This window comes from Methylobacterium fujisawaense (assembly GCF_039619325.1).
Taxonomy (GTDB): domain Bacteria; phylum Pseudomonadota; class Alphaproteobacteria; order Rhizobiales; family Beijerinckiaceae; genus Methylobacterium; species Methylobacterium fujisawaense.
In genome coordinates this window covers 5,706,840-5,814,808 of sequence record NZ_CP155000.1, presented here as the reverse complement: position 1 = coordinate 5,814,808, position 107,969 = coordinate 5,706,840, and the positions used below count along the sequence as shown (strand labels likewise).

Sequence of the window (107,969 nt, the reverse complement as noted above, 5' to 3'; positions counted from 1 at the left end):
ACGCCACCGTGGCCGTCTCGGGATTGAGGCCCGACAGGGCCGCACCCGCGAATTCCAGCACGAATTGCCGCACGAGATTGGCGCGGCCCGGGCGCCGGTCCCCGTCCGCGAGCCACGCGGCCTTGGTGGCCCGTGTGGCGACGCAGCGGGCGAGATCGGTGGCGACCGGTTCCTCCACGGTCCAGCGCAGCCGGTAGGCGAAGCTGCGGTCGGATCCGGCCTGAGGCGGGTCGTCCGGCACCCAGAGGGCGACGATGTTGTCGTCGGTTTCCTGATGGGTCGGGATCTCCACGAGCTGGACGCTGCCCCGGCCCCAGTCGCCCTGCGGCTCGACCCAGATGTCGGGCCTGTTCTCCTCGAAGCCGTCGTCGATGTAGTTCTCGTACGCGCGGTCGCGCTGGAGCAGGCCGAAGCCCTTCGGAGCGCGGTCCGCGAAGGCGCTGACGCTGAGGCGGTGCGGGTTGTTGAGCGGCCGCCAGATCAGCTCGCCGGCCCCGGTCTGCATCAGCAGACCGTCGGAATCATGCACCTCGGGCCGCCAGTCGCTCGCGAGGAAGCGGCTCATGCCCTCCGAGTACCAGAGCATCGAGGTCAGGGGCGCCATGCCGAACCGCTCCACCGACTTGCGCATGTAGACCGTGCAGGCGACGTCGATGACGACGTGCGGCTCCTTCCGGGCGACGAAGCGGTAGGCGCCCGTCAAGCTCGGACCTTCGAGGAGTGCCAGCACGGTCACGGCGCCGTCCGCGGCCGGGCTCACGTAGAAGCGCGTGAAGACCGGGAATTCCTCGGTTCTGCCCGGTGCCGGCGCGGTGTCGATGGCGATGCCCCGGGCCGAGGCGCCGTACTGCGCGCCGTCTCCGGCGGCGCGGAAGTAGGAGGCCCCCAGAAAGGCCAGCCAATCGCCGTCGTCGCCGGGCTGTCCGGCGGGCGCCTTCTGGAAGCGGAACCCCGCGAAGCCCGCCCCGTCCGGGACGTCCTTGGCCGGGTTGCCGGCCGGATAGGTGAACAGGTCGTGGGCGTAGAGCACCTCGCGCGCCTTTCCGCCCTCCAGGGCATAGACCTTCACGGGGTGGCGGAAGAAGTTGCCGAGGTGGAAGAACATCACCGGGTACGGGCTCTCGGCGAACAGCGCGTGGCCCGGCGGGTAGCGGATCTCCTGGAGCGGTCCGTAGGTCAGGGCGTCGAGGGCGGCCGAGGCCGGGGCTTCGGGCGGCGGCGCATAGGGCCGGTCCCGCAGCGTCCGGGCGAGAGCGTTCAGCCGGTCGAGATCCATGGGTTCCGGCGGCGCGAGGCGCGGCCCCCCGGAGGCGGCCCTGGCGAGGCCGGGGAACGGCGCGAGAGCGAGGAGCCCGATGGCAGTCAGGACGCGGCGCGTGATCAAGCTGGGACCCCCGGATTCGGCCGGGCCTCGCGACCCGCGCCGCCCTCTAGCCACGCGGGCGCCACGGCGCAATTTCCCGGGCTGCAGCTCAGCTCCGCGGGCCGCAGCTGCCGGTGCTGCCGTCGGTGGCCCAGAGATTGGCGCCGCCCCCCGGCGGGCATTGGCCCGGCAGCGCCAGGGTGATCAGCTTGGCGAAGGCGCTGGCCTCGTCCTCGCCGTAGCCGATCTCGCCGACCATGCGGCCGGACTTGTCGAACAGCGCCACGGTGGCGGAATGCTCCATCGTGTAGTCGCCGTCCTTGGTCGGCACGCGCTTGTAGGCGACGTGATAGGCGTCGGCCATGCGGGCGACCTGCTCGGGCGTGCCGACGAAGCCGCGGATGCGCGGATCGAAGGAGGCGAGATAGTCCCGCAGGGTGTCGGGCGTGTCGCGCTGCGGGTCCAGGGTGACGAAGACGACGTTGAGGCGATCCGCATCGCGGCCCATCCGGCCGAGGGCGGTCGACAGGGTGGCGAGCGTCGTCGGGCAGACATCCGGGCAGTGGGTGAAGCCGAAGAACAGGACGGCCGGTTTGCCGCGGAGGTCGGCCTCGGTCACCGGGCGGCCCTTGAGATCCGCCATCGTGAACGGGCCGCCCACCTTTCGGGGATGGCTGAACCGCGAGCCCTGCTGCAGGACGATCGCCCCGGTTCCGGTGGCGACCACAGCGACGAGGGCGGCGGAGGCGATGAGTGCGAGGGGGCTCGGTGCCATGCTGTGACCTGCGACGGCGCGTCGATGCTGCCCATATGGGGTTCGTGTCGACCGGCGTGAGGCCGCGGCGCGCCGTGCCGCGCCAGTCTTACGTCCGGGCCGAGCCGGTTGGCCAGGCTCCGGTCGGCCACCCGGAGCGGCGCGAGGCCGCGCGTCGCAGGGGCCGGAGCGCCGCCCCGAAACCTGTCCGTCCCGCGGACCACCCGCTCGGGCCAGCCGACGGGAGGCCGCGACGCTCGGACGGCCAACTGCCCTTACGAGGCCTGCGCCAGAGGCTGAAGCGGGAGCGCGGATTGCGCGGTGGCGAGGATCTCGTCCATCTCGGATTTCGGCATGGCGTGACCGAACAGGTAGCCCTGGCCGAATTGGCAGCCCTGGTCGGACAGCCAGTCGAAACTCGCGTCCGTCTCGATCCCCTCGGCGGTGGTGGAGAGGCCGAGGCTCGCCCCGAGCTTGATGATGGCATCGACCAGCTTGGCCCGCTCGTCGCTCATCGTGATCGCGTCGACGTAGCTGCGGTCGATCTTCAGCTTGTCGAACTTCAATTCACGCAGGTGGTACAGGCTCGAATAGCCGGTGCCGAAATCGTCCAGCGCGATGCGCACCCCGAGCTCACGCAGCGACAGCAGGGTCATCCGGGTCGCTTCCAGGTCCTGGATCAGGGCGCTCTCGGTGATCTCGACCTCGAGGCGCTGCGGTGGGAAGCCGGTCTCGGTCAGGATCCCCAGGATCCGCTGGGCGAGCCACGCGTCCTGGAACTGCTGCGGAGCGATGTTGACCGCCAGGATCAGGTGCGGCGGCCAAGCCCGGGCATCCAGGCAGGCGCGACGGATTAGGTTGTAGCTGAGATCGCCGATCATCCCGGTCTCCTCCGCCACCGGGATGAACTCGCTGGGGGCGACCAGTCCGCGCGTCGGATGGCGCCAGCGCGCCAGCACCTCGACGCCGACGATCTCCCGCTCGGGCAAGGACACCACCGGCTGGTAGAAGGGTTCGATCGCCCCGGTCTCGATGGCGCTGCGGAGTTCCGTCTCCATGCGGGCCCGGGCGCGCAGCTCCGCGTCCATGGCGCTGCGGAAGAACCGGAATTTGCCGCGCCCGTCCTTCTTGCCCTGGTACATCGCGAGGTCGGCCGCATGCAGCACCGCGTCGGCATCCCCATGGTCGGCCGATACCGCGGCGACCCCGACCGTCGCGCCGACCTTGAGGTCGTTCTGGTTCCACGTCACCGGCTCGGCGATCCGCACGATGACAGTCTGGGCGAGGCGCCTCAGCCCCTCGCTCTCGTAGCGCAGCGGGACCAGCATGGCGAATTCGTCGCCGCCCAGCCGAGCCGCGAGGCCGCCCGGCGGGACGAGCTGCTGGAGACGCTCGGCCACGGCGCACAGGACGGCGTTGCCCGCAGCATGGCCGTAGAGATCGTTGACCGGCTTGAACCGGTCGAGATCGATCAGCAGCACCGCCGAATCCCCGGTAGCCGAGGCATGCGCGCGCTCCACGGCATCGATGAAGCGGCGACGGTTCGCGAGGCCCGTCAGCCCGTCATGTCGAGCGATCGCTTCGGCCTGCGCGGCGGCGGCGGCGCGTTCGAGCATCAGCCGGCGGAGGATGATCGACTTGCGGATGCTGGCGCCGCATTGGGCGACGCCCATGCAGGCGGCCAGCAACAGGAGGTCGGTGAGGTTGTAGGCGGCAACGAGACCGTTGAGGTAGTCGAACGTCCCGAGGGTGACGCCGACGAACCAGATCCCGACGCCGATGACGAGCAGGCACAGGGTCTCGTAAAGCTCGCCGCGACCCCACGTGGTCGGCGTCTCGATCGGCATGTTCTGGACCCGGTTCCCGAAACGATCTTGAAGCATGCTGTCCGCTAAGGCGGCGTAAATGTCATGTCCAATGTGGTCGGCTATTTACATCGTTGCGCGCGAAGGTCTTGGTTTAATTTGAATTAAGGCGCGCATCTCTATCGCGCCTGTCAAATCATGCCGTCGGCAGGGTCGCCGCCATCTCTGGATCCCGCTGGCGGCCCGAACGGCGATCGTCCGTACGTTTCGCCGGTTCGGGGTGTCGGACCGGCGCCCTCACTCCCGGGCCGCGGCTTCCGCGCGCTGCGCACTCGCGCGGCTCTCCTGAAGGGCGGCGGCCGCCTTGACGATCGACAGGATGCCGCTGCGGGTCGTCTCGTCGGGGATGCTGGTGAAGGCCAGGACCAGTTCGAGCACCTTCGGATCATCGAACAGGGCCGCAGGTCCGGCCTTATCCCGTCCGCTCTCCTGCAGATCGGCGAAGAAGGTGTCCACCGGCACCTTCAGCAGGTCGGCGATGGCCTGGAGACGGCCGGCACCGATGCGGTTGCGGCCCTTCTCGTACTTCTGAACCTGCTGGAAGCTGACGCCGATCGCTTGGCCGAGATTCGTCTGGCTCAGCCCCTGCGCCACCCGGAGCGCCGCGATGCGTCCGCCGATCGTGCGGTCGGCGTCGGTGGCGGATTTGGGCTTCGGGGAGGATGACATGGATGAGAGCTTTCGGCGTGGTGGATTGATCGCGAGTTAACTCGCCGTGGCGGCGAAAAACACAACCGAGAAATGCTTAGTGCACCAACAAGTTGCGCGTGCCAAGTCTGCGTGGGACGCATACCTTGGCCATTGGCCGGGCGCGGCTGGGCCATTCGTCGCGCGCACGCCGCGTTGTCGGCTCCGATGAATAGCGGTTCAGATCAGCCTCGAAACGCTATCGACCGAGACTCTGAGTCTATTCGGGCGACGATTTAGCGGAAATCGGAAGCGATGAAGAGTACTGAGGTGTTGAATTGCGTAGGACCGGGCTGATCAGGCGCGGAAACTGCCGGCGACGTAGCCGGGATGGTGCCGACCGTGCCGTCTCAGGACTTTAATGGTGCGGCAGGAGGATCATGAGCCCGCTGAAGCCGCGCTCAAGGACCGTGCCGGTGTCGGTATTTTCCCTATGTGGCGGGGTGAACACTTTAAATTTGAGATAAAGAAATCTATGAAATGATGTATTCATTGACCGACCCCAGCGGTAGGTTCGCCGTCCATTCACAGCGCCCGCGTCGATGACCGACTCTCTGACCACCCTCTCGGAGACTGCCGATTCCGTCCTCCGGGCCGATGCGATGGCCGAGATCTCGGCACTGCGCGCCCATATCCGGCGAATCCTGCGCAAGCTCGCTGCGGCCAAGTCGACGCGGCGGATCGGCTGAGTGCGTCCCGGGTGCCCGCCTGGGCGCCGGCGCGTGCGCCCTGCGACCCTCTGCCTCAACCCTGCAGGCGGGGCGCGGAGGTTGACCGGAGCGGGGATGTCGCGTCGCGACCCTCATGGCTCGCGGCCCGTTGAAACCGGGCCGTCCCACCCGTGACGAGGATTCGGTCGTGCGGCTCGGCGGGCACCGGGGTAAACAATCCTCGGTTGAGCAGATGTTTAAGCGTCCGTTTACCCTGCGGCTCGAGAGTTCCGAACTCAGTCGGAGCTTAATGAGCAGCCATGCTTGATGTCGCCTTCTGGTGGTGCGTAGCCGTGGCGATGACCGGATCGGTCGGCCTGGTCGGCATTGCCCTCGTCGCCGGACGCACGGTCCGATCGCAGCCGCGCGGCGTTCCGCTCTCCCGGAGCGAGCCGCTCGTCCTGCGTCACTTCGGTCGGGCTTGATGGAGGGAGCCTGCGGGCACGGCGGCCGCTACAGAAGGTCCGCGACCGGCTGAGCGTCGCAGAAGAAAAATGGTCGGAGTGGCCGGACTTGAACCGACGACCCCCTGTCCCGCAGTTTGGCCGTGCCCGTTGAAAATCCACACCAATTTTGCCAACGGCCGGAATTGAAGCGTACTGAAAATGCAGCGCTTTCTGGCCCCGCTGCAAACGAATCGCATGGTTGTGAGACCGGACGACGAGCGTTCCCGATGCGGTGAGATTTGCCCGAGGTGAGTGATGCTGCGTTGAAGGGAATGCGGCGCTGAACCTAAGCTGCTACGGTGTAAGACACTCGCCTGAAGGCAGCTTGCGACCCATGCCAGTCGCTCAGAGCGTTGTCGCGAGCGCTCGAGAGCGGACATGGGCTGCGCGAAGCTTCTTGCTCAGCGTGCATCCTTCGATATCGCTCTCAGCTCGCGTACCGCACTTTCGATCTGTGCCTCAGCCAGCGACGAATAGCCGAACACCAGCATGTCGTCCCGTGCCTCGGGATCGAAGTCGTAGGCGGCCCCGCTGGACAGGGCGTAGACGCCGATGCCTCGCTCGCGTGCCGTGACCTGGATCCTCCTGGCCGGCGGGAAGCCTTTCGGTAGTCGCCAGACCAGGTGCAGGCCGCTCTCAGCGCCTAGAATGACTGGGTCCTCGAACGTCTCCCACAGTGCCCGGACGAGGCAGTCGCGCCGCGATTTGTAGACCTGTCTCAGCCGGCGCAGGTGCCGGTCGAAGTGCCCCTCGTCGATGAAGGTGGCCAGCGCGGCTTGCTCGAGCCATGCTTGGCCGTTGGTCATCTGGGCCTTCAGCATCCGCGCCTCGTCCCAGAACATGCGCGGCACCGTGGCGTAACCGATGCGCAGGCCCGCCCCTACCGACTTGGAGAAGGTGCCGACGTAGAAGACGCGCCGTCCCCCATCGAGGCCGGCCAGGGCGGTCAGCGGCGGGCCGTCGTACCGGAAGTCGCTGTCGTAATCGTCCTCGACGATATAGCTGTCGGTCTCCTCGGCCCAGCGCAGCAGCTCCAGCCGCCGGGTCACCGGCATGAGCGCGCCGGTGGGTGTCAGGCGACACGGCAAACTGACCCCCTGACGCCATGAGGATCTGACCCCCTCGATGAGCGAGGAGGTCGAGATGATCAGGAACGAGGCTCAGGCTCTGACGCGGATGGACGATCCGTGGAGGGCCGAGATGAAGACGCCGGACGACGTGTCGGCGATGATGCGGCTGCAGGCGCTCGGCTGGGGCGCGAAGCGGATCGCAGCCGAGCTTGGCTGTTCGAAGAACACGGTGAAGCAGTGGCTGCGACGGGGGGATTGGCGCCCCTGCGCGACGCCCTCGCGCTCGAAGCAGCTCGACGGCTTGGCGGACTGGCTGGTCGAACGCTTCCGGCAGCATGCGGGCAACGCCGACGTCGTGCGCCAGGATCTGGCGACCGAGAAGGGCATCCACGTCAGCCTGCGCACGGTGGAGCGGGCGGTCGCGCCGTTGCGGCGGGATCTGGTGATCGCCGCGCGGGCGAGCGTGCGGTTCGAGACGCGGCCGGGCGAGCAGATGCAAATCGACTTTGGCGAACGGCGCGTCGAGATCGGCGGCGTGCCGACTCGGGTCTCCCTGTTCGTAGCGACGCTCGGCTACTCGCGCCGCCTGCACGTGCGTGCCTTCGGCCACGAACGGCAGGAGGACTGGTTCGCCGGGCTGGAGAGCGCTTTCCGGGCTTTCGGCGGCGTGCCACACGAGGTGTTGCTCGACAACGCTCGCGCCCTGGTCTTGCACCACGACCCTGTGAGCCGCGAGGTCGTCCTGCACCCGCGCCTGCACGCCTTCTCCCGCCACTGGGGCTTCCGGGTGCGGGCCTGCGCCCCGTACCGGGCGCGCACGAAGGGCAAGGACGAGCGCGGCGTCGGCTACGTCAAGAACAATGCCGTGGCCGGCCGCCGCTTCGCGAGCTTCGCAGCCCTGGAGGCGCATCTCGATGCCTGGACGCGGGACGTCGCCGACCGGCGCGTGCACGGCACGACCGGCGAGGCGCCGGGCGAGCGGTTCGCCCGCGACGAGGCTCGGGCGCTACGGCCGCTCGCGGGCGTGCCGCCGTTTTCCGCCGCGCGCGATCTCGTGCGCCGGGTCGGAGCGGACTGCGCGGTTGCGGTCGACGGCAACGCTTACTCGGTACCCTGGCGGCTGATCGGTGAGCGGGTGCGGGTCACCGTGAGCGGAGCGGTGGTGCGCGTCCACCACGGCGGACGGGAGGTCGCCGCGCATGCCGAACTGAAGGGACGTCACGGCCGTGCGGTCGACGACGCTCATCTGGCCGGGCTCGTGGGTAGCCGTGAGCGACCGGCTCATCGGCGCGACCCGCCTCCTCTCGTGGCGACGCCGGAACTGCTGCGTCCGCTCGCCGAGTACGAGGCTGTCGCCGGGGGAGGCTTCTGATGAGCGAGGAACACGATCACCTCACCGTACTGCTCGACCGCCTGAAGCTGACGGCCATGCGTGACCAACTCGACAGCCTGATCGACGAGGCCGGCCGGGGCGAACTGACGATCCGCGAGGCGCTGACGCTGTTCTGCGAGCGGGAGATCGCCCGGCGCGATCAGCGGCGCATCGACATGGCCTTCGGGCTGGCCCGCTTCCCGTTCGTGCGCGACCTGACCGGCTTCGACTTCGGCGCACAGCCCTCGTTGGACAAGGCGCAGATCCGCGAGATCGCCACCGGCCGCTTCATCGCCAACGGTGAGGCGGTGCTGCTCCTCGGACCACCCGGGGTGGGCAAGACGCATCTGGCGGTGGCGATCGGGCGTGCGGCGATCGTGGCCGGCTACGGCGTGTTGTTCACCCCAGCCACGACGCTCGTGGCGCAGTTGGCCAAGGCGCACGCCGAGGGGCGGCTGGAGGAGCGGCTGACGCACTATGCCAAGCCGAAGCTGCTGATCATCGATGAGCTCGGCTACCTGCCGTTCGAGCCGGATGCCGCGCACCTGTTCTTCCAGCTCGTCAGTCGCCGCTACGAGCGCGGCGCGATGCTGGTGACCTCGAACCGGGCGGTGGGCGAGTGGGGCAGCGTGTTCGGGGACGCGGTGGTGGCCACCGCCATCCTCGACCGGCTGCTGCACCATAGCCACGTCGTCACCATCCGCGGTGACAGCTACCGCCTGCGCGAGAAGCGTCGCAGCGGACTTCTACAGAGGGCCGCTATCGTCCCCAACCCCACGCCCGTCTAGGCGAGGAAACCGGCATGGGGGTCAGATCCTCGTGACGCGAAGGGGTCAGTTCCGGTTGTCGCTTGAAAGTGGGGAACTGGTGCGAGGGCGTGACGTACAACAGGCTGCCCCGATCCATGGGCAGAAGGTCCGTGCGCAGCCCGTCGCCGTCGACCGGGACCGGATGGATGGCCATGCCGGCGCTCCTGAAGATCAGGGAAGCCCCGAGGTAGCAGGGATTCTCGATGCAGAGCTGCCGGGTGTGGGACCTGAGCAGGTTGAACACCAGGTTGAGGGCGTCCTGTCCGCCCGTGGTCACGATGATCTGGTCCTCCGTCACCGCGACGGCGCGGGCGCGTCTCAGGTGCGTGGCGATGGCTGCGCGGAGTTCCGGGAGGCCGGCCGGGTCGCAATAGTCGGTCAGGTATGCGGTCTCGTGCGACAGGAGACGGTTCACGATCCGCCGCCAGATGCGGAGGGGAAACCCCGCGGGGTCCGAGCGTCCGACCCAGAAGTCGAGCTCCGGCCGGTCGCCGCCGCCGCCCGGCGAGCCGGCAAAGCAGAGCAAGGGCTCGCCGACCACGTCCGGGACCGGCCCATTGATCAAGGCTTGGCCGCCACGTTGGATCAGCAGGAGGCTGTCCGGCGGGATCGGCTCCACGAACAAGCCGGCCGTGCCGCGCGCCTTGACGTAGCCCTCGGCCGCAAGCCGCTCGTAGGCCGTGATCACGGTGTTGCGAGAGATGCCCAGGCGCTCGGCCAGCAGGCGGCTCGGCGGCAGCGCCATGCCGGCCTTCAGCCTCCCCTCCAGGATGATCTCCCGGACCTGGTCGAAAACCTGGACCTGCAAGGATTTGGCGGAGGCCGCGTCCAGCGTGAGCGTCAGTTCCACCGTCACCCCATCATCGTCGGCGACCCATCTGGAAGCCCAGCCGGTACCAGCGTCCACCGATTAGGAGCTGCCCAGTGAGGCGCGACAAAACGGTTGGTACCATCGGTCGCGTCTGTTTTGGCCCTTTTGCCTGACCAAAATTTGGAATTGTTTGCAGTTTTAGTGCATCCCGAGAACAGGTCGGGCCCGCTATCCGGAACGCCAAGAAGGCCGGACGCCCGACTGCGGAGGAACCATGAACGAGATCGTCAAGCCGGACTCCCTGATCGTCGCTGAGGCCGAGAGCCTGACCGAGACCTTCTTCGGGGGCTGCCCGCACGATTGCCCCGACACCTGCTCGATGCTGTTCGACGTCAAGGACGGCCAGCTACAGGGCGTGCGCGGCAACCCGGACCACCCGATGACCCGGGGCGGCCTCTGCGTGAAGCTGAAGGATTACGAGAAGCGCCACTACCACCCGGACCGGTTACTCTACCCGATGAAGCGCGTCGGCCCGAAGGGGTCGAAGCAGTTCGAGCGGATCACTTGGGACGAGGCGCTGGACACCATCGTGTCGCGCTGGAAGGCGATCATCGACCAGCACGGCCCGCAGGCCATCGCGCCCTACAGCTACCTCGGCAACCAGGGACTCGTGCACGGGCTGAACGGTGGCGACGCCTTCTTCAACCGCATGGGCGCCACCGTGATGGAGCGCACCTTCTGCGGCGAGGGTTCGTGCACCGCGTGGCTGCTCACCGTCGGCCCGACCGCCGGCCTCGACCCGGACAGCTACATCCACTCCAAGTACATCGTGATCTGGGCCTGCAACTCGGTCAGCACGAACCTCCACCACTGGGCGATCGTGAAGGACGCGCAGAAGAAGGGCGCCAAGGTCGTGGTGATCGACGCCTACGCGTCCCGCACCGCCAAGGCCGCCGACTGGCACATCGCGCCGAAGCCCGGCACCGACGGCGCCCTCGCCATGGCGCTGATCAACTCGATCATCGCGCAGGGCCTCGTCGATCAGGACTACGTCGACAACCACACCGTCGGCTTCGACGAACTGAAGGAGCGGGCCAGCACCCGCACGCCGGAATGGGCCGCGGAGATCACCGGCGTGCCGGCCGACGACATCCGCAAGCTCGCCTACGAGATGGCGACCGAGCAGCCGGTCGGCATCCGCATGGGCGTGGCGCTGGAGCGACACTACGGAGGCGGCCAGACCATCCGGGCGGTGACCTGCATCCCGGCGCTCACCGGTGCGTGGCGCCATGTCGGCGGCGGCGTCACGCAGTTCGGCGTCTGGGAGCACCCCTACAAGTTCGACGTGATGTGCCGGCCCGACCTGATCCCGGAGGGCACGCGCGTCGTCTCGAACCTCCAGATCGGCCGCGCGCTCACCGGTGAGATGAAGCTCGACCCGCCGATCATGTCGATGATGTGCTGGAACTCGAACCCCGTCACGCAGGCGCCCGAGACCGACAAGATCGTCGAGGGGCTGATGCGCGAGGACCTGTTCATGGTCTCGGCCGAGCACTTCATCTCGGACACGGCCTCCTACGCCGACATCCTGCTGCCCGCCACCATGGGCGCCGAGATGGAGGACATGATCCTCTCCTGGGGCCACCTCTACCTGACCTACAACACCAAGTGCGCCGAGGCGCCGGGTGAGGCGATCCCCAACAACGAGATCTTCCGGCAGCTCGCCGCCCGGCTCGGCTTCGAGGAGGAGAACTTCAAGTGGAGCGATGCTGAGTGCCTTGAGCACTACGTCGACTGGTCATCCCCGGCCTGCGAGGGCATCGACCTCGCCTACATGCGCGAGCACGGCTTCGCCCGGCTGAAGGTCGGCACGCCGGACGACCGCGCCCCGCACCGGGAGGGCAACTTCCCGACGCCGACCGGCAAGTGCATGCTCAAGGTCGAGGGCGCCACGAACTTCGTCGCCCCGCCGTTCCGGCAGATGTACGAGGGCTTCCAGCCCGGCGAGGCGCTCGACCCGCTGCCGGACTACCTCGGCCCGCGCGAGTCCCACACGAACGACCCGGAACTGGCCAAGCGTTTCCCGCTCAACATCGTCTCGCCGAAGAGCCACTACTTCCTGAACTCCTGCTACGCCAACATGGAGGACAAGCAGAAGGGCCAGGGCGAGCAGTTCGTGATGATCAGCCAAGCCGATGCCGATGCCCGCGGCATCCGGGACGGCGACCGGGTGAGGGTCGGCAACGACCGCGGCGCCTTCAAGGGCGTGGCCCGCATCACCGACGACGTGAAGGCCGGGATCGTGGTGGCGACGCTGGGCTACTGGCGCCAGCTCAACGAGGGGACGGTGAACAGCATCTCGTCGGGCGCCTTCACCGACATGGGCCACGCGCCCTCGTTCTCCGACAACCTCGTCGAGGTGTCGCGGGCGAACTAGCCGAACGGTCATCCGCGTCGGCTCTCCCAGAGGGTACTTGCGCGGATGGCATCCGCTACATGCGGCGCTTCCGGCAATGAAAGGGCGATCCAGGCATGGGCGACATCACGACGGTAGCAAGGGCCTTCTTCGACGCCTGCGAGACGGGCGGGGGCTGGGAGGCATGCGAGCGATACTGTGCTCCCGATGCGACCTTCTCGGCCCAGGCCGATGCCCTGGCCGGCGTAACCTCACTGCGGGACTACACGGAGTGGATGAAGGGGCTCCTGACCTTCATTCCTGATGGTCGGTACGAGGTGCGATCCTTCGCGACCGACGCGGAGCGCCGGAACGTGGCGGCCTACGGAGTCTTCCACGGGACCCACACTGGCGAGGGCGGCCCCTGTCCGCCCACGGGGAAGTCCACGTCGACCGACTACGTGTATGTCATGCAGTTCGAGGGGGACCGCATCGTCGGATTGACAAAGATCTGGAATGACGCCCGGGCCGTGAGAGAACTCGGCTGGGCTTAACCCCCGCAGCGGCGAGCCTCGTCTTCAACGAGCATCGTGACGAGGCTGCTCGATCTACGCACTAACGCTACGTCGAGGAACGGCAGCTTTCCGTGCTGCCGATACCATAGGCGGAACGGCCGGAAACCACCCCAACCGGCCCGCCCACACCCGACCCGATGCGGTCACTCACCTGCCTAGGACGACAGCCCAAAGGTGGACGCGACCGACTGAAAGTCCTGCCTTTGCGCCCGCCGGAAATCACGCGGGCTCAGACCGTAGCGATCCTTGAAGCGGCGGGCGAAATGGGCCTGGCTGGCGAAGCCGCAGCCATAGGCCAGCATGCCGATCGACAGGTGGGCGCAGGCCGGGTCGGACAGCCGCTTGGCGGCCATCGCCAAGCGGCGCTCCCAGATGTAGTCTGAAATGTGCCGGCCGCGCTCGTGGAACAGCTCCTGCAGCCGACGCAGAGAAAGGCCCATCGCGGCGGCGAGCTGTGGCGGGTCCAAACTCGGATCGCCGAGATGGGCCTCGACATGGGCCTTGGCGCGCTGGACCGTGACGTTGCCGTGAATGGAGCGGGGCACCTCCTGCGCCATCCGTTCGGCGAGGCTCGCCACGATCAGGTCGACGCCGATCGACGCCATGCGCGCGGCCGCGTCTGGGGTTAGGCGATCGCTCACCCGGACCAGCTCCCGAATGTATGAGCCTGCCAGGGTCGTCGAGGCCAGGTCTGCTCCGGCCGTGAGCGCGATGAACAGCCGCGACGGACCCATCTGGGCCTCGAGGTGGTGGCGCGGCAATTCGATGACCAGGGAGTCGCCGGTCTCCGCATCGAGTACGGATGCGCTCGAGTCGAGCATGACGAGGTCGCCCGGCCGAGTCCTCGCCTCTCGATCGCTCTGCTGGACGGTATCTCGTCCGGAGAGCTTCAGGAGCGCGAAAAGCCGATCGGGGTTCCCGTGGCGTCGCGCTGCGGCGGCCGTGACCTTGGTCCGCACAGTTGTGTGCGAGAAATGGGAGACCGGCACCTCACCGATACGCGTCACTTCCAGGCGCCCCTGAAATGGGAGACCGTCCGGAGTCTCGATCTCGGCGGGCACGAGCCGCTCGTTGACCAGCTCTCGCCATTGGCGGACCGCGTTTCTGGGATGAAGCCCATCTGTCGAGAAAAACGGTTGCATCACCGGCCCCGGCACACCCCTCGCCCTTCCGTGGCGAAGTTCGCGGATTCGAATGGCGATTATATACAATCTGTCAATTTTCGACTGGGTTCTTGGTGACGGGCTCTGACACAACACCCGCGCTCAAGTCCTGCTGCTCGGAAGCAGACCGTCCGAAATCCACGCTCCGCGGCCGTTCCCGTGGCGACCAATGTTGGCCGTCACGCAGTTCGCCCGGGCCCTCCCAAAAGCGGGCAAATGGCAAACGCCCGTTAACGTCGGCTTGGAGTGGGCAGCGTCTTTCAGCCCTTCAGCCGGAAACGGATCCCAAAAATCTCAAGCAGCGCTTGGCCTGACCCGAGGGCAGTCCGATTACGGGAGGGAGCCCCGCGATTGCGAGCACATCGAGTTGTCCTAATTCAAAAAATTTGCCCGGAAAGCGAAGCTGTTGGCATTTATAGTTATTTAGTTAGACATGGGGCCACGATAGGAGCAGAATTAGGTTCCGAGGCAAATATTTTTCCGCATATGATTTGGCGGAGATGTCTATGAACGGGCCAAGCAAGGCAGAAAACGAAATGCAAAAATTTATACTAAGGAAGAATATTCATAACTACAAGGATATTCTTTCATCAAAAATCGGGAGGTATGCCAGTGTTGGCGAAAAACAACGAGCCTATATTTGCAGTATCTTAAGTGACGCCGAGAAAGAACTTGAAGATTTGTCGAAAAATCTGAAGCCTATCGACGCAAGCTCTGACATAAAATGAATTCATCCATCTCTGCGCAGATGCAGAGAGCAACTTGCGTTTTTCAATTTCGCCAATTGAAATCATTTGAGTTCAGATGGCAATCTGGAATACGGCGCAGTAAACCTTTTGAGGTCCTGCGTGTGGTCAAGAGCGGGCAATCGGCACATCGGCATTCGCGTCGATGCGTTGAACACTTGGAAGCAGATTGTCTCGAAGCCACTCGAGGCGGTCGCCGCGACTTCAGGTAATATTGCAGGCGTAGGCCACGAAGGCGTACGGTCAGGAAGGCCGAGAGCTGGGCTTAGCAGATGCCGGGTGCGGCGGCGCTGAAGATGGTGGCCGACGACGAGACGGGCGAGCTCGAGGGCGTCACGATCCTCGGCCAGTGGGGCGAGATCCCCGACGATTTCGCCGAGAGCCTGCAGGGCGGCCGACAGTCGGCGCAACGACGAGAGCAGGCCGCCCGCCGGCCCGGCGGTCAGCGTCTTGCTGGCCCGGGTCACAAGCTTCGAGAAGGCGAGCGCGGCGGCCGACGCCTGGGGCTCTGACGCAAAGGCGCGATCCAACTTCGGTATTGCTCGACCAGTCATGGCAGCTTGGCCATAAGGCCAATCCGTTGGATGCTACCCCTGTCGGCGGACTGCGCCGATGGCCTGAGCAGGAGCGACATGGCAGAGCGGTATTACTTCCGCCTGAGGGGGCCGAGCGAGGTCGTCGAGGATACTGAGGGTGTCCTGGCAACCTCGATCGACGTTGCCGTAGCCGAGGCAACGCAGATCATCGCCGAGATGCAGATGCGGAGCGAGCTGCCTGATCCTGACGAATGCTGGCGCATTGAGATCCACAACGCTGATGGCGTCGTGCTACGCTCGCTTCAGCTGTACTGAATGCCGGCTTTCGGCCGGGAGATTTTGCGCAAGATCTGGCGGATGTGCGCGCGCAGCATCAGGGCCTCGTCTGTCGAGCCGACATCCGGAGGGACTGCTGACACTGCCGGGATATCCACGGCCTCGTACCGCATCAACTCCTCCGTCTACCGCGAGAGCAGTCCCTAGCAGCTGATTCCCAACAATGCATCTATAATTTGATTGCTTTCGCGCGATCAAATTGGGGAATATTTACGTAGGCTATCTAATCGGGGGGGCTAAAACGACCGTGAAACAGAGTTTTGAGCTCTGCTCCCACCCCCCGGACAATCGGCGACCCAAAAATATTATCGCGCCCACTCGTCTCGGATCAAATTGCAACATAACATATGTTTGTCCGAATCGCTGGAGGCGCAGAATTGCAGCGGGGGGGCGTCTGGTCTCATGGGCAGGATGACGCCGAATTCGACGCCATGTTGAAGTGGATCGCGGATCCTCAGACGGCGGAACGATCCCCTTATTGATCAAATATATAGAAGTTGATCTTCGCGCTCATCACATGGCGACCATTAGAATCATACGCCTTCGCAGTGTACTCGTTTACGCCATTTTCTTCTCCTTCATCGCGCAAGATCTCAATGAGCACAGCGCGCATCAGGCCACGCAGAGCGTTGAGATCGGGCAATTCTGTGCCCTCGTTATCAATTGCCTCAATGCTATTTTTTGTGTTTATAAAATAGCGTGGCATAGAATGTTCCGCGAGCCGCGCGAGAAGGGAGAAGCCGTAGAGTACGTTCGCTAATGAAAACTACTCCCTATGGCCAAAGCTACTTTGATCCGCCTCAAACGAGTCCTTTAGCGAGCGCGAAGGCTCATGCGGCCATATGGGCCAGCGGGGCAATCGCCCAAAAGAGAGCTCCGCCGCGCGGGGCCGGCGAGCTGGAGCGCATCCGAGGGAGACGGCCGGGCCTGCGGATGCCGGGCACGAAAAAGCCGCTGAGGCTGCGTCGCTGAAACGATGAAAGGCGCCCCGGCAGAAGAAGGAATCTCGAGGAACTTGAGCGAGGGAGCGATGTCTTCGGAGTTAGCTCGGCCCCGCCCCGATCTGCTCACGGGGCGGGGGAGCGTCCGATCTCACCAGCGTGTGAGCCGAGCCGATACGCAACGCGGCTCGGGCAGACGATGGACGGAAGCGGTTACCGCGGCGTGCCTGCGCCGAGGGATCGGGCGTCCCGCGGTGGGATCCGATCGGAAACGGCCCAGGCGGGCGAGCCGCGCGCACCGATACTCACCAAGCCTTAACCAACCGGCGGCACGTGACGGGCTCGGTTTCCGAGGAGACGCCGATGCCGAAGCGCCTGACCATCACCATGCCGCACGATCTCGGAGCCGCGGAGGTCCGGCGCCGCATCGATCTGCACATGGACTGGGCCCTCCGACGCCTCGAGGCCGAGAAGATCCAGGTCGAGGCCGAGGACTGGTTCGGCAATCGCCGCGCGTTCGCCGGTCGAGGCTACGGCCAGAAGGCAAGCGTTGCGATCCAGGTGGCTGATGATGCGCTGCAGATCGAAGCGCTGGTGCCCTGGATGGCTGGCATGTTCGCGCCGGTCATCGAAGCGGTGGGCCGGCACTACGCCGAGCGATTGCTGTCGCACGAAGGCGCATCCTGACGCGCAGAAACCCGCACCGGCGAAGCTGGCTGAATCACCCGGACAGGCAAGGGCGCGAGCTTGCTCACCGCCCCGCAAGCCCGACCTTCGCCAGCACGATCCCCCCGAAGGCCAGCAGCGCCGCCGAGACCAGCCCCCAGCCGATCTTGCGCAGGTCCCGCACCTGCCCGGCGATTTCGGCCAACCCCTTGGCGGCCTCCGCCTTCGCGCCGTCTACCGCCTTGTCGATCCGCCGCTCGATCTCGTCGCGCGCCACGAAGTGCTCGATGTCCCGCCGGTAGGCGACACCCTCCAGCTTCTCGTCCATCCGGTCGAGCTTGCCCCCGAGCGCATCCATCTGGCGGCCGGTGGCCTCCACGCGCTCGATCAGGCGCCCGATCCATTCGGGCAGATGGTCGGCCATGGCTCCGGTCCTTCGCTCGCCGCGGCCCGGCCGCGTTGACCGAATCCGGGGCGGTGTCTCGTCCGTCATCGGGGCGCGCCCGCGGCCGCGAGGCTCAGCCCTTCGGCCCGACCACCTGCGGGACGATCTTGTCCACCGAGCGGGCGAGCATGTAGGCGCCGATCCCGACGGTCAGCAGCGACCACAGCTCCGCCGGCACGCCCTTGAGCGCCGCCACAACCTCGACCTGCAGGCCGAGCATCGGCGCCACCACGCCCACCCAGGTGATCATCGCCAGCGCCCACAGCACGGTGATCGGCCGGGCGTTGCGGGCGAGCGGGCTCTCGGACCCCGCATCGGCCTTCATCACCTCGGCCATGGCCCGGCCGAGATCGTCCTGCTGCTCGATCAGGGCCTTCTGCAGCTCCAGCTGCACCTGGAGCCGCTGCCCTTCGTCGGGCAGCACCTTCTGGAGGATCGGACCGAGCGCGCCGAGCAGCGCCGGCAGGAGGGCGAGGAACCCCATGGTCAGGCCCCCTTCTGCATGTTGCGGCGGACGGCCTCGCGCAGGCGCGGCCACCACGCGGTCGATGGCGGGGCCGGGGCGGCCGGCGGCGTTGGGGCGGCGCACGCCGCCTGGAGGCAGGCGAGGAAGACGGCGTGATAGCCCGCGATCCGCGCGCCGTTCCGCGCGCCGTCGCCGTTGACGATGGCCCGCGCGCCCTCCGGATCGTCGGTGCCGCCGTCGAAGTAGCGCGCGAGGGCATGGCCGGGGCGGAACAGGCCGTCGCGCGCGCCGACGATCAGGATCGCCGCGCTCGTCTCCGGCACGAGCGCCAGGTCCGGATCGCCGACGAGGTCGAGGCCGAGCCACCGGCCGAACCGCCGGTAATTGTCGAGCCAGGTGAGCTGGCTGGCGCCGCGGCCGTAATAGACCCGGCCGTCCACCGGCACGCCGTAGGGATGCCCGCGCCCGAGACCGTCCTCGCGGATCGACAGGTTCAGCCGGCATTCGTGCCAGGCGGTGGCCAGGGTGTAGGCGACGTGGCGGAGATCGCCGGGCCAGCCCAGGCGCTCCCAGGCGTCGAGGAGGCCGGTCAGCCCGTCGACCTCGGTCTGCGCGAGGGTGGCGCCGAGCAACCCCGTCGCGCGCAGCCGCGCGAAGAAGGTCGCCCGCACGAGGGGAGCGGTCATGTCGGCCTCACGAGGGTTCGGGTGGAGAGGGTGCGGCTACGCCACGGCGAGGCTGACGCCCGCCTTGTTCGCGGCCTTGAGGGCGGTGGCGTCGGTGCGGCCCTGCGCCCCGGAGAAGCCGACCGCGATGCCGGCGCCGAAGGACAGGCCGAGGGCGCCGAAGGGCACGACGAGCGTGCCGCCGGGGGGCACCATCGCCTCCCAGGCCGCCGCATCCGTGCCCAGGCCCGGCGGCGCGGCGATGTCGAACAGCTTCACCCAGACCGGGGCCGTGTCGCCGTTCCAGGCCGTGAGCGTGAGCACGCGGCCGGGGGCGCCCTTGACGAGCTGGCCGGCCGCCGCCGCGGACGCGGCGTAGGCGGTGCGGGCGATCGCCCCGCCCTCGCCCGGGGCCTGCGCCACCAGCGCCACCGGGATCGGCGTGCCGGCCGCGACGCCCTGGACCGAGACCACGTCGGGGCTCGCGCGTCCGGCGGTGCCGAACGCCGGCTGCCGGGCCGCGATCGCCGCCCCCGTCGGCAGGACGGCGGTGCCGTCGTCGTAGAGGACGAGCAGCGTGTCCGACGCCGCCATCTCGGTGGTGTCGACCGCCAGCGTCAGCACGGCGCCGTCGAGGGCGGTGTAGCCGCAGCCCGGCTTGCCGGCGGCGTAGAGGAGCGCCGACCGGCTGAGGTCGATCACGGCGAGCAACGCCCGCACGTCGAAGCCGGCCACGCCCGAGAAGTCGAGGGTGCGCTGCGCGGGCGCGAAGGCGACGCCGCCGAACAGGGGTCTCTTCATCGGGGCCTCAACCGAACAGGAGCGCGTCGACGAAGGCCTGCGCGTCCGCCGCGCGCAGGGTCTCGCCGGCGCTGGCGTCGAGCGCGTCCGACAGCAGGCGCAGCGTGTTGCGGCTGCCGTCGACCCCGTCGCGGATCGCGGCGAGCGCCTCGGTCACGGTGCCGGTCGAGAACGGCAGCACCACCTCGACCGTGTAGGGGATCACCGACTCGATCACCCGCCCGGCGAAGCGCTGGGCGAGGTCGGCTTCACGGATCGTCTCCACGGTCATCGGCTCAGTCCAGCAGTTCGAGGGTGCCGAGCAGGACGGTGCGGCCGGTGCCGTCGCCCTCCAGGAGCCGCACGACCACCGGCATCACGGCCAGGGGCGGCGCCGCGGCAAGGTCGGCCGGTGCCAGCGGGAACCGAATGACGCCGTCGGCATCCGTCGCGAGGCCGCCGCTGGCCTCCGTGGTCAGCGCGCGCAGATGGCCGGGCAGGCCGACGCTCCAGGCGATCGACTGCTCGCCCGCGGGCAGCGGGACGATCTGCCCGGACGCGACGTCGAGGCCGCGCAGGATCAGGCCGAGCGGCGCTGCGTCGGCCCGCGCCATCCGCCACGCGTAGGTGAGCGGCGCCGGGCTCACGGGGCGCTGCCGGCCGGGACCGCGGTGGCGTAGGCCCTCGGGGGCCGACGGCGTCGCGGCGGCGCGCTCGGCCTCCAGGGCGTCGATCCGCGCCTGCGCCTCGGCGAGCAGCCGGTCGCGCCGCTCCAGGGCGCAGGCGAGGGCGAAGTTCTGCGCGGTCAGGGTGCCGAGATGCAGCGCGACGTGCTGCTCGGCCGTCTCGATCAGCTGGGCCATGGCGAATCTCCGGTTACGGATTGCGGAGCGGTCAGTTCGGGACGCGCAGGGCCCGGTAGCCGGCGCCGGCGCTGTCGGGGGCGCCGTAGGTGACCGGCCGGGCGCCGCTGCCGTCGGCGTTGATCTTGAACAGGCCGGCGGCGGCCTGGAGCGCGACCGACCCGGCCGTGTCGACGACGTTGACGCCGCTGCCCCGATGGGGCGCCAGCACGAGGTCGCCCAGGGGACTGAGCTGGATCAGGCCGGCGCGGCCGGCGCCGCCCGGGCCGATCGCCCGGAGGTTGATCGGCTGGGATCCGGCATTCGGGGTCCTGGCGGTGGCACCGATGTCCAGGGCGACCTGGGCGGCGCCGTCGTTGGTGACGAGCACGGTCTTCCAGGGGATCCCCGGTTGATGCCGATCTGATCGACCTCGATCACGGTGCAGATCGCCAGGCCGTTGGTGTCGCTGTCGCCGATGAAGTACAGGCCGCGCACCGGCACGTTGACGTCCGACCCGTCCTTCTGCCTCCGGATGTTGAAGTCCAGTTCGATCCCGTAGGCGATCACGTTGGTGTAGCCCCACGGATCGACGTGGTGCGCGCAGTTCGACACCAGGGTGTTCGCGCCCCAGATCGACGCGGCGCCCGGAGCCTGACCGTTCGCGCCGGCGAAGGCCCCGCCGAACAGGCCGACGCCGCCCTGCCCGCGCTCCTCGAGGGAATCACCGAGAACATGACGAAGCTCGCCGCCCTCGACGACGAGAAGCCCGCTCGCGCCTGTTGAGGAATCGGCCGAACCCGCAGATGGGGTCGACAACCAAGGTAGTGGCACATCCACGTGTTGTGTATGATGCAGCCTGTGAGGCCCGCGGGCCGGAATCCCGCGAGCCTCGGTTGACCGGGCTAGGTCACAGGACCGTCGCGGCGATGGCCACCTTGATGGACCATCCTGCGGCGGTCTTCTCAACGTGGACGGTAATCACCGGGTAGGGGATCATCGCGTCTCCTCTGGCTTGCCTTCATCGCAATGCGGGGCCGGCACTCCCCGCAAGCCTCGATCTGAGCCGCCGCTGTCTGCCAGCGCCCGTCGATGAGGGAATCTACCCTGCCGTCGGTCTCACGCCAACAAGTGGTGTTCGGCGGGCTTGTTCGCCGCTAGATGTTGTGCCGGCACGCGAAACCCTGTGGATATCGTCCCGGCTTGGGATAAGTGCCCTTCCGATATTCGAAATTTCGTTCGGTAAAATTTTAGATTCACAACCTTCAGCCGGTCGGCCCCGAAACGTCCTCAACTGGGTCCTGAAACCGTGGGCCGGGCGTTGCCCGAGAGCGACATTTCCGTCAGCGCGCTGGTGTTTCGGCAGCGTCCAGACTGCGCGCATCTTCACGTGTTGGATGTTCTCGACGGTGATGACGTGGATGTTCACGTCGCAGATCGACGACTTCGAGTTTGTGGCCCTCGAGGACCGAATCGGGCCCGCTGTCGCAGTCCCGGTAGTTGTCTCGCCTGTCCACCGTTGGCGTCGAGGGTCGACGAAGCCCGTGCTGGTCTCGACGGCCCCGTCAGGTCCGTCCCTGGCCAGGGTTATGGTCCCAGGGGCCTATCGGTCCGCCAGTAAGCCACAACGCTGCCGCCAGTAAGCCACGCAGGCCACCCGCTGAGAGATTCGGTGTTTGGGCTGATTCGCGCCGTCTGCCCGCCATCCGCGGACACGCGATGCCGGTAAGGCAGCCCACGCCCTCGAGCGCCGGTGGCTTACTATTCGATTACCGAAGGGATCTTCCAGTAAGCCAGCCCGTCCGGTCGATGGGCTAAGTCATTGCCAAAGCAGGGAAAAAATGGTCGGAGTGGCCGGACTTGAACCGACGACCCCCTGTCCCCCAGACAGGTGCGCTACCGGGCTGCGCTACACTCCGACGCCGCTTAGGCTCGCGGCTCTTAGCCTCCGCGCAGCGCCCGCGCAACCCCTTCCGGCATCCGGGTTCCGCGCCGCGAGGCCGGCAGATGCTGGCACTTGCGGATCAGGACCGCTACGGGGAGCCCCCGCCCCGACGATTGCTAGAGGATCATGACGGACCGACCGATCGCCTTCGATCTCACGCGCCTCGTCACGCGCCTGCGTCACGCCAGCCCGTCCGGGATCGACCGCGTCGACCTCGCCTACGCCCGCGCCTTCCTCGGCTCGGCCGAAACAGGTGTCGGCGTCGTCTCCACAGCCGTCGGACCGCGCATTCTCGATCGCGCGCAGGCTCTGGAGATCGTCGAGGCGGTGGCGGCCGGCTGGGTCGAGGACCGGGACGCCGCCTCGGACCCGGTCTATCGGCGGCTCGCCGCCCTCTGCGGGGATCCGGCCGCGGGACAGGCATCCCTCTCGGAGACGCCGGCCAACACCGCCGACCGGCGGCGGATCCAGGCGCGGAAGACGCTCGACATCGCCCTGCGCGGCCGGTCGGTCGCCACGCTGCCCCGGGATGCGCTCTACCTCCACACGTCGCATCTGCGCCTCGACGATCCGCGGCGGTTCGACTGGCTCTACACGCGGCGGGACGTGCGGGCCGCCTTCTTCGTCCACGATCTGATCCCGATCACCCATCCCGAATACGGCCGGTCCGGCGAGGCCGACCGCCACCGGGCGCGCCTGCGCACGATCGGCCGGCACGCCGCCGCGATCCTGGTGAATTCGGAGGATACCGGCCGGCGCACACTCGCGCATCTCGCCGCCGAGGGGTTCGGCCGGCCGCCGGTGGCCGTGGGCCATCTCGGGGTCGAGCCCGCCTTCGGGCGCACGGGACCGCGGTTCAGGCCGGACCGGCCGACCTTCCTGGTCTGCGGCACCATCGAATCGCGCAAGAACCACCTGCTGCTGTTCCAGATCTGGCGGCACTTGGCCGAGCGTCACGGGGCTGCCACGCCCCGGCTCATCGTCGTCGGGCGCCGGGGCTGGGAGGCCGAGAGCGCGATCGACATGCTCGAACGCTGCCCTGGCGTGCAGGCCCATGTCATCGAGGCGTCGGGGTTGTCCACGCACGGGCTGGCCGCGCTGATGCGCAGCTGCACGGGATTGCTGATGCCGTCCTTCACGGAGGGCTACGGCATCCCCGTGGTCGAGGCCGCGGCTTCGGGTCTGCCGGTCATCGCCTCCGACATCCCCGTCCATCGGGAGATCGCCGACGGGTTCGCCCTGTTCCGCGACCCTCTGGACGGGCCGGGCTGGATCGAAGCGATCGAGGCGCTTGCGCAGCCCGCCGCGTCCCTGCGCGCCGAACTGGCGGGACGTCTGGACGGATATCGACCGCCGGACTGGCCCGCGCATTTCGCCGCCGTGACCCCCACCCTGGCCATGCTCTGACCGAGCCGTTCCGGTCCGATGTCCGGTCGCGCCGCCTGCGCGCCCGGCCGCACAAGTTGCGCCGCTCGGGTCTGACGAATAAGGAAAAGCGTCAGTCAACCAGCCTGGCCGAGAGCGGGCGGAACGGAGATCCTGCCGATGCGGGTGGTCGACCTCGATCGCGACACGGTCAAGCGCGGGCTCAGCGACGGCTCGATGCTGATCATCGATGTGCGTGAGCCGCACGAATTCGAGGCCGGGCACATTCCCGGTTCCGTCTCGCATCCCCTCTCCAGCTTCGATCCGCAGGCGGTGGCGGATCTCGTGGCCGCCGATGGTCGGCGCGCGGTCTTCTCGTGCGGCTCGGGCGTCCGCTCGATCCACGCGCTGATGGCCGTGCAGAATGCCGGACTCGATCTCGCCGAACACTACAAAGGCGGGTTCAAGGACTGGTACAGCGCAGGTGAGACGATCGCCTGACCTGCGGATTCAATCCGGTACACGAGACCGTGATGTGCGCTCGCGCACAAGCAACAGCGTGGCGCGCGGGTTAGGCCGCACCCGCGGCGGAACAATCGTCAAGCTCGGCGCGACCGCACGGTCAGCCAACGGACAGCAGGACCCGATGCGCAGCCGGCTTCCCAGCCTTCTCACCCTCTTGTCAGCCCTCGTCGCGGGTCTCGCGGCAGGTCCCCTCACCCCGGCGGCCCGCGCCCAGGCGCCGGGCGGGCCGCCGCCGAAGGTCACCGTGGCCAAGCCCGTGGTGCGCCAGATCGTCGAGCAGGACCAGTATACCGGTCGCTTCGACGCGATCGATTACGTCGAGGTCCGGGCCCGCGTCACCGGATATCTCGAGAAGATCAACTTCGTCGACGGCCAGACGGTGAAGAAGGGGGATGTGCTGTTCGTCATCGACCGGCGCCCCTACAAGGCGGCCCTGGAGCAGGCCCAGGCCGCGCTGGCCTCGGCCAAGGCGCGCCAGTCCTTCTCGCAGACGGATCTCGAGCGCGCGCAGACCCTGTCCCGCAGCGGCAACATCTCCGAACAGGTGACCGACCAGCGCCGGCAGGCCTCCCAGACGGCCCAGGCCGACGTCGACAGCGCGCAGGCCGCCCTCAACAACGCCCAGCTGAACTACGATTTCAGCGAGGTGAAGGCGCCCATCAACGGCCGCATCAGCCGGCGCCTCGTGACCGAAGGCAACATCGTCAGCGCCGACCAGACGATGCTGACCACGATCGTCTCGCTCGATCCGATCTATTTCAGCTACACGGTCGATGAGAAGGCGTTCCTCAAGTACCAGAACAGCCTCGGCATCGGGATGGGCCAGACCCAGCAGGGCAAGGGCGTGCCGATCCTGATCTCGCTGTCCGGCGAGGCGAAGCCGACCCGCAAGGGCACCCTCGACTTCGTCGACAACCGCGTCGACAACGCCACCGGCACGATCCTGCTGCGCGCCACCGTCCCGAACGCTGACCTGTTCATCAAGCCCGGCCTGTTCGGCATCGTCGCGATGCCGGCGACGAAGCCCTTCCAGGGCGTGCTGGTCCCCGACGAGGCGGTTGCCGCCAACCAGGACAAGCGCATCGTCTACGTGGTGGGGCCCGAGAACGTCATCCAGCAGAAGGATGTCGTGCTGGGACCGAAGGTCGACGGCTACCGGGTGATCCAGTCGGGGCTGAAGGGCGACGAGACCATCGTGGTCAACGGCCTCGCCCGGGTCCGGCCGGGGGCGAAGGTCACGCCCGAGACCGTCGAGTTGCCGCCGAGCAAGACCTGAGCCCGCGCGGCTCGTCACGAATGCCTTCGTGCGCGCCCCAGGGTGCGCCCCGCACCGACGACGCAGGGCCCCGTCCGGGAGACCGGCGGGCCTCAGAGGTTTGACCGATGCGTTTCGCCCATTTCTTCGTCGACAGGCCGATCTTCGCGTCCGTCACGTCGATCGTGTTCCTGATCCTCGGCTTCGTGGCCTACGAGAGCCTCCCGGTCTCGCAGTATCCCGAGATCGTGCCGCCGACCGTGACGGTGCGCGCCTCCTATCCGGGCGCCAATGCCGAGACCGTGGCCGCCACGATCGCGACGCCGATCGAGCAGGAGGTCAACGGCGTCGACAACATGCTCTACATGACGTCGTTGTCGACCAACGACGGCAACATGCTGCTGACCGTGACCTTCAAGGTCGGCACCAACCTCGATATCGCCAACGTGCTGGTGCAGAACCGGCTCTCGGTGGCGCAGCCGCGCCTGCCGCCGGACGTGCGCAACCTCGGCGTCACGGTGCGCAAGGCCTCCCCCGACCTGATGCTGGTCGTGCACCTGCTCTCGCCGAACAAGACCTACGACCAGAACTACCTCGCCAACTACATCTACCTGAACATCCGCGACGAGCTGCTGCGCCTCGACGGCGTCGGCGACATCACGATCTTCGGCGGCAACGAGTATGCCGAGCGCATCTGGGTCGATCCCAACAAGCTCGCCGCCTACGGCCTGTCTGTCACCGACGTCACCACGGCCCTGCAGGAGCAGAACGTCCAGGTGGCGGCCGGTCAACTCAACGGTCCGCCCGCGGCCAAGAGCGAGGCGTTCCAGCTCGTCGTTCAGTCGCAGGCGCGGTTCAAGACGCCCGAGCAGTTCGCCGAGGTGATCATCAAGGCGCAGGACGGGCGCCTCGTCCGGGTGAAGGACATCGCCCGCGTCGAGATGGGCCAGAAGGACTACACGACCAACTCGTTCCTCAACGACACGCCCGCGGTGGGCATCGGCGCCTTCCAGCGGCCGGGCACGAACGCCCTGGACGCGGCGGCGTCGGTCAAGAAGGTGATGGAGGAGGTCAAGAAGAAATTCCCGCCGGACGTCGAGTACCGCATCGCCTACAACCCGACGGAGTTCATCGAGGAATCGATCCACGAGGTCTACAAGACCCTGTTCGAGGCCGTCGGCCTCGTCGTCATCGTGGTGCTGGTCTTCCTCCAGAGCTGGCGCACCGCGCTGATTCCGGTGATCGCGATTCCCGTGTCGCTGATCGGCACCTTCGCGGCGATGGCGGCCTTCGGCTTCTCGCTGAACAACCTGACCCTGTTCGGGCTGGTTCTCGCCATCGGCATCGTGGTCGACGACGCCATCGTGGTGGTGGAGAACGTCGAGCGCAACATGGCCGAGGGCCTGTCGCCGGGGGACGCCGCCCACAAGACCATGGACGAGGTCGGCGGCGCGGTCATCGCCATCGCGCTGGTGCTCGCCGCGGTGTTCGTGCCCACGGCGTTCATCCCGGGCATCTCGGGCCAGTTCTACAAGCAGTTCGCGCTGACCATCGCGGCCTCGACGCTGATCTCGGCCTTCAACTCGCTGACCCTGTCGCCGGCGCTCTGCAAGCTGCTGCTGGTCCCGCATCATGCGCGCAAGGAGCCCAAGTTCTTCCTGACGCGGTTCGTGAACTGGCTGGCGAACGGCTTCAACCGCGCCTTCGACGCGACGTCGAACGCCTACGGCCGGACGATCCGCGTCCTGACCGGCGGCATCGTCGGCCTGGGCGTGATGCTGCTGGTCTACGCAGCCGTGATCGCCGGGACGCTCCATCTGGCGCAGACGACGCCCACGGGCTTCATCCCGGACCAGGACCAGGGTTACCTGATCGGCGTCGTCCAGCTCCCGTCCGGCTCGTCCCTCGACCGCACCACGGAGGTGTGTCTGCGCGCCGCCAAGCAGGCCCGGACCGTCGACGGCGTGGCCAACGCGGTGATCATCGCGGGCTTCGACGGCGCGACCTTCACCAACACGACCAATGCCGGCGTGATGTTCCTGACCCTCAAGGGGGCGAAAGAGCGCGCGGAGGTCGGTCGAAGCGCGGCCGTCATCACCGGAGACGTGCTGAAGGCCACCTCGGACATCCAGGAGGCGCGGGTCATCGTGATCCCGCCGCCGCCCGTCCGCGGCCTCGGCAACGGCGGCGGCTTCAAGATGCAGATCGAGAGCCGCCAGTCGTCGGATATCGGCCCGCTCATGGCCGCGGCCGGCGAGGTGATCGCTCAGGCCAACCAGAGCGCGGACGTGCAGCGCGTCTTCACGACCTTCGACAACTCGACGCCGCAGCTGTTCCTCGACATCGACCGTACCATCGCCCGGATGCTGAACGTGCCGCTGGCGAACGTGTTCTCGTCGGTCCAGGCGGATCTCGGCGGCACCTACGTCAACGACTTCAACACGCTGGGCCGGATCTATCAGGTGCGCCTGCAGGGCGACGCGGCGTTCCGCACCTCGGTGCAGGACATCTCGCAGATCAAGGTGCGCTCCTCCACCGGCGCGCTGGTGCCCATGGGCACCCTCGCCTCGGTGCGGGACGTGACCGGTCCGCAGATCGTGCAGCGGTTCAACCTCTACTACTCGGTCCCGGTCCAGGGCGTGGCCAAGCCGGGCGTCTCGACCGGTCAGGCGCTGACCGCCATGGAGGAGATCGCCAAGAAGGCTTTGCCCGACGGCTACTCCTACGACTGGACCGAGATCGCCTACCAGCAGAAGGCCGCGAGCGGCACCGCGGGCGCGGTCTTCGCCCTCGGCGTGCTGCTGGTCTTCCTCGTCCTCGCCGCGCAGTACGAATCCTGGGCGCTGCCGCTGGCGATCCTGCTGGTGGTGCCGACCGGGGTGCTGGCGGCGCTCGCGGGCGTGCAGTTCCGCCGCCAGGACAACAACATCCTGACCCAGATCGGCCTGATCGTGCTCATCGGCCTCGCGGCGAAGAACGCGATCCTGATCGTCGAGTTCGCCCACGACATCGAGCAGCGGGAGCATCGCGGCCCGGTGGAGGCGGCGGTGGAAGCCTGCCGCCTGCGCCTGCGCCCGATCCTGATGACCGCCTTCGCGTTCATCCTGGGCACCCTGCCGCTGGTGATCGCCACCGGCCCCGGCGCCGAGATGCGTCAGGCGCTCGGCACGGCGGTGTTCTTCGGGATGATCGGCGCGACCTTCTTCGGCCTGTTCCTCACGCCGGTCTTCTACGTGGTGATCCGCCACTTCTCGCTCTGGATCGGGCGGTTCCGGAAGAAGCACACCCACGGTGATTCCGGCGGCGCCGCGCCCGCCCACGGCTGACGGGCACCCTTTCGGCTGCCGTATCCTGGAAGCCGCGCCGGATCCGCGAGGATCGGGCGCGGCTTTCGCGCGACGGGCGGGCGCGCCCGGTGTAGAGGCTGGCGCCATGCACGCCCTCGGTCGCCTCATTCTCGGGGCCTTCGCCCTCCTGCTCGCTGTTCCGGCAGGCTTCGTGGTTCTCGTCCTGGCGCTGCTCGTCGATCCGGCCGCGCAGGCCTGGCTGAGCGGCGGGGCGCTCGCCGGCCTCGACATGGCCCTGTCGGACCTCTCGGCCGGGCTCCCGCCGGAGGGACTCGCCCTGTTCGTCGCCGGCCTCGCCAAGGCGCTGTTCGTGCTGCTGTTCGTGCCCCCGGCCCTGATCGGTCTCGGCGGGGAGATCCTCGGATGTCGCGGCCTCCTGTGGTACGGCGCCGGCTGCGGCCTGCTCACCGCCGCCCTCCCCTGGCTGACGCGCGGCGCGCTCCGGTCCGGCGGGGCGACCCGGGATGCCGCCCTCCTCGCCGGCGAGGTGCGCCTGACGCTGATCCTGTTCGTGGTCGGTGCGAGTGCGGGCTTGGTCTACTGGCTGGTCGCGGGGCGCGGCGCCGGGCGCATCCGCGAGGCCGACCTCTCCGAGGATGCCTGACGGCTCCCGGCGACGTCGCCCTTGGCCGCGGACACGCGGGCGCGCTACAGGAGGCCGCTACGACACGGTATCCGATGCTCGCCCTGCGCTCCCTCGCCTTCAACATCTGCTTCTACGCCGTCACGGCGGTCCTGGCGGTCGCCGGCCTGCCCATGCTGGTCTCCGGCCGGTCGGTTCTGCGGCTGGCCCGCGCCTGGGGGCGGATCACCCTGTGGCTGCTGCGCGTCGTCGCCGGAACGCGGGTCGAGTTCCGTGGGCTGGAGAACATCCCGACGGGTCCCCTGCTGGTGGCGGCCAAGCACCAGTCGGCCCTTGAGACCCTGGCCCTCTGCACGGTGCTGCCGAACTTCGCCTACGTCCTGAAGAAGGAGCTGCTGCTGATCCCCCTGATCGGCTGGTATCTGTCGCGCAGCGGCATGGTGGCGATCGACCGGTCCAAGGGCACCCGGGCCATGAGCCTGATGAATGCCGCGGCCGGCGCGGCGATCCAGGACGGGCGCCAGCTCATCATCTTTCCCGAGGGCACCCGCCGGCCGGTCGGCGCGCCGCCCGCCTACAAGCAGGGACTCTCGCATCTCTACACCGCCCTGAAGGTCCCCTGCCTGCCCGTCGCGCTGAACACCGGCCTGTTCTGGTCGCGCAACAGCCTCGTGCGCCGGCCGGGCACGGCGGTGATCGAATTCCTGCCGCCCATCCCGCCCGGCCTGCCCCGCCAGGAGTTCCAGGCGCTGGTCCAGGACCGGCTCGAGACGGCCTCGAACGCCCTCGTCGACGGTGGCCTCGCAGGCTGCGCGGCAGACGGCCACGCCGTACCGGCGGACGAGGCACCGGCCGTGGCCGCGCCGCGCCGCTGAGCCCCGCGCAACCGCCGCGTTCCGTCCCGAGGGGCGCTGCGCCGGCTTGTGGATAACGGGCATCGTCGCCACATCTGCCCTTGGGAACGTCGCGCTTGACGCCTGTGGATATCGCGCGTTAGGTTGGAACAAATGGCGAACAGAAGAGCCCTGTCCTGGTCGGCCGCGCTCCGCGACCTGAAGGACGATCGCACCCGGAGGCAGGATGTGCGTGAAGAACGCCTCAAGACGACCGCAGGTCTGCGCGGCTCGCCCGCGCTTCCCCTTTCGGCCTGGCGCGGCCGTTCCGGCCGCCGCTACGTGGTCGGGGTTCATCCGGCCGGGGGCTTCGACCTCGACGAGATGGCCCAGGCCGTGGTGATCGCCGTCCGCCGGGACAATGCGGGCATCGCCGAAATGGTCTCGGTGGCCAGCTCCAGCGAGAGTCCGCGCGATCATCTGCGGCGGACTTGGCTCGACCGTGTCCGCCGCCGGGGCGCCACCGAAATGCACGTGCATCGCCTGGCCGAGAACGACGTCGAGCGGGTGGCGATCGTCGAGGATCTGCAGGTCGACACCGTCGAGCCGGCGCAGGTCTGACCGGAAACGCGACGCGCGCGGACGGATCACGTCCGCAGCGGTCGACCCGGGCCGGCGCTGCCCCAGTTTCGCCCCTTGCATGGCCTCAAGGCGAGGCCGCGATGTCCCTGCGGGGATCGGGTCGGGGAGCGGAGCGCATGGTGCAGGATCGGACGCGGCCGGAGGGTGCCGACCAGACAGCCCCGGTGGGGCGCGCGCGGCGATCCCGGCTCGGGCTGTTCCTGCCCTACATCCTGCTCGCCCTCGTGGTGGCGGGCTGGTCGGCCGGCTGGCTGTGGATGCGTGAGCGCGCGGCCGCCGAGATCGACGGCTGGATCGCCCGGGAGGCGTCGGCCGGGCGCACCTGGACCTGTGCGGACCGCTCGCTCGGCGGCTACCCGTTCCGGCTCGAGCTGCGCTGCAGCGCCGTCACGCTCGACCGTGCCGACGGACGCTTCCGGCTGGGACCGAGCACCGCGGTGGCGCAGATCTATCAGCCGCGCCTCGTCGTGTTCGAGAGCGCCGGCCCGTTCCATGTCGAGCAGGGCGCGCTGACCGGAGACGCGTCCTGGTCCGCGCTCCAGGGCAGTTTCCACGGCGCCGCGGATGGCTTCACCCGCGCCTCTCTGGTCGTCGACAATCCCGATGTCACCGTGAAGGGGGCAGAGCCCGGTCCGATCGCGGTTGCGGGCCGGCACCTCGAACTGCACGCCCGGCCGAGCCCCGGCCGTTTCGATTCCGACGGTGCGGTGGATCTCAGCCTGCGCCTGAATCAGGCGGCGGTGCCTCAACTCGATGCCCTTACCGGAACACGGGATCCGGTCGATCTGGCCCTTGATGCGAGCCTGACGCAGGCCACCGTGTTGCGGACCGGGACGGTGGCGCGCGAGCTGGAGCGCTGGCGCCAAGCCGGCGGCAACCTGGACCTGACGGCCCTGTCGCTGGCCAAGGGCGCACAGCGCGTTCAGGCGAAGGGCACCCTCGCCCTCGATGCCGCGCACCGCCCGGCGGGCCAGATCGACCTGCGGGCGGCCGGCGTCGACGCGCTGGTCGGCAGCATCGTCGGCCAGCGCTTCGGCTCGGATCGGGGCGCGCTGGTCGGCCAGCTGGTCGGCGGCCTGCTGGGGCTGGCCCAGCGTCCGAACCCGGACGCGCCGGCCGACGCGACACCCCTCAAGGCGCTCCCACCCCTGCGGCTCGTCGACGGGAAGGTGGTCTTCAGCGGATTTCCGATCCCCAACGTCTTCGTGCCGGCGCTGTATTAGGCGGCTCTCGGTCTGAGGGGGCCTCTGACACGCCCGGACAGGCGCGTGGTCGGCGCAAGACGATGCACCGCGCTCTTCCCCGCCTGTCCGGGCTCATGGCCGCGCGCATCGGACACCCTGGCTCACCATCGATGTCCTGCGCCGTCAGTCCGGGGCGTTGCCGGCGAGACCGGCATGGAAAGGCGCTCGTGGTGCAGGATCTCGTGGTGCAGGATCTCGCCGCCTCGGCGCGTCGGGATCCCGGGCGCCGCTGCGGGTCTACGGGATGACCGCGCAGCGCGACGGCACGTGTCGCCCTGCGCGCGATGCCTGGTTCGTCGGCGTGGGCGCGGATTGCAGCAACGGGCCTGTCGCACGGGCCTGCTCGGCGACGCCGGATCGGCTATAGGAGGCCCATGGCCTCATCCGCGTCCCCGACCCGTATCAAGATCTGCGGGCTCAGCACCGAAGCGACTCTGACCGCCGCTCTGGACGCCGGGGCGGACTGGATCGGGCTCGTCCACTTCCCGCGCAGTCCCCGGCACGTGGCGCTGGAGCAAGCGGCCGCCCTGTCGGCCCTCGCCCGCGGGCGGGCCGAGCGGGTGATCCTGCTGGTCGATCCGGACGACGCTCTGCTCGCCGCGGCCGTCGCGGCGGTGGATCCGGATCTCATCCAGCTCCATGGGCGCGAGAGCCCGGAGCGCGTCGCGGCGATCCGCGCCCGCGCTGGCCGGCCGGTGATGAAGGCGCTCGGCATCGCCACGCCCGCGGATCTCGCCGTCCTGCCGGCCTATGCCGCGGTCGCCGACCGGATCCTGCTGGATGCCAAGGCGCCGCCGGATGCGGCCCTGCCGGGCGGCAACGGCCGATGCTTCGACTGGGAGATCCTGCGCGGCGCCGCGCTTCCGGAGGGCACCATGCTGTCGGGCGGCCTCGATGCCGGCAACGTTGCCGATGCCATCGCCCGAACGGCACTGGGCGCCGTCGATGTCTCGTCCGGGGTCGAGACGGCGCCGGGGGTGAAGGATCCGGCGAAGATCGCGGCCTTCGTGGCGGCCGCGCGGCGGGCGCGCTGAGGTTTCCGCCTCAGCGCCGCGAACGGGAACCGCTCAGCGCGGCGCGGGCAGCGCGGTCCGGCCCGTATTCGGGACCGTATAGGTGCCCGCGGTCTCGCTCTCGGGCGCATAGGTGCGCAGCCGGGTCGCCTCGCGCTCGTACCGGACGGCCTCGCGGCGATGGTAGCGCGCCCGGGCGCGGGTCTTGCCCTGGCCGAGCCACGTGAAGATGCCGCCCACCACGATGCCGAGGGCCACGGCGCCGAAGAGGATCGCGTAGAGCGGAAGAGCGACGCTGAAGACCGGCGCGTCCGCGTTGAACGGATCGAAGGAGAGCTGCACCGGCGCGCGGTTGGCCACCGCCAGCAGGATCACCAAGGCGGCGATCGGCAGCAGCACGAGGCTCTTCAGGAAACGGATCATCGCGCTTACAGGTCCTTCCTACTCGGCGGCCGAGGCATTCTCGCCGATCCCGGCGGCGTTGAGGCGCTGGCGCATCTCCTTGCCGGTCTTGAACACGGGGATTGCCTTCTCGGACACGGCAACGGCGGCACCCGTGCGCGGGTTGCGTCCCCGACGCGCCTCCCGGCGCTTCACCGAGAAGGCCCCGAAGCCGCGCAGTTCCACCCGGTCGCCGCGGGCCAGCGCATCGGAAATGGTGTCGAGGATCGCGTTGACCAGGATCTCCACGTCACGCTGGTAGAGATGCGGGTTCTGCTCGGCGATCCTGAGGACGAGCTCCGACTTGATCATGGCGTGGAATCTTCTCGCGGGATCGGGGCGGGCTGCGCGGTGGCGGTGGTTCAGGGTTCCGGACGCCAGAGGGCGAGCATCCCACCCCGGGCGGCCTGTGCCTCGGCCCCCACGGTCCGAAGGCGCGCCGCGAGGCCGTCCAGGCCCAGGAGGTCGGCGCCGATGCCGGCCGCGGACCACAGGGTGAACCGGCTCTCCGTCGCGGGCTTCCAATCCTTGATCGGCAGGTTCGTCTGGACGCCGCGGGCACTCTCCAGCCACGCCACCGCCTGACGCTCGCCGCCGAGCTCGTCGACCAGCTTCAGCGGGATACTCTGGCGACCGCTGAACACCCGGCCGTCGGACACGGCGCCGAGTTGCGCCGGATCCATGCCCCGGCGCTCCGCGACGAGGCCCTTGAACCACGCATAGGTGTCGCCGACGACGGAGGCCAGGGCGGCGCGCGCCTCCGGCGAGGTCGGTGTGAAGCCCGACGGCTCGGCCTTGAGCGGCGACGACTTCACGGACTCGACCTTGACGCCGACCTTGTCCAAGAGCCCCGAGAAATCGGGATACTGGAACAGCACGCCGATCGATCCGACCAGGCTGGTCTCACGCGCGACGATGTGATCGGCCGCGATGGCCGTGATGTAGGCCCCGGACGCGGCCGTGCCGTCCACGAAGGCGACGATCGGCTTCTTGGCGGCGAGCGTCCGGAGGTTGCGGAAGATCTCCTCCGACCCCGTGGTCGTGCCGCCGGGCGAGTTGATCGAGACGATCACGCCCTTCACCGCATCCGAATCCCCCACCCGCTTCATCAGCTTGGCGGTGGCCTCGCTCCCGGCGATGAAGCCGGAGACGGAGATGCGGGCGATCTGCGGCTGCACCGCGAATGCGCCTTCGACGCCCGTCCGCGCCCGATAGCCCAGGGCACCGACCGCCACGATGAGGCCGCCGACGCCGAGCACGCGCCAGAGGGACAACCTGCGACGCAGGCGCCGCCGGTCAATCAGCAGTTCGGCATCGGCTGCCATGCTGTCGCTTCCCCTAAAGCCCCCCGGCCGGCCCCCTCGACGGGATGCGGGCGCATCGCGCTCGCGCCGGGCAAGTCCTTGGTTTCCTTCGGCTCGCTCGGTCCGCGCCGGGCGAGGCCGGTGTTCTAGAGCATTTTCCGCAGGCGTGGATACGGGGCGCGCGAAGAAAATGACCGGGTGGCCCGTCCCTGTCGTCCCGGACGGGGCGACCCCGCCGGCGCTCCGCCATCGTCAACCTTGAATTGCTGGGCGCAAAAAAGAACCCGCGCAGGACGTCGGTCCTGCGCGGGTGTCCGAATCCGGGGATCCGCCGCCCGGACGGGCCGGGCGGCGGGATCGGCGTCTTACTCGTCGTCGGAGCGCTTCTTGTTGAAGGCGGCGCCGAGGATGTCGCCGAGCGAGGCGCCCGAATCGGCGGAGCCGAACTGGGCCATGGCCTCCTTCTCCTCGGCGACCTCGAGGGCCTTGATCGAGACCTGCACGCGGCGGGCCTTCCGGTCGAACTGGACGACGCGGGCGTCGAACTTCTCGCCGGCGGCGAAGCGCTCGGGACGCTGGTCGCCGCGGTCGCGGGCCAGCTCGGCGCGGCGGATGAAGGTCTGCATGTCGGTGTCGACGATCTTCACCTCGACGCCGGCATCCTTCACCTCGACGACCTCGCAGGTGACGATCTGGCCCTTCTTGATCTCGCCGGCCTCGGCGAAGGGGTCACCGCCGAGCTGCTTCACGCCCAGGGAGATCCGCTCCTTCTCGACGTCGACGTCGAGAACCTGGGCGCGGACCATGTCGCCCTTCTTGAACTCCTCGATGACCTGCTCGCCGGGACGGTTCCAGTCGAGATCCGACAGGTGGACCATGCCGTCGACGTCGCCCTCGAGGCCGATGAACAGGCCGAACTCGGTCTTGTTCTTGACCTCGCCCTCGACCTCGGAACCGACCGGGTGCTTCTCGGCGAAGGCTTCCCAGGGGTTCTGCAGGGTCTGCTTGAGGCCCAAGCTGATGCGGCGCTTGACCGGATCGACCTCCAGGATCTGCACCTCGACCTCCTGGGAGGTGGAGACGATCTTGCCCGGATGGACGTTCTTCTTGGTCCAGCTCATCTCGGAGACGTGGATCAGGCCCTCGATCCCCGGCTCCAGCTCCACGAAGGCGCCGTAGTCGGTGATGTTGGTCACGCGGCCCTTGAGCTTGGCGCCCTCCGGGTAGCGGGCGGCGATGCCCTCCCACGGATCGGCCAGGAGCTGCTTGATGCCGAGCGAGATGCGGTGCGTCTCGTGGTTGATCTTGATGATCTTGACCTTGACCGTCTGGCCGATGGTCACGACCTCGGACGGATGGTTCACGCGGCGCCACGCCATGTCGGTGACGTGCAGCAGGCCGTCGATCCCGCCGAGGTCGACGAAGGCGCCGTACTCGGTGATGTTCTTGACGACGCCGTCGATGACCTGACCTTCCTCAAGGTTGGCCACCAGCTCCGAGCGCTGCTCGGCGCGGCTCTCCTCGAGGACGGTCCGGCGCGACACGACGATGTTGCCGCGGCGGCGATCCATCTTGAGGATCTGGAACGGCTGCGGGGTGCCGAGCAGCGGGGTGACGTCGCGGACCGGGCGGATGTCGACCTGCGAGCGCGGCAGGAACGCCACGGCGCCGTCGAGGTCGACGGTGTAGCCGCCCTTGACCTGGTTGAAGATCGTGCCGGTGACGCGGTCGTTGTTCTCGAACGACTTCTCGAGCTTGACCCAGCTCTCCTCGCGGCGGGCCTTGTCGCGCGAGATGACGGCTTCGCCCAGCGCGTTCTCGATCCGGTCGACGTAGACCTCGACCTCGTCGCCGACCTTCAGCTCGCCCTCGCGGCCGGGACCGGTGAATTCCTTCAGCGCGACACGGCCTTCCGTCTTGGCGCCGATGTCGATGACGGCCACGTCCTTCTCGATCGCGACGACGCGACCCTTGACGACGGAGCCTTCTGTGATCTCGTGTTCGAGGAAGCTCTCCTCGAGGAGGGCTGCGAAATCCTCGCGGCTCGGGCCACGCCCCAGAGCGGTACCTGCGGTCATTCTGTCTCCTGAACGGCCTCCATCGGAGGCCCGTTGCGTCGGCGGCTCGCGTTGCAGGCGCCCCCGGTTCGCCGCGGCCTTCCCGGAGTCTTTCGGGAGAGGCGGCCGGTCCCGCGGGACCCGGCTTGCCGACGCGTCGATACGGATGACGAGGGCGGTCCAGCCGGAAACCTGGCGGGCGCACCGGAAAGACGGGCGCGCGAGAGGGGATCCGGGAGGACGCGGGTCCCTTACAACATCGGCCTTGCGACTTCAACCGATTAGGGTTTTAGCCTCGCCGGGCGTCGGATGGCCGCGGCGCAGGTGCGGTCTTGCGTGCGGTCTTGCCGCCGGCTGCGGATGTGGCAAGTCTGTCTGCCGCCGGACGCTTGCCCGGCGCATATCCGCCGGTCAGGAGAGCCCGCACCGGTCCGTCGGGCGCGGCCTGGTGTCTGTCCGGCGCATCCGGAGCGTTTTGAGGGAAGAAGCGTGCTGCGTCCTGATCTCGTCTCCCGTCGTGCCCCGCGTCTGCGGCACAGCGACATCCCCCATGCCTCGCGAACCGAGGCCTGAACGCCCGATGCCGAACGGGTACAACGCCCCGATGGAGATGCTGGCGCGCAAGCTCGACAGCATCGCGCGGATTGCGGATGCCGACCGCGAGGCGCTCCTCGCGCTGCCCCACACCGTCCGGAACCTGCCCGCGCGCCACGACATCGTCCGGTTCGGCGACAGGCCGAACCAGAGCTGCCTCGTCCTTCAGGGCTGGGTCTATCGCTATTCCGCCCTGGCCGAGGGCGGACGCCAGATCCTGTCGTTCTACATCGCGGGCGACCTTCCGGACCTGCAGAGCCTCCATCTGCACCGGATGGATCACAACCTCGCCACGCTGACGTCCTGCGTCGTGGCGCTGGTCGCGCATGACGACCTGCGGGAGGTTCTCCTCAAGAATCCCGGTCTCGCCGCCACCCTCTGGCGCGACAGCCTGATCGACGCCGCGCATTACCGCGAGCGGATCACCAGTCTCGGGCGGCGGCAGGCGCTCGGTCGCGTCGCCCACATGTTCTGCGAACTCTATCTCCGGCAGAAGGCGGTCGGGCTGACGCGCGGCCTGAGCTGTCCGCTGGCGCCCAAGCAGTCCGAACTCGCGGACTCCCTTGGCCTGACGAGCGTCCACCTGAACCGGGTTCTGCGGACGCTCCGGGGCCGCGGGCTCGTCACGCTGGGTGGCGGCATCCTGACCATCGAGAACTGGGACGCGCTCGCCGAAGTCGCCGAGTTCGACCCCACGTTCCTGCACCTCGCGAACAACGCCGCCCCTGCGCACCCGACCGTCGAGACCGTCTAGGGCGTGGGGCCGCCTCAGGCGGCCTGGGCCAGCGCATCCGGTGCGGCCGGCACCTCGTCGGTATGGACATCGAAGCGGATCAGCTGGGCGGCACCGAAGCTCGTGGTGAGGGCGCAGTCGGTGGCGTCGCGGCCGCGGGCCATGACGATGCGGCCGATCCGGGGCCGGTTGTGGCGTGCGTCGAACGTGTACCAGCGCGGCCCGTCGGGCCCGTGGAGGTAGACCTCGAACCACGCGGAGAAGTCCATCGGCGCTGGATCCTTCGGCACGCCGATGTCGCCCAGATAGCCGGTGGCGTAGCGCGCCGGGATGTTCATGCACCGGCACAGGGTTATCGCCAGATGCGCGAAGTCCCGGCACACGCCGACGCGCTGCGTGTAGCCGTCGAAGGCGGTGCGGGTCGCGTCGGCCTGCTGGTAGTCGAAGCGCAGGCGGTTATGGGCGAAATCGACGATGGCCTGGACGCGCGCCCAGCCCTCCGGCGTGGCGCCGAACAGCGACCAGGCCGTCTGCGAGAGCTTGTCGGTGTCGCAGTAGCGCGAGCCCAACAGGAAGGTCAGGACGTCGTCGGGCAAGTCCTGCACGGCGATCTGGCGGGCGTCGGGCGCCTGGTCGTCCGGCCGGCCGCTATCGGTGATCGTGAAATCGGCCGTCATGGTGATCCGTCCACCCGGCGCGACGAGGCGCGTGCAGACATTGCCGAAGGCGTCCACGTGCTGCCGGGCCGCCACCGGAGGATCGAAGGTGATCACCTCCGGGGTCACGAGGTCGCGCCTCAGCTCCGGGCGGACGTTGAGCAGCAGGTTCATCGGCGTCGGGCCGAACGTGTCGAACGCGATCGAGAAGCCGGTGCGGATATGCATCGTCGAGGACCGAATGGTAGGTCGCTGTCCGGCGCTGCCGGAGATCGAGCCGTTAACAGTACAGGGCCCTACAAGCCGCGAGGCGACCTCAAGTTCCGTCGGAGATGCCCGCAGGGCGTCGTCGACCTGCCCGAATATTCGGCACGGTTCGGCGCGGGCCGAGGCCGCGCGACTCCGCTGCGCGCCCTGAAGCGCTCCCCGGGCGGGGCTGCCCGGCGTCTCGCCATGTTGCATCGCACAGGGCGCCCTCGTATCCGGAGCCGCTTCGAACCCAAGGTCGTCCGGCCGCCGCCGGGAGGCCTGCTGCCAGACGATCCATGCCCATGACGCCCGAAAAGCTTTCCCTGCCCAAGGACAAGATCCGGGTCTTGCTGCTGGAGGGCATCAACGACAGCGCCGTGGCACTGATGCGGGCCGCCGGCTACACCAACCTGACCCGGCTGCCGAAGGCGCTGGACCGGGAGGCCCTGCACGAGGCGCTCCAGGGCGTGCACATGGTGGGCATCCGCTCGCGGACGCAACTCGACGCGGCCGCCTTCGCGGCGTCGGACCGGCTCCTGGCGGTGGGCTGTTTCTCGGTCGGCACCAATCAGGTCGATCTGGAGGCCGCCCGCCATCGGGGCATTCCGGTCTTCAACGCCCCCTTCTCGAACACGCGCTCGGTGGCGGAGCTGACGATCGGCGAGATCGTGATGCTGCTGCGCCGGATTGTTCCGCGCTCGGTGGGCGCCCATGCCGGCCGCTGGGACAAGTCGGCGGCGGGCTCGCTGGAGGTGCGCGGCAAGACGCTGGGCATCGTCGGCTACGGCAACATCGGCACGCAGCTCTCCACGCTCGCTGAAGCCATGGGCATGCGGGTTCTGTATTACGACCACACCGACAAGCTGCGCCACGGCAACACCGAGCCGACCGAGACGCTGCACGAGCTTCTGGGCCAGAGCGACGTGGTCTCGTTGCACGTGCCCGAGACGGAGGCCACCGCCAACATGATCGGCGCGGCCGAGATCCGTGCGATGAAGCCCGGATCCTTCCTGATCAACAACGCCCGGGGCACCGTGGTCGATCTCGAGGCTCTGGCGGCGGCGCTGCGCGACGGCCACCTCAAGGGCGCCGCCGTCGACGTCTTCCCGGCGGAGCCCGGGTCCAACGCGGAGGCCTTCGTCAGCCCCCTCCAGGGACTCGAGAACGTGATCCTCACGCCGCATATCGGGGGATCGACCGAGGAGGCTCAGGAGCGCATCGGCTCCGAAGTGGCGCGCAAGCTCCTCGACTATTCCGATATCGGCTCGACGGTCGGCGCCGTGAACTTCCCGCAGGTGCAGCTTCCCGCCCGCCCGACTGGAACGCGCTTCATCCACGTCCAGCGCAACCTGCCCGGCATGCTCGGGCGCCTCAACGGCGTGTTCTCCCGCGGGCAGGTCAACATCGCCGCGCAGTTCTACCAGACCGACGGCGAGGTCGGGTACGTGGTGCTGGAGACCGACGCCACCGACGCGGATGCGGAGGCGCTGCTCGCAGAGATCCGCGCCATCCCGGGCACGATCCGCGCCCGCCTGCTCTACGAGCGGCGCTAGCCGGAAGGACGCGCCTCGCGGGACCGGCGAGCCTGCGGGCTCTCAAGCGTGCGGTAATTTACGCGGCGCGCGTGAACGCGGCCGATCTTGCCGCGTTCGTCTTGCGCGGCCAAGCTGGCCGCTGTTCAAGTCGCAAGCGGCATGATCGACGGCCTCGACCGATCGAGCGCCCGGCCGGCGGAGGAATTGCGGTGACGAAGCGTGTAGCATGGGCATGGGCCGGACTCGCGCTCGGCATTGCCGGGACGGTCTCGAGCGTCTCCGGCGCGTCGGCGGATTGCCTGCGGCGGGTCTACAATCGATCGAACCTGGTCCTGGTCGCCCGCCAGGATGGCGGGCCGCCCGCCACGCTGTTGCCCGGTCGGTCGCTGCCGATGCGGCTGTCACGGCCGGGCCAGATCGACATCACGGGCTATTGCGGTATGCCGGGCGCGGGCGCGGGCCCGGTTGTCCAGCGGACCTTCGACTACGAGGCGGTCCTCGACCGCTGCTTCGTCCGGTTCGGGGGCGACCTGTTCGTGCCGCAACTGGGGCGCGGCTTCATCGGTCTTCAGGAAACGGCTCCGTTTACGGTGAACAACCCGCGGCAGGGCGACATCGTCCTCGGACCCGCAGTCGGATCCGCATGTCCGGTGCCCGGGCCGGCCGTTCTGAGCCGGCGCGGCTGAGCCTCAGAGGTAGTGCCGGAACACGACCCCCGTATCCGCGGAAGTGCCGGGTTGCGGGGGCGAGGCCGGCCCGATGAAGGGGCTTGCGAGGCGCAGGGCCACGAGGCCGAGGGCAGCGAGCGCCGGGGCGATCAGGCGGAACGGGCGAGCGAGCATGGACGCCTCCGTCGCGCTGCCGGTCCCGCCTGCAACGTGCATGCCGATCGGAGCGCATGTGAAGCATCGCACCTTACGGCTGAGCTGAACGTGCCGAAGCGCACACGGGACGCGTCGAGACCGATCCCGGCGCGTCGGAGCCTGGCGCCCGGTGCGGTGACGGTCCGACGATTGCGTCCACCGGGTCGCTGGCGTGTACACCGATGCACTCCTATGCTGCCCGGTGTCGGGGGCCGCCGGGAGCCGCGCTGCCAGGGCCGCGGTGGCGCTCCCCGGGTGGAACCGACTGCGTGAACGAGGACGCGCGTATGCTGACCCAGACAGGCAACTCGATTCTCCGAGGCGATCTCGGCGTCGAGGAGACCATCGAGTCCGACAATATCGTCCGCTGGGACGGCGAGCGGCTCTATGTGGAGCAGGACGTCTATCACAACGGTCAGCTGGTCCACCGCAAGTACCGCCGCACCGTCACCGAGCCCGTCGCCCGCGTGCTGTGGGCGATCATCAATCGCGCCAAGCAGTGAGCGCCGGGGCAGGAGCGGATCGGATGCGTTCGTTCGGGCGGCCTTCCTGACGCTTCCGCCCGTATCGCTGCAAAGTCGGGGGCCGCGGTCGAGCACCATCCGGCCGGGCCGATGGTTTCGTGCCTCGCATCCGAATGGGGAACGGGATTCGACGCCGTGCGCGGCGCGGCCGCTGGCGCCGCGCGGTGCCCAGGGTCTCTCAGGGGGGCGTATAATCCCATATCGCGGCCCCTGCGTTCCAAACAGTCTCTAGTTCTTGACGGGGCTGAAGCGACGCGCTCTTGCTGATTTCGTCCAGTGACAGTGGCTCTGGGTCGCGCCAGAGTTCTGCGCCCCTGCGAGTTCAGACTTTCAGTCGGTCCATGCTGGCAAGATCACTTCTCAACCGCTGGTCGATCTTCGCGTTCAATGTGCTGATCGCGTTGCCGCTGACGCTCGCGCTTGTCGAGGTCGCGATCTTGCTCTGGGGCGCTGGATTTCAGCATCACGCCACGATTCACGAGGCCGGGCATCTGATCGAGGGGATGGGCGTGATCCTGATCGGTTGGGGCGTGGTGCTGGAAGAGCGCCCTGGCGTGAGCCATCTCCTCGGCGGCCTTCCGACCGAGGATCCCGATCGCGAGGCGGCGATCGACGCGCTCTGCCACCATTGCGGACTCGCCCTGCTGGTGCTGGGGCTCGTCGCCGAGATCCTCGTGCAATGCGTCGAGGTCCCCGACCACATCATCAATACGGACCGGATCGAGCGTGTCGTTCTGACCGGGCGGGGCCGTCTTCCTGGCGCTCGGCCTCGCCGCGCTGGCGCGGCTCTCCGCCGGTCTCGCGGCGTTCCGCGCGCCAATTCCCTTGGACCCCGAAGGCTCCTTGCCTGAAGCGGGGCCGCGCTGAGAGCCCTGAGCCCGACGACCGGTCCGGCTCTCTGAGGGGGACGGCGCGGCTTCTAGGCTGCGACGGCAGCCTCCGGTTCGACGAGGGTGAGATGCGACGGTCGCAGCACGTCGAGGCGCTCGTGCGCGTTGTCGAAGGCGGCCCGGATCGTCGTGCTCGCGTCCTCGACGGCAACCAGGACAGCCAGTTTCTGGGCGCTGGCGCGGTCGGCGACGCTGCGGGCGGCCGCGATCAGCGACTGCTCCAGGCCGAGGAATTCCGCCTCGGCATCCCGTCCCGCATCCCGCGCGGCCGATGCAAGACGGTCCAGTACGGCTTCCAGGGCATGGCGCAGGACAAGCGTCCGCACGCGCTCCTGCAGGAGCGCCCTCTCGTCGATCTTCATCGGAATCGGTCCGCGTTGGGGAACACGGCCAAGCTCTCATACTTCGGCTCACCGTGCAGCCACCTTTTTGCAACAGAGCAATACTGTCTCGTGCGCCGGGCGCGCGGCGCGTTCACCGTTTCGTCGGCGAGATCATGCAAAGTTGTTCTGCAATCGTGTGTCGAGTATTTGCGCATCCTGAGAATCGAAAGCGCTGTCTCGATCACTTCATGGCGCAAAATTGCGCGCATCGAGGTGCGCTTGGCCGTTCGAATACCTCCGATGCACCGGGGGCGTTGTCTCCCGCGAGGGGGCGATGACGCCGCCGCGACGGGGCTGGGGGCGGCCGGCTGCCGCTCAGTACGGCGTGCCGCGCTGGCGCCGGTCCCGCAGGGCCTCGGCGTGCCATTCGAGTTCGTCGAGGAAGCGGTTGGCCGCCGTCGTGATCCAGGGCTCGGCAGGAATGCCCTGGCTGTCGATGGCTTTCTGGAGCCGCGGGATCGGCAGGAGCGAGGGGATGCTGGACATGCCCATCTCGGCAAGCATCGCCCGCAATGCCATTGCCGCCCGGACGCCGCCGAACTGACCGGCCGAGTAGCAGCAGATGGCCGACGGCCGCCAGAAGTACTCTTCCAGGAAATGGTCGAGGGTGTTGGAGAGCGCGGGCGGGACGCCGTGATTGTACTCGGCCGTGACCACCAGGAAGGCGTCCGATCCGCGGAAGAGGTCGGCGAGGCGCTGCAGGGGCTCCGGCGCGGTGCCGGCCGGATATTCCTTGTACATCCGGTCGAGGAGCGGGAGCTTCAGCTCGGCGGGGTCCACCAGCGGGGCGGCGTGGCCGCGCGCCTCGAGTTGCGCGATCAGGAACTGCGCGGCGCGGTTGCCGATGCGGTCGGTGCGGACGCTGCCGAGAATCACGGGGATGGTCAGGGGCATGGCGATCTCCGGTTCCCCCGATCATGCCAGAGGCCGGCGGACCACTCCAGACGCCAGGCGATCCCGGCCGGGTCAGGCCTGGGTGCTGCTGGTGAGTGCAGCCGCGATGCCCACCGGGCCGCCTGTCGCATAGGCGGCGATCGCCTTCGTCACCTGTTGCAGGAAGGATTGCAGGCCGTCGCCGCTGCCGGTCGCTGACGTGGCATCGGCAGTCGCCGTCGTACCCGCGGACGCGCTTGTGGACGACGCGCCGTCCGTTGCGGCGCCGGTCGGCGCGGATGCCCCGCTCTGCGTCGCGTCCGACGCCGGCCGATGGCCATGGTGGCCGCGACGGTGATGGACGGGCGCCGCGCCGTCCGCGGTCGGGCTCGACGACGTGCCGGTCGCGGAGGCTTCGTCGGCATTGGCGGTGGCGTCCGCCGGTGTGGTGACGCCGCTCTGAAGGCCCATCTGGCTGAAGTCGGATTGCAGCTGCAGGAGCGACGCCATCAGATCGTTCGACAGGGTCGGTGTCGATGTGGTGCCGGTCGTCTGCCCTGTGCTTCCGGTAGCCTGGGTGGTGGTTGGATCCTGGCCCGCCGTGGTCGAGGTGCCGGCCTCGATCCGGGCCGTATTCGCCGCACGCGCCTGTCTCAGGGCGCTGACAAGATCCCGCTGGAGAGAACTGCCCGTAACCGCATTCGCCGACATGCTACGCCTCCGCGACCGCCTTCGGTTCGGGGAGGCACGGCGCATTCCAGAATTTTCCCAATGATTTCAGCGACGCTCCCGGGCCGGGGACCGGCAGGATCGGCCCAGCGGCAGATTCTGCCGCTCTACCCCGCCGACAGGGGGCGGCTCAGGTCGGTGCGGCGCGGGGGGGCTGTCCGTCGACGAAGACAAGCACGGCGATCTTGATCCGCTCTACGCCCGGCAGAGCCGGGGCGCCTCCTTCGGTCCCCGCCGCGGCCCGCCGACATTTCGGGTGCCGCTTCGGGTGAACGCGGTCGCCGACATGCGCGGCCGCCCCGAGACCGTCCGGTGGCGCTCGCGACCGGCATTTCGCCCTGAGCGCTGCGCGCGTCTCAGCCGTATCGACGGCCGGGATCTTGGGCATGTGCACGGACGGGATGAAGCGGCTGCTGACGAAGGGGCCCCGAGATCCGGTCGCAAGAACGGATCGGCATCAGCGCTCAACGCCGTGCCGTCCGAGAGGCGGGGCTATGATGAGGGCTGATGGCTCCCCGAGCAGTTATCCGATTTTCCCGCGTCGCCAAGGAGTTGGGTGCCGCACCTTAGTCAGATCCGGGGTTTGAACCACTTGAGCTTTTTTCAGCGGCCGCCGCACCTCCGGCGCATCCTGGGCCTCCTCCCCTGCCCGCTGTAGCCTCACCTTATGAGCGATGGCCACGATCCCATTCTAGAAGCCGTTGAGGCGCTGAAGCTGCGCGGCCACAAGGTCGAGGCGTGGGGCGAAGACCACATGCTCTGGCTCGTCGATGGCCAGTCGCTGACCGAGGGCGAGCTTCTAGCGCTGGCCGTGCGGCTCGGCCTCATGGACTCGACCGGTCACCTGCAATAGGCCGCCGCCATGGCAAAAGAGATCCCCAGCGTCGGCGACCTTCGCCGCAAATCCGAGGTGACGGACGAAGAGATCGAGGCTGCCACCGCCGCCTACCTGAAGGACGAATCGGCCAAGCCGTTCGCCTTCAAGTCGGGGCCCACCATCGACGTGGCCAAGGCGATCGAGATGCACCCGCAGGCCAAGAAGCTGCTCGCGGATGAGGCCACTATTCCCGGCCTGCGCCGCACGATGGTGATGACCGCCGTCATCATGGGCTTCCCGGTCCAGGGATGATCGAGAACCGCGAGCAGCTCCGGGAACGGCTGCTGGTCCGTCTGGGCGGCTTCATCCAGGGCATCGGCCTGAGCGTCGAGGAGGCGCGGGAGATCGTCGACCGTGCGATCGCCGACGATCCGGCAGCGGCCCCCGCCGACATCGAGGCGAAGGCGCGCGCCTGGATGCTGATCGCGCTGGCATGAGCGATGACGCCGATTCGGTCATTGATGCGGTCGCCGCGTTGCGGGCCGCCGGCATCGCCGTAGCGCCGATCGGCGAGGAGCTGGAGCGGTGGCGGATTGGTGATCTGATCTTCTCGGATGCCGAGCTGCTGCGGCTGGCCGAGAGTCGCGGGCTCATGGAGGCCTGCGATGACTGAAGAATCGCCCAACCCGTTCGGCCTCACGCTGCCACTGCGCATCGTGCAGCTCGAGGAATGCGTGAAGGTGATGGACGCGGGCGAACGGGTCGCGGCCTACATCTACGTCGCGGCCGGGCAAGAGCGCCAGATCCAGATGAAGCGGGTCTCACCGGACGAGGGGCTCGCGGCGGCGAAGCTGATCGCGCGGGCGCTGACGAACGCGATTACGGGCCAGATGTGACGTGCTTCCCCCGCGCCAATCTGCTTACGGCATTCATGTAAATAACGATGAGCGAGGCAGATACGCGGCATGTCCTCTTTGCCGAATGGTCGGAGGCGGTCACTGGCCGTTAGCGACTGTCGCACCGGTCGATGATCGAAACCGTGCCGGCTTTGCCTTGGCTACCTTTCTCTGCAAAGCAGGCGTACCAATCCAGAGACAAGCGCAAGGAGGCAAGCTTGACGCGTACCGTTGCTGAAATCTGCACTAGGCTCACCGTGCCGGTCGACGTAAGCGCCCAGCTCAAGCAGGCGCAGAACCTCTGTGAGGTCGCATTTTACAATTCCCCCGACCGCATGCGGTCCAAATGGCATCACTATCTAGAGGTCTACGACCGGCATCTTGGGCGATATCGCGGATCGCGCATACGGCTCTTAGAGCTTGGCGTGCACAATGGTGGCTCGCTGCAGATGTGGCGCGCCTACTTCGGTTCGCGCGCTACGATCCGCGGCATAGATATCGATCCGCGATGCGCAAAAATCGACGACGTAGACGTTTCAGTGCACATTGGAAGCCAAGCCGACACCGCGTTGCTCGCCCGTGTCATAGAAGCGATGGGTGGGGTCGATGTCGTTATCGACGACGGCAGCCATATCTGGGAACATCAGGTTGCGACCTTCGAGTTCCTATACCCCCAGCTAGCACCAGACGGTATTTATATCTGCGAAGATACCCATACCTCCTACTGGCCCGAGTACAAGGGTGAGCGAGAGGGTCCCAGCTTCATCGAGTACACGAAGAAGCTTGTCGACAAGCTGCATGCCACTTACGCATTGGATACAGAGGCCCCGGACGAAGTATTTGCGCGCATGACACAAACCATCGCCTTCTATGACTCGATGGTGGTAATCGAACGCCGTAATAAGCCTGCCCCGCAACATGTCATCGTGGGGGAGCGAGCCGTCATCGTCTAGCAGATCAAATCAAAGCGCCCCGATCCCGTAAAAGGTCAGCGATTTCAATAGCAAATTGCGCGGGATCGGGAATTTCTGCATCGGACATGAACCCCTGCTCGTGCCCCAGACTCTCGACGACCTGGGCTTGCCCGCGCATGTAAGCGAGGAACGAGGGGAACTGATCGGGGTGGTGGTTCCAGCGCGTCCCTTCTCCTGGGAAGAGGTGCAGGGTGCGGGTTCTCGCCGCAAGATCGATCAAGGTGAAGTTTGAGTTGACGCTTTCGTTTAGTGCGAGCGCGATGATCAGTGGGGATCGGGCACTGAACAAAGCGGTATGCAGCCCGGATCCTGCCCCAACGACGAAACGATGTACGTTGAATAGCGCGATTTGCTCACGCAGCGTCAGAGTTTCGGGAAAACAAATCTTAAAGCCCATATGCTCCAGCTGCGCTACGAATGCACTCTCGTTGCGAAATCGTCCAACGCCGGCAGGCAACCTGAGTTTGGAAAGGTAGATCGGTACATCACTGGCATCATTCGTGGGGACGTCAGCACCAATATACCGGCACATCTGTCCAAAAATTGATCGAACGTAATGCTGCTCCTCGAATGCTGGCTCAGGTACGAGGACGCGACCAAGATGCGTCGACTCGGTGAACCGCACGACGTTCGTGGGATTGAGACCGAGACGTGCGAAGCTTTGTGCTGCGTAAGGGTAAGAGAAGAGTGTTTCGATCGGCACCTCGCAGTGCAGGATATATCGTGTTGATGGGCTCGGATGTAGGTAGGGGTGCCAACAACGGGCGAGGGTCGCGGTAATGAAGTGCCCGTAGTGCTGCATGACTGGGCCGAGGTAGACGTAATCGAAGGTTGGATCCGCTGAACTCATCGGAGAACCGTCGAAACCTGTCCCTCCGCTGACCCGCTCTACGCCTCCGAAGCCGCCGCGCCGGTAGAGGCCTGCTTCGATCGGCTTGCCGACCGCATCGAACAATCCCCAGGTTGGGTCGTGTGCGATGTAGTGTCCCGGATCGAAGGGGACGTATATGGCATCTTGATAGACGGGGGCGCCGGGCAGCTCATCGAGAAGGTTCGCTTCACCCCATAATTTATCAAGAACGCGCAGCATCAGATAAACCCGTTAGAACCCGATAGTTCCGTTATAAATAATATTTGCGAATTGGCGCTGCTTATCGCCTGATATTTTGGATTATTTGAAGCATTCATCAATGCACGATTTTTGGTATGCTATTTCGTCGAGTAGCTCTTGGAGCTAAATAAGAGACAGCATCACGCATGGATAATATAGACAACATTTGGGGATCGGATAAATGGAAGAACAAGGGAATATTTTACTTAGAACCAAGCTACAGACGGATGTCAAGGGTTCTGTGGGGGGGGGCCATAAGATCGGGTTACGACGGATGTGTCATCCGCTCTGCCTATAGCAAAAAAATTTGGTAGGCGGGTACGGGCGGGGTTGGGTGAATGCCCAGGAAGGACATCGATCCGTGAGCGATGAGCAGAAGGCCTACCTTCAGGCGCTAGTCGACGTGCGATCCTGGCACCGGTGGCAGATCGGGCAGGCGGTCGGCGACGTCCGGACTATCCAGGCGCACGAGATGGCCATCGCCTGGATCGAGGAAGTGATCGCCGCGAAGAGGCGGCATGCGGTCGAGGATGAGGCGGAGCGTCAGCGAGTCCGCGCAGCGAACTCCCAGATCGGCGGCCCCCACACCTGACCCGGCTTCGTCCGGTAGCCGGAGAAGCTATCGAAGACGATCCGGTCGGCCTCGACGCCGATGGCCGGCGCGCCATTGACCATCAGGGCTCCGGCATATTCCACTCGCAGGAATCCGTGCTGCGGGTGGACCCCGAAAAGCTGCGGCGCCGTCCATCCCAGCCGGTCCGCCTCGGCGCCGAACTGATCAATGAAGGCCAGCGCGCTCGCCCGCATCGGCGGCCATTTCGTCGGCAGGAGATACCGGCACGGCGAGGCATGCTCGGACAGGCGCTCAATCTGGTCGCGCCAGGTGGCGACGGCGGGCGGGAGATCGGCGGGGGCGGGGCTGGCTGACATGCCGGCGGCGGTAACGCGGCGCCCTTAACGAAATGGGCCGGGCGCTTGTGGAAGCGGCCCGGCCCGGTCATCCTCGGAGTTGCAAAGCTATCGAGGAATGCTGCCGTACTATGCCAAAAAGTAGAGGACGGAGAAACACACGGCAACCAACATTGCCCCCAACAAAGCCCCTGCCACCAGCGCCGAAGCCAAGCCTGTGGCGCCGTCTCTCTCCTGCGCGCCGACGCACCCGAGTTCTCGTCGGTACGTTGGCTGGTCTGGTGACGATCGCAACCGGCGCACTGACATTCTGGTCTCAAGCGGCGCTGCAAGTTGAAGCGGTCTCGCAATCATATAGCGCTTTTTCCCTGCCATTTTCAATCGCGAACCCTAGCAGCATTCTAGCAGCAAAAGATGTAGCAACGCTGTGTAGAGTGATAAAATTGCGCATTCCTGAACTTACTATAACAAACAGTGCTTTCACGAAGCCTAGCAACAATGTGAGTCTAATAGGCCCCAACCGCAAAGCGCTGGTGAATTGCCCTGTTCTCAACGGCGCAGTGACTATGGACGCTACTATTGCAATTGAGGGCACATATCACACCCTAGGTATCAGCAGATCGCTACAGAGAAGGGTCTTCAGATGGTTGCCAGATTCGGCTCCGCCACGATGGGTTGAAGACGATGGTTGAGTGACCAGTACCACGCGGCGCGCTGCGAACAGCTAACTACCGGCGGCTTGCCCATTCTGAACCGCCCCTTCAGCCCGCCCCGATCTGCTCACGGGGCGGGGGAGCGCCTGATCTGATTGGCCAAACCTACTAGAGGTTGCAGGAGACTAGGAGGCGCCTTAAGAGGCGGTATCCGAAGGGAGGTCCGTGTGTCCGCAACCGATATCTCCGCTGAAGAGCTAACTAACAACGGCGAACGTATGATCGTCGACAATCATTGGGGGTATTGGGCGCACCTTTCGATCTATCGGTTCGCCTTGCCGTTCGCCAAAGGCAAGCGTGTGCTCGACGCCGGATGCGGGTCCGGATATGGCTCGGTTTATCTCGCGCGCCAGGGCGCTAAAGTTCTTGCGGTTGATGCTGGCGAGGTTGCGGTCAAGCATTGCCAAGTCGAATACGCAAATGATCCGATCGCGTTCGAAGTTGCTGACCTTGGCAAACCATTGACTTTCGAAGACGGGTCTTTCGACCTAGTTTTCAGTTCTAATGTTTTTGAGCACGTCGGAGAGATCGATACGCTTTGCGCAGAATGCGCGCGTGTCATGACTCCCGACGGGCTTACGATCGTAGCGGTGCCTCCGATCTGTTCTGCCAAGGTCGCGAAATCCGACATGGACAACCAATTCCATGTCCATCATATCCCGCCCACCGCTTGGCACGCGAAGCTCTCGCGATTTTTCACGGAAGTGGAGTGCTATGAGCATCACACTGACGGAAAATTCGCAGATAAGGAATTATTGAAGCGCGAGTTGCATCTTCCTCGCGAGCAGGTGACAGTACGAGAGACAGACTTTGATTTTCCAAAGACCACAGCAGAGAAAATGATGTCTGGCGAAACGATCACGGCGATATTCGTTTGCCGTGGCCGGATCCTAGAACCAGGTCCAGAGACACTAGCTGAGCGTACCCCTGCGTCTTGGAAGGAGGGCGAACTTGCCGCTCAGGTGATCTATGACCTCAAGGCTCACGAAGCTGAGCTGGTCAGAGACAACTGGATTCTGAACGAGCAGAAGATGCATGAGCTTCTGGCTCGAGGCACCGCTGAGCAGGCCTTGGTGAAGGCCGAAACGCAGGCTCAAGCCGACAGCGAGGCTAGCGCACGCAAGGTATCGGATCTTGAAATTCGCCTTGCACGTGTGGAGGCGGAAAAAGCAGCGATACAAGCGCGGCTGGATAGTGCTGAGGCTGCGGTCGCGGCCCAAGCTGCAGCAGCGAACACAAAGGCCAAGAGCCCGCTGCTGGCTGCGCTCGGACTGGCGAGGCGCTGAGGCGCTGAGGCGAAGGCTAGCAGAAAAGAAAAAGCCCCGCGCGGCGGTGCCGGCGGGGCTCGGTAGGTCAGGCAGTGGTGGGGTGGTCATTCCCGCGGCGGGCACCGCTTGGTAGCGTTCCCGACGATCAGGCCGACCATTAGGGCGATCAGGGCCAGAACGCCGGAGAGATCCTGCTCGACAGGCGCGCAGGTCACGGCGAGGCCTGCCGCACGTCGTCGGCAATCTGGAAGCCAAGCACCGTCTCCGGCCGGGAGATCGGCCAGTAGTATTTCTGGAGCGGGTTGCAGGCGTAACTGGGGGCGGCCCGGTACTCGCCCAGGCCGGGCCCGAAGTTGGCCGGCACCTCCTCCTCGAAGGTGATCGTGCGAATGCCCAGCCCGAGCGGCGGGTACTCGTAGTCGATGTCCCGCAGGAACTCGCGGTGGGTGTGGCTGTCCAGGAGCAGCCGATCCACGTGCGCGGAGCAGTTGCGCAGGTAGCGGACGCGCTGGCGAACCACGAGCTTGTCACCAGGGCGAACCCGGGGCGTCAGCACCTCGGAGGACAGCACCTCCACCGGGATGGCCCGGTCCGCCGCGAACCAGGCCAGCATGCCGGCAGCGGAGAGGATGGATGCGCTGACCAGGCTCAGGCAGGTGAGGCCGAGAACGCGCACCATCATTTGCCGATCCCTCGGAAGAGCGCGAAGGCGTCGTATCCAGCCTTCGCCAACGCGATCGACCCGGTGACGCAGGTCACGGCCACGCCGCAGACCCACATCAGCACCTTCGCCGCGGTGCGCGAGGACGAGATGAACTCGACCGCCCCATCCAGGCGCTCGAGCTCGCGGCTATTCTTCTCGGCGACCCACTTCACAGTCTCAGTCCGGAGCGCGATCAGGGTCTCCAGCTTCGCGATGTCCTCCACGCTCAGCGTCGAGATCCAAGTCTCGACGTGGGCGTGATGGCGAGGCGGCGATTCCGTCCGCCCGCGCCCTGGCGAAAAAGCCCCCTCCGGCACGAAGGGCCCTAGCTCGCATTCATCCAACGGATCCGGGTACATCGTCCGGACCCCCCGCCGGGGCTGCTCGCGGTACTGCGCCTGGATCTCCCGCCACTCGTCGGCCGTGTACCGTCGCTCTTCGGGAGCCATCGCTTCTCACGCATCTTCGGAACGGCGCTCACCGGAGCGGCTCAGCGCTTGACCGGCTGCGGACCAGGCAGAGCGCCGGGCACGCCGCTCGTCCGCTCGAAGGTGCGCTGGATGCCCAGGCCGAGGATGCCGGTCAGCACCACCATCAGGTCGTTGATCGACAGCATGGGCGCCGGCGGGATCTGCGCGCCGATGATCACCCCGGCGAGGTTCGTCGTCCACGTCAGGATCGGCGCGACCACGAACTGGTAGCCGAAGCCCGCGGCGCAGATCCAACCGACGGACGGCCGCCACCGGGCCGAAAACCGGTCGTTCCCCTGCGCCTCGACGAGGTTCACCTGCGTCTGCGCCTTGGCGATCTCCATGGTCGCGTTGACGATAGCGACCTCGCGGGCGGCGAGCGCCTGTTCGATCTCCGCCTGCGCCTCCGCCTTCGCATTCGGATCGGGAACGAGGCGCTCGACTAGCACCTTCGCCGTGTCCGCGATCGAGGGCAGCGCCGCGCCGATCGCCGGGCCGACGCCACCCGTGATGACGCCGCCGATCATGGAGCCGATCGCTCCGCCGATTCCGCTGGCCATGGTCAGCTGTCCTTCCGGGGATAGGCGGCCCGCAGCCGCGCGGCGATGGTGCCCCAGAAGCCGAGCGCGATCGGCTCGGGCGCGGGGGCAGGAACGGGTAGGGGCGGCGAGCCGCTGTTGCGCGGGGCCGGCGCGAACACGGGCGGGACCGGGGCGGCCTCGACCACGGGCACGGGCGCGACTTGGACCGGCACGATCGGCGCCGCGGCGACCATGCCGCCCGGGACGTGCCCCGCGGCCTTGAGCGCCTTCAGGAACGCGTCGTGGTAGGCACCGATCGTCTGCGCCTTGTCGGTCCCGTTGATGATCCGGCGAGCGTTGACTGGGTCGCCGAGCTTGCCAGGCCCGAAGTAGTCGCCGAGCTTCTTGCCGGTGAACCAGCCCTCGGCCATGCCCAGGAACATGATCGGCGCCGCGATGTCTGGCGTCATCGCCATATCGGGCGCGACGGTGAGGTCGAGCGACCGGTCCAGGTAGCCGCGGTTCTGCAGCTCGCCGGTGGCACGGCGGTAGTTCGCCCGACCGGTCAGCTGGACGTACCCACGGCCCGCGAACTTGGCTCCGTCACCCGGAACCGTGTTGCCGAGCGTCTTGGCGGTCGCCGGCCGATCGCCCTGCGGATCGTACATGCGCCGGAAGTAGGCCTCGCCGCCCATCTCCTTGATCGGGAGCATGGTGCGGGCAGTCTCGTGGAAGGCGGTGGCGAGGCAGTAGGCCAGCGCCGCGGTGCCGAGATCGGGTGGGCAGGCGTCGAGGATGGAGGTCATGCCTGTGACCTGCCCCTGCGTGAGGGCCATCGGAAATGGGTTCTTGCGCGCAGCGGCGAAGAACGCCTGCCGGTCCAGGGCAGCGGTCATGTCGTCCTCACGATTTCAGGGATGGTGAAGCGTCAGCGCCAACGTGGCGACCAGGCGCAGATCCAGACGGTGGCGGCACCCTTGATGAAGACCGGGCGCAGAATGTGCCGGGCGGTGAGGCGCGCAGGTTGTTGCCGGCTCGAATGCCGAGGTAGTTAGGCTTTCGGCGAGCGGCGTGGGTGAGCCAAAAGTAAAAGTGCTAAACGTTAGTCTCGGAACCAGCCGTTTGAGTCGGCATCGTAGCGAAAGACAACGGGTGCGGTTTGACTGACCGTGCCGGGCGAGCCGTAGATGTTCTGGCCAGCGCCCGCGCATGACACCACGCTGAGGCTGGTGACCGTCAAACCGGAGGTCGCCAAGACGGCGCGTAGACCGTTGGGCGGGTTGCACGGCAGCGCCACCGTGCCGGAAGCCAGCGTGCCACCGCCGGCCAGGATCAGCTTGTTGTAGGCGGTGGGCCACGTCAGCGAGAACCCGGTGGCCGGGGCGCCGATGACGCTTGTCTGATCCCAGGCGATGCCCTTGCGCTGGCAGCCGAGCCAGTCGTTGCCGATATTGTCGAGCCGCTTGCCGCATAGACTATAGCTCTTGGCATAAGGCATGCTGACGATCGTGTAGCCTGGCCGAGATGGGTCTACATCGGTTTCGCAGCCAATACACTCGGCAGCCGAATTATAGTTTGGGCTGAACCACAGCGTAATATTAGACGGCCCGCCGTCAGCTGAGAAGCCGAACCCAATAAACTTGTTCGCACCTACCCAGCTATTCTTGCCGGTGTATGTAGCGTCATCGCCGTGAGCTATGCCGACCACCGTCTGCCCATGAAGATTGCATAGACCGCCAAACCACACGTTCGTATCGGCCGAGTTTTTGATCGAAATACATTTGTTTTGGACATAGAACAGATTAATTTGGTCGAAGGTGTTGTGGGTTGTGACCTGTTGCGGATAAGGTGGGCTTCCGTCTCCCTGGTTCGCGCCTGCCGCATACTTGCCCTGAATAATCCAGCAGGTTCCGCAGCCGTAGACCGTGATGTCGTGGAATCGGTTCCACGTCACGTTCGACCCGAGATTGCTGTCCGTGATGTTGGTCGCGACTTCGCCGCCCAGAGTGAGGATCGTCGCGCCGCTGGTGCTCGACAGGAACCCTTCGATCAGCAGCCTGCCGACCTCGGAATGGTTCATTGTCCCGAAGGACATCACCGTCGCGGTGTAGAGCGCGGGGCTGCCCGGGAAAATACGGAAGTCCGTGAACTTGGCGCCGGAGAGCTGTTCGCCAGCGACCTTGGAGATGCACGGGTCGGCTGAGCAGTACCAGACACCGACACGCGGGCCGGGGCCGACCACCTCAACCATGCTGCGGAGCTGGACGCCGCCGGCCTTGAACGCCGTGAAGGCCGGGAACTGAACCCGCCCACCGCCGGCAGCCGCCTTTGCCGCGATGGCCTTGTTGATCGCGGCGGTATCATCGACGGAGTTGTCTAACCTCGCCCCACACGTCTTCGGACTGAGCGGCCCAGTTAGGTCGAGCTTCCAGCGTCCACCATCGGCCGCAACGATGACGGAACACCCGTCATCCGCCGTCGTGGTGTCATTTGTCCAGAAATACCGCCCCCCACCGCCATCTCCGACAGTCGCGTAGCCGAGCGTTTGAACGCTCTTGAACAGCGTAGCGCGCAGGTTGGTGCGCAGATCGGCGACGGTGTTGGTGCCGGCGAGCCAGCCGATGAACCACGATAAGGTGCCCTGGGCCGCCGCGCTATTCGGCGCGGGCACGCTCATCCCCGACACGTCACCGGTAGACCCAGAGCCCTGGATCTGGATGTTGTACGGCTGAGAGGTGAACTGGCCGTTCTGGTAGGTGCCGAGGGTGGGGCCGCCGGGCAGAACCAGCCTGTTCGTGCCCGATTGTATCCGAGCAGCGCCGAGGTTCTGATCCGCACTCGCCGGCAAGACGACGATGAACAGCGCCGCCGCAGCAGCGAGAAAGCGGTTCATGCGCATCAGACGATCTTCCAGATGTTGGCGGCACCGCGACGTAGGCGGACGGAAGCGTAGGGGTAGGCCAGCACGATCGTGCCGTCGCTCTGCTGGGGGATCGTGTCGCTTGTGCCGTCGCCGACGAGGATAGTGATCGTGTTGGTCGCCGAGCAGGTGCCGCTTTCATCGCCGATAACGAGATCTTGGCCAAGTGGGTATGCGTCAACGTCACAGAGCTTGACAATATGCGGGACCGTTATTGATGTGAAGCCGACGTCAACATCGGTTGTGAGAATTTGGTAATTGGTGTCCGCAACAGTCGTGTGGCCTCGGCTAGATTTTGCTGAGATGTCTTGTGTTATTCCAGGAGCGCCTTTTTGAGCCGCGACAAAGTCGGCCAATGTCCCAGAATTTCCGAGCGCGAGCCACGCCGCATAGGTGCTCTGGCCTGGCAGACCTGCGGGGCCGCCGAGCGGCACGATGGCGCTGGCGAGCGAAGAGCCTCGGATCGCCATGCGTCAGGCCCCCTGTCCGATCTGCGCCGGCACGGCGGTGTGGTGGATGAGGCCGTAGAAGGCCGGAACCTTGAGGCCCGAGACCGGATCGGTCGCGGTGATGCCGTAGGGGTAGCCCTCGGGCTTCACCGGCAACCGGGCCATAGCTGCTCGCGCCACCGACATCGCGATCACGCCGAGCGGGCCGCCGTTGGCGATAGCCGGGTTGAGGCCGCCGCTCGTAGCTTTGAGTGCGATCGTCGCCGCGCCCGTAGATGGGCGGGCATCGAGGTCGAACACCAAGCCGGTGATGTCGACGGCGGCCGGAACGACGCTGATCGCGTAGGCATCCCCGACCGCGAACGGCGTCGCGCCTTGCGCCAGCGTCAGGGTGATGCCGGCGGCGTAGAGCGGCACGCCGACAGCCCCCCTCGCGGTGACGACCCCGTTCGGATCCGCTGCGCTGAGATATGTCAGACCGCCGGCAATCGCCGTGACCGAGACCACGTGGGCCCCGTAGACCGTGCCGGGAGCGACGCTCGCCACCGTCAGGGTACCGTTGCCGACGTTGGCCGCGCCCGCCAGCGTGCCGCCAGGACTCGGGGTGCCGATCACCGGCAGACCGTCGAGCCAGTCGGTCACCTGTGTCGTGTCGAAGTCGACCCGCTGCGGCTGGATCAGCTGGATGGGCGCCAGAGCGGCCATGAGCGGCGTCAGCCCAGCTCGGACCACGCGATGGCCGCGAACACGGCCTGCGCGTGATCCGCGTCAGCGGCTGCATCAATTTCCGCCTTCGCAAGCAGCCGGGCGCCACGAATGGCCGCTCCGGCAACGAGGAACGCCTCGTAGGCCGCCTTGACGGACCGCGCCACGCCGAGCACGTCGACGGCCGGCTTGCCAGTCTCCGGGTCGAAGTCGACGCCGATCGTGGCCGCCAGCATCGGGTAGTCCGCGGGCTTGATCTCGCCCGACGCCGCCAGCGCGGCCTGGGCCTGCGCATAGGCCTCCTGGTACTCCATCGCCTGGCCAGAGCCGGGCGTGATCAGAGACAGGCGCAGCTCCTCGGCCGCCGTGTCGACCCGCCGCTTGAGATCGGCCTTCATTGCCGCCAGTTCGGCCGGCGTGACTGCGGGTGGCGGCGCGGCAACCGGGGCGGCGAAGTTCGCCCCGTCATAGGTCCAACCCTCAGCGACTTCGTCCGGAGCGGCAACGACGTCCTTCAGCGCGGCTTTCGGGAGCAGATCCTTCGGCTCGGCGCCAGCCGGCAGGGCGAGCACGGCGTGCACGACGCCTGCGGCCAGGAGAACGTACTGGGTCATTGGTGGCGTCCTCAGTATTGGATGATGAGCGTGCCGGCCGCGCCGTTGCCACCGTTCGAACCGCCCGCGCCATTGCCGGACAGGCTAGCGGACGTTGCCGCTCCGCCATTTCCACCGCCGCCGGGCCCATACCCGCCGGTACCGTTGGCGTTAGCGTTAGGGGACGGACCAGGACCGCCGAACGGTGAGAAGCCGCCAGTCCCGCCTAGGGTGCCGGTCGGGCCCGAGATGATACCGAAGCCACCGCCCCCGCCGGGCTGCCGACGGCCACCGCCACTCCCGCCCGTGCCTCCCGTACCGCCACCGGAAGCGATGCCATTGAGGCCCGCGCTGCCGCCGACGCCACCGTTGGCCGAGATCAGGCCACCGAGCGCCGTCGTGCCGCCGTTGCCGCCCGCGGTCGGGGTCGAAGAACCCAGACCGCCGGTGCCCCCCGCGCCGACGCTGTAGGCGAGCGTCTGGCCGGGCGTGACGACGAAGGTGCCCTCGGCATACTCGCCGCCGCCGCCGCCCACGCCTGCGGCCTGAAACGAGCCGCCCGTGAAGGCGCCGCCACCACCTGCACCGCCGGCGTTCAAGAGCGCGCGGATCGTGGTGACCCCCGCCGGCACGATCCAGTTGCCGGTACCGGTGAGGATGGCGTAACGCCCGCCCGCGATCCGGAGGTTTGTGATCGTGGTCGTGCCGCCCGTGGCGGCAGCGACCTGGATCGCCTCCCAAAGCTGAAACAGATTTGCATCGGACGGAGCCAGTCCCGCAGAGATGATCGCGTTGACGATCTCGCGCTGGGTGAACTCAATCGCAGCCGGGGGCACCCTCGACCCCTGCGTGCCGGCGGCCACGTTCTTGCCGACGTAGGGCGCATTCGCGTCTGTTGAGCCGGGCGGCGGATGGTAGAGCATATGTCTCTCCGGGCGGGATGACGACTCGCAGCGTCACGCGCGCCCTCAGGCAACGCGGGTGGCGGGTTGGCTCAGATCAGAAGGCGCAGCGCTCAGGCGGCGGCGGCGTAGCTAAACACGAGATGCGTGTGCTGGGGCTCGACGGCGCGCAGCGCGCACTCAAGATCTTCGTCGGGCACGAAGCCCTCGAGCGGATCGTAGTCGCACTCGCCTTCGTCGCACCTGAACCATGTCTCGCGAGTCGGCCCGACATGGACGACCCAGTACTGCCAGACGGTCTGATCAGAGACCTCGTCGCCTGCGGCGGCGTCGGTCGGCAAGATGAAGCCCTCGATCGGGTCGCCATCCTGACCGACCACGCTGTCGTCGCAGCGGAAGTAGGTCTCCTGGATGGCGTCCCCGACGCACTCGGACTCGACGCACAGGAACTGCGTCGGCTCCTCGATCGTGATCTCGTATCCGAGGCTGTAGGCGAGACAGACGAAGTACCCCGGCGACTGGCCGCCGAAGCTGGCGAACTTCGCCCGCACAGCCGCCTGACGCACCGGAATGCCACCGGCACCCGAGGCGCACGGGCCGGGCAGCCCGTATTCCTTTTCCCAGTCCGGGAGGGTGTAGGTGATCGCCGACGGGAACGTCTGGGTTGCTGCCTGCCAATCGAGCCCGAGATGGCCGGCGGCGAAGGCCGCCAGGGCCCGCCAGAAGGCGCGCTGGACTGGCGCCGCGCCTTTCCCGTCCCCGGTCTCGTCGGTACCCCAGGCGGCTCCACGCGGGCAGAGCGGCAGGATCTGCGGGAGGAGGCTGTCCGCGGTCGGCTGCGCCTCCACATCGGCCACCGAGGGCGGATCGACCGGAAGGCCATAGCAGGGCCAGCCCGCAACCACGTCGCTCATCGTCGCCCCGCGTCAGTCGATGTAGGCGATCGAGCCGAGGACCGGCAGATTGCCGGCAGTGAACACTTGGTCGGACGCCGGACTCAGCAAGCGATGGCGATCTTCCCCGGTGGCCCGGGAGATCGCCTCGGCGAGCCATGAGGCCGAGAACACGAAATCGACGGACGGCTTCCCGGGGCGCGCGCGGTCCGTGTAGGCCGCGGCGAGCTCCGATTCGATCGAAGCGCGGATGTCCGTCGTGTCCGGGTCGAGCCCCCCGATGACGATGTCCTGCTGCACCGGGATCGGGGCAGACACGAACACGCGCGCGGTGATCGGGCGCCGGATCGGATCGTCGATGTAGGCCTGCGCCGCGGCGACCTGCCCGGCGGTGGGGATGCCCTGGGCTTGGTCCGACACCGTGAACTGCACCCACACCGAGCGGCTATCGTTCTGGAAGCTGTCGACGTAGACGGCGACGGCGGTCGGGACCGCTTCCAGCACCCAGGCGACGTAGTCCGGGGCCGAGCCACCTTGCGGCGGGTTGCGCTTGCGGTAGAGCACCCGGGCGCGAAAGCTCTCCAGGCTCTCCTCATCGGCCCCGCCCGAGAGCCCGGTCCCGTCGGACGCCTCGCCGACGGTGCAGGTTCTGCCGAGGCCGGCCGGCGCGTCGTCGGGATTGACCAGCGTCAGCACTGTGCCCGCCGGGGTGTTGCCGGCAGACGCGGCGACATCGGCTTCGAGCGGCAGGCTGACGTCATTCCCGATCACGGCCACGGCCGCTGTCGTCGTGAAGGTCACGCCATCTCCGCGGGCATACTGTAGCCCGATCGGCACGACGGTTCCCGGGCTCGCCTGCGTCGTCGCGGTGCCCATCGCTGTGTTGGCCGGCTCCGGCTGGAGCCCGAACTCGAACCCATGGCGGATCAGCCAGACCCGTTCCGCGGTCGAGGCGAAGAGCTGGCGCACGAGCCACGCCCGGCGCTGCTCCATCTCGAAGCCGATCAGGGCGAGGACCTTGCCCTCGACGCGCCAGACGTTCGGCCAGAGCTTGGTCGCGGTCCCCTGCACGGCCTGGACGAAGGCGCCCGTGGCCTCCGCGGCGAGCTGCGCCAGGGATCGGATCGTGTAGCCCGCCATCAAGCGCCTCCGGTGGCGAGCTTCCAGACCAGATCGAACTTCGAGGCGTAGACCTGCGCGCCGTCACGGCCGTAGAGCGCAATGGCCAGCCACAGCGTGTCGTTGGCGAAGTCGGGCGTGGCCGTGGCCTCGATCTTCACGCACAGGCCCTGCGCCTTGAGCGGCGCGAGGGCGCGCTTGGCCTCTGCCTGGGCCCACATCGCCGTCTGGTCGTTCAGATCCATCCGGCGTAGGAGCCAGAGCTTCGAGCCGAGCGGCTGCTCGCCGGCAGCCGTATCAATGTCGAAGCCATCCCCGGGCCAGCCGCGCTGATCACCCGCTCGGCCGGCATCGATTTCGTAGCCCTCGACCCGGACGTCGGTGAACAGCAGGGCGATGACGGCGGTCTGAAGCGGGTTCTTCGCCTCCAGGCCCCCGGGCCCGTCCGCGGCCGAGACGGAGACGGCGAAGTCGCCACGCACGCCGTAGCCGGTGCCGGCCCGGGAGCCATCGGCCTTCAGCCACACCAGATCCGGCGGCAGCGCGACCACGCCCGCATCGGCGAGCGGCGTCAGGGTGAGCAGCATGGTGGCTCCGATCAGACCTTGGCGAAGACGACCGACGAAGCGCCGGCCTGGGTCATCACCGGCGAGCCACCCTCGCCGCCGAGATCGACCCGGTTCGCGGTCACCGTGACGGTCATGTTCCCGACCTTCACCACCACCTTGTCGGTGCCGGTGATCTCGATGGTCTTGCCCGTCATCTTTTGCGGGCGATCCTTGGCGTCGTGCCAGATACCGTCGTCGCCGAGGTAACGGGTGGCGTTGCCCTTGTCGTCGTAGATGGTGCTCTGCCCGGGCTTCAGCTTGCGCGGCCGGGACGCGGCGTGCTCCAGGCCGAGCGCGGCGTTGAGGAGGCGGCTGCCATCCTGTCCGCCGAACTGGAGGCCCATGCCATGCGAGCCGACCGGTGGGTTCGAGGTGAGCCCGAAGTGCTGGACGCGCGGGACCTTCTTGAGGGTTTCGTTCGGCAGCCCATAGAGCGTCAGCGTCTGCTGATCGCCCTCGTCGTCGGCCTCGACGTGCTCGACCCGGAATAGCCGACCGCCCATCAGGCGCCCCCGCGCTTCGAGAAGGCGCCGTAGTCGACCTTGGAATCGTCGAGGTGCGCGTCGTCCAGGCCGGCGGTGAAATCGCTGTCGTTGCCGCCGCCGTCACCGGCGCCAGACCCGGACCCCTTGCCGCCCGACTTCGCACCCAGGGTGCGCGGGTCCACCAGCGTCAGGTCGGCCCATGTGCCGGTGCCCTCGCCCTCGCTGGCCACTTGGTTGAAGGTCACCGTCGAGATCGCGAGGTCCTGGTCGATCTTGTCGGTGGGCTTCTTCACCGCCACGAGCTGGCCCGGCTCCCAGAGCTTGCCGGCCGCGTCGCGCCACGAGGCGACACAAGTGATGATCGAGATGCCGGACCCCGAGCGCCGCAGCTTGCGCCACTTCACCCGGCGGTTCAGCTCCTTCGACGTGTCGGACCCCTCGTTGAACAGGATCTCCGGGCGGTAGCGCTCGACGCTGTCGTCCTGCTCGGTCTCCTCCTGCCGGAGGCTGTCCTTGTCGGTGCCTAGGGACTTCTGGCCGCGCACGTGGATGTGCGAGCGCTTGCTCTTGATTGAGAGCCGGAGCTTCATGCTCTCGATCGGCGGCTCGCCCTCGATCAGCACGCCCGCGTGGCGTTTGCCGCCGGCCCGGGTGATCTTGACCCGCCCATCGGGCTGGCCGGTCAGCAGTAACGCCTCCCGGCGCGCCTCCCGCTCCAGCGTCACGAAGAACGGTTGACCCGGTACGTGCTGGACCATGGGGATCTTGGCCAGCGTCTGGTCCGTGAAGAAACCGATGCCGAACTCGTCGAGCTCCTTGGCGACGCCCAGGAGGTCCTTGTTCTCGACCAGCCCGGTCTTGTGCTTGGCCGGGGGGCAGTCGATCGCGTCGCCGGCCTTGGACCGGCCGGCGATTCCGACGTCGCGCCGCGCGCCGCGCCCGGTCTCGGACTCGTACTCGTCGGCGTAGCCGGTGCACATCAGGTCGCCGCCGCCGCGCGCGCCGACTTCCTCGTCGGGTGTCGCCCGGATCTGGACGAGGCCGCCGCGGCGCACGGCGGCGGCCTCGTCGGTCCAGGACGGGTTCACGCACCGGAGCGAGAACGAGATGGCTGCGGCCTCGGCCGAGCGGGTAATGTGCACGCCCTGCCACCCCTGGAGGGCGTGGCCGCCCACGATCAGGCTGACGATCTCGCCTTCTCCCGCCATCGTCACACCTTCGGAGCCAGCGCCTCGAAGGTCGCCGGCATGTGGAACGGGGTCCCGACGCGGTTGCGCGCCACCAGCTCTGGGGCGCGGTTCGGGTCGGCGTAGAGCGACCACGCCAGCGCGGTCGACGGAAACGAGCGGCCGGCCTGGGCGCGGATCAGCGGCTGCAGGCTGCCCGACAGGTCGACGAGGTGCGCGCAGGTCTGTCCGGCCGCGGTGGTCAGTACGAAGGCGGCCGGCTGCCCGAGCGTGCCCGCGACACGGTCAATAGTGCCTTCCATCGCCGCCGTGATCCGGTCCCGCGCGGCGCTGGCAGCCTGCCGGTCGCCGAAGTCGGTCCGGGCCTCGCACAGGAACGCCTCGCCCAAGCACGTAGCCTCGACGGAGACGCACAGCGCCCGGGCAAGGCTGTAGGCCTGCGTCAGCACCGGCGAGGCGCTGGTCGGCGCGCAGGACCGGGTCGCGGCCGCTGCGGCGTAGAGGCCGGCGCTCGCATCGGCCGGAGCGGCGTCCCGAGCGACAGTCTGCACAGTCAAGATCAGGTCGGCAGCGATCGCCGCCGCGTTCGAGAGGGTAAACAGCCGGGGGGCTGCGATGCCGGCGATCCGTCGACAAGTCGAGACCGCGGACTGGGAAGTCTCCGCCGGAAGCGGAAGCCCGCGGGCGAGCCCGGCGATGACATCGGCCAGGGCGACGGCAGAGACGGCCGCGCCGGCGATGGCGGATGAGGGAGGCGAGGCCATAGGGGCGAGCCTCAGAACGGCGGTAGGAAGCCGACGCGCTCGTCGGGCACGAAGGCGCTGATCGCGTCGGCGACGACATCCCCGAGCGTGTCGAGGGCGCCCTGGGCGATCCGATCACCGAGGGCGATCGGTACCGGGCCGCCGAACTCGGATCCCTGCTCCAGGAAGCGCAGGTCGAAGGCGACCTTGCCCATCTCGGTCTTGCGGTTGTTCGTGGCGCAGCCGACGCAGTGGGCCATCACCGGTTCGGTGATCGGCAGCACCAGCATGCCGGCGCCGGGCGTTGAGCACCGCTCCACGAACGCCATCGCCGCGGCGTCCGCATCGTCCCCGACGATGTACGCCGTGACGTGGTAAGTCCGGGCCTTGCGGCCCATGTCCTCCGTGCCGTGGACCTCGGCCTTCACGTAGGGGTGGAGCGCGACGAAGCGGCCGGACTCGCCGATGCCCTCGTCGTCGACCTGGAACGGGAACCCCTTGAACGAGGCGCCCGGGATCGTCTTCGGCCAGTTACGCACGGATCAGCGACCCGCCACCGGCAGCAGCTTCGCCAGCTCCCGCTCGACCTCGGCCGGCAGATCCGTGACCACCAGCCGGTTGAAGGTCGCCGCCGTCTGGCCGCTGACCATGTCGTAGGGGATGAACACACCGGTCTTCTCGACCCGGATGTGCCCGCGCCAGCGCTTGCCGTCCGTATTGACGTAAACCTGCCGGTTCAGCTTCGCGACCATCACGCGCCGACCGCGCGGGCCCGAGCGCCGAAAGCCACCTTCTACGAAGTCGGCCTTGCCACGCACCGTCGCCGCGACGCCGCCGGGCACCTCGTGCGCGCCGAAGTACCGGAAGGAGATCTCGCCGCCGCGGGTGAGCAGCATGACGCGCGGGTTCTGCGGCGAGGCGCGAAACGTGCGCACTGCCTTGTCGATGATCCTACGGGACAGCCCAGTCTGCCGCGTCAGCGCCGGCACGACGGCGCTGCGCGTCCGGGTCAGCATACGGTTCAGGACGTTGGCTTGGGCGTTGGGCAACCGCGCTCCGAACGCGACGAGCGGCTGCATCCCCTCCTTGAGCCCCGGGGTGTGGGCGGTGATATCCAGCATGGCCGCCCCTCCTCAGGTCCAGTCGCTCAGATCTTCCTTGGCGCCAGGCTCGCTGACGCCGAGGTCTGCCGACATGCCGCCGCGACCTCGCACCCGCAGAGCCGTCGCCCGGAGGCCACTGCGCCGGAGGCCTGTGACCTCCACCTGCGCGTGGACGCCCATGTCCTGGAGCCGGTCCACATGGCGGCCGAACTCCTCGACATGCGCGCCGATGCTGCCGCGGCCGTTGCCCGCCGCGCCGATGCCGCCCGCCGGCGCGTCCGGAATCTCCAGGCCGCTGCGGGTGATCGACCGGATCGACCCGTCCGGCATCCGCATCGTGCCGTTGCCGAGGTCGAGGCCTTCTTTGCCGTCGAGGCCCTTCACCAGCTTGGGCTCGCCGTCCTTTGCCATCGGCACCGGCTTCACCGTCCCGATGCCGTCCCGCAAGCCGATGCCGGCTCCCCTCCGGCCGTACCACGCGCCCCAGCCCTCCTTGCGGGCGGTTCGGAGCGCGAAGTCGATCTGCTCCTTCCAGTACCGCGGGTCGCTCGCGTGGTGCCCGGTCTCCGCCGTGTAACGGTTCCCGAGCCCGCCCGAGCGGCCGTAGTGCAGCTGGAACGGGCCGAAGCTGGTCGGCTTGCCGTTCTCGTAGTCGCCCGGGGTGAGCCGGTTCGGGTTCGAGCCGCGCAGGCCCTCGCTGTTGGCGATCCGGAGCGCGATGTCCGGGTCGATGCCCTGCGACAGCGCCGAGGCGCGGATGTGGGCCGCGAACTCAGGGTCGATGTTGCGCATGTCGCGGGCTGAGATCCCGCGGCCGCTTTTAACTCCGCCGCCTCCGCCGCCGAAGCGCGGGATGCCGGCGCTCACGCCGCCCCCCGACCCTCCGCCCGTACTGGCGCGGCGCATCGCACCGCCAAGGTCGATTCCACCACCACCGCCGACACCACCGCCGCCCGGGCTGAAGCTCGCGCGCTGGATTAAGCCGCCGCCACCGCCTCCGCCGCCCATGCCTGCGCCGGGAGCGAAGTTGATCGGGACGAAGATGCCCTCGCGGAACTGCTCGTTCAGCTTCTGGAGCAGCGAGCGGCCCTGCTCGACCACTTCGCCGGCCTTGGCCTTGATCCCGTCCGCAACGCCGCTTCCGACCTTCTCGCCGGCTTCCTTGCCTGCGGCCTCCGGATTGACCGGGCCGGACAGGCCGAATCCTCCGATGCCGGTGCCCTGGATCGTGAGTGGCATCGCGCCGGGTGCCAGCGTCATGCTCGGCATCGCCTTCGCCCGGTCCCCGAGGACAGCGTTCCCCAGGTTCGGGTCGAGGAAGTTCAGCGCCGAGCGGCCGAGCCCATCCTTGCCGAGATCCGGCATCTGCAACACGCCGTAGTCCTGGGCGAGATCCGCTAGGACGCCGACACCCACCATGCCGGCAGCGCCCTTCACGAAGCGCCCGAGTTTTCCGCCCTTCTTGCCCGGCTTGCCGTCGGGATCTCCCGGGAGGTCGAGCCCGCCACCGGCCAGCCTGATCGCCGCCGCATCCAACAGGGCCGCCGATTTCGTCAGTGCCGCGGCCGAGCCGCTCAGAGCGACCGCCCCGCCGCCGAACCCGAGGAGGTTCTTCGTCAGGGTGTAGGTGGCGACGGCCCCACCGCCGAGCGCCGCCGCACCGCCTCCGAGGCTGAGCGCCTGCTGCTGCTCCTTGGACAGGCTGGAGAACAGGTCGATCCCGTTCCCGGCCAGATCGGCCGTCCACTTGATCAGGCCGGCGTTCGCGTTGCCGATCTGAAGAACGAGGTTCTCGAACGAGCCCTTCAGGTTCTCGACCGAGCCGCCAACGCCGGCGAACACATAGTCCGCTTTTTTCTTCGCGAAGTCAGGATCATCGCCGGACTTCTTGATCTCCTCGCGGGCGACCTTGAACTCGTCCCACTGCCGCTGCGTGATCGCGCCCTTACCGCCGTGTTTGTCCGTTAGCAGGGCGTTGAGCTGGGCGAGCGTCATCTTGCGCGACATGGCGTCATCGAGCAGCCGCTCGACATCCACATCGCCCTGGCTGACCTTGTAGAACTCGCCGACCGTCTTCGCAGCCGTGCGCGCATCGCTCGCGCGGACCTTGCCCTTCTTGTCCTTGCCCAGGATGCCACCGGTCGCCTGCACGACGGCCGCGGTGTAGCGGCCTTGATCAGCGATCAGGGCTTGGTCGGCGTTGATAGCGTCGAGCCGCCGCCGGATCGCCGGCGTGAACTCCTTGCCCATCTTGAGCCGGAACGCGCCCTCCAGCGAGCTCGTGCTCAACGACTGAGGCTTGGTGACGTAGTCCGAGAAATTCAGACCGACCGCGTTGAGCGCGGCCATGCCCTTGTTCGTCGGCGAGACAAGGTGCGAAGCCACCGAACGGATGAACACGCCGGCCTCGTCACCGCGCAAGCCACCACGCCGCGCCAGGGCGCCGAGCGACATCAGGCTCTCGGTCGAGATGCCGGCCGCCGTGCCCGGGGAGGCTGCGAACTTGACATACTGCGAGACGTCCTCGCCGTTCATGCCCCCCAGCTTCGCCATCTTCACGAGCTGATTGGTGGCCTTGTTCGCCTCCTGGAGCGCGCGCTCCTTGGTCGAGATGTCCTTGCCGGTCGCCTGCAGATAGGAGCGGATCGTCTCCGCGCCCTCCTTCAGGTCGGTGTCCATCAGGGTCGAGAAGTTGCGGACGTTGTCGATGATGCCCTGCGCAACCTCGGCCTTAAGCCGGGGTGCGAACCCGGCCGGCAGGCCCTGCATGGCTGCGGTCTGCGCGTGCACGACGTCGATGTTGGAGAATTGCGTCTCCTGACCGATCTTGGTCGCCTGCTTCAGCAAGGCGGCCTGATCCGTCTCGCTGATGTCGGTGTAGACCTTCTGCTTGCGCACAGCGATGTCGAAGGCAGCGGCCGAGTTGACTGCCTCCAGGCCGATCTTCTTGCCCTCGTGCGCCGCCAGCACACCGGCGCCCGCCGCGATCGTGCCGAGAGCCTCGCGCCGGCGTGCGCTCCTGGCGATTCGCGCCTCGGTGGCCCGGGCGCCGGCTTCTTCCGCCGCGACCTGCGCCTTGAGAGCGCGCGTGGCCAGATCGGTCTGGCGCGCCAGCGTGGTCTGGTGCCTCTCCAAGTTCGACAAGTCGACGCCGAGCTTCGAGGCCGCACCTTCCGCGGCACGCAGGGTGGAAGTCTGCGCGGAGAAGGCGGCGGACAGCTGCTTCACGTCCTTCTCGGCGGCACGATACGCCGTGCCCAGACGCTTCACCTCCGCACCGAGCGCTGCAGCCTGCTGGACGCTGTCGGCGGTCTTGGCGACCTTCTGAGCCGCGGCGAAGTCCGTCACGGCCTTGCGGGCCACGTCGTACTCCTTGGCCAGACGGGCGGTCTCCCGCTCAACTGCGGCCAAGTTCTTGACCGTCGACTCCAGGGGACCGCGGGCGGACATGACCGCCGTCGCCGCCCGCATCTGGCGCTCGACGCTGGTGTAGGCCTTCCCGAGCCTCTCAACCTTGTCGGAGAACGCGGAGGCCTTCTCGGCCTCCTTCATCGCCTTGACGACCTTGGCGATCTCGGAGGAGGCCCGGTCTTCGCCGCTGATGACCAGCTTGGCTTCGATGGTCTTCGACGCCACGGCCTACCTCCTGCGTGCCGCGCGCTCGGCGGCCTTCGCCTTCTTCTCTGCGTCCTCGGCAGCGCTCTGCCACCACCAGACGATGCGCGAGAGCGTCATCTCGTCTACGCGGTCGGCGCCGAATCCTGCGTCAAAGACGAGCTCTCGGGCGAGGTGTTCGATGCCGCGGCTGCCGCGGCGGGCTGGAAAAAATCGACGATGGCCTCCCGGACCTTCCGCGTGTCGGTGACGCCGAGCTGGTCGAGGATCAGCGGATCGCCCGCCTTGCCATCCTCGACGAGGAGGCGCTCGGCGTACTTCGCGATGATCTGGGTATCGTCTACCCGGCGGCTGTATTCGTTGCCTGCCGGCACCCACACGTAGGGATCGCCGAGTTCCATCAGGTCGCGGAACTTGGGCTCGCGGAACTCGAGCTGCCGATAGGGCCTGTGGCCCATAATCGGCCGGTCGAGGGTGACGATCTTATTGGACATCGTGGCTCCTGGCCCGGCAGGGCCTATCTTGATGGTCACGCTCAGTCGGCATTCCTCGCGCGGATCGCGTGAGGCCACACATACCACGGGTTAACCATGGCGAAGGTTTTGCTTAAGTTCTTCGGCCTAGCAGCGCTGCTGACAGGTGTAATTGCGATCGCCGTTGGTGTTTCGAGCGCCAAAGACACAGCCGGTTTATGGCTGTCGTTCTATGCCGGGAGCGGGGCACTACTGTTCGGTGCGTCCCTACTGGGCTTTGCAAAGATAATCGATCTTCTTGAACAAATTGCGGCAAATACCGAAGGTCTTGCTCAGATCCGATCGCCTAGCGATCCTCGTCCGGGAAATCTTTCGAAGGCCGGCGTCACGAAGCAAGAAACTCATAAGGGCTACGCCTTCACGCTTCACGAAGACGGAAAGGTCGTATCTCGGATTGATGGCGCTCCCTACACTTGGAGAAACGAGCCTGAGTTCAGGGCTTTCGCCGAGGCTCGTCCCTCCGCATAGCAATCACGCCATCCGATACTGGTCCGACGCCACCGACATGCCGGTGACCTCACCGGTGTCCGTGTCAATGTCGGGCTCGCCGACCCAGGACCCCGCGGTGAAGTAGTGGGTGTAGCCGGCATCGTCTTCGACGAAGGTCACATCCACATTACGCAGGAGCATGGTCTCGTCCCACTTGATGGCCGAGGCCTTGTCGCCACGGTCGAAGCTGAGCGAGATCATCGGGAGCTTCGCCTCGACGGTCCGGTAGGCGGTGCCGTCGCGGTTCGGATCCGCCTTCGGAATTGCGGCCGCCGGCTTCACCGTGGCTTTGCCACGGCCCGAAAACCGCTGGCCGTTGACCCGCACGCTGTATCGTCCGCCCTTGGTGTCCATGGCCGGCCTTCCTCAAGATGGTGAGATGTCAGGGAGCGGCCGGGCCGCGGTGGTGTGGGGCGAGGCCGGAGCCTCAGATCCCCTGGTCGGACTGGTCGAGGTAGCTGGTCTGGTTGACTGCGTTGATGCGCAGCTGCGCCGCCGCCGTGATCGGCAGGTAGTAGTTCACCCGGTCGTTGGCGTAGTCGGCGAAGATCCGGATGTTCGCCACGAACAGGTCGAGCTGCCGGATGATGCCGGCCCGGTGCAAGTCGGTCGCGGCGTGGACCGAGGTCTGCTCCAAGTCGATCGGCGTGACGACGCCCTGCAGGTTGGCCGGGTTGTCCTCCATGAGCGCCGACCGCGGGTAGGTGCCCTGGATCTTGGTCCGGAAGTACCGGGCCGAGTAGGCAGCGATCGCGATGTCCTCGATGTCCAGCCACGTGCGGTCGGAGAGGCCCGAGGCGTTGACCCGGTAGGTCGTCACGACGCGGTCGCAGGCGATCTGCCCGTCAGCGGTGACCGTGAAGGTCGAGATGCCGTTGCGCAGGAGGCTGTCGCGATCCGCCATGCCGAAGATGGCGTTCGGATCCTTCGGCGGACGCAGGCCGCGCAGGACGCGGGTCTGCATCGGCCGGGCGATCTCGATGGCGTTCGCCAGCGAGCGGCCGAGGTTCTTCAGGAAGGCGATCTCGCCGCCCAGCGAGGCCGAGACGCACCAAGAGGCCTGCGGCCACTGGTAGACGCCGGCGATGGTCACGTGGCGGTCGTTCCGGGTCTGACCGAAGGCGGTCAGCGTCGACAGGTTGCCCTGGCTGTGGGTGGTGTAGTGCCCGAGCAGACCGACGAGCGGCGCGGACCGGCCGGAGCCGGCATCCGACAGGAAGTCCCGCACGACGTTCAGCTGTGCGGTGCTCGAGTAGGGGCCGCAGATCCAGTCGGCGTTCTGCGACCCGAGCTTGGCCAGCGTCGCGGCCATGTCGACGTCGCCGGTGCCGCCCGCCATCGGGGCGATGGTCACGGTGATGCCAGGCACCTCGATCTCGTCGCCGTCGAGGCCTTCCTCGATGCGCCAGCCGTTCGTCTCGGTCCCGGGGTGGCGCGCGGTCAGCGTCACGTCGGTGGAGGCGGTCGAGCCGCCGGTCTTCACCGCCGCCGTCACCGGCGCCAGCATGCGGGTGTTGAACTTGGTGTAGCCCTGGGCGAACCGGGCCACGAACGCGGCGGCCACGATGTCGGCCGTGTCGCCGATCGCCACGTTCACGTCGTAGCGCTCGCCGCCGAGGTAGCGGGTGATCGTGCCGGCCGAGGTCGCGGCGCCGGCGAAGGTCAGCGCACCGGCCGCCGCGGTCGGGTTGGCCCCCACTGCCGAGGTGGCGTCCACGAACAGCATCTCGCCGAGCGGGTTCTGCTGCCGCGCGTAGAGGATCTGCTCGGCGCCCATGGAGCCGAGGCCGCACAGCGCGTTCGGGTTCTGGCTGCCGACGTTGATCGGCGCGCCGCGCAGCGCCGCCGGGGACGCGGCCAGCGCCCGGCCGATGACGACCTGGCGCGAGGTGCCCGAGTAGTTCGGCGGGCCGGCGTTGAACTCGACCATGAAGGCCGGCACGAGCACATCGGCCGGCGTGTTCTCGAAGGCGACGGGGCCCTGGGGCATCGGCGGGTTCTCCAGCGTGTAGGGGAGCCGCAGGGCGGTCCCGTGAGGGGATTACGGGTTGGTGGCGCGGCCGCTCGGCGCGCCGCTCGCGGCGGCCTTCGGCGGATCGGCCTGGGGGTTCTTGCCGGCGCCGGCGTCCGCGGCGGCCTTCGGCTTCTCGTCCTTGGCGTCGCCCTCGTCGGGGACGTCCTTCACCTTGATATCGCCTCGGGCCTCAAGCTTGGCCCAGTGCACGGACCAGTCGACCACGCGGCCCTCGGGCGGCAGGTCGGTCTTGCGGACCGGGTCCGGGATGGAGGCGGCCTTGTCGGCGGGCTTCACGTGCTTGCGCATCAGGGCACCTGCGAGAGAGGGATGGAGACGCTGGTCGGCAGCGTGCCGGGCTCGGGGTCGGGCTCGACGACAGGCTGGGACGGCGGGGTCGGCGCGGGCATCACGGCCAGGGCGAGCCGCTCGGCGATCAGCTGACAGATCAGGTAGCCGGACGAGCCAACGACCATGGCGTTGGCGATCGTGCGCAGCGGGTCCGGCAGGACGCCGAACGGTCCGGGCGGGATCTCGTAGCTGTCGATCTGCTCGCCCTTCAGCTCCACGCGGAAGGTCAGAAGGTGGATCGCGAGCTTCTCGCCGGTCTGATCCGAGGAGAAGCGGGAGCTCGTCCGGCGGCTCACGCGACGGATCACGGCTTCCTGGAGCAGCTTGCCGGCGGGCGTCGGACTCGGCGAGATCGCCATCGGCCGGCCCAGGGTCAGAATGCAGGAGGCGCTCTCCTCCAGGAGGTCGAGCGTGGCCTCCATCTCGCTGTCGGTCCCGGGCGTGAGCAGGAAGGTCGAGGTTTCGTCCTCGACGAGCTGCGTCATGGCGATCTCGAGGACGAGGTCGCACGAGTCGTCGAAGGGCTCGCCGCCGTTCTGCTCGTTCCAGGGCTCCCCGTGCAGCTCCTCGGTGGTGACGATGATCACCGGCACCGGCTCGCGGTGATCGAAGTCGCCGACACGCGAGTCGTAGACCCGCCCGGGGCACATGGCCTCGATCGCGGCATGGCTCCTGAGCGCCTCGATCGCGCCGAGCCGAAGGGCGGTGCGCGCGAGGCTCACCGAGGTTGCGCCCCGGCGATGCGCTGCTCGGCGAGATGAACCCAGGCCCGATCGAGATCGTCGACCACGAAGCGCGTGACCTCGTAGATCACGACCGGAGCGAGGCGCTGGACGAGGTCGCCCTGCGCCGGCTCGCGGCCCTGAAACTGTCCGCGGCTCACATCGACCATCGGCCGCTCGGCGACCACGGGACGCGTGGTACTGTCGGCCATGCTGCGGCCGTGGGCGTGCAGCATGGCGCCCTTGTCGAAAAAGATCCCGACGAACGGCACCGGCGGGCGCGCCACGCTGGCGACAGGCCGGGCGTTCGGGTCGGGTCGGCCGCTCGGATCCACCGCGGCCGCGCGGGGATAGAGCATCAGGCTCTCGCCGAACTCGGCATCGAGGTCGGCGCTGGCGTCGGCCCAGATCTCGTCGAAGGCCGACGCCATGGGTCAGGCAGCCTTCAGCGCCGCGATCACGTCGGCCTTGTTGGTGGCCTTCGAGACGTCGACGCCGCGGTCGGCCGCGAGCTTGTCGAGGTCGGCCCGGGTCATGGCCTCGAGGTCCGGCTCGTCGCCGCGGCTCTCCTCACCCACGCGCCGGGGCTCGCCCGACGACGGGGCCGTGTCGACCACCTCGTGCGTGCCGGCCCGGAGCGCGGCCTGCGCCGCGTCCCAGTGCATGCCGACCGGCTCGGCGTCCTTCTTGCCCTTCTCACGCAGCAGCATGACGGCCTCCGTCAGTTCGAGGTGATGCCGCGCACGAGCAGCGCGGGGCGCTTCACGAGCGGGAGCGGGTTGGACTCGGTGTGAATGTCCATGCCCTTGCCGAACTTCTTCGGCTCGAGCGGGGCCACGAACACCTCGGCGTCGGGCGTGCCGACGGTCGGGGCGACGTTGGCGGAGGACCAGAAGTCCGGCGGGGCCCAGTAGTTGGTGAAGGTGTCCCCGGTGCCGAGCGGGAAGAACCGCACCTCGCCGGCCGGCACGAAGCGCTCCGGCGTGCTGCGGGTGCCGTCCTCGCGCATGTAGCTCGCCGAGCCGCGGTACTCTTCGAAGGTGATCCCCTGGAACGGGAAGCCGGCGCGGGTATCGGCGGTCAGGGGGTCGAGCCCGGACCGAGCATAGTACTTGTAGCTCTCGATGAACTTCGGGTGGGAGACGAACTTCGCCATCCACTCCGGCGAGCACAGCGCGTGCACGCTCGTCATGGTCTCGCCCTGGAGGTTGTCCTCCATGTAGCCGGAGATCTCCCGGCACTTGCCGACGATGTCGGTCGTGGCCGTGCCGAGGGCGAAGTCGACGACCTTCTCGGTGACGCCGAACGCCCCGAAGATGTCGAGCAGCACCGAGCCGTCGTAGTCCTTGATGACACCCTTGAGGGCGTCCATCCGGAGCTTCTCGAGCGTGATCGCGTGCTTCGAGCGCATCGTGATCAGCTTGCGGTTCACCAGGCCCTGGACCGACTCCAGTCCCTGGTCGGCGCCGGCCGCGAGGGCGAGGACGTTCTGCACGTCCGTCGCGAGCACGCTGTCCTCGTGCGGGATGTGCGGCACGACGAACGAGCGCAGGTTGGTACGCCCGCGGGTGCCGAGGCTGGCCGGGCCGCCGCGCGGGCGGGTCGGCAGCAGGTTGAGCACGCCGTTCTCGATCGCCACGATCACGCTCGTGGTCGGGATCGGCTCGTCCCGGAACAGCCCGAGCGCGCGGATGCGGCCGTAGCTGTTCGGGACGATGGTGATCGCGCGCGTCAGCGTGCTCGCGCTGAACGCGTCGTTGTTGAAGATGTCGAGGACCTGGGGCACCGTTTAGGCTCCTTCGCGCACGAGGACGCCGACGGCAGCCAGCTGCCCGTTGAGGGCGGCCCGCTTGGTGGCATCGGTGATGGTGGGGCCGTAGACGAGGCCCGCGTGGCTGACGGCGGCGTGCCGCATGATGCCGATGCCCTTGGCGTCGGCGCTCGTGGCGTCCACGTCCTCGAACAGAACGCCGACCGCGATCTGCGACCCGTCCGAACCGGTGGCAGCGGCCGGCACGTACTTGCCCGAGGCGGCGACCTTCGCGATCGGAGTCCCGGACAGCACCTTGCCGGCACCCGAGGCCACGATAATCGTGTCGCGGGAGTAGTAGTTGTCCGCCTCGTACTTCAGCCAGTCGGAGGGATAGGCGTTCTCGGCGAGAATCGTCGGCATGGCTCAGGCTCCCTTCTTCGCGTGGCCGGCCCGGGCCAGTTCACGTTCCATGCTGGACAGCATGGTCTTGCTGTCGTCGGGGCGGGCGCCGGCCACGGGCGCCGCGCCGGCACCGGGCAGCGTCGCGGTGGTCACATCGCGAGCGGCATCGGCCGACGCGCGGGCGTCGAGCAGCTCCTTGCGGACGTCGGCGGGCGCGGCCTCGCGCTCGATGAAGGCGTCGGCCATGGCGGGCCGGCCGGCCAGCGCGCACAGGTCGCGGACCTCGCGGACGTAGGCGAGTGCCGCGCTGCGTCCCTCGGCCCGGGCCGTGTCGAGATCGACGACGTTGCTGGTGGATGCGGTGGGAGCGGGCCCGTTGCCCGCCTGATCGTTCGGCATGGACTGCTCCTGGTGCCGTGGGAGAGGCGGCGGTGGCGCCGCGGCGGTGGCGGGAACCCGGTTCGTCCAGGCACGCCGATCAGCCAGGGCGACGAGGCGCTCCGGCGGATGCTGGTAGAGGCGGAAGTCGAAGGCCGTCGGCTCACGGTCCGCGTCAATGATCTCGGTTTCGCCGTCCTCGGAGGGCTCGGCGGAGCGGGTTTGGATCCGATCGGCGTAGCCGGCTGCGACCGCCTCCTCGGGCGACATCCACAGCTCGGCCCGCATATCGGCCCGGGCCTCGTCTGCGCTCTTGCCGGAGCGCTCCGCGTAAATCCCGGCCATCGCGGTCGCGAGGGCGGTGAGGGCCTTCACTTGAAGCTCGTGGTCCGCAACCGTCCCGAAGGTGAAGCCCGAGGGGTCGTGGATCATCATGAGGGCACCGAGCGCCATGACGATCTCGTCGCCCGCCATGGCGATCACCGAGGCCGCAGACGCGGCGATGCCCTCGACGATGACGGTTTTCTTGCCGGTGTGCGCCGCGAGCGCCGCGTGGATGGCCGCGCCCTCGGTGGCGATTCCGCCGCCCGAGTTGATCCGGATGACGACGTCCTGGCCGCGACCCACCTGCGCGAGCGCGAGGATGACGTCCGAGGAGGTGAAGCTCTCGCCCCAATAGAGGTCGCCGACCGTGCCCGAGAGCACGATCTCGTTCCCCGTGACCATCGCTGGCATCGGCGGTTCCTACGGTGTGCGGGGTCGGGTCAGGCCGCGGCGGCGTCGCCGATCGGCGCGACGGCTGGTTCCTGGACCGTGCCGGCCATCGGCGGCAGGCCGAGCCTCTCCGCGCGGTCCTTGTCCTCGGCGCGCCGGGCGTCGACTTCCTCGGGATCCTCGCCGCGAGCCTCGATCACGTCAGCACGCGAGGTGACGCCCATGAGCATGTCGAGCTCGTCGGCCTTGCGATCCTTCAGCGGATCGACCCAGTCCCACTTCGGCGGCTGCCATTTCACGGTCGACAGGGCCACGCGCTCGCGGGCGAACCGCGTCGGCCCGAGACCGGAGACCGATCCGGCAAGCGCCGCCGTCTCGACCCAGCGCGCCCAGACCGGGCGGCACATCTGGAACACTAGGCACTGGTGCTGGAACTGACCGACCCGGCGCTTGTGCTGCAACTCGATTCCGCGCTGGGACGAGAAGTTGCCCTTGGAGGGGTCCTCCGTCAGGGCGCTGTAGGGGACACCGCACGCCGCCGCGATGGCGAGCAGGTTGCGGTACATGAAGGCCTCGTAGGAGCCACCGACGTCGGCCGGCTCCGAGAACGTCACGCTCTCGCCGTCGTTCAGCACCTGCATGGTGCCGGGCTCGAGATCGGCGAGCGCGGTCTCGATGTCGTTTACCGGGCGGGGCCCGGCATCCAGGAACCCGAAGGTGCCTACTCCAAACTGGTCGGCGATCGGGTTGTCCGTCCCGAGCGAAATCGGCGGGGGATCGTTGCGCGCCGACTTCGTCACGAAGCCGGAGAACATCGCGGCGGTGCGCTTCCGGTCGAGCTCAGCGTCGTCGTAGCTGTCGATCAGGTACAACCGGACCATGCCCGGCGTGAGCTGCGACTGGCCTCGGATCTGACCGGCTTCCAGGGGGCGATAGAGGTGCAAGACCTCGGACGCCGGGACGACGGTGCGCTCCAGTCCATCTAGGTTGCCGCTGACCTCGGCCTCGCCGGGCCGGCGCTTCAGGAAGTGGTAGGCGACGCGCCGCCCGATGGCGTTGAACTCAATCCCGTGGCGGATCTCGTTCCCGTTCTCGGCCGTGACGGCGCCGTAGGACAGCGGCAGCTGCTCGCTCTCGATGAGCTGCAGCTGGAGCGGGACACTCAGCCCGTCCTCGGGACGGCGCGGCCGGAACCGGATGAACACCTCGCCGGCCACGAACAGCGACCGCGCGGCGAGCGCCTGGAGACCGTAGAAGTCGGTCAGGCCGTCGGCATCGCACTCGTCGGTCCAGCGCAGCCAGGCGTCCTTAAGCGCGGTCTTCAGCGCCTTGTCGGCCAGCGTGGGGGAAGGCGTGATGCCATCGCCGACCGCCGCAGCCACGAAGTTCTCGGCCGCAGCCGAGGCGTAGGGGTTGTCCCGCACCAGCTGGCGGGCGCGGGCGCGCAGGACCGCGCCGCCCCGCGCCTGGAGCGCGTTGATGGTCGTGCGCTCGGCCGTCCAGCCCGCGAGCCGGCGCGACATGCGCGAGGCCTCGTAGCCGAGGCCCGGGGCGAACATGGCGGTCGCCGGGGCGCGCGCGGCCCGTGCCTCCATCTTTCGCTGCTTCTTCTTGCCGGCCATGGGTCAGAGGCCCTTGCGGCTGATCATGCGGATCTGGCGGACCTGCGCGGCCGCCCCGGGATCGCTGCTGTCGCCGCCGCCGGTCTCCGCCAGGAGCTCGTCACGACGCCGGTAGAGGCTGGTAAGGTCGCGCTTCACGAACCGGCCGGACGCATCGCGCGTCTCAGCGATGGCGCGACCGAGCAACCGGTTGATGCGCTCGATCTCGGCGATCTTCTCGATCCGCGTCATCTCGGCCATGCTCAGCGTCCCATGTACGAGGAGCGGCGCACGGGCCGGGATGGGGTTGGAGGTGGCAGTCGCGCCGGGCCGACCTCCGCGAGGCGCCGAACGCGGGTCTCGAAGTCCACGTTCGGCAGGAAGTACCGGGCCGCGAAGGCGTAGACCGTGGCGTCGAGCGCCTCAGCCGCCGAGTTCTTGATCCGCTCGAACTTCCGCACCGGCCGGCCGGCGACCCGGCGCACGACGCGGCGCTCGGCAGTCAGCTGGTCGAACCACGACAGCGGCAGGCTCGACGAGAACCGGACCTGGTCCGGGTACCGCGCTAGCTTGGTGAACAGGATCTGCTTCACCTCGTCGATGCCGACGATCCAGAGCCGGCCCTGCCCGAGGAGCGAGCCCCCCGACACCTTGCCCTTCGAGGCCTCGATCACCGGGCGCCGGCCCCAGACGCCCTTGATCGCCAGAACGTTCCGAGCCAGCCGCGGCCAGCAGAAGGCGTAGACCGCCTCCACCGTGCCGCCATCGCCGGAGTCGACGCAGGTCACCTCAATCCCGAGCCCGCCACCGAGGGGGTGCTTCCAGCGCTGGAGCAGCAGCTCGTCCAGCTCCCGCCACACCATGCCCTCCAGGGTGTTGCCCCAGATGACGAAGTGGCCGAGCGCGTAGGCCGTGCCGTCCTTGGCCCAGCCGTAGATCGCGATCTCCAGGCGGTCCGGCTGAACGTCGACGCCCGCGGTCAGCAGCAGCACCGCGACCGGGATCTTCAGCTCATCGCCTTCGGGCGTCTCGACGTTCAGGCCGAACACCTCGACCCGACCGGCCAGGGCGTCCGCCGTCGTCTCGTCGACGCTGTCGGACCAGCCCTCGCCGAGCATGGTGTTGTGGAAGGCCCGGAGCAGATCCGGCTGTCCGCTCGCAGCCACGTACTGCGCGGCCATCTCGGACCAGGAGGCGTTGACGTGAGGCGAGATCAGCGCCGATAGGGCGAAGCCGGCGTGCCCCTTCACCTCCGGCTGCGTGGCGCGCCAGCGGCCGTTCGCGACCATCTCGGACTTGCGCCGCTCCGGGATCAGCACGCCGCAATGCGGACAGCCCCAGCGCGCGGTTTCGGTCCGGTGCCGGATCGTCCGACCCTGCGGGTCCTTCTCCTTCTCCCACTCGATCTGCGACCACTTCGGCTCGGCGAACTCGCCGCACTCGACGCAGCGGATCTCATAGATGCGCTTGTCGCTGGCCTCGTACTCTCGGCAGATCGTCGAGGTGTCCTCGTCCTTCGGCGTCGAGCCGCGGACGATCTTGCGGTTCGGGAAGGACAGCGTCCGGTTGATCGCCAGCACCAGGGCATCGCCCTCGGCCGTGACCTCAATCGCGTCTTCCTCGTCGATGAGCAGGATCCGGACCGTGTGCGCCCGTAGGTTGCGGGGCGACCGGGCCGCATTGATTTTCAGCGAGCCGCCGGGGAATCGGCGGTAGCGCATCGTGTTCCGGCCGCTCTCGTCGGCGTCTGTGGACAGGATGCCCGCGACGACCGGGCTGGCCTCGAAGATCGGCTCCAGATCCGACACCACGAAGGAGCGACAGCTGTCGTCGGTCGGCAGCAGCACCATGATCGGCGCCGGCTCGTTCACGACGTAGCCGGCGATCGCGCCCACCAGGATCGTCGTGTAGCCGACGCGGACGCACTTCTTGACGGTGACGCGCGGGATGGTCGGATCGCCGATGGCGTCCGCGATCTCGCGCTGGAACGCCCAGAGGCGGACCGGCCCGGGCTCGGCCACCAACCCGTCCGGGAGGCAGAGCCCCTTCTTCCGCCCGCTCTCGATCCACTGGGACAGCGGCAGCCGAGGCGGTGGCCGAAGCTTCGACAGCGCATCGGAGACGGTCTGATCAAGCAGCGCCGACATCGTCGCCCGCGGCTTCGTCCATGGCGTCCCGCACGACCTGGTCGATCTCCTGAACCTCGTGCGGGGTGAGGTGCGAGAGGCGCATCGCGATCTTGCCGGAGACCGCCAGGAACCGGGCTCGAAGCTTGACCATCTCGTCGGCCCAGCGCCGCTCCGCGACAGCCGCGTCGATCATTCGACCTGCGGCCTCCGCGTGCGCCCGATCCCTCTCCCACGTCTGGACGATCTTCTCGGCCGTCCGGGCGTGGTTGAAGGTCAGCTCCTCGCCGTCGGCGATCGTCACGCCCTCGGCCGCCAGGATCTCCCGGATGCGGGTGCGGGCGAGAAGCGCCTCGGTGCTGGCCTGAGCCTCTATGGCCGCCGGAACGGCCGATTGCGTACCCTGCGCACCGGTGCGCACCGCGGTTCGCGCCGGGTCGGTGGTCTTCTCCCAGGCCTTCCGGACCGTCTCGGGGTTCAGGGTGCCGTCCGGCTCGGCGCTGATGCGCCCGACCTTGAGGGCCTTGCGGATGGCGGCCTCGGACACGCCGATGATCTTGGCGCATTCCCGCCGGCTGACACCCACCGCGAACCTCGAAATTCGATCTTGCCCAGAGCGAAAGGCCGCGCCTCTACAGCCCGCAAGGCCGGCGAGGGCCAGGGAGGACCCGCTCTCTCGTTGTGGCTCTACTGGCGAGGGCCGCGTCGACCCGAGGGAGTCCCCGTCATCCGTCGGGCCATGGCCTCGACGTCCTCGACCGTGGTGCGGATCACCGTGCGGGTGGCTGGCGCGATGGCGCCGGGCTGTCCCCGCAGGGTGGAGCGGATGGCGCTGCCGATGGCTGTGCGGCGCTCTGCGCAGCGACAGGGCATCAGTGCAGAACCTCGGCCTTCACAGCGGCCAGCGCAGCCTCTGCCGTCTCACCGAATGCGAACCACACGGTGTGGTGGATGGGCTCGTAGAGGATGCTGGCCGCCTCGAAGGGCTCGGTCGCTCGCTTCGCCTCGGCCATGAAGCCTCGAGTCTTGGAGCGGGTCACCCTGTAGACGAAGGGCTCGGCCATCAGGGAGTGCCTGCCATGGCCTCACCCACCAGATCGAGCCACAGCACGAGGCCAGCGGTCATGACGGTGTGGCAGAGGTTGGCGTAGGCGATAAGGCGGGGATCGATCACAGTTCGTGCGCTCCCCGCCTCGCTTCGATTGCCGCTACCTGAGGGGGCGGATGTGGAGTGTGCGCTCGGCGAGACGGAGGTATCCGCTGCGGATCATCGCTGGGTCGAACTCATCGACAAGTGAATTACGGTCGTTGCGGCCCGTGAAGAAGCCAGCGCCGCTCACGTAGCCCTTGTCGGTAATCCCCATCTCGATCTGTTCGGGGCGAAGGCCGCGATCCTGAGGCTTGGCCCGAACCCGCAGCATGACCCCGCCGTCATTCAGGCGTTCGGCCTCGACCTCGATGGCCACAGCGGCAGCGCCAAGTTCTCCACTGACTATCGCAGCAGTCGATTTAAAGGCGCCTATCAAATGTTCGATCTGCGGCTTCGCGGTTTCCCGCTGCTTTGCCTCGGCCTCGGCATGTTGCCGGGCAAAATCAGCCTTCTGCGCTTCCGCCTGCCGGCGCATCTCGCTCTGCTTTAGGATGTGCTGCAACCGCTGATCGTCTTCCTGGCTCATGCGCTATCTCCGATTCGCTCGGCCAGAATAGCACAAAACTGGAACATCGGCACTGTCCGCCACCTAAGGTGTGGACTTCGGATGGCGATGCGGCTCGCTTTGCCCTCTTGGCGGGTTGACGCGCCTGCGGCTTGAGGTTGTCATGCTTGGCGCCTGGACCACCGACAACCCGAGGATGTGCTCTCTGACGGCGGGGCATCTGCCCCGGGAAGGAGGTGATCCTCATGGCGAAGATCGGTCGCAGCGCGGTGAACGGGCGCTTCACTTCGGTGAAGACGGCTAAGGCCAAGCCCCGCACCCACGTCGTCGAGACGATCAAGAAGTAGCAGCCCACCTGCGACTTCGGCGGCGGTCAGGTTATCCTGGCCGCCGTTCTTCTGTGAGCAAGGTGAGGATCGTGCACCGCTGGTGCACGGCTCCGGTCTTGCGCTGCCATTGTAGAGAAGCGGCCTGACCCGTCTCCGTCGCGACACAACATCGACACCCGAAGGTGGAGTACGGCGGCGACAATATGCTTGAACGGACGGAAGATATTACACCAGCGTCACATCTGCAATGCCCAATTCGACAGGCGACGGTCGGCCGAAGATGCTGACTGCGACCTTCAGGCGATCATTTGGCAAAATGGCTTCGACGGTTGCCGGGAACGAGGCGAACGGGCCGACCATCACCACGACGTTGCTACCGACCTCGACGCCGACCGGCTTGACGATCTCGCCCTCCGCCAGGGCGTTGAAGAACCGCTGCAGCGCCTGAGGATCGAGGCGGGCGACCCGTCGGACCAAGCCGGGGATATTGCCCTCGTTTTCGGTGTCGACAGCCGTGTAGGTCACCGCCTCGGCCACGCCCGGCAGGCTGACGACGGCATCGAGGTGATCCTGATCCTTCACGCCGACGATGATCGTCTTCACGAGCAACGGCGTGTGCCGCACGACCCGGCGGCCGCGCCGAACGACGATCTCGCTGGCCCGGGGCCGGAAGGCGCGCACGTCCCGCTGACGAAGGGCGTCGTCGAGGCACCGCCTCCCAAGAGGGCCAAGCAGCGGTGCGGTCTTGATCATGTGCCAGCGCAAAGCCGGGTCGATGAAGCTCGACGCGCCACCGCGCACCGGATCGGCTGCCGAGGTTCCAAGTTCGGCCCCCTTGTTCGGCTGGGTGCCGAGCGACCGCTGTGCCGCTCTGCGCTCGACCCGGCGCTGCCGACGCGCACGCTCGCGCTGCTTCTTGCCCGGCTTGCTCATGCTTCGACCTGCATCTGTGTGAGAAGGACGTCGTTCCAGTCCGTGCCGACACGGTCGGGGAGCTTCACCGTGACGGTGCGATCCTTCCGGGCCAGCCGATGCGCGAGGGCGTAGGCGGCGGCCTGACCGACGAAGGCGGCATCGGCGTCGCCGAATACGATGATCTCGGTGGCCTCCACCGGAGGCAGCCATTTCGCGAGCTGCGAGGCGTTCACGGCTGCCCACACCGGGAGACCGAACAGGGAGGCAGCCGCGAGCGCGGTCTCGATGCCTTCCGCGATGCCGAGTGTGCTGCCGGCGTCGAACAGGCGAACCGCGGAGCCGGGCGCGATCGTCCCGGGCATCAGCCGCCGCGGCGAGGCGACAGCGGCCTTGCGACCGTCGTGAGTGAGGTACGTCCGGTGCAGGGTGGTCGGGTAGCCATCCGGATTCGTGACCATGGCGACCATGGCCGGGTGGAACGACGGCTCGTCGTCCTGGTAGCGGAGGTGATCGACAGTCCGCAGGCATGTCGGGACGGAAGTCAGCCCAACCCGGTTGCGGAGATATCGAGCCACGGGATCACCGGAACGGACGGGTGAGGCCGAGCGCCACAGCCGGTTCAGGCTGTCCCGGCAGTCCTCCGGTGTCCGACCGGCCTTCACCTGTGCAGGCGGCGCGTCGGCAATGATCGGGTCCAGACGCTCGGCCAGATCGCGGAAGCTCATCCCCGTGACCTTCATCGCCAAGTCGGCGCCATCGCCGGCCCCACAGTGATTGCAGATCCAGGTGCCGCGGCCCTGCTTGTCGTCGAACCGGAAGCGTGTCTTGCCCCCACAGATCGGACACGGACCCTGCTTCGCGGTCAGGTAGCGCCGATCGACGCCCAACTCGGGCAGGAGAGCCGCCCAATGGCCGCGAGCCCGTTCAGCGAGCGGCGTGCGCATGCGATCCTCCCCGGCCCTTCACCCAGGCGATCTGGCGCGATTTGATCCACGACAGGATGAACGGGGACGGCTCGACGAGCGGGGCGTTGACGTACCGGTCCGGCCACACGCCGGTCAGCTCCCGAAACTTGTTGGCCGCCCACCCGTCCTTGTAGCCGCGCCGCTTGGCGTAGTGCTTCAGCTGACCGAACAGCGATTCCTTCTCGACCGTGCCGGCTCTGGCCCGGGCCGGGGTCATCTCGACGAGGTCGCCGTCCTCGCACTCGATCTCGGTCTGCTTCTCCGGCTTGAACCCGCAGGACGGGCACTTCGGCACCTTGGCGGGCTTCAGGTACTTGCACGACGGGCACTCCTTCGGGAGCGCCTCGGCGCGCTGCTTGCGCTCCTGCTTCTGCCGCTGGCGGCCATCGTCCAGGGCATCGTGGCGGATGTCCGTGACGAAGCCGAGCCGCAGGTGCGTGTCGGAATGGTCGAGCACCAAGCAGTCGGCCTTGCCCGGCGCCGTCCGCAGCCCGCGGCCGATGATCTGGACGAACAGCATCTCGGACTTCGTCGGCCGGGCGAGGATGATGCACCGGACATCGAGATCCACGCCGGTGGTGAGACAGCCGACCGAGGCGATCACCTGCAAATCGCCGGCCGTGAATTGGCGGAACAGCGCTTCCCGCTCCGGCGGCTTGGTGTAGGCGTCGATGTAGCCGCACCGGACGTCGGCGGCCTCGAACTGGGCCTGGATGTTCTTGGCGTGGGCTCGATCGACGGCGAAGGCGAAGGTCGGCCGGCGCTCGCCGTGTTTGAGCCACGTCTCGACGACGTCGGCCACCAGCGCGGGCTTGTTCATGGCCTCGCCGAGGTCGCCCTCGTGGTAGTCGCCCGCCACCGTGCGGACGCCCGACAGGTCGGGATGCGACGGGGCGTAGACCCGGAACGGCGACAGGTAGCCGGCCTCGATCAGCTCGGCCGTAGTCGTGACCTGGATCAGGTCGTCGTAGAATTTGCCCAGCCCCTTGGTCCACGGCGTGGCGGACAGGCCGACGAACGGCACGGATGCCCAGTCCGAAGCCCTCATCCAGAGGCCGAGCATCTCGAACCACCGGTGGGCCTCGTCGATCACGACGATGTCGAACCGCGGGATGGCCCGGCGCTGCAGCGTCTGGATCGAGGCGACCTGCACCGGGCGGGTCGCGTCGGTCTTCGGGTGGTTGGCCTGGATCACGCCGACATCGGTGATCCCTTCAGCCCAAAACGACCGCACGGTCTGGTCGATCAGTGACAGGGCCGGGACGACGAACAGCACCCGGTTGCCCTTGGCAAGGGCGCCTTTCACGATCGCGGCGGCGACCACGGTCTTGCCGAACCCCGTCGGCGCTTGGAGCATCGGCCGGCGGTGTCCGGTCGAGAGCGATTGCCGCAGCCGCTCGATGATCCGGATCTGGTGGGGGCGAAGCTCCCGGCTCATCGGGCGCCCTCCATGGCCAGGTGGCGGTCAAGCCAAGCGTCGCTGTCCAAGCCGCGGTCAGAGGGTGGGGGGCCGAATGCGTCATCCCCGAACGGGTCGAGCGGGCCAGGGGCGGGCGTGTCGTGCCCGTGCAGAGGTTCCTCCTGAAACCTCTCATCACGGCTAGGTATATAGTTCTTGGTAGTTCTTGGAAGGTTCTTTCCCCGGCACGTGGTGCCGCTAACCCTACCGTCATATGCCGCTAACCCTACCTTAATATGCCGGTAACTCCCCCCTGCCTTACCGGCATCATCTGCCGGAATGGTGGGGACTTCGGGGGTCTGCTCGACGACGGTCAGATCGAAGTCCTGATCCATCGTCAGGACGATCAGGTCTGAGGCTCGGCCACCGAATCCGTTGCCGCGGTGCTGGCGCGTGATCGCCCCCGCAGCCGTCAGCTCGGCCAGGACGAGGCGGACTGTGCGGACCGCGAGGCCGGTCTCGGCGGCCAGGGTCGCCTGCGAAGGCCAGCACTGGCCCTGCTTGTCAGCGAAGTCGGCCAGCGCCGTCAGGACGACCCGGCAGGTGGTGCGGACGCGCTGGCGCTTGGCCCATTTGGCGGCTGCGACGCTCATCGGCCGGCCTCCTTCGAGGAAGCGGCGACGAGGTCATCGGCGGCCCGGTAGGCATGCTCTGCTGCCGACGGATAGCCGGAGACCTTCGCGATGGTGCCGGTGCTGTAGCGGAGCAGACGCTCACCGAATTGGACGACCATCCGATAGTCGTTCGCCCTGCCGGCGCGCTGCAGGAGGTCGTCACGGAGCGCCCGCAGTGCCTTGTCGGCCGCGGCGTAGAGCTCGCAATCGGCGTTGAGCCGAGGTTTGACTTCGGGCATGGGACATCCGCTCCGGAAACCGCTCTGCGCGGCCGGTGAAAGGGATCGGGGATGGGTGGCGTCAGGCGCCGCTCGGGCGCGTCAGATCAGGGCGGTGCGCGGACCTGAGCCTTGGTGTGTAGGGCGGTGACAAAACCATCCACTGGAGCGTCGGCGTCGTGCTGATGCGGGCGGCGTAAAAGCCGGCCAGTGGAGAAGCTTCTCTTTCGAGAGGAGCCGGGGATGTTCGCCGTGGAAGTTTACGCGGCCGTTCGGCAGTTCGTGTTTATCGAGGGCAACTCTCGGCGTGAGGCGGCTCGAGTGTTCGGGCTGAGCCGAGAGACGATCGCCAAGATGTGCCGGTTCTCTCTGCCGCCGGGCTATACGCGCTCGAAGCCGGTCGCGAAGCCGAAGCTTGGGCCTCTTCTGCCGGTGATCACGGCCATCCTGGAGGCGGACCGGACTGCGCCGGTCAAGCAGCGGCACACGGCCAAGCGGATCTTCGAGCGTCTACGCGACGAGCACGGCTATGCCGGCGGCTACACGGTGGTGAAGGACCACGTGCGGATCTGCCGGTCGCAGGGGCGGGAGACCTTCGTGCCGCTGGTCCACCCGCCCGGCCATGCCCAGGTCGACTTCGGCGAGGCGGTGGCCACGATCGGCGGCGTGCGTCGCAAGATCCATTTCTTCTGCATGGACCTGCCGCACTCCGACGCCTGCTTCGTGAAGGCGTATCCGCGGGAGACCACCGAGGCGTTCCTCGACGGGCACGTCGCCGCCTTCGCCTTCTTCACGGGCGTGCCGCTGTCGATCCTGTACGACAACACGAAGATCGCGGTGGCCAAGATCTGCGGTGACGGGCAGCGCGAGCGCACGCGCGCCTTCACCGAGTTGGTGAGCCATTACCTGTTCCGGGATCGCTTCGGCCGTCCGGGCAGGGGCAACGACAAGGGCAAAGTCGAAGGGCTGGTCAAGTTCGCCCGGTCCAACTTCATGACCCCGGCTCCGGAGGCAGCTTCGTTCGAGGCGCTGAACGCTGATCTGGAGCGACGCTGCCGAGTCCGGCAGGATGAGTGTGCCGGTCGGTATGCCGAGCTCATCGGTACGCGGCTCGTGGCCGACCGTGCGGTCCTGCGCGCCCTGCCGGCGGTCCCGCTGGAGCCGTGCGAGAAGCGGGCTGGTCGTGTCTCCTCGACCGCGCTGGTGCGCTATCACGGCAACGACTACTCGGTGCCCACCGCCTACGGCTTCCGGAACGTGCTGGTGAAGGGCTTCGTCGACGAGGTCGTGATCCTGTGCGGCGGGATCGAGATCGCCCGGCACGAACGCAGCTACGGCACCGGCGTGTTCGTGTCCGAGCCGCTGCACTACCTCGCGCTGATCGAGACCAAGCCGAACGCCCTCGACCAAGCGGCGGCCCTCCAGGACTGGGATTTGCCCGAGGCGTTCCAGCACCTGCGCCATCTCCTGGAGGCGCGCATGGGTAACCGGGGCAAGCGCGAGTTCATCCAGGTGCTGCGCCTGATGGAGGCGATGCCCAAGGACGTGGTGGCCGCAGCCGTCACGGAGGCGATCCGGCTCGGGGCAATCGGCTTCGACGCGGTCAAGCTGATTGCGCTGGCCCGACTCGAGCACCGACCGCCCCGGCTCGACCTGGCAGCCTATCCGCACCTTCCCAGAACCACGGTGCGGACCACCGTGGCTGCCGACTATGCCGTGCTGGTGCCGGAGGTGGCCGCATGAGCCCGGCGCGCGACGAGACCACGCCGGGCGTCCTGCTGGCTCACCACCTCAAGCAGCTCAAGCTACCCACGGTGCTGCGCGAGTACGACAAGGTTGCCCGCGAGTGCGCCCAGGGCGGCCTGGACCACTCGCGCTACCTGTTGCGGCTGGTTGAACTGGAGCTGATCGACCGTGAGCGGCGCATGGTCGAGCGCCGCATCCGGGCGGCGCGCTTCCCGGCGGTGAAGAGCCTCGACACGTTCGACTTCGCCGCGATCCCGAGCCTGAACAAGATGCTCGTGCTGGAGCTGGCCCGCTGTGGCTACATCCTCGGCCGGGAGAACGTCATCGCACTTGGCAACTCGGGCACCGGCAAGACCCACATCGCCTTGGCTCTCGGCTTGGCGGCTTGCCAGAAGGGCTTCTCGGTCACGTTCACCACCGCGGCCTCGCTGGTCAACCAACTCCTGGAGGCGCGCGACGAGCGTCGTCTGCTCCGGCTTCAGCGTGAGCTGGCCGCGGTCAAGCTCCTGATCGTCGATGAACTCGGCTATGTGCCGCTGTCGTCGACGGGAGCGGAGTTGCTGTTTGAGGTCTTCTCGCAGCGCTACGAGCGCGGCTCGACCGTGGTGACCTCGAACCTCCCGTTTGAGGACTGGACGTCAGTTCTGGGCTCGGAGCGGCTGACCGGCGCGCTGCTCGACCGGCTGACCCACCACGTCAGCATCCTGAGCCTGAACGGCGACAGCTACCGCCTCAAAACTTCCCGCAGCCGGCGCGGCCGGGCCGAAGGGGCGGAGCAAAACCAGGCCACCGCCGATCCTCACGCCCCCGAGACAGGCGAGATCCCGCCGGCCTGACCCTTACGATCGGCGACGAATGAAGAAGGGGCCCGATCGGGCCCCTTCTTCATTCAGGCTGCACGTTGCCAGTGGCCTGATTTTGCTCCGCCACGGCGGCCTGGAATTGGTCCGCCCTTTACACTTGGGCCGGCTCTTGGCCGTGAGGTGTCCCCGGAACTCGGTCTCGGGTTCGCAGCAGCGCTCGCGCAGGGCCTCCAGGCACTGCATCGTCAGGCGGTAGGCGTGGGAGCGCTTGCGGTTGGCGTCGGCGGCCGTGGTGAGGCCCTGAGCGTCGAGAGCCAGGGCGAGGCCGGCATCAGACGCTGCCCTGTCGCGGTACCACGCGATCAACCGGGCGATCGTCGCGGCCGGCGGCACGTCGTAGGCGAAGCCCTCGGCGGGCGTCGTGTCGTCCCAGTCACGGGTCTGGCGGTTGGGGATAGTCATTCGTCACTCTCCCTCAGCCAGATTCCGAGTTCGGCGAGAGAGCGCCCGAAGCGCATCAGCATCCGCCCGAGCGGATCCCGCAGCGAGGTGGGACACGCGTTCCGCAAGCGCTTCAAAGTCCGCGGCCAAACACGCCAACTCATGTGACCTCTCCCGACTGCGGGTTGCCTGCGCCGTGCGGATTGCTTCGATCTCGGCCGCGTCAACGCGGCGCGCCTTGCGGTACCAAAGATCGAAGGCGCGCCAGTACGACAGCCCGGAATGCCGGGCCGCACGAGCGATCTGCGCCTTGACCGGTTCGCTGCCGCCAGGGCTGCGCCCCAGCGCGCGCAGGCCCTCTGACGCTTCAAGGATGAAGGCGGACACCAGTGCCTCCCACGACTTTTGGGACATCTCCCAACGCTCCTCCGACACGGTGCAGGGCATCGAAAGGAGAGGCAGTGCGGAGACACAGAGCAGCACCACTGCCGGGAACGCCCCGCGCCAAAGCCTGGCGGGGTCGGGCGAGCGGCGGGACGGCGGAGGTGCGGGAACACGATGGACGAGCCGGCCGGCGCGCGGGGTCTTGGCGGACGAAGGCGCGTCGGCGGCAGCGATTGGAAAACGGGTAGACCGATGAAGGACGAAGCGAATGGCGAACCGACCAACCCAGGACACGACCGGACCGGAGGCCGAGCTGTTCGACATCCGGCTGGAGAGCATCGAGCGGGACTTCAACGAGGATCTGGAGGCCAGCGCCTTCGCGGTGGAGTTCCACTGCGACGGGCCGCACGGGCAGGCCTTCGCCACGGTGATCCTGGCCAGCGAGCGGCTGGCGACGCTGGAGATCGTGCCGCGCGCCATGAGCGACCTGCACCTGCTGTTCGCGGCGCTGGCCAAGCAGACCCAGGCGTGGCGGATCGAGGCGAAATGACGTGGTCACTGGACCGCCTCCGGCTCGCGCACCGTGCGGCTCTGCTTCGTCGGCAGGAGATCCGGCGCGCGAACCGCACCGTTGGTGATCGCATCGATCCGAGCCGCGACCCGCACCGATGGCCCACGCACCCGAAACCGGAGCTTCCTGACCATGAAGGCAGAGATGTCGCCGATGCGCTCGGCCATGTCGGCGTCGGATAACCCTTCGACGCGCATCCAGTCCTTGAGGAGCATGGGGTTAGGCTCTCCCTCGGGCTTGCCGCGTGCGCCGGCCGTGCTGCCGCCCGACAGGCTGGCGGAAGCCTTGGCGGTGATCGTCGTGGAGGTGCTGGGCGTACTGCCCTCGGCTCACCAAGAGGCAGCACTGATCCGGATCGCGAACCGCCTGGACGGGTTCGGCCGAGCGCCCTGGGGCAACGAGGTCGCGGCCCTGCTCCGCGCCGTCGCCGAGGCGCTGATGCGGCTGGAGAGTTGATCCAGTGATGGACTGGACGGACTGGCACTGCCGGGACATCTGGACGCCCGGCGTGCGAAGCCTACCCTCAGAAGTTGTGACACCCTTCAGGGAGCTGAAGACATGTCGATGCCAAGCCCACCGAAGCCATCTGATATCGAAGTGCAGATCGCGGCACTTCGGGCAGTCGTACACGCCCTCATGGGAGAGCGGATCACCAGTCGCGACCGCGAACACATCCAACAAGCGGCTCAGGCAGAAGTGGCTGCGCTCACTCACAGCGACGAGTTCAAGGCGAGGGCTGTCGCTGCTGTCGACGAGATAATCGCCGGAGAGAAGTCCCGGAGTTGAAGGGCGGCCGGAGCCCTTGCGCTCAGCGCCCTTCGAGATGCTCCCCAAACCGTCAAATGGGTTGAGGGATGGGGTTCCGGGCCAGGATGGGATCTTGCCGTGGGGATCGAGGGTAGAGGCTCGCATTAGGGGCGGGCCTCGTTTCTTACAGCCGGACGATGTGGTGGCGAATCTGGCGGGTAAAGATCAGGACGCAGCTTTGACCGCGGGATGCCGAGAAGGCGCTCAAGCTGGATAACCCGACGAGCCGGAGCCTCCTGCCACTGCTCTACAGCTTGACGAGAAATGCCAAGTTCCGCAGCGATCGCCCGAGGTCCGCCCCGGGCGGTAATCGCGGCGTGTAAGGATTCGTCGCTCATAGCTCCGTGTGACAGGTTTTGCTTGCATAGGCAAGCGATACTTGCGTGGACGCTTCTAGGCAGATGCGCTCAGGTCAAGCATGCCTCAATCGCTTTCCTACGTCATACGCCACGCTCGTGAGGCGGCTGGCCTCACTCAGCAGGCTTTGGGTAGTATGCTGGGAGTATCTCGGGCCGCCATCGGTCAGTGGGAAAGCGGCGCCCATGAACCGTCGACAGAAAACCTTATTGCCGTATGCAGAGCGCTTGGAGTTGATGTCGACAGCGCCGTCAAAGGCATTGTTAAGCCGACGATGCCAGCCGAAGCCGGCCCAGAACCGACCATCGATCGTCTTTCTGCGGCAGATTCTTTCAGACTACTAGGCGGCCTAGCCAAGCAAGTATTTGAGAACAAATACAAGTACGCCGACAAGTTCATCGAATTGTTTGCTTGCCATACCATCGATAATGATCAGCATACATATATATCAGCGCAGCCATTTTCACCATATCCTCGGCCGTTTTCGCTGCGAGATACCCCAGATGCATATGCCGTACTGCTGGCTGATAATTATCTTGCCCCGAAATACGAAGAAAATGAAATTATATATGTCAGCAAAATACGGCCGGCCAAGAAAGGTGATTACGTACTTGTCAGAACGGGCAAGCACGCCGACCTAAAACGTCCAGATGGCGGAGAGGGAGTTGACACAGAAATTGTCTATGTAGGCAGGTTAATTGGATTCGATTTGTTTGGCGCGCAGATTATGCATTATGAACCAAAACGTTCGCTCACAATCGATATATCGAAGGCGACTGTCGTGCATCGCATCTATCCCAGCATCGAACTCGTAAGCACGATGGTCTAGCAAGTTTCGCTTGCGTAATGGCAAGCGCAAGTGTAACTTGCCCCATCGCTACTCGCGACGGGGCCACCGATGCTCGCCCACCATCTAACTATCCTCGGCCCCTTCCTGGCCGCCTGCGTCCTCTGGGGCGTCGGGCACCACATCGCCGGGCGGGCCTGAGCGATGTCGGCCGCCGATCGCACCCAGGATCTGCCCGCCGTGGTCGAGAGCCGCGTCGGCGATGCGCTGGTCCAGACCTCGGACGCCCGCGAGCTGCACCGCCTGCTGAAGGTCGGCCGCGACTTCACCACCTGGATCAAGGGCCGCATCGCCCAGTACGGCTTCATCGAAGGCGTGGACTTCGTGACCACCGAGTACGGTTCCCCGGATCGGGGGAACCAAGCCGGACGGGGCGGTGACCGGCGCTCGGTGACCTACCACCTGACCCTCGGCACGGCGAAAGAGATCGCCATGGTCGAGAACAACGTCGAGGGACGGCGGATCCGGCGATACTTCATCGAGTGCGAGCGCCGCGCCCTCCAGGCCGCAGCTCAGCCTGCGCCGGATCTCAGCGACCCGCACGCCCTGCGCGCCCTCCTGCTGGCCCATGCCGAGCGTGAGATCGCCCTGGAGGCCCGCGCCGAGAAGGCCGAGGGGACGCTCGCCCTCGCTGCACCGAAGGCCGCCGCCCTGGACCGGATCGCCGACACGACCGGCCTGATCCTGCCGAGCGACGCAGCAAAAACCCTGGGCCTGCGCCCGAAGGATCTGACCCAGCACATGCTCGGCAACGGCTGGCTGTTCCGTCGGCTCGGATCGGGACGGCTGGCCGGCCGACAGGACAAGCTCAACGCCCGGCTCCTCGCCGAGCGGTCCGTCACTGCGGGCGAGAACCGCACCGAGATCCAGGCTTACGTCACCCCGCGTGGGCTTACCCGCCTCGCACAGGAATTGGGCGTCGTCCTACCGGCGCGGCTCGACTTGTTCACGGCTTCGGAGGGACGCGCGCAATGATCCGCTCAGCGCCGATGCCACCGCCAGCGGTTCGCGTCGTAGGCCAGCCACGCACCGAAGGCCAACACGACCAGCGGGCCCGCCACGAAGGTGTAGATCTCCAGCCAGGTCATTCCTTGAGCCCTCCAAGCACGGCTCTCCCGACCAAATGTAGTCCGACTCCCATCAGAACCCAACCCGGCGCCGCCAGCCCGAAGAACCGGATCTGGTCCGGCGTGAGGTTTCCGAGCCCGTACAGGGCCACGAAGAACGGCGCGATGAGCCCGCTGCCGATCACGGCCACGGCGATGTTGTTGAGGAAGGTCGCGGACAGCTTCGCCCGCTCGTTGTGGATGAGGCTCATGGCCGCCGCCTACCATGGCGCGCTCCGATTCGCGCGATCCCTTCGAGCTTTCCGGGATGGCACCCGCCGCCCCGGCCTGAGGACAGCACCGGCCTGATGCGCCAGCCGTCCTGAATAAGCGGCCCCCGCCGGTCTGGACCACCGACGAGAGCCATCACCCACCCACCGGAGATCAGACCAATGGAACAGGCTCGCCCTGATAGCACAGTGCTGCCCGCCGCCCAGATCGATGCGGGGCACGGCTGCGACGGTTCGCATGACCGCGATGAGCGGATCACCCAGTTGCTCACCGCACGCCCGACCGCGCCGCTTCCGGAGCCGGGAAGCGCAGAGGCCAAGGAAGCATGGCGCGCGGCTTGCCATGAGCACACAATCCGCACGCAGTTCGCCAACGAGTACCCGGAGCTGAAGCGCACGCCGCTGGAATGGTGGACGTTCGACACCATCAGCAAGGCCCTGGAGACCGGCGAACTGACCCCGGCCGAGTGCGCCCGCCTCTACCCACTGGCGACCGAGCGTGAGTTGCTCATGGCCCAGATCGAGCACGAGTTGAACCTCGCGGGGCTGTTCGCCCTGGCCTATGCGGAGCACTATCCCGTCGCGATCTCCGACGCTGATCCGGACGCAACCGAGGAGGAGACTGGCTCTGATGCCGATCTGCTGTCCCTCGGACGCCGGTTCGAAGACGCGAGCGCTCGCGAAACCGCTGCCAATGAGGCATGCAACGCGGCCGAGGCAAGCCAGCCTCATGGCGAGCCGATCCCGAAGGCATTGGATGATGCCGCCAACGATGCCGGCGATGAAGCGGCAGCCCTTGCGGACCGCATCGCGGCGTTGCCTGCCCACACTGCCGCTGGGTTCCGGGTAAAGCTCCGAGCGCTCGCGCACTACAGCCGCGGCGTTCTGCTCCCGGCGATCGAGGGCGACTTGCCGGACCCCAATCAGCTCCTGGCGCACTCGCTCTGGCGCGACGTGCAGGGTGAGAGCGGCAACGAGGCCCCTGCGGTGCCGATCATTTCCGATGCCAAGCCCGATCCCGTGCTGGCTGCCATTGCCGCCAGCCGCCGAGCCGAGGCCGAGATGGAGGCGACGGAAGCCGCCTTCGGTGGACGCCGGATGACGGATGCGGAGCAGGCCCGAGAAGATGCCGCTGAGCGGGATCAGAAGGACACCCGTGCGGCTGTCTGGGCAACCGTGCCGACCACTGCCGAAGGCCGCGCCGCGCTCGCCCAATACGCTGCTTTTCAGGCCGAGCGCACCTTCGGCCCCGATTGGCGAGCCAAGATGGAGCAGGAGTTCTGCGGCGACGCGCTCTTGGCGTTGATCGCGGCCATCGAGGCAGAGGGCGCCGCAGGTGCTGGGCCAGATGGCGCTCTCGTCGAATTGGCGGCCGAGTTCTGTCGCGCCTATCGCCGGCACGGTGAGATCGACCGCGCCATGATGGCGGGGACCGTGACCGAGGAAGCGTGGAAGCCCCACCACGAGGCGATCACGACCCTGGCAGATAAGCTAGCCGCGACCACGCCGACGACGATGATCGGCATGGCCCTGAAATGCCTCGGGCCGATCGGCCTCCTGGCTTGGCAGGTCAGCGAGAACGATGACGCAGCTCGGCTGGCCCCCCATGAGCGCATGGCGGCTGAGTTCGAGGCGGCTATCCTCGGCGGTACGCTTACCCCAATCCTGTCGGATCCGTCATCGCGGAACAGCCTGACCGCAGACCGGGCGTGGGCGGTCGCGCAGGCCGCACCTATCGACCTGTCGGTCCTCACAGTCGGACAGCTTCACTGCCTGTATGAATGTTTCGCCGATGCGTCCGACCAATGGGGTGCCCTCACGCATAAGCCATGGGCCAACGAGGCGCCGGTTACGTACTTTCGAACTCCTACCTTCGCCGGCCGGATCATCGAGCGTGAGCAGGAGCGGGCTGCGGAAATCCGGAGCCGCATCGCGGAGGAAATCCGCGGTCGGAAGCCGCTCACCGAAGACGAGCACGATTGGCGGCTTGAGACGCTGATCCACTACGAAATCCTGTGTGAGGGCAGTCTGCGGCACGCACCCGAACTGCGCGCCGAGATCGCCACGGCGTGGGGAGCGTGACCATGAGCGCGATCACCCCTCCCCAGATGCGGAGCATCAACACCGTCCTCATGAGCGACGGGCGCGAGGTGCACCTCGACGACATCGCCACGGCCGCCGAGGGGCAGACGATCCTCGACGACCTCGACACGGCGATCGACAAGATCGAGCTGCAGGTTGCTGCGGCTCGGGACGGTGCAAGCCAGAACGATCCGGACTGGCGGCGCCGAGCCGAGACGGCTCTGAAGCGCAAGCGCCGCATCCGACCCCGGCTCCAGCAGCGCATCGGCGAGCTGCGTAAGGCCGAGCGCGTGGCTCAGGTTCAGGCCGCTGCCGCGGCCGTGCCCGGCGACGTCCAGCGCAAGGCGTTCGTGATCGCCGCGGCCGGTATGCTCGACCACGAACTGGTGACGGAGATCTGGGCGCGGGCTCGCGAGATCCGGCCGGCGGCGTTTGCGGAGGGCTCGGTATGATCGAGCGCGTCACGCCCCTCCACGTCGCCACCATCAACGGCGTGTCGGTCCGCTTCTTCCGCGGTCCGGCCACCGGCCCCGACATGCCCTGGCATGCCCACGAAGAGTTGCTGGCGGCACTCGCGCTGCCACGCGACCTACGGCGGGTCCTGAAGGCAGCGCTCCTGAAGTGCTGGAAAGAGGCCTGCCACACAGTCGAGGTCGACGGCGAACCGGTGCTGATCGCGCCGCACTTCGTCGCTCAGGGCCTCATCGGCATGGCCCAGGAGGTCGGGAAGAGCATCACCACGACGCCCGACCGCGTCGACCGTGAGTATGCCAGCGCGGGTGTTGCGGCGATGAATGCGCTCACGGCGCACATCCCAGCAGCTGAGGACCGCTTCACTTGGGCGATGCAGGCCTTCCACAATCAGGGAGGCGCGTCGTGACGACAGCAGCCAAGCGTACCCGCGATTGGGACATGACCAGGACCCGCGATCACCTTGGCCGGGTCTGGTCTCACGACAAGCTCGACCGGCTTCTGGAAGACCCTCAGGTTGCAGCAGTCGTCGATGAGTTCGAAGCAGCTTGGTGCGATGCCGACGGCCATTACTCCTTGGCACGAGCGACGACCTGGGCCCACGGTCAGGGCCGATCCGAAGCTGAGATCGCACTCCTGATCATGCTTTGGTACCGGCGGCTCCCGGCACGCTATGGGAGGTCGGTATGATCGCCGTCAGCCCGCTCCACGCGGCGATCGCCGCCCACCGAGCCGCCTACGATGCCTTCCAGATCGCGCCGGAAGGCGAGGACAGCGAACTCGCCAGCTGCGAGCTGCTGGACGCCCTGGACGCGCTGGTCGAGGCCGCCTGCGCGTTCCCGATCCTGGGGCGGTCACTGCCCGAAGGGGCCGGCGCGCTGCTCGCGCACCTGCAATGGTGGCTGACCGACGAGGCGGTCAACGCGGCGGACTATCAGCCGAACTACGGCATCCTTCTCGGCCGGGCCATGGACCTCGCCGTGGTGCTGGAGCGCAATGATTTTCCGCTCCCCCGATCCGGGGAACGCAAAGGATCCGCATCTGGTGCGTACCCTTCGACCGAACCGGATCCGATCATCGCCGCGATCGTAGCTGCCGATATGGCGAACGCCGCGCACACGGCGACGCTGGTCCACCTCGATGAGGACGATGAGGAGCAGGTCGAGCTGTGCAACGCGGCCGCCTGTGAGACGGATCGGACGTTCAGCGTCGTCGAAGGCACGATGCCCAGCACCATCGCCGGCCTGATTGCGCTGACGGAGTTCTACGCCCGGGATGCAAAGCTCTACGACCGGTGCAGCGGCGGGAGCGAGTATCTCGCCCATGTCGCCAGGGCCTTGATAGCATGGGAATCGAGCGGGCGATTTTCGGGGGGCTGGACGACAAAAACCATTCAGCAGCAATTGCTTGAACCAGTGATTCCGCCGGGCGAAAATCGCGCTCTGTCCGGTGTCCCGGGCCAAGCCGAGGTCGAGGCTGCGTGGCACGCTCTCTCAATGGAGACCCGCGACGCCATCGGCATCATCGCCACCGACATGGTGTTCCAGGCCTTCGTGTCCGGCGACGCCTTCGGTCCGAAGGATCAGCCTGTGCCGGGGCGCAGCAAGCGGGCCCAAAAGATCCGCGGCGAAGCGAGCGACGCCTGCTGCCGCCGGCTGACCGAGCTGCACATCGTGATCGAGGACGCGCTGCCCGCGCTGTTCGGCTCGGCCGGGCAGAACCCGGACTGGGCGGTGGCAATGGGGGCGCAGCGGTGATGGAAATCCGTATCACGCCCGGCAGGCTAGCCGTCGCCTGCTCGGCTTGGCGCGTCCGGCATCCGCGTCTCCGGCTGGGTCCAGGTCCCGCCTTCCGTGAGGCGATTCAGGCTGCTCTTGCCGCCAAGGCCGCCCCTCCCCTCAACCGATCCGAGACCGATGGAGGGCGCGGTGCCCCGTAGAGGTGCGAGCGTCACTCAGGCCGACATCGCGCGCGCGGCGCGGGCCCTGCGATCGGCTGGCGTCGAGAAAGTGCGGATCGTGTTCCGGCCAGAGGGTGTCAGCGTCGAGGCTGACGATGGCCAGCCCAGCGAGCGCGAAAATCGGCTTGCGCAGCGGACCCGGGTGATCGCCCTATGAACGCCATGCCTCGCCCGCGCCCGCTCCACCTCCGTCACGAGACCACCCGCCACGGAGAAAAGGTTTGGTACGTTCGGCGTGGGGAAGGGCCGCGAATCCGGCTGCGGGAGCCGTTCGGCAGCAAGGCGTTCTGGGCGGAGTACGAGAAGGCCATCCGCGGTCATACGCCAGACGCAGAGGCGCGAAAGGCGCTGACGACGGGCTCGCTCGGCTGGCTGATCGACAGCTACATGGCGAGCGCCCAGTGGACGACCGAGCTGTCCGCCGCGACCAGGGCGCAGCGCGCCGGCATCCTGAAGGAAACGAAGAAGGCTGCCGGGCACGAGTCTGCGGACAGCATCAACAAGCTCTCGATCCAGAAGGGCATGGACAAGCGGGCCGCACAGCCACACGGGGCCAACAACTGGCTCAAGACGATGCGCGGGCTGTTCGGTTGGGCGGTGGCGCTGGACATCGTGCCAGCGGATCCGACGCGGAGCGTGAAGCTCCTGGCCGGCGCCAACGACCGCAACGGCTTCCACACGTGGACCGAGGAGGAGGTCGCCCGGTTCGAGGCGCGGCACAAGGTCGGCACGCGCGAGCGGCTTGCGCTCGACATTCTGCTCTACACCGGCCTGCGACGTGGCGATGCTGCACGACTAGGGCGACCGCATGTCCGCAACGGCATCATCCGCATCATGACCGAGAAGACCGAGCAGGAGGTCACGATCCGGATCCTGCCGCCGCTGGCCGCATCTATCGCCGCGGCGCCGATCGGCGAACTGACGTTCATCGCCACCGAGAAGGGGCGACCGTACACGAAGGAGAGCTTCGGCAACTGGTTCCGGGACGTGTGCGCCGAGATGGGCCTGCTGGGCCGGGCCCACGGGCTGCGCAAGGCCGGGGCGCGCCGGGCCGCCGAGAACGGCGCCACGGAGGCCGAGCTGAACGCTTGGTTCGGATGGGCAGAGGGTAGCCGGGAGAGCGCGACTTACGTTCGCGGGGCGAACAGAACGAAGCTCGCCGCACGCATTGCCGATCGCTTCGCCGAGACTCAGCAGGATAAGCCGCTGCAACAGATCGGACAGAGGCGATGAGGCGCCCCCGTCACGTCAGGGTCGAGAAAAACCGCCACGGCACCGAGGTTGTCTATTTCAGGCGCGGAGACGGTGAGCGCGTCCGATTGCCAAAGCTCACGCACCCATTGTTTCGACAGGCTTACGCGGCAGCCCTGGCCGGCGATCACGTTGAGTACGCGCCGAAGCCGGGCGGATCGGCCCGCGTGCGGATGCTTCAAGATCGTGCGCTCAAGGCGGTCTGGGTCGGCGCCCGGTCCCGCGCGGCCTCGAAAGAGTTGGAGTTCACGCTGACGCTGGAGTGGGTGATGCAGGAGGCCAAGCGGCAGAGGTATCGCTGCGCCCTAACCGGCATTCCCTTCCTCGCCGAGCCTCGCGGCACGTCGGCGAAGCACCCCTATGGCCCATCACTCGACCGCAAGAGTCCGCGGCTCGGCTACACGCCGGATAACGTCCGCATCGTTGCGTTCGCGGTAAATGTCATGTTGTCCGACTGGGGGATTGAGGTGATCAAACACGTTGCCCGCAGCCTCAACATGGGGGGCGAAACTGACGTGCCTGACGCCGCACCGGCTCCCAGGTTCGGCACCGGATTGACGATTATCAAGTAATATCAGAGGCTTGATTTTGTGATGGCTCCCCGAGCAGGACTCGAACCTGCGACAAGGCGATTAACAGTCGCCTGCTCTACCAACTGAGCTATCGGGGATCACGAGGGGGTCTCTACACACCGCAATCGCGGGACGCAAGGGCCTCGACGCATGATCCGCGGGCATTCCACGGCACGGCGCTCTGCGTCACAGGGCGCGGCCTGCACCGATGGCAGTCGAGCGCCCGCTATGTGGCATTTTGGCAACATATGCGCCGGGTCCCGCCGCTGGCTTGGCCCGCTCAATCCGGCCGTCGCCGCCAGGGTCATGCGAATGTCGCGACGCGATCCTACGGGAGCGCCAGCCCGGACGACCCGGTGCGTGTCCGTTGCCATCATGCTGACCCATCACTGCCTGAACCCCCAAGACCCCTATGCGGAGCGCGAAGTGCGCGTCGCCTTCGAGTGGGCCGCCGACCGTCCCCGACTGATCGCGGCCCTCGACGAGCACGAGGCCGATATCCTGCCCGATCTCGTCGACGTGCAGCGCGACGACCTCCGCCATGAGATCGTCGCCGCGCTCCGGATGCAGGAGCAGTCCCGCCGTCAGCCGGTCCGCAGTCCGGCCCCCATCGCGCGGGATCGCTGACGGGTCTCGCGGCGGGCGCGCAGCCCGCCACCGGCACGCGGGCGTCCATAGGCCCGACGCGGTCCAATACGCAGCTCCAGCGCCCGCGAGATCCAGCATTCGCAGTCGTCCGGTCCGGAAGCACGCGGTATGCGCGTGATCATTCTGTGTGCGTGCTGCAAGATCTGGCTATTCGTTGATGGATATCGGTCTCGATCGCCATATCAGATAATAGAGTTTGCCGGCTATATTTACCTGTTCAAAAGGAAGTGTTTGTGTATAGCTGCGCCTCTTCGTAACCCTCGCTGAACCGGCGCGGCTCCCATGCGAATTTCACTCGGCTTCAAGCTCTCGGCAGTGATCGGATTGCTGGCCCTCGTGGCGATCGGCATCGCGGCCTTCGCCGTCCGGCAGTCGAACTGGGAGCAGGAGCGCGCCGCCGCGACGGACAGGATCTGGAATGCCGGGCTGCAGGCCGGTGCCCTGGGGCAGGCGATCGAGCACGCGGTGGTGCAGGCCACGGCCCTCTACACGGCGGAAGACACCGCCGAGGCACGGACACGCCTGTCGGCACTCCACGACGCCCTTGCGACGGTGGAGCAGGTGCGCGGACCCTTCCTCGCGGCGATGGAAGATCAGCTTCCCGAAGATCGGCGCCGGCGCTTCGATCTCTTCGTGAAGGAATTCATCGCCTACCAGACCGACACGGCCGAGCTGGGGCTGACGGTGTCGCCCAAGGCGGCCCTGATCCAGGCGACCGACGAGGCGACCGTGAAGAATCGGGAGCGCATGGTGGCCGAGATCGGCGCCCTTGGACGGGAGGTGCTGAGCCGCCTGAATGCCCGACGCGCCGGGGACGCCGTCGACCGGCGGCAGGCGCGGATCACCCTCGTGGTCGTGCCGGCGGTGGCGCTCGTTCTGGGGCTGCTCGCGGCGGTCTGGATCATCGTCACCCAGGTGCGGCGCCCCCTGCACCGTCTCAAGGATGGCATGACGGCGCTCGCCGCCAACGACCTCGGCCTTGTCATCCCGTTCACGCATCGGCGCGACGAGATCGGCGAGATGGCAGCCGCCATCGCGGCGTTCCAGACCGCTCTGATCGAGAAGCGCGACTTGGACGCGGAGGCGCAGATGCGCCGTGATCGTGACCGGATCCGGGCGGAAGCCTTGGCGACGGCGACCCATGCCTTCGAGGCCGAGACGCACCGCGCGGTCGCCGATCTCGCCGGATCGGCCGAGGCGATGCAGGCGGCGGCCGACACGCTCACCGGCAATGCCGGCGCGATGGCGTCCGAGGCCGCCATCGTGGCGGGTGCCTCCAGCCAGAGTGCCGGTTTGGTCGACAGCATCGCCAGCGCTGCCGAGGAACTCTCGGTCTCGGCCCGGGAGATCGAGGCCCGGGTGCGGCACACGAGCGAGATCGCTTCCTCCGCCCTCTCCGACACGCAGGGCCTGAAGGAGACGGTGATGAGCCTGTCGCAAGCGGCCGAGGAGATCGGCACGGTGGTCACGTTGATCCGCGAGGTGGCCGGGCAGACCAATCTGCTGGCGCTCAATGCGACGATCGAGGCCGCCCGGGCCGGTGTCGCCGGGCGCGGCTTCGCGGTGGTCGCCGCCGAGGTGAAGGCCCTGGCCGGCCAGACGGCGCTCGCCACCGACCGCATCACCGGGCAGGTCGGGGCGATCCAGGGGGCCGCAGGACGCACGGTCGGCGCGATCGGCACGATCGGCGAGACGATCGCCCGCATGAGCCTGATCGCCTCCGAAGTTGCGAAGGCCACCGATCAGCAGGGCCAGGCCAGCCAGGAAATCGCGCGGGCGATCTCCAGCGCGGCCGCGGACGCCCGCAGGGTCTCGGAGAGCGTTGCCGGTGTTCAGGCCGCCGCCGCGTCCAACGAGGCGCAGGCCGGACAGGTGCGCGGCGGCGCCGTGCGGGTCACGTCCGGGACGCACAGCCTGCAGAAGGCCATCGAGACCTTCACGACGCAGGTCCACAGCGCATGAGCGCGCGGCGACGCTCACGCCGGAGCATCACGGCGGGATCAGCCAGGAGAGGAAGAAGAAGGATGGAGGCCTCGCCCGGAATCGAACCGGGGTGCAAGGATTTGCAGTCCTCTGCGTAACCACTCCGCCACGAGGCCTTCCTGAACGGCGTTGCCATCCGGTCCGGAGCTTGGCGGACAGCTCCGGGTGCGCGTCTCTAGCAGAGGTCGGCCGTCGCAGGCAACGGTCCTGAGCCGCCGACGTGGCGGTTCCTGTCAGCTCTGCCAGACCCGGGGCATCGCGACGCCGCGATACTGCGCCACGAACCGGGCGATGAGGCCGCGCAACGGGCCGACGGCCTCCCCGAGGGCGCGGATCGCCAAGTGACCGTTCCAGGCACTCGCGGCTGCCGTTGTTCCGGGTGCGGCGGCCCCGGCCAGGAGGGCGCGGGCCTCCTCGAGGCGCGCCTCCGCGCCGGGGGCGATGTCGAGGACGGTCGCGCAGGCGCGCGCTCCCCCGCCCACCGCCGGACGGGCGAGGAGATCGCTGATCGGGCCGTCCAGCAGAAGATCGTCGGCGTAAGCGAGCCGGCCGCCCCGGCGAATGCGCCAGGAATCCGCGAACAGCCCGTCCGTGATCCGCTCGCCCCTGGCCGCTCGGCCGAAGGCGACGACCTCCACGGCGATCAGCGCCGCACCTTCGGCGAGATCGGCCGTGAAGCGGCGGCGCACCCGGGCGCGGTCGAACAGGATCGTCTCCTGCGGCAGCCAGGCGAGGTGCGCCCCCGCGTCGAGAGCCAGGGTGTTGGCGATATGGCTTACGGGGCCGTCCGATCGGTAGATCTTCTCGGCTGCGGTGGTGGTCAGGACCAGTGCGGCGCCCGGATCGAGGGCGAGGTCGATGGCGAAGGTGTCGCCGCAGGCCACGCCGCCTGCGGTGTTGACCAGGACCGTCTCCAGCGCGCCCGTTCCCCGTGGGAATCGGAGCCGCGACGGACCGGATTCGGCGAGATCGAGGATGCGCGTCGCTCCGCCCGGGTGGGTCGGGCCCACCCGCAGCCGGACGCGCCCGTCCGAGCGCTGGCGTGCCGGTGGGGCGCCGGTCGCCGCGGGGGGGCATGACGACGTGGGGAGGCGGTGGTCCATCAGCCGCGCCCGGCCGGCTCGATAGGGGCGGCCTCGACCGGCAGGGTGGGCCGGTCGAGAATGCGACGGCCGAACAGGCTCGCCACCAGCTCGACCAGCACCCGGGCGCTGCGCCCGCGCTCGTCGAGGAAGGGATTGAGCTCGACCACGTCGAGGGACTGCACCAGACCGGAATCGTGAAGCATCTCCATGATGAGATGCGCCTCCCGGAAGGTGGCGCCGCCCGGGACCGTGGTGCCGACGCCGGGCGCGATCGACGGGTCGAGGAAGTCGATGTCGAGGCTGACATGGAGATGCGCGCCCTGGCCCGCGACCCGGTCGAGCACCCGCCGGAGCGGCGCCACCACGCCGAATTCGTCGATCGTCCGCATGTCGGTGATGCCGACCCGCCGCGTCGTCACCAGCGCACGTTCGCCGGCATCGATCGATCGCAGCCCGAACAGGTGGACGTTGGCGGGGGACAATGGCTGCGGGACCGGCTCGGCGAACAGGCGTGGAAAGCCCGGCTCGCCGCACAGGGCGGCGAGCGGCATGCCGTGCACGTTCCCGGAGGGTGATGTCGCCGGCGTGTTGAAGTCGGCATGGGCGTCGAGCCAGAGCACGAAGACGGATCGGCCATGCCGCGCACAGTGCCGCAACACGCCATCGACGGAGCCGAGGGACAGGCTGTGATCGCCCCCGGCCGTCAACGGAAGCGACCCGGCATCGAGGGCGCCCTCGACGACCCGGGACAGGGCCCGCGTCCAGGCGGCGACGCCATCGAGCCCGCGCATCCCGGCGGGCCCCTCCGGGGCGACGTCGCCGCGATCCGTGACCCTATGGCCGAGTTCGCCGAGCGCGCGGACGAGCCCGGCCGTGCGCAGGGCCGCAGGTCCCATGAGGGCGCCGGGCTCGCTGGTTCCGACTTCGATCGGCGCGCCGATCAGTGCAATGCTGCGCGCCGCGTGGAGGCCGACTTCGCTGCTCATCCCGTCTCCATCGCCGTCACCATCGCCGTCTCGGCGCACCCGCGCTCCGCAGAGCCTCGGCCATCGGGCTCATAACCTTCCGCCGATGGCGGTTGCGAGACCGCATCCCGGGCCGGAAACGGATCCTGCGCGCGATGGACGCCCTGGCACACGCCCAACGATCAGGTCTCAGGGATCGACGTGTACCCGGCCGCTCTCGAAGACAAGTTCAAGCGAGCAGGACAGCGAGGATCCCGGCCGAGAGGACGTAGGCGATCCACAGCAACGCTGGACGTCGGACCGTCAGAAACACGCGCAGGATCATGAACACCAACACCTGCCAGATCAGCAGCACGCAGACCTGGCCCTCGAAACGAGCTGCCGCACGCCACCAGGATCGGTCCTCCGGCACCGCCCGCCCTTCCACCAACAGGGTGCCGGCCGCGGCCAGCGCCAGCGTGAGCAAAGCGGCGACCGCGATGTGTCGCGGGACGCGGAAGCGCGGCCGCGCCGCCTGCCGCCGGTGCCAAGACGCGATCTCGACGGCATAGAAGCCGACGACGGGCGTCGCGAAGGCCGCGCCCACGATCGCGATCTTCGTCGGCAGCGGCCTGGACGCCAATGCCCGACAGCGCGCGACGCGGCTGACCCAGACGAGATGCGCGACGATCACACCCTCAAGCAGGACGATCGCGATCCAGAGGAGTCGCAGGACGCCGGCGAGCGCGTCGCTATTGATGAACATTCCGTGCCTCCGCCGACGCGGCAGATGCGACCGAACTTACCGCCGCCAAGGGTCGCGCGGCAGCACCCGACTTGTCCTACCTCCGGATCTCGGCTGCAATCGTCGGCGGATGCTGCATCACAGCCCGAGATTGCGGGCTCACGAGCGGCCGAAGGCCTACGCGGCGAGCCAGATCACAGCTTGGCTCGGGGATCCAGATCGCGCGTCCGACCGCGCAGGGCGGTGGACTGTTGCCTTTCGACAGTCGCAAACCGTTCATTCGCCTGCCTCCAGCGGCGGCCCAACCGTCGCCCATCGGATCACCGCCGGCCCGTGCGCATCCACGCCTTGGGTTCGGAGCCCGACCGGCACTGGGTCACCGTCAGATGGCCGAGTGATTACGAGGACGGTCCGTGGACATGACCGTGATGATCCGAGATTCCGGGAGCAGGAGAGCCAGCACGCGCGCCGGCCGGGTCCGCAATGCTGCAGACCCTCCGCCATGGCCGCAGGGCGGGTGACTATCGAAAACCGAAGGGGGCCCGTCCACAACTTGAATTCTTGGCAGAGCACGTACTTTCAGGTTGTATAGTGCCAGTGCTCGATATCCGCGCGCCGCATCGATGTTTACGAGATTTTTATAAGAGTCGGGCCATTGGACTGGTTGGATCGCCGTCATTCAATAGTTCAGGGTCATCATGAAAACGCTTTCGCGGCTGAGCACGCGCCTTCCCGCGACAACCGTCGGCCTCGCGCTTCTGAGCGCCACCGCCATGGGTGGATTCAGCTGGTACTCGGCGCGGTCGGGCTTGATCACCGCGGCGCACGAGCGCCTCGAACTCGCCGCGGCGGCGCGGCGGGACGCGATCGAGCTGGTGGCGGACCGGATGCAGGCGGACTTCCAGGCGGTGGCGACCCATCCGCAGATCGTCTCGAATTTCACGGACCTGATCGAGAATCTCGACCCGGCGAAGCCCGACACCGCGAGCGTCATCGAGGCGTTCCAAGCGCCTCAGACGGCTGAGGCGCGGATCGCCCTCGACGGCAGCGGCATGACGTCGATGTATGCCCGGCGCCACGTCAAGGTCCAGGAAGTGGCCCACAAGCTCGTGGCCCAGCCCGGCTACGCCGACCTGATGTTCGTCGATAACAACGGCCGGATCGTCTACACCACGACCAAGGGCGCCGATTTCGCCAAATCGGTCTCGGAGGATGGCTTGGCGGGCTCGGCGCTCGCGCGGCTCGTCGAGCGTCTCAAGTCCGCCGATCCGGGCGCGGTTCTCTTCGAGGATTTCGCCGCCTACCCGGTGGATGGGACCCCGGCTGCCTTCATCGGCCGTGTCATGACCAAGCGGGCGAACGTCGCCATGGGCACGGCGCAGGCGGCCGAGCGGACCGGCTACATCGTCATGCGGGTCACGCCGACCCTGTTCGATCAAACGCTGTCCAAGCGGACCGGTCTCGGCGAGACCGGGCAGATCCTGGCGGTCGGGACAGACGGGCTGTTGCGCAGCAACCCACCGCTGAACCCGGCGCTGCATGCCGGTGCAGGCCTCGCCGGAATCGGCCTGGCCGCCGACCGGATCAAGGTCGGCGGTCCGGTCGATTTCACGGCCGAGAACGGCGCACACATGGCGGCCGCCTCGCCGGTGACGGTCCTCGGCGCGCCCTGGACCGTGCTGGCTGAGCAGACCCAGGCGGAGGCGATCAATGCCGTGCAGGCCCTGTCTCGGACGCTGATCCTGACCGGTCTTATCGTCCTGGCCGTCACCGCGGTGCTCGGCCTGCTGCTCGCGCGCTCGATCGTGTCGCCGCTGGGAGCCCTGACCCGCGCGCTGAAGGCCCTCGCCGACCGCCAGGCCCTGACCGACGTTCCCGGCAGCAAGAGGCGGGACGAGATCGGCGACATCGCCCGCGCGGTCGTCACCATCCGCGACATGTCGCTTGAGGATGCCGCCCAGCAGCTTCAGACGACCGAGGCCGCGCGTCTGCGCGAGGAGCAGAGCCGCCGCGCCATGCTGAAAGACCTCGCCGACGGCTTCGAACGCTCGGTCGGGGCCATCGTCGAGGGCCTGACGGGGGCCGTCACGGAGCTTCAGGGAGCCTCGGGTACCATGCGGAGTGCGGTCGCGGGCACGTCCGAACGCTCGACCAGCGTCGCCAGTGCCGCCCAGCAGACCTCCGAGAACGTCAACACCGTTGCGGCCGCGGCCGAGGAACTCGGCGCCACCGTGCAGGAGATCGGCCGCCAGGTCCAGCAGGCGGCCGGGATGTCGGCGACGGCCGTCGGTGAGGCGCGTCGGGCCGAGCAGACCATGACGGAGCTGGCCGCCGCGGCGACGCGGATCGGCGACGTCGTCGGGATGGTCTCGACGATTGCCGGTCAGACCAATCTGCTGGCCCTGAACGCCACGATCGAGGCGGCCCGGGCCGGCGAGGCCGGGCGCGGCTTCGCGGTGGTCGCCTCCGAGGTCAAGGAACTCGCCGCCCAGACCAGCCGGGCCACCGAGGAGATCAGCCGGCAGGTCGCGGCGATCCAGACCGTCACCGGCGATGCGGCCGGTGCGATCCAGGGAGTCACGGCTCAGATCGAGGCGATGAACCACGTGTCGACCAGCATCGCGGCCGCCGTGGATCAGCAGGGCGTCACCACGCAGGACATCGTCCGCAGCATGGGCCAGGCGTCCGCCGGCACCGGCACGATGACCGTCGAGATCGCCGAGGTCGCCCGGGTCGCGGGCGATGCGGGTCAGGCCGCGGCTTCGGTCGCTCAGGCGTCCGATGCCCTGGCGACGCGCTCGGAGCAGCTCCGCGCCGAGGTGGCGCAGTTCCTGCGCAACGTGCGGGCCGCGTAGACCGGACGAGACCCGAGGCGGCCTCAGGCCGCCTCGGCCGGACGCGGCACGGGCTTCTGCGCCGCGCGCCCCGCGAAGGCCTGTGCGGCCAGGGGCAGTTCGATCGCGGCGCA

Annotated in this window: 123 protein-coding genes and 3 tRNA genes (2 of these 126 cut by a window edge); 48 read left to right on the top strand and 78 right to left on the bottom strand. The window is 67.8% G+C overall.

Annotated features, from left to right (window positions below; all coding sequences use genetic code 11):
• The 4 genes from ABC766_RS27640 to ABC766_RS27625 all read right to left on the bottom strand — a co-directional run.
• Nucleotides 1-1,384, bottom strand: the 5' portion of a protein-coding gene (locus tag ABC766_RS27640) for a glucan biosynthesis protein (RefSeq protein ID WP_345819976.1). Its footprint begins 206 nt before the window's first position; the window shows 1,384 of its 1,590 coding nt (coding positions 1-1,384); its start codon is at nt 1,382-1,384; the stop codon falls past the left edge of the window.
• An 88-nt stretch (nt 1,385-1,472) separates the two neighbouring features.
• Nucleotides 1,473-2,138 (bottom strand): SCO family protein, encoded by a 666-nt coding sequence (locus ABC766_RS27635; RefSeq protein WP_345819975.1) that lies wholly within the window; start codon nt 2,136-2,138, stop codon nt 1,473-1,475.
• A 254-nt stretch (nt 2,139-2,392) separates the two neighbouring features.
• Complete coding sequence (locus ABC766_RS27630) at nt 2,393-3,964, bottom strand: putative bifunctional diguanylate cyclase/phosphodiesterase (RefSeq protein WP_345822848.1); 1,572 nt, start codon at nt 3,962-3,964, stop codon at nt 2,393-2,395.
• Nucleotides 3,965-4,219: 255 nt separating this feature from the next.
• A complete protein-coding gene (locus ABC766_RS27625; protein WP_043353136.1) occupies nt 4,220-4,651 on the bottom strand; it encodes a helix-turn-helix domain-containing protein in 432 nt (143 codons plus the stop codon).
• A gap of 560 nt (nt 4,652-5,211) precedes the next feature.
• On the opposite strand from ABC766_RS27625, the gene ABC766_RS27620 reads away from it, so the two are divergent.
• Complete coding sequence (locus ABC766_RS27620; RefSeq protein WP_158498454.1) at nt 5,212-5,358, top strand: hypothetical protein; 147 nt, start codon at nt 5,212-5,214, stop codon at nt 5,356-5,358.
• Between the two features lie 868 nt (nt 5,359-6,226).
• Here the strand turns inward: ABC766_RS27620 and ABC766_RS27615 are convergent.
• Nucleotides 6,227-6,913: a PLP-dependent aminotransferase family protein gene (locus ABC766_RS27615; protein ID WP_345819974.1), complete on the bottom strand. Its 687-nt coding sequence runs from the start codon at nt 6,911-6,913 to the stop codon at nt 6,227-6,229.
• Between the two features lie 55 nt (nt 6,914-6,968).
• Here ABC766_RS27615 and istA (ABC766_RS27610) point away from each other — a divergent pair, with 55 nt between their 5' ends.
• A complete protein-coding gene (gene istA, locus ABC766_RS27610) occupies nt 6,969-8,267 on the top strand; it encodes an IS21 family transposase (protein ID WP_427902312.1) in 1,299 nt (432 codons plus the stop codon).
• A complete protein-coding gene (gene istB, locus ABC766_RS27605; protein ID WP_127991182.1) occupies nt 8,267-9,055 on the top strand; it encodes an IS21-like element helper ATPase IstB in 789 nt (262 codons plus the stop codon). The genes istA (ABC766_RS27610) and istB (ABC766_RS27605) overlap by 1 nt, the downstream gene beginning before the upstream one ends.
• On the opposite strand, the gene ABC766_RS27600 is transcribed toward istB (ABC766_RS27605), so the two are convergent.
• Nucleotides 9,027-9,932, bottom strand: coding sequence for a PLP-dependent aminotransferase family protein (locus tag ABC766_RS27600; protein WP_345819973.1), 906 nt, complete (start codon nt 9,930-9,932; stop codon nt 9,027-9,029). The two genes, istB (ABC766_RS27605) and ABC766_RS27600, sit on opposite strands and share 29 nt — an antisense overlap.
• 229 nt (nt 9,933-10,161) lie before the next feature.
• On the opposite strand from ABC766_RS27600, the gene ABC766_RS27595 reads away from it, so the two are divergent.
• Nucleotides 10,162-12,324 carry a molybdopterin oxidoreductase family protein gene (locus ABC766_RS27595; RefSeq protein ID WP_342144066.1) on the top strand — a complete coding sequence of 721 codons (2,163 nt, stop codon included), beginning with the start codon at nt 10,162-10,164 and terminating at the stop codon, nt 12,322-12,324.
• Nucleotides 12,325-12,419: 95 nt separating this feature from the next.
• Nucleotides 12,420-12,836, top strand: coding sequence for an ester cyclase (locus tag ABC766_RS27590; RefSeq protein WP_342144065.1), 417 nt, complete (start codon nt 12,420-12,422; stop codon nt 12,834-12,836).
• Between the two features lie 176 nt (nt 12,837-13,012).
• Here ABC766_RS27590 and ABC766_RS27585 read toward each other — a convergent pair whose 3' ends face one another.
• Nucleotides 13,013-13,999, bottom strand: a complete 987-nt coding sequence (locus ABC766_RS27585) for a helix-turn-helix domain-containing protein (RefSeq protein ID WP_345822847.1) — start codon at nt 13,997-13,999, stop codon at nt 13,013-13,015.
• 1,039 nt (nt 14,000-15,038) lie between these two features.
• On the opposite strand from ABC766_RS27585, the gene ABC766_RS27580 reads away from it, so the two are divergent.
• Entirely contained in the window at nt 15,039-15,278 is a 240-nt protein-coding gene (locus ABC766_RS27580; RefSeq protein ID WP_342141504.1) for a hypothetical protein, read from the top strand.
• Nucleotides 15,279-15,398: 120 nt separating this feature from the next.
• On the top strand, nt 15,399-15,617 hold the full coding sequence (locus tag ABC766_RS27575; protein WP_342141503.1) for a DUF6894 family protein: 219 nt from the start codon (nt 15,399-15,401) through the stop codon (nt 15,615-15,617).
• Here the strand turns inward: ABC766_RS27575 and ABC766_RS27570 are convergent.
• Together ABC766_RS27570 and ABC766_RS27565 are read right to left on the bottom strand one after the other, a co-directional pair.
• Entirely contained in the window at nt 15,605-15,751 is a 147-nt protein-coding gene (locus tag ABC766_RS27570) for a hypothetical protein (RefSeq protein WP_342141502.1), read from the bottom strand. The two genes, ABC766_RS27575 and ABC766_RS27570, sit on opposite strands and share 13 nt — an antisense overlap.
• 362 nt (nt 15,752-16,113) lie before the next feature.
• On the bottom strand, nt 16,114-16,344 hold the full coding sequence (locus tag ABC766_RS27565) for a DUF6894 family protein (RefSeq protein WP_345819972.1): 231 nt from the start codon (nt 16,342-16,344) through the stop codon (nt 16,114-16,116).
• A 598-nt stretch (nt 16,345-16,942) separates the two neighbouring features.
• Between ABC766_RS27565 and ABC766_RS27560 the strand changes: the two genes are divergently transcribed.
• On the top strand, nt 16,943-17,266 hold the full coding sequence (locus ABC766_RS27560) for a polyhydroxyalkanoic acid system family protein (protein ID WP_345819971.1): 324 nt from the start codon (nt 16,943-16,945) through the stop codon (nt 17,264-17,266).
• A 64-nt stretch (nt 17,267-17,330) separates the two neighbouring features.
• Here ABC766_RS27560 and ABC766_RS27555 read toward each other — a convergent pair whose 3' ends face one another.
• From ABC766_RS27555 to ABC766_RS27525, 7 genes are all read right to left on the bottom strand, one after another.
• The gene (locus ABC766_RS27555; protein ID WP_345819970.1) at nt 17,331-17,669 is read right to left on the bottom strand and encodes a hypothetical protein; all 339 of its coding nucleotides are present in this window, start codon (nt 17,667-17,669) and stop codon (nt 17,331-17,333) included.
• A gap of 94 nt (nt 17,670-17,763) precedes the next feature.
• Nucleotides 17,764-18,174: a 3TM-type holin gene (locus tag ABC766_RS27550; RefSeq protein ID WP_345819969.1), complete on the bottom strand. Its 411-nt coding sequence runs from the start codon at nt 18,172-18,174 to the stop codon at nt 17,764-17,766.
• Between the two features lie 2 nt (nt 18,175-18,176).
• Nucleotides 18,177-18,842, bottom strand: coding sequence for a glycoside hydrolase family 19 protein (locus tag ABC766_RS27545; RefSeq protein WP_345819968.1), 666 nt, complete (start codon nt 18,840-18,842; stop codon nt 18,177-18,179).
• A gap of 36 nt (nt 18,843-18,878) precedes the next feature.
• Nucleotides 18,879-19,622 (bottom strand): hypothetical protein, encoded by a 744-nt coding sequence (locus ABC766_RS27540; protein ID WP_345819967.1) that lies wholly within the window; start codon nt 19,620-19,622, stop codon nt 18,879-18,881.
• A 7-nt stretch (nt 19,623-19,629) separates the two neighbouring features.
• Complete coding sequence (locus ABC766_RS27535; RefSeq protein ID WP_182592385.1) at nt 19,630-19,893, bottom strand: hypothetical protein; 264 nt, start codon at nt 19,891-19,893, stop codon at nt 19,630-19,632.
• A 4-nt stretch (nt 19,894-19,897) separates the two neighbouring features.
• On the bottom strand, nt 19,898-20,464 hold the full coding sequence (locus ABC766_RS27530; protein ID WP_342141496.1) for a hypothetical protein: 567 nt from the start codon (nt 20,462-20,464) through the stop codon (nt 19,898-19,900).
• Between the two features lie 31 nt (nt 20,465-20,495).
• A complete protein-coding gene (locus tag ABC766_RS27525) occupies nt 20,496-20,834 on the bottom strand; it encodes a hypothetical protein (protein ID WP_345819966.1) in 339 nt (112 codons plus the stop codon).
• A 206-nt stretch (nt 20,835-21,040) separates the two neighbouring features.
• Here ABC766_RS27525 and ABC766_RS27520 point away from each other — a divergent pair, with 206 nt between their 5' ends.
• On the top strand, nt 21,041-21,229 hold the full coding sequence (locus ABC766_RS27520; RefSeq protein WP_345819965.1) for a hypothetical protein: 189 nt from the start codon (nt 21,041-21,043) through the stop codon (nt 21,227-21,229).
• A gap of 1,056 nt (nt 21,230-22,285) precedes the next feature.
• Here the strand turns inward: ABC766_RS27520 and ABC766_RS27515 are convergent.
• Nucleotides 22,286-22,362 (bottom strand) — tRNA-Pro (locus ABC766_RS27515).
• 152 nt (nt 22,363-22,514) lie between these two features.
• On the opposite strand from ABC766_RS27515, the gene ABC766_RS27510 reads away from it, so the two are divergent.
• The 9 genes from ABC766_RS27510 to ABC766_RS27470 all read left to right on the top strand — a co-directional run bounded on the left by ABC766_RS27510 (nt 22,515) and on the right by ABC766_RS27470 (nt 33,216).
• Nucleotides 22,515-23,795, top strand: a complete 1,281-nt coding sequence (locus ABC766_RS27510; protein WP_342141494.1) for a glycosyltransferase family 1 protein — start codon at nt 22,515-22,517, stop codon at nt 23,793-23,795.
• Nucleotides 23,796-23,933: 138 nt separating this feature from the next.
• On the top strand, nt 23,934-24,254 hold the full coding sequence (locus ABC766_RS27505) for a rhodanese-like domain-containing protein (protein ID WP_043380592.1): 321 nt from the start codon (nt 23,934-23,936) through the stop codon (nt 24,252-24,254).
• A gap of 145 nt (nt 24,255-24,399) precedes the next feature.
• The gene (locus ABC766_RS27500) at nt 24,400-25,554 is read left to right on the top strand and encodes an efflux RND transporter periplasmic adaptor subunit (RefSeq protein WP_043380594.1); all 1,155 of its coding nucleotides are present in this window, start codon (nt 24,400-24,402) and stop codon (nt 25,552-25,554) included.
• Nucleotides 25,555-25,661: 107 nt separating this feature from the next.
• Nucleotides 25,662-28,859: a multidrug efflux RND transporter permease subunit gene (locus ABC766_RS27495; RefSeq protein WP_345819964.1), complete on the top strand. Its 3,198-nt coding sequence runs from the start codon at nt 25,662-25,664 to the stop codon at nt 28,857-28,859.
• Nucleotides 28,860-28,965: 106 nt separating this feature from the next.
• Nucleotides 28,966-29,484, top strand: a complete 519-nt coding sequence (locus ABC766_RS27490; protein WP_043353149.1) for a hypothetical protein — start codon at nt 28,966-28,968, stop codon at nt 29,482-29,484.
• Between the two features lie 74 nt (nt 29,485-29,558).
• Entirely contained in the window at nt 29,559-30,338 is a 780-nt protein-coding gene (locus tag ABC766_RS27485; RefSeq protein WP_043353151.1) for a lysophospholipid acyltransferase family protein, read from the top strand.
• Between the two features lie 132 nt (nt 30,339-30,470).
• The gene (locus ABC766_RS27480; protein WP_043380600.1) at nt 30,471-30,917 is read left to right on the top strand and encodes a hypothetical protein; all 447 of its coding nucleotides are present in this window, start codon (nt 30,471-30,473) and stop codon (nt 30,915-30,917) included.
• 137 nt (nt 30,918-31,054) lie between these two features.
• Entirely contained in the window at nt 31,055-32,161 is a 1,107-nt protein-coding gene (locus ABC766_RS27475; RefSeq protein WP_053610273.1) for a DUF2125 domain-containing protein, read from the top strand.
• Between the two features lie 395 nt (nt 32,162-32,556).
• Nucleotides 32,557-33,216: a phosphoribosylanthranilate isomerase gene (locus ABC766_RS27470; RefSeq protein WP_345819963.1), complete on the top strand. Its 660-nt coding sequence runs from the start codon at nt 32,557-32,559 to the stop codon at nt 33,214-33,216.
• A 33-nt stretch (nt 33,217-33,249) separates the two neighbouring features.
• Here ABC766_RS27470 and ABC766_RS27465 read toward each other — a convergent pair whose 3' ends face one another.
• The 4 genes from ABC766_RS27465 to rpsA form a co-directional block, all read right to left on the bottom strand.
• Nucleotides 33,250-33,618: a LapA family protein gene (locus tag ABC766_RS27465; RefSeq protein WP_043351022.1), complete on the bottom strand. Its 369-nt coding sequence runs from the start codon at nt 33,616-33,618 to the stop codon at nt 33,250-33,252.
• Between the two features lie 18 nt (nt 33,619-33,636).
• Nucleotides 33,637-33,948 carry an integration host factor subunit beta gene (locus tag ABC766_RS27460; protein ID WP_043351019.1) on the bottom strand — a complete coding sequence of 104 codons (312 nt, stop codon included), beginning with the start codon at nt 33,946-33,948 and terminating at the stop codon, nt 33,637-33,639.
• A 50-nt stretch (nt 33,949-33,998) separates the two neighbouring features.
• Nucleotides 33,999-34,961: a signal peptide peptidase SppA gene (sppA, locus tag ABC766_RS27455; RefSeq protein ID WP_287091478.1), complete on the bottom strand. Its 963-nt coding sequence runs from the start codon at nt 34,959-34,961 to the stop codon at nt 33,999-34,001.
• Nucleotides 34,962-35,305: 344 nt separating this feature from the next.
• Entirely contained in the window at nt 35,306-37,018 is a 1,713-nt protein-coding gene (gene rpsA / locus ABC766_RS27450; RefSeq protein ID WP_043351014.1) for a 30S ribosomal protein S1, read from the bottom strand.
• 559 nt (nt 37,019-37,577) lie between these two features.
• Between rpsA and ABC766_RS27445 the strand changes: the two genes are divergently transcribed.
• Nucleotides 37,578-38,345, top strand: coding sequence for a Crp/Fnr family transcriptional regulator (locus tag ABC766_RS27445; RefSeq protein ID WP_345819962.1), 768 nt, complete (start codon nt 37,578-37,580; stop codon nt 38,343-38,345).
• Nucleotides 38,346-38,359: 14 nt separating this feature from the next.
• On the opposite strand, the gene ABC766_RS27440 is transcribed toward ABC766_RS27445, so the two are convergent.
• A complete protein-coding gene (locus tag ABC766_RS27440) occupies nt 38,360-39,208 on the bottom strand; it encodes a transglutaminase-like domain-containing protein (protein WP_043351010.1) in 849 nt (282 codons plus the stop codon).
• 323 nt (nt 39,209-39,531) lie between these two features.
• On the opposite strand from ABC766_RS27440, the gene serA reads away from it, so the two are divergent.
• Together serA and ABC766_RS27430 are read left to right on the top strand one after the other, a co-directional pair.
• A complete protein-coding gene (gene serA, locus ABC766_RS27435) occupies nt 39,532-40,782 on the top strand; it encodes a phosphoglycerate dehydrogenase (RefSeq protein ID WP_342141491.1) in 1,251 nt (416 codons plus the stop codon).
• A 191-nt stretch (nt 40,783-40,973) separates the two neighbouring features.
• Nucleotides 40,974-41,450 (top strand): hypothetical protein, encoded by a 477-nt coding sequence (locus ABC766_RS27430; protein ID WP_043351003.1) that lies wholly within the window; start codon nt 40,974-40,976, stop codon nt 41,448-41,450.
• Between the two features lie 3 nt (nt 41,451-41,453).
• Here the strand turns inward: ABC766_RS27430 and ABC766_RS27425 are convergent, their stop codons facing one another.
• Entirely contained in the window at nt 41,454-41,606 is a 153-nt protein-coding gene (locus ABC766_RS27425; RefSeq protein WP_167380413.1) for a hypothetical protein, read from the bottom strand.
• 308 nt (nt 41,607-41,914) lie between these two features.
• Here ABC766_RS27425 and ABC766_RS27420 point away from each other — a divergent pair, with 308 nt between their 5' ends.
• Nucleotides 41,915-42,130: a hypothetical protein gene (locus ABC766_RS27420; protein ID WP_043351006.1), complete on the top strand. Its 216-nt coding sequence runs from the start codon at nt 41,915-41,917 to the stop codon at nt 42,128-42,130.
• Nucleotides 42,131-42,411: 281 nt separating this feature from the next.
• Nucleotides 42,412-43,002 (top strand): hypothetical protein, encoded by a 591-nt coding sequence (locus tag ABC766_RS27415; protein ID WP_345819961.1) that lies wholly within the window; start codon nt 42,412-42,414, stop codon nt 43,000-43,002.
• A gap of 68 nt (nt 43,003-43,070) precedes the next feature.
• Here ABC766_RS27415 and ABC766_RS27410 read toward each other — a convergent pair whose 3' ends face one another.
• The 3 genes from ABC766_RS27410 to ABC766_RS27400 form a co-directional block, all read right to left on the bottom strand.
• Nucleotides 43,071-43,403, bottom strand: coding sequence for a hypothetical protein (locus ABC766_RS27410; RefSeq protein WP_043352724.1), 333 nt, complete (start codon nt 43,401-43,403; stop codon nt 43,071-43,073).
• A gap of 336 nt (nt 43,404-43,739) precedes the next feature.
• Nucleotides 43,740-44,318, bottom strand: a complete 579-nt coding sequence (locus ABC766_RS27405; RefSeq protein ID WP_043352726.1) for an NADPH-dependent FMN reductase — start codon at nt 44,316-44,318, stop codon at nt 43,740-43,742.
• A 72-nt stretch (nt 44,319-44,390) separates the two neighbouring features.
• Complete coding sequence (locus ABC766_RS27400; protein WP_345819960.1) at nt 44,391-45,008, bottom strand: cell wall anchor protein; 618 nt, start codon at nt 45,006-45,008, stop codon at nt 44,391-44,393.
• 685 nt (nt 45,009-45,693) lie between these two features.
• Here ABC766_RS27400 and ABC766_RS27395 point away from each other — a divergent pair.
• From ABC766_RS27395 to ABC766_RS27370, 6 genes are all read left to right on the top strand, one after another.
• Nucleotides 45,694-45,879, top strand: a complete 186-nt coding sequence (locus ABC766_RS27395; protein WP_345819959.1) for a hypothetical protein — start codon at nt 45,694-45,696, stop codon at nt 45,877-45,879.
• Between the two features lie 9 nt (nt 45,880-45,888).
• Entirely contained in the window at nt 45,889-46,155 is a 267-nt protein-coding gene (locus ABC766_RS27390; protein ID WP_345819958.1) for a hypothetical protein, read from the top strand.
• Complete coding sequence (locus ABC766_RS27385) at nt 46,152-46,340, top strand: hypothetical protein (protein ID WP_345819957.1); 189 nt, start codon at nt 46,152-46,154, stop codon at nt 46,338-46,340. The genes ABC766_RS27390 and ABC766_RS27385 overlap by 4 nt, the downstream gene beginning before the upstream one ends.
• Nucleotides 46,337-46,516, top strand: a complete 180-nt coding sequence (locus tag ABC766_RS27380) for a hypothetical protein (RefSeq protein WP_345819956.1) — start codon at nt 46,337-46,339, stop codon at nt 46,514-46,516. The genes ABC766_RS27385 and ABC766_RS27380 overlap by 4 nt, the downstream gene beginning before the upstream one ends.
• Complete coding sequence (locus ABC766_RS27375) at nt 46,509-46,739, top strand: hypothetical protein (protein ID WP_345819955.1); 231 nt, start codon at nt 46,509-46,511, stop codon at nt 46,737-46,739. Before ABC766_RS27380 ends, ABC766_RS27375 begins: the two co-directional genes overlap by 8 nt.
• Nucleotides 46,740-46,870: 131 nt before the next feature.
• Nucleotides 46,871-47,692: a class I SAM-dependent methyltransferase gene (locus ABC766_RS27370; RefSeq protein WP_345819954.1), complete on the top strand. Its 822-nt coding sequence runs from the start codon at nt 46,871-46,873 to the stop codon at nt 47,690-47,692.
• 4 nt (nt 47,693-47,696) lie between these two features.
• Here ABC766_RS27370 and ABC766_RS27365 read toward each other — a convergent pair whose 3' ends face one another.
• The gene (locus tag ABC766_RS27365) at nt 47,697-48,803 is read right to left on the bottom strand and encodes a glycosyltransferase family 61 protein (RefSeq protein WP_345819953.1); all 1,107 of its coding nucleotides are present in this window, start codon (nt 48,801-48,803) and stop codon (nt 47,697-47,699) included.
• Nucleotides 48,804-49,185: 382 nt separating this feature from the next.
• On the opposite strand from ABC766_RS27365, the gene ABC766_RS27360 reads away from it, so the two are divergent.
• Nucleotides 49,186-49,416, top strand: a complete 231-nt coding sequence (locus ABC766_RS27360; protein WP_345819952.1) for a hypothetical protein — start codon at nt 49,186-49,188, stop codon at nt 49,414-49,416.
• On the opposite strand, the gene ABC766_RS27355 is transcribed toward ABC766_RS27360, so the two are convergent.
• Complete coding sequence (locus tag ABC766_RS27355; RefSeq protein ID WP_345819951.1) at nt 49,368-49,754, bottom strand: hypothetical protein; 387 nt, start codon at nt 49,752-49,754, stop codon at nt 49,368-49,370. The genes ABC766_RS27360 and ABC766_RS27355 overlap by 49 nt on opposite strands.
• An 859-nt stretch (nt 49,755-50,613) precedes the next feature.
• Between ABC766_RS27355 and ABC766_RS27350 the strand changes: the two genes are divergently transcribed.
• Nucleotides 50,614-51,732, top strand: a complete 1,119-nt coding sequence (locus tag ABC766_RS27350) for a class I SAM-dependent methyltransferase (protein ID WP_345819950.1) — start codon at nt 50,614-50,616, stop codon at nt 51,730-51,732.
• Nucleotides 51,733-51,925: 193 nt separating this feature from the next.
• On the opposite strand, the gene ABC766_RS27345 is transcribed toward ABC766_RS27350, so the two are convergent.
• The 19 genes from ABC766_RS27345 to ABC766_RS27255 form a co-directional block, all read right to left on the bottom strand.
• Nucleotides 51,926-52,396: a hypothetical protein gene (locus ABC766_RS27345; protein WP_345819949.1), complete on the bottom strand. Its 471-nt coding sequence runs from the start codon at nt 52,394-52,396 to the stop codon at nt 51,926-51,928.
• A complete protein-coding gene (locus ABC766_RS27340; RefSeq protein WP_345819948.1) occupies nt 52,393-52,866 on the bottom strand; it encodes a hypothetical protein in 474 nt (157 codons plus the stop codon). Before ABC766_RS27340 ends, ABC766_RS27345 begins: the two co-directional genes overlap by 4 nt.
• A 41-nt stretch (nt 52,867-52,907) precedes the next feature.
• Nucleotides 52,908-53,447, bottom strand: a complete 540-nt coding sequence (locus ABC766_RS27335) for a 3TM-type holin (protein WP_345819947.1) — start codon at nt 53,445-53,447, stop codon at nt 52,908-52,910.
• A 2-nt stretch (nt 53,448-53,449) separates the two neighbouring features.
• Nucleotides 53,450-54,304 carry a hypothetical protein gene (locus tag ABC766_RS27330; protein ID WP_345819946.1) on the bottom strand — a complete coding sequence of 285 codons (855 nt, stop codon included), beginning with the start codon at nt 54,302-54,304 and terminating at the stop codon, nt 53,450-53,452.
• A 206-nt stretch (nt 54,305-54,510) separates the two neighbouring features.
• The gene (locus ABC766_RS27325) at nt 54,511-56,301 is read right to left on the bottom strand and encodes a hypothetical protein (protein ID WP_345819945.1); all 1,791 of its coding nucleotides are present in this window, start codon (nt 56,299-56,301) and stop codon (nt 54,511-54,513) included.
• 5 nt (nt 56,302-56,306) lie between these two features.
• Nucleotides 56,307-56,798 (bottom strand): hypothetical protein, encoded by a 492-nt coding sequence (locus ABC766_RS27320; protein ID WP_345819944.1) that lies wholly within the window; start codon nt 56,796-56,798, stop codon nt 56,307-56,309.
• 3 nt (nt 56,799-56,801) lie between these two features.
• Nucleotides 56,802-57,482 carry a hypothetical protein gene (locus tag ABC766_RS27315; protein WP_345819943.1) on the bottom strand — a complete coding sequence of 227 codons (681 nt, stop codon included), beginning with the start codon at nt 57,480-57,482 and terminating at the stop codon, nt 56,802-56,804.
• A gap of 8 nt (nt 57,483-57,490) precedes the next feature.
• Nucleotides 57,491-58,063: a hypothetical protein gene (locus ABC766_RS27310; RefSeq protein ID WP_345819942.1), complete on the bottom strand. Its 573-nt coding sequence runs from the start codon at nt 58,061-58,063 to the stop codon at nt 57,491-57,493.
• A gap of 44 nt (nt 58,064-58,107) precedes the next feature.
• Entirely contained in the window at nt 58,108-58,998 is an 891-nt protein-coding gene (locus ABC766_RS27305; RefSeq protein WP_345819941.1) for a hypothetical protein, read from the bottom strand.
• 92 nt (nt 58,999-59,090) lie between these two features.
• A complete protein-coding gene (locus tag ABC766_RS27300; protein ID WP_345819940.1) occupies nt 59,091-59,891 on the bottom strand; it encodes a putative phage tail protein in 801 nt (266 codons plus the stop codon).
• 12 nt (nt 59,892-59,903) lie between these two features.
• Entirely contained in the window at nt 59,904-61,010 is a 1,107-nt protein-coding gene (locus ABC766_RS27295; RefSeq protein WP_345819939.1) for a baseplate J/gp47 family protein, read from the bottom strand.
• Nucleotides 61,010-61,576 carry a phage GP46 family protein gene (locus ABC766_RS27290; RefSeq protein ID WP_345819938.1) on the bottom strand — a complete coding sequence of 189 codons (567 nt, stop codon included), beginning with the start codon at nt 61,574-61,576 and terminating at the stop codon, nt 61,010-61,012. The genes ABC766_RS27295 and ABC766_RS27290 overlap by 1 nt, the downstream gene beginning before the upstream one ends.
• An 11-nt stretch (nt 61,577-61,587) precedes the next feature.
• Nucleotides 61,588-62,100, bottom strand: a complete 513-nt coding sequence (locus ABC766_RS27285; RefSeq protein WP_345819937.1) for a phage baseplate assembly protein domain-containing protein — start codon at nt 62,098-62,100, stop codon at nt 61,588-61,590.
• The gene (locus tag ABC766_RS27280; RefSeq protein WP_345819936.1) at nt 62,100-63,290 is read right to left on the bottom strand and encodes a phage baseplate assembly protein; all 1,191 of its coding nucleotides are present in this window, start codon (nt 63,288-63,290) and stop codon (nt 62,100-62,102) included. Before ABC766_RS27280 ends, ABC766_RS27285 begins: the two co-directional genes overlap by 1 nt.
• 2 nt (nt 63,291-63,292) lie before the next feature.
• Nucleotides 63,293-64,033 carry a hypothetical protein gene (locus ABC766_RS27275; protein ID WP_345819935.1) on the bottom strand — a complete coding sequence of 247 codons (741 nt, stop codon included), beginning with the start codon at nt 64,031-64,033 and terminating at the stop codon, nt 63,293-63,295.
• Between the two features lie 11 nt (nt 64,034-64,044).
• Nucleotides 64,045-64,551, bottom strand: a complete 507-nt coding sequence (locus ABC766_RS27270) for a DNA circularization N-terminal domain-containing protein (RefSeq protein WP_345819934.1) — start codon at nt 64,549-64,551, stop codon at nt 64,045-64,047.
• A 3-nt stretch (nt 64,552-64,554) separates the two neighbouring features.
• On the bottom strand, nt 64,555-65,133 hold the full coding sequence (locus ABC766_RS27265; protein ID WP_345819933.1) for a hypothetical protein: 579 nt from the start codon (nt 65,131-65,133) through the stop codon (nt 64,555-64,557).
• Nucleotides 65,134-65,145: 12 nt separating this feature from the next.
• Nucleotides 65,146-68,751, bottom strand: a complete 3,606-nt coding sequence (locus ABC766_RS27260; RefSeq protein ID WP_345819932.1) for a phage tail tape measure protein — start codon at nt 68,749-68,751, stop codon at nt 65,146-65,148.
• Between the two features lie 104 nt (nt 68,752-68,855).
• Entirely contained in the window at nt 68,856-69,224 is a 369-nt protein-coding gene (locus ABC766_RS27255; protein WP_345819931.1) for a hypothetical protein, read from the bottom strand.
• 96 nt (nt 69,225-69,320) lie between these two features.
• Here ABC766_RS27255 and ABC766_RS27250 point away from each other — a divergent pair, with 96 nt between their 5' ends.
• Nucleotides 69,321-69,731: a hypothetical protein gene (locus ABC766_RS27250; protein ID WP_345819930.1), complete on the top strand. Its 411-nt coding sequence runs from the start codon at nt 69,321-69,323 to the stop codon at nt 69,729-69,731.
• Between the two features lie 3 nt (nt 69,732-69,734).
• Here ABC766_RS27250 and ABC766_RS27245 read toward each other — a convergent pair whose 3' ends face one another.
• From ABC766_RS27245 to ABC766_RS27150, 20 genes are all read right to left on the bottom strand, one after another.
• Entirely contained in the window at nt 69,735-70,106 is a 372-nt protein-coding gene (locus tag ABC766_RS27245; protein WP_345819929.1) for a phage tail tube protein, read from the bottom strand.
• A 73-nt stretch (nt 70,107-70,179) separates the two neighbouring features.
• Nucleotides 70,180-71,742, bottom strand: coding sequence for a hypothetical protein (locus ABC766_RS27240; protein ID WP_345819928.1), 1,563 nt, complete (start codon nt 71,740-71,742; stop codon nt 70,180-70,182).
• Nucleotides 71,743-71,793: 51 nt separating this feature from the next.
• On the bottom strand, nt 71,794-72,075 hold the full coding sequence (locus ABC766_RS27235; protein ID WP_345819927.1) for a DUF2635 domain-containing protein: 282 nt from the start codon (nt 72,073-72,075) through the stop codon (nt 71,794-71,796).
• Nucleotides 72,075-72,839, bottom strand: coding sequence for a hypothetical protein (locus ABC766_RS27230; RefSeq protein WP_345819926.1), 765 nt, complete (start codon nt 72,837-72,839; stop codon nt 72,075-72,077). The genes ABC766_RS27235 and ABC766_RS27230 overlap by 1 nt, the downstream gene beginning before the upstream one ends.
• On the bottom strand, nt 72,836-73,270 hold the full coding sequence (locus ABC766_RS27225; RefSeq protein ID WP_345819925.1) for a hypothetical protein: 435 nt from the start codon (nt 73,268-73,270) through the stop codon (nt 72,836-72,838). Before ABC766_RS27225 ends, ABC766_RS27230 begins: the two co-directional genes overlap by 4 nt.
• A 3-nt stretch (nt 73,271-73,273) precedes the next feature.
• Nucleotides 73,274-73,549: a hypothetical protein gene (locus ABC766_RS27220; RefSeq protein ID WP_345819924.1), complete on the bottom strand. Its 276-nt coding sequence runs from the start codon at nt 73,547-73,549 to the stop codon at nt 73,274-73,276.
• An 11-nt stretch (nt 73,550-73,560) separates the two neighbouring features.
• The gene (locus ABC766_RS27215) at nt 73,561-74,625 is read right to left on the bottom strand and encodes a major capsid protein (RefSeq protein WP_345819923.1); all 1,065 of its coding nucleotides are present in this window, start codon (nt 74,623-74,625) and stop codon (nt 73,561-73,563) included.
• A 3-nt stretch (nt 74,626-74,628) separates the two neighbouring features.
• Nucleotides 74,629-75,012: a head decoration protein gene (locus tag ABC766_RS27210; RefSeq protein WP_345819922.1), complete on the bottom strand. Its 384-nt coding sequence runs from the start codon at nt 75,010-75,012 to the stop codon at nt 74,629-74,631.
• Nucleotides 75,013-75,015: 3 nt separating this feature from the next.
• Nucleotides 75,016-76,107, bottom strand: coding sequence for a head maturation protease, ClpP-related (locus tag ABC766_RS27205; protein WP_345819921.1), 1,092 nt, complete (start codon nt 76,105-76,107; stop codon nt 75,016-75,018).
• Between the two features lie 29 nt (nt 76,108-76,136).
• A complete protein-coding gene (locus tag ABC766_RS27200) occupies nt 76,137-77,708 on the bottom strand; it encodes a phage portal protein (RefSeq protein ID WP_345819920.1) in 1,572 nt (523 codons plus the stop codon).
• A gap of 3 nt (nt 77,709-77,711) precedes the next feature.
• A complete protein-coding gene (locus ABC766_RS27195; RefSeq protein WP_345819919.1) occupies nt 77,712-77,948 on the bottom strand; it encodes a hypothetical protein in 237 nt (78 codons plus the stop codon).
• A gap of 2 nt (nt 77,949-77,950) precedes the next feature.
• The gene (locus ABC766_RS27190) at nt 77,951-79,834 is read right to left on the bottom strand and encodes a phage terminase large subunit family protein (protein WP_345819918.1); all 1,884 of its coding nucleotides are present in this window, start codon (nt 79,832-79,834) and stop codon (nt 77,951-77,953) included.
• Nucleotides 79,818-80,399, bottom strand: coding sequence for a hypothetical protein (locus tag ABC766_RS27185; protein ID WP_345819917.1), 582 nt, complete (start codon nt 80,397-80,399; stop codon nt 79,818-79,820). Before ABC766_RS27185 ends, ABC766_RS27190 begins: the two co-directional genes overlap by 17 nt.
• 286 nt (nt 80,400-80,685) lie before the next feature.
• Nucleotides 80,686-80,877: a hypothetical protein gene (locus ABC766_RS27180; RefSeq protein WP_345819916.1), complete on the bottom strand. Its 192-nt coding sequence runs from the start codon at nt 80,875-80,877 to the stop codon at nt 80,686-80,688.
• Between the two features lie 144 nt (nt 80,878-81,021).
• Entirely contained in the window at nt 81,022-81,489 is a 468-nt protein-coding gene (locus tag ABC766_RS27175; protein ID WP_345819915.1) for a hypothetical protein, read from the bottom strand.
• Between the two features lie 533 nt (nt 81,490-82,022).
• Entirely contained in the window at nt 82,023-82,730 is a 708-nt protein-coding gene (locus ABC766_RS27170; RefSeq protein ID WP_345819914.1) for a hypothetical protein, read from the bottom strand.
• A complete protein-coding gene (locus ABC766_RS27165) occupies nt 82,727-83,656 on the bottom strand; it encodes a DUF7146 domain-containing protein (RefSeq protein WP_345819913.1) in 930 nt (309 codons plus the stop codon). Before ABC766_RS27165 ends, ABC766_RS27170 begins: the two co-directional genes overlap by 4 nt.
• On the bottom strand, nt 83,637-85,115 hold the full coding sequence (locus ABC766_RS27160; protein WP_345819912.1) for a DEAD/DEAH box helicase: 1,479 nt from the start codon (nt 85,113-85,115) through the stop codon (nt 83,637-83,639). Before ABC766_RS27160 ends, ABC766_RS27165 begins: the two co-directional genes overlap by 20 nt.
• Nucleotides 85,112-85,729 carry a helix-turn-helix domain-containing protein gene (locus ABC766_RS27155; RefSeq protein ID WP_345819911.1) on the bottom strand — a complete coding sequence of 206 codons (618 nt, stop codon included), beginning with the start codon at nt 85,727-85,729 and terminating at the stop codon, nt 85,112-85,114. The genes ABC766_RS27160 and ABC766_RS27155 overlap by 4 nt, the downstream gene beginning before the upstream one ends.
• Entirely contained in the window at nt 85,726-85,989 is a 264-nt protein-coding gene (locus ABC766_RS27150; protein WP_345819910.1) for a hypothetical protein, read from the bottom strand. Before ABC766_RS27150 ends, ABC766_RS27155 begins: the two co-directional genes overlap by 4 nt.
• Before the next feature lie 222 nt (nt 85,990-86,211).
• On the opposite strand from ABC766_RS27150, the gene istA (ABC766_RS27145) reads away from it, so the two are divergent.
• Both istA (ABC766_RS27145) and istB (ABC766_RS27140) read left to right on the top strand, forming a co-directional pair.
• Nucleotides 86,212-87,711: an IS21 family transposase gene (gene istA, locus ABC766_RS27145; RefSeq protein WP_345819731.1), complete on the top strand. Its 1,500-nt coding sequence runs from the start codon at nt 86,212-86,214 to the stop codon at nt 87,709-87,711.
• Nucleotides 87,708-88,550: an IS21-like element helper ATPase IstB gene (istB, locus tag ABC766_RS27140; protein ID WP_345819730.1), complete on the top strand. Its 843-nt coding sequence runs from the start codon at nt 87,708-87,710 to the stop codon at nt 88,548-88,550. The genes istA (ABC766_RS27145) and istB (ABC766_RS27140) overlap by 4 nt, the downstream gene beginning before the upstream one ends.
• A 3-nt stretch (nt 88,551-88,553) precedes the next feature.
• Here istB (ABC766_RS27140) and ABC766_RS27135 read toward each other — a convergent pair whose 3' ends face one another.
• Together ABC766_RS27135 and ABC766_RS27130 are read right to left on the bottom strand one after the other, a co-directional pair.
• The gene (locus ABC766_RS27135) at nt 88,554-88,979 is read right to left on the bottom strand and encodes a hypothetical protein (protein ID WP_345819909.1); all 426 of its coding nucleotides are present in this window, start codon (nt 88,977-88,979) and stop codon (nt 88,554-88,556) included.
• Between the two features lie 3 nt (nt 88,980-88,982).
• On the bottom strand, nt 88,983-89,345 hold the full coding sequence (locus ABC766_RS27130; protein ID WP_345819908.1) for a hypothetical protein: 363 nt from the start codon (nt 89,343-89,345) through the stop codon (nt 88,983-88,985).
• A 265-nt stretch (nt 89,346-89,610) separates the two neighbouring features.
• On the opposite strand from ABC766_RS27130, the gene ABC766_RS27125 reads away from it, so the two are divergent.
• Nucleotides 89,611-89,892, top strand: coding sequence for a hypothetical protein (locus ABC766_RS27125; protein WP_345819907.1), 282 nt, complete (start codon nt 89,611-89,613; stop codon nt 89,890-89,892).
• A gap of 5 nt (nt 89,893-89,897) precedes the next feature.
• Here the strand turns inward: ABC766_RS27125 and ABC766_RS27120 are convergent, their stop codons facing one another.
• Nucleotides 89,898-90,128, bottom strand: a complete 231-nt coding sequence (locus ABC766_RS27120; protein WP_345819906.1) for a hypothetical protein — start codon at nt 90,126-90,128, stop codon at nt 89,898-89,900.
• Between the two features lie 22 nt (nt 90,129-90,150).
• Between ABC766_RS27120 and ABC766_RS27115 the strand changes: the two genes are divergently transcribed.
• Together ABC766_RS27115 and ABC766_RS27110 are read left to right on the top strand one after the other, a co-directional pair.
• A complete protein-coding gene (locus ABC766_RS27115; protein ID WP_345819905.1) occupies nt 90,151-90,369 on the top strand; it encodes a hypothetical protein in 219 nt (72 codons plus the stop codon).
• Between the two features lie 102 nt (nt 90,370-90,471).
• Nucleotides 90,472-90,699 carry a hypothetical protein gene (locus ABC766_RS27110; RefSeq protein WP_345819904.1) on the top strand — a complete coding sequence of 76 codons (228 nt, stop codon included), beginning with the start codon at nt 90,472-90,474 and terminating at the stop codon, nt 90,697-90,699.
• A 125-nt stretch (nt 90,700-90,824) separates the two neighbouring features.
• Here the strand turns inward: ABC766_RS27110 and ABC766_RS27105 are convergent, their stop codons facing one another.
• A complete protein-coding gene (locus tag ABC766_RS27105; RefSeq protein WP_345819903.1) occupies nt 90,825-91,058 on the bottom strand; it encodes a transcriptional regulator in 234 nt (77 codons plus the stop codon).
• An 80-nt stretch (nt 91,059-91,138) separates the two neighbouring features.
• Between ABC766_RS27105 and ABC766_RS27100 the strand changes: the two genes are divergently transcribed.
• Together ABC766_RS27100 and ABC766_RS27095 are read left to right on the top strand one after the other, a co-directional pair.
• Nucleotides 91,139-91,906, top strand: coding sequence for a helix-turn-helix transcriptional regulator (locus tag ABC766_RS27100; RefSeq protein WP_345819902.1), 768 nt, complete (start codon nt 91,139-91,141; stop codon nt 91,904-91,906).
• A 162-nt stretch (nt 91,907-92,068) separates the two neighbouring features.
• A complete protein-coding gene (locus ABC766_RS27095) occupies nt 92,069-92,899 on the top strand; it encodes an antA/AntB antirepressor family protein (protein ID WP_345819901.1) in 831 nt (276 codons plus the stop codon).
• 109 nt (nt 92,900-93,008) lie between these two features.
• Here ABC766_RS27095 and ABC766_RS27090 read toward each other — a convergent pair whose 3' ends face one another.
• On the bottom strand, nt 93,009-93,242 hold the full coding sequence (locus ABC766_RS27090; RefSeq protein WP_345819900.1) for a hypothetical protein: 234 nt from the start codon (nt 93,240-93,242) through the stop codon (nt 93,009-93,011).
• A 180-nt stretch (nt 93,243-93,422) separates the two neighbouring features.
• Here ABC766_RS27090 and ABC766_RS27085 point away from each other — a divergent pair, with 180 nt between their 5' ends.
• From ABC766_RS27085 to ABC766_RS27060, 6 genes are all read left to right on the top strand, one after another.
• The gene (locus tag ABC766_RS27085) at nt 93,423-95,342 is read left to right on the top strand and encodes a hypothetical protein (RefSeq protein WP_345819899.1); all 1,920 of its coding nucleotides are present in this window, start codon (nt 93,423-93,425) and stop codon (nt 95,340-95,342) included.
• Nucleotides 95,343-95,344: 2 nt separating this feature from the next.
• Nucleotides 95,345-95,794, top strand: coding sequence for a hypothetical protein (locus tag ABC766_RS27080; protein WP_345819898.1), 450 nt, complete (start codon nt 95,345-95,347; stop codon nt 95,792-95,794).
• Nucleotides 95,791-96,222 carry a hypothetical protein gene (locus ABC766_RS27075; protein WP_345819897.1) on the top strand — a complete coding sequence of 144 codons (432 nt, stop codon included), beginning with the start codon at nt 95,791-95,793 and terminating at the stop codon, nt 96,220-96,222. Before ABC766_RS27080 ends, ABC766_RS27075 begins: the two co-directional genes overlap by 4 nt.
• A 277-nt stretch (nt 96,223-96,499) precedes the next feature.
• Nucleotides 96,500-97,570, top strand: a complete 1,071-nt coding sequence (locus tag ABC766_RS27070; protein WP_345819896.1) for a hypothetical protein — start codon at nt 96,500-96,502, stop codon at nt 97,568-97,570.
• A gap of 356 nt (nt 97,571-97,926) precedes the next feature.
• Entirely contained in the window at nt 97,927-99,006 is a 1,080-nt protein-coding gene (locus tag ABC766_RS27065; RefSeq protein ID WP_345819895.1) for a tyrosine-type recombinase/integrase, read from the top strand.
• Nucleotides 99,003-99,596, top strand: a complete 594-nt coding sequence (locus ABC766_RS27060; RefSeq protein WP_345819894.1) for a hypothetical protein — start codon at nt 99,003-99,005, stop codon at nt 99,594-99,596. The genes ABC766_RS27065 and ABC766_RS27060 overlap by 4 nt, the downstream gene beginning before the upstream one ends.
• Nucleotides 99,597-99,618: 22 nt before the next feature.
• Here ABC766_RS27060 and ABC766_RS27055 read toward each other — a convergent pair.
• Nucleotides 99,619-99,694, bottom strand: a tRNA-Asn gene (locus ABC766_RS27055).
• 262 nt (nt 99,695-99,956) lie between these two features.
• Here ABC766_RS27055 and ABC766_RS27050 point away from each other — a divergent pair.
• Both ABC766_RS27050 and ABC766_RS27045 read left to right on the top strand, forming a co-directional pair.
• Nucleotides 99,957-100,223: a hypothetical protein gene (locus tag ABC766_RS27050; RefSeq protein WP_345819893.1), complete on the top strand. Its 267-nt coding sequence runs from the start codon at nt 99,957-99,959 to the stop codon at nt 100,221-100,223.
• 303 nt (nt 100,224-100,526) lie between these two features.
• Nucleotides 100,527-102,206, top strand: coding sequence for a HAMP domain-containing methyl-accepting chemotaxis protein (locus ABC766_RS27045; RefSeq protein WP_345819892.1), 1,680 nt, complete (start codon nt 100,527-100,529; stop codon nt 102,204-102,206).
• 63 nt (nt 102,207-102,269) lie between these two features.
• Here the strand turns inward: ABC766_RS27045 and ABC766_RS27040 are convergent.
• From ABC766_RS27040 to ABC766_RS27025, 4 genes are all read right to left on the bottom strand, one after another.
• A tRNA-Cys gene (locus ABC766_RS27040) sits at nt 102,270-102,343 on the bottom strand.
• A 117-nt stretch (nt 102,344-102,460) separates the two neighbouring features.
• On the bottom strand, nt 102,461-103,330 hold the full coding sequence (locus tag ABC766_RS27035; protein ID WP_345819891.1) for an urease accessory protein UreD: 870 nt from the start codon (nt 103,328-103,330) through the stop codon (nt 102,461-102,463).
• Nucleotides 103,330-104,298 (bottom strand): arginase, encoded by a 969-nt coding sequence (gene rocF / locus ABC766_RS27030; RefSeq protein WP_345819890.1) that lies wholly within the window; start codon nt 104,296-104,298, stop codon nt 103,330-103,332. Before rocF ends, ABC766_RS27035 begins: the two co-directional genes overlap by 1 nt.
• A 208-nt stretch (nt 104,299-104,506) precedes the next feature.
• The gene (locus ABC766_RS27025; protein WP_345819889.1) at nt 104,507-105,022 is read right to left on the bottom strand and encodes a hypothetical protein; all 516 of its coding nucleotides are present in this window, start codon (nt 105,020-105,022) and stop codon (nt 104,507-104,509) included.
• A gap of 677 nt (nt 105,023-105,699) precedes the next feature.
• On the opposite strand from ABC766_RS27025, the gene ABC766_RS27020 reads away from it, so the two are divergent.
• On the top strand, nt 105,700-107,856 hold the full coding sequence (locus ABC766_RS27020) for a methyl-accepting chemotaxis protein (protein WP_345819888.1): 2,157 nt from the start codon (nt 105,700-105,702) through the stop codon (nt 107,854-107,856).
• Between the two features lie 23 nt (nt 107,857-107,879).
• On the opposite strand, the gene ABC766_RS27015 is transcribed toward ABC766_RS27020, so the two are convergent.
• Nucleotides 107,880-107,969, bottom strand: the end of a protein-coding gene (locus tag ABC766_RS27015) for an ATP-binding protein (RefSeq protein WP_043380636.1). It continues 1,320 nt past the right edge of the window; 90 of the gene's 1,410 nt are visible here — the last part of the coding sequence; the start codon falls outside the window, past its right edge; the stop codon is at nt 107,880-107,882.

Excerpts from the sequence above, each read along its gene's own strand:
- ABC766_RS27635 (WP_345819975.1), bottom strand. The coding sequence starts at position 2,138 with ATGGCACCGAGCCCCCTCGCACTCATCGCCTCCGCCGCCCTCGTCGCT.
- ABC766_RS27630 (WP_345822848.1), bottom strand. The coding sequence starts at position 3,964 with ATGCCGATCGAGACGCCGACCACGTGGGGTCGCGGCGAGCTTTACGAG.
- ABC766_RS27625 (WP_043353136.1), bottom strand. The coding sequence starts at position 4,651 with ATGTCATCCTCCCCGAAGCCCAAATCCGCCACCGACGCCGACCGCACG.
- ABC766_RS27620 (WP_158498454.1), top strand. The coding sequence starts at position 5,212 with ATGACCGACTCTCTGACCACCCTCTCGGAGACTGCCGATTCCGTCCTC.
- istA (WP_427902312.1), top strand. The coding sequence starts at position 6,969 with ATGATCAGGAACGAGGCTCAGGCTCTGACGCGGATGGACGATCCGTGG.
- istB (WP_127991182.1), top strand. The coding sequence starts at position 8,267 with ATGAGCGAGGAACACGATCACCTCACCGTACTGCTCGACCGCCTGAAG.
- ABC766_RS27595 (WP_342144066.1), top strand. The coding sequence starts at position 10,162 with ATGAACGAGATCGTCAAGCCGGACTCCCTGATCGTCGCTGAGGCCGAG.
- ABC766_RS27590 (WP_342144065.1), top strand. The coding sequence starts at position 12,420 with ATGGGCGACATCACGACGGTAGCAAGGGCCTTCTTCGACGCCTGCGAG.
- ABC766_RS27585 (WP_345822847.1), bottom strand. The coding sequence starts at position 13,999 with ATGCAACCGTTTTTCTCGACAGATGGGCTTCATCCCAGAAACGCGGTC.
- ABC766_RS27580 (WP_342141504.1), top strand. The coding sequence starts at position 15,039 with ATGCCGGGTGCGGCGGCGCTGAAGATGGTGGCCGACGACGAGACGGGC.
- ABC766_RS27575 (WP_342141503.1), top strand. The coding sequence starts at position 15,399 with ATGGCAGAGCGGTATTACTTCCGCCTGAGGGGGCCGAGCGAGGTCGTC.
- ABC766_RS27570 (WP_342141502.1), bottom strand. The coding sequence starts at position 15,751 with ATGCGGTACGAGGCCGTGGATATCCCGGCAGTGTCAGCAGTCCCTCCG.
- ABC766_RS27565 (WP_345819972.1), bottom strand. The coding sequence starts at position 16,344 with ATGCCACGCTATTTTATAAACACAAAAAATAGCATTGAGGCAATTGAT.
- ABC766_RS27560 (WP_345819971.1), top strand. The coding sequence starts at position 16,943 with ATGCCGAAGCGCCTGACCATCACCATGCCGCACGATCTCGGAGCCGCG.
- ABC766_RS27555 (WP_345819970.1), bottom strand. The coding sequence starts at position 17,669 with ATGGCCGACCATCTGCCCGAATGGATCGGGCGCCTGATCGAGCGCGTG.
- ABC766_RS27550 (WP_345819969.1), bottom strand. The coding sequence starts at position 18,174 with ATGGGGTTCCTCGCCCTCCTGCCGGCGCTGCTCGGCGCGCTCGGTCCG.
- ABC766_RS27545 (WP_345819968.1), bottom strand. The coding sequence starts at position 18,842 with ATGACCGCTCCCCTCGTGCGGGCGACCTTCTTCGCGCGGCTGCGCGCG.
- ABC766_RS27540 (WP_345819967.1), bottom strand. The coding sequence starts at position 19,622 with ATGAAGAGACCCCTGTTCGGCGGCGTCGCCTTCGCGCCCGCGCAGCGC.
- ABC766_RS27535 (WP_182592385.1), bottom strand. The coding sequence starts at position 19,893 with ATGACCGTGGAGACGATCCGTGAAGCCGACCTCGCCCAGCGCTTCGCC.
- ABC766_RS27530 (WP_342141496.1), bottom strand. The coding sequence starts at position 20,464 with ATGGCCCAGCTGATCGAGACGGCCGAGCAGCACGTCGCGCTGCATCTC.
- ABC766_RS27510 (WP_342141494.1), top strand. The coding sequence starts at position 22,515 with ATGACGGACCGACCGATCGCCTTCGATCTCACGCGCCTCGTCACGCGC.
- ABC766_RS27505 (WP_043380592.1), top strand. The coding sequence starts at position 23,934 with ATGCGGGTGGTCGACCTCGATCGCGACACGGTCAAGCGCGGGCTCAGC.
- ABC766_RS27500 (WP_043380594.1), top strand. The coding sequence starts at position 24,400 with ATGCGCAGCCGGCTTCCCAGCCTTCTCACCCTCTTGTCAGCCCTCGTC.
- ABC766_RS27495 (WP_345819964.1), top strand. The coding sequence starts at position 25,662 with ATGCGTTTCGCCCATTTCTTCGTCGACAGGCCGATCTTCGCGTCCGTC.
- ABC766_RS27490 (WP_043353149.1), top strand. The coding sequence starts at position 28,966 with ATGCACGCCCTCGGTCGCCTCATTCTCGGGGCCTTCGCCCTCCTGCTC.
- ABC766_RS27485 (WP_043353151.1), top strand. The coding sequence starts at position 29,559 with ATGCTCGCCCTGCGCTCCCTCGCCTTCAACATCTGCTTCTACGCCGTC.
- ABC766_RS27480 (WP_043380600.1), top strand. The coding sequence starts at position 30,471 with ATGGCGAACAGAAGAGCCCTGTCCTGGTCGGCCGCGCTCCGCGACCTG.
- ABC766_RS27475 (WP_053610273.1), top strand. The coding sequence starts at position 31,055 with ATGGTGCAGGATCGGACGCGGCCGGAGGGTGCCGACCAGACAGCCCCG.
- ABC766_RS27470 (WP_345819963.1), top strand. The coding sequence starts at position 32,557 with ATGGCCTCATCCGCGTCCCCGACCCGTATCAAGATCTGCGGGCTCAGC.
- ABC766_RS27465 (WP_043351022.1), bottom strand. The coding sequence starts at position 33,618 with ATGATCCGTTTCCTGAAGAGCCTCGTGCTGCTGCCGATCGCCGCCTTG.
- ABC766_RS27460 (WP_043351019.1), bottom strand. The coding sequence starts at position 33,948 with ATGATCAAGTCGGAGCTCGTCCTCAGGATCGCCGAGCAGAACCCGCAT.
- sppA (WP_287091478.1), bottom strand. The coding sequence starts at position 34,961 with ATGGCAGCCGATGCCGAACTGCTGATTGACCGGCGGCGCCTGCGTCGC.
- rpsA (WP_043351014.1), bottom strand. The coding sequence starts at position 37,018 with ATGACCGCAGGTACCGCTCTGGGGCGTGGCCCGAGCCGCGAGGATTTC.
- ABC766_RS27445 (WP_345819962.1), top strand. The coding sequence starts at position 37,578 with ATGCCGAACGGGTACAACGCCCCGATGGAGATGCTGGCGCGCAAGCTC.
- ABC766_RS27440 (WP_043351010.1), bottom strand. The coding sequence starts at position 39,208 with ATGCATATCCGCACCGGCTTCTCGATCGCGTTCGACACGTTCGGCCCG.
- serA (WP_342141491.1), top strand. The coding sequence starts at position 39,532 with ATGACGCCCGAAAAGCTTTCCCTGCCCAAGGACAAGATCCGGGTCTTG.
- ABC766_RS27425 (WP_167380413.1), bottom strand. The coding sequence starts at position 41,606 with ATGCTCGCTCGCCCGTTCCGCCTGATCGCCCCGGCGCTCGCTGCCCTC.
- ABC766_RS27420 (WP_043351006.1), top strand. The coding sequence starts at position 41,915 with ATGCTGACCCAGACAGGCAACTCGATTCTCCGAGGCGATCTCGGCGTC.
- ABC766_RS27410 (WP_043352724.1), bottom strand. The coding sequence starts at position 43,403 with ATGAAGATCGACGAGAGGGCGCTCCTGCAGGAGCGCGTGCGGACGCTT.
- ABC766_RS27405 (WP_043352726.1), bottom strand. The coding sequence starts at position 44,318 with ATGCCCCTGACCATCCCCGTGATTCTCGGCAGCGTCCGCACCGACCGC.
- ABC766_RS27400 (WP_345819960.1), bottom strand. The coding sequence starts at position 45,008 with ATGTCGGCGAATGCGGTTACGGGCAGTTCTCTCCAGCGGGATCTTGTC.
- ABC766_RS27395 (WP_345819959.1), top strand. The coding sequence starts at position 45,694 with ATGAGCGATGGCCACGATCCCATTCTAGAAGCCGTTGAGGCGCTGAAG.
- ABC766_RS27390 (WP_345819958.1), top strand. The coding sequence starts at position 45,889 with ATGGCAAAAGAGATCCCCAGCGTCGGCGACCTTCGCCGCAAATCCGAG.
- ABC766_RS27385 (WP_345819957.1), top strand. The coding sequence starts at position 46,152 with ATGATCGAGAACCGCGAGCAGCTCCGGGAACGGCTGCTGGTCCGTCTG.
- ABC766_RS27380 (WP_345819956.1), top strand. The coding sequence starts at position 46,337 with ATGAGCGATGACGCCGATTCGGTCATTGATGCGGTCGCCGCGTTGCGG.
- ABC766_RS27375 (WP_345819955.1), top strand. The coding sequence starts at position 46,509 with ATGACTGAAGAATCGCCCAACCCGTTCGGCCTCACGCTGCCACTGCGC.
- ABC766_RS27370 (WP_345819954.1), top strand. The coding sequence starts at position 46,871 with ATGATCGAAACCGTGCCGGCTTTGCCTTGGCTACCTTTCTCTGCAAAG.
- ABC766_RS27365 (WP_345819953.1), bottom strand. The coding sequence starts at position 48,803 with ATGCTGCGCGTTCTTGATAAATTATGGGGTGAAGCGAACCTTCTCGAT.
- ABC766_RS27355 (WP_345819951.1), bottom strand. The coding sequence starts at position 49,754 with ATGTCAGCCAGCCCCGCCCCCGCCGATCTCCCGCCCGCCGTCGCCACC.
- ABC766_RS27345 (WP_345819949.1), bottom strand. The coding sequence starts at position 52,396 with ATGATGGTGCGCGTTCTCGGCCTCACCTGCCTGAGCCTGGTCAGCGCA.
- ABC766_RS27340 (WP_345819948.1), bottom strand. The coding sequence starts at position 52,866 with ATGGCTCCCGAAGAGCGACGGTACACGGCCGACGAGTGGCGGGAGATC.
- ABC766_RS27335 (WP_345819947.1), bottom strand. The coding sequence starts at position 53,447 with ATGGCCAGCGGAATCGGCGGAGCGATCGGCTCCATGATCGGCGGCGTC.
- ABC766_RS27330 (WP_345819946.1), bottom strand. The coding sequence starts at position 54,304 with ATGACCGCTGCCCTGGACCGGCAGGCGTTCTTCGCCGCTGCGCGCAAG.
- ABC766_RS27325 (WP_345819945.1), bottom strand. The coding sequence starts at position 56,301 with ATGAACCGCTTTCTCGCTGCTGCGGCGGCGCTGTTCATCGTCGTCTTG.
- ABC766_RS27320 (WP_345819944.1), bottom strand. The coding sequence starts at position 56,798 with ATGGCGATCCGAGGCTCTTCGCTCGCCAGCGCCATCGTGCCGCTCGGC.
- ABC766_RS27315 (WP_345819943.1), bottom strand. The coding sequence starts at position 57,482 with ATGGCCGCTCTGGCGCCCATCCAGCTGATCCAGCCGCAGCGGGTCGAC.
- ABC766_RS27305 (WP_345819941.1), bottom strand. The coding sequence starts at position 58,998 with ATGCTCTACCATCCGCCGCCCGGCTCAACAGACGCGAATGCGCCCTAC.
- ABC766_RS27300 (WP_345819940.1), bottom strand. The coding sequence starts at position 59,891 with ATGAGCGACGTGGTTGCGGGCTGGCCCTGCTATGGCCTTCCGGTCGAT.
- ABC766_RS27295 (WP_345819939.1), bottom strand. The coding sequence starts at position 61,010 with ATGGCGGGCTACACGATCCGATCCCTGGCGCAGCTCGCCGCGGAGGCC.
- ABC766_RS27290 (WP_345819938.1), bottom strand. The coding sequence starts at position 61,576 with ATGCTGCTCACCCTGACGCCGCTCGCCGATGCGGGCGTGGTCGCGCTG.
- ABC766_RS27285 (WP_345819937.1), bottom strand. The coding sequence starts at position 62,100 with ATGGGCGGTCGGCTATTCCGGGTCGAGCACGTCGAGGCCGACGACGAG.
- ABC766_RS27280 (WP_345819936.1), bottom strand. The coding sequence starts at position 63,290 with ATGGCGGGAGAAGGCGAGATCGTCAGCCTGATCGTGGGCGGCCACGCC.
- ABC766_RS27275 (WP_345819935.1), bottom strand. The coding sequence starts at position 64,033 with ATGGCCTCGCCTCCCTCATCCGCCATCGCCGGCGCGGCCGTCTCTGCC.
- ABC766_RS27265 (WP_345819933.1), bottom strand. The coding sequence starts at position 65,133 with ATGCTGGATATCACCGCCCACACCCCGGGGCTCAAGGAGGGGATGCAG.
- ABC766_RS27255 (WP_345819931.1), bottom strand. The coding sequence starts at position 69,224 with ATGTCCAATAAGATCGTCACCCTCGACCGGCCGATTATGGGCCACAGG.
- ABC766_RS27250 (WP_345819930.1), top strand. The coding sequence starts at position 69,321 with ATGGCGAAGGTTTTGCTTAAGTTCTTCGGCCTAGCAGCGCTGCTGACA.
- ABC766_RS27245 (WP_345819929.1), bottom strand. The coding sequence starts at position 70,106 with ATGGACACCAAGGGCGGACGATACAGCGTGCGGGTCAACGGCCAGCGG.
- ABC766_RS27240 (WP_345819928.1), bottom strand. The coding sequence starts at position 71,742 with ATGCCCCAGGGCCCCGTCGCCTTCGAGAACACGCCGGCCGATGTGCTC.
- ABC766_RS27235 (WP_345819927.1), bottom strand. The coding sequence starts at position 72,075 with ATGCGCAAGCACGTGAAGCCCGCCGACAAGGCCGCCTCCATCCCGGAC.
- ABC766_RS27225 (WP_345819925.1), bottom strand. The coding sequence starts at position 73,270 with ATGGCGTCGGCCTTCGACGAGATCTGGGCCGACGCCAGCGCCGACCTC.
- ABC766_RS27220 (WP_345819924.1), bottom strand. The coding sequence starts at position 73,549 with ATGCTGCTGCGTGAGAAGGGCAAGAAGGACGCCGAGCCGGTCGGCATG.
- ABC766_RS27210 (WP_345819922.1), bottom strand. The coding sequence starts at position 75,012 with ATGCCGACGATTCTCGCCGAGAACGCCTATCCCTCCGACTGGCTGAAG.
- ABC766_RS27205 (WP_345819921.1), bottom strand. The coding sequence starts at position 76,107 with ATGCCAGCGATGGTCACGGGGAACGAGATCGTGCTCTCGGGCACGGTC.
- ABC766_RS27200 (WP_345819920.1), bottom strand. The coding sequence starts at position 77,708 with ATGGCCGGCAAGAAGAAGCAGCGAAAGATGGAGGCACGGGCCGCGCGC.
- ABC766_RS27195 (WP_345819919.1), bottom strand. The coding sequence starts at position 77,948 with ATGGCCGAGATGACGCGGATCGAGAAGATCGCCGAGATCGAGCGCATC.
- ABC766_RS27190 (WP_345819918.1), bottom strand. The coding sequence starts at position 79,834 with ATGTCGGCGCTGCTTGATCAGACCGTCTCCGATGCGCTGTCGAAGCTT.
- ABC766_RS27180 (WP_345819916.1), bottom strand. The coding sequence starts at position 80,877 with ATGGCCGAGCCCTTCGTCTACAGGGTGACCCGCTCCAAGACTCGAGGC.
- ABC766_RS27175 (WP_345819915.1), bottom strand. The coding sequence starts at position 81,489 with ATGAGCCAGGAAGACGATCAGCGGTTGCAGCACATCCTAAAGCAGAGC.
- ABC766_RS27170 (WP_345819914.1), bottom strand. The coding sequence starts at position 82,730 with ATGAGCAAGCCGGGCAAGAAGCAGCGCGAGCGTGCGCGTCGGCAGCGC.
- ABC766_RS27165 (WP_345819913.1), bottom strand. The coding sequence starts at position 83,656 with ATGCGCACGCCGCTCGCTGAACGGGCTCGCGGCCATTGGGCGGCTCTC.
- ABC766_RS27160 (WP_345819912.1), bottom strand. The coding sequence starts at position 85,115 with ATGAGCCGGGAGCTTCGCCCCCACCAGATCCGGATCATCGAGCGGCTG.
- ABC766_RS27155 (WP_345819911.1), bottom strand. The coding sequence starts at position 85,729 with ATGAGCGTCGCAGCCGCCAAATGGGCCAAGCGCCAGCGCGTCCGCACC.
- ABC766_RS27150 (WP_345819910.1), bottom strand. The coding sequence starts at position 85,989 with ATGCCCGAAGTCAAACCTCGGCTCAACGCCGATTGCGAGCTCTACGCC.
- istA (WP_345819731.1), top strand. The coding sequence starts at position 86,212 with ATGTTCGCCGTGGAAGTTTACGCGGCCGTTCGGCAGTTCGTGTTTATC.
- istB (WP_345819730.1), top strand. The coding sequence starts at position 87,708 with ATGAGCCCGGCGCGCGACGAGACCACGCCGGGCGTCCTGCTGGCTCAC.
- ABC766_RS27135 (WP_345819909.1), bottom strand. The coding sequence starts at position 88,979 with ATGACTATCCCCAACCGCCAGACCCGTGACTGGGACGACACGACGCCC.
- ABC766_RS27125 (WP_345819907.1), top strand. The coding sequence starts at position 89,611 with ATGGCGAACCGACCAACCCAGGACACGACCGGACCGGAGGCCGAGCTG.
- ABC766_RS27120 (WP_345819906.1), bottom strand. The coding sequence starts at position 90,128 with ATGCTCCTCAAGGACTGGATGCGCGTCGAAGGGTTATCCGACGCCGAC.
- ABC766_RS27110 (WP_345819904.1), top strand. The coding sequence starts at position 90,472 with ATGTCGATGCCAAGCCCACCGAAGCCATCTGATATCGAAGTGCAGATC.
- ABC766_RS27105 (WP_345819903.1), bottom strand. The coding sequence starts at position 91,058 with ATGAGCGACGAATCCTTACACGCCGCGATTACCGCCCGGGGCGGACCT.
- ABC766_RS27100 (WP_345819902.1), top strand. The coding sequence starts at position 91,139 with ATGCCTCAATCGCTTTCCTACGTCATACGCCACGCTCGTGAGGCGGCT.
- ABC766_RS27095 (WP_345819901.1), top strand. The coding sequence starts at position 92,069 with ATGTCGGCCGCCGATCGCACCCAGGATCTGCCCGCCGTGGTCGAGAGC.
- ABC766_RS27090 (WP_345819900.1), bottom strand. The coding sequence starts at position 93,242 with ATGAGCCTCATCCACAACGAGCGGGCGAAGCTGTCCGCGACCTTCCTC.
- ABC766_RS27085 (WP_345819899.1), top strand. The coding sequence starts at position 93,423 with ATGGAACAGGCTCGCCCTGATAGCACAGTGCTGCCCGCCGCCCAGATC.
- ABC766_RS27080 (WP_345819898.1), top strand. The coding sequence starts at position 95,345 with ATGAGCGCGATCACCCCTCCCCAGATGCGGAGCATCAACACCGTCCTC.
- ABC766_RS27075 (WP_345819897.1), top strand. The coding sequence starts at position 95,791 with ATGATCGAGCGCGTCACGCCCCTCCACGTCGCCACCATCAACGGCGTG.
- ABC766_RS27070 (WP_345819896.1), top strand. The coding sequence starts at position 96,500 with ATGATCGCCGTCAGCCCGCTCCACGCGGCGATCGCCGCCCACCGAGCC.
- ABC766_RS27065 (WP_345819895.1), top strand. The coding sequence starts at position 97,927 with ATGAACGCCATGCCTCGCCCGCGCCCGCTCCACCTCCGTCACGAGACC.
- ABC766_RS27060 (WP_345819894.1), top strand. The coding sequence starts at position 99,003 with ATGAGGCGCCCCCGTCACGTCAGGGTCGAGAAAAACCGCCACGGCACC.
- ABC766_RS27045 (WP_345819892.1), top strand. The coding sequence starts at position 100,527 with ATGCGAATTTCACTCGGCTTCAAGCTCTCGGCAGTGATCGGATTGCTG.
- ABC766_RS27035 (WP_345819891.1), bottom strand. The coding sequence starts at position 103,330 with ATGGACCACCGCCTCCCCACGTCGTCATGCCCCCCCGCGGCGACCGGC.
- rocF (WP_345819890.1), bottom strand. The coding sequence starts at position 104,298 with ATGAGCAGCGAAGTCGGCCTCCACGCGGCGCGCAGCATTGCACTGATC.
- ABC766_RS27025 (WP_345819889.1), bottom strand. The coding sequence starts at position 105,022 with ATGTTCATCAATAGCGACGCGCTCGCCGGCGTCCTGCGACTCCTCTGG.
- ABC766_RS27020 (WP_345819888.1), top strand. The coding sequence starts at position 105,700 with ATGAAAACGCTTTCGCGGCTGAGCACGCGCCTTCCCGCGACAACCGTC.